The sequence below is a fragment of the Bacillus sp. SDLI1 genome (genome assembly GCF_001553895.1).
Lineage (GTDB): Bacteria > Bacillota > Bacilli > Bacillales > Bacillaceae > Bacillus > Bacillus siamensis.
Genome location: NZ_CP013950.1, coordinates 1,350,001 through 1,464,021, shown reverse-complemented (window position 1 = coordinate 1,464,021; position 114,021 = coordinate 1,350,001). Strand labels below are relative to the sequence as shown.

The following is a 114,021-nucleotide window of genomic DNA, read 5'->3' as shown; positions in this document are numbered from 1 at the left end:
CGCCGATCAGAAACTCTGAGAAAAACGTATTGGAAATGTCAGTGATAATCAATCCTACCGTTGTAGACGTCTGTGATCGTAAATTCGCGGCGACCCGATCATATACGTACCCAAGCTCCCGCATGGACTGCAGCACTTTCTCACGGGTTGCTTCGGAAATTCGCGGATTATTGCGGACGATTAATGAGGCGGTGGATGTTGAGACGCCGGCATGCTCAGCGACCTGCTGCAATGTCACCCGGCGTTTTTTTTGCTGTTTCATACGTCGCATTCCTCACTTGGTTATTATTCGTTACCTCCATTATAAGCGTTTTGGCGCGTGAGAAGAAAGAGAGAGGGGGAGAAAAAGATAAAGCGCCGGAAGACGGATTGTCCTTCGGCGCTTTCTATCACAATAGATTATTCAAACATCTGCTCTTTAATATACTGAACCGGCATTTCACGGCCTGTCCAATATTCAAACGCCTTGGCGCCCTGCCAAAGCATCATGCCGAGGCCGTTAATGGTTTTGCAGCCGGCCGCTTGAGCCTGTTCAAGCAATTTCGACGTAACGGGGGTGTAAACGACGTCTGTCACAATCAAATCCGGACGGAGCATGGATGTGTCTTCAATAACACTCAAGCCTTCAAGCGGTTTCATGCCGACACCCGTTCCGTTTGTAAAAATATCGCTTGAAGCGATTTCAGCACGCAGCGCATCTTGATCTTCGAGCGGGAAAAGATTCGCTTTACAAGAAGAGCCCTTCATTTCTTCATTAATGATGCGGACATTCTCTTCCGCCTTTTCGAAAAACGCGTCATTGCGGGCGAAAATTGAGATTTCGCCGAGGCCTTCCAATGCGGATTGAATCGCAATCGGAGTGGCGGCTCCGCCGGAACCGACCAGCGTCATTTTTTTGCCTGTGATGTCGATGCCGTGTTCTTTTAGGTTGCGGACGTATCCCATACCGTCAGTGGAGTGTCCGATCAATTTTCCGTTCTCATTCACCACTGTATTCACCGCGCCGGTGAATTTCGCTGAATCCGCGAGTTCATCGAGGTAAGGGAGAATGTTCATCTTGTTCGGCATCGAGACATTGAAGCCCCTGACGTTTAAGGCGCGCATTCCCGTCACCACATCTTCAAGCTGTTCATTGCCGACTTCAAATGCGAGGTAAGCGTAGTTCAGCCCTAATTTTTTAAACGCCAGGTTGTGCATCGCCGGAGATAAAGAGTGTCCGATCGGTGTCGCGAATAATCCGATAAGCTGCGTTTTTCCGTTAATCCGTCCTAAATCTTTCTTCATGATGTATTCCTCCGTTAGTCCATTCATCTGTTTTTCATCCCGCTTGAGGGGAGAAAAACGCTGGTTACATATTTTTATTTAAAATGCTGAGTACTCTTCGCAATTCAGCAACGGGAATCTGTCCGGGCGCAGATGCTTCTTTGCCCGCGCCGAACGTACACGCCGAGCCGAAGACTTCCCCGGCCAGCCGGCTGATCAGGCCCGTTCCCGCCATTGACATCGTGATGATCGGCCGGTCTGCGTATTGTGTTTTCATCGTATGTGTGGCATCCAATAAGACGAAAACATCTTCAGTGTTTTGCGGCATCACCGCGATTTTCGGGATGTGCGCGCCGTACGCCTGCATGTTCCGCAGCCGGGAGATGATTTCTTCTTTTTTCGGTGTCTGATGAAAATCATGATTGGACATGACGACATATACGCCGTTGTCTTCAGCAGTTTTCACAATTGATTTGACTTCCGCTTCTCCCGTAAACAATTCAACGTCTACAAGTTCAATGTGTCTTGTTTCGATTACGGTTTTAAGCAATTCAATGTAAAGGCGGACGTCAATAACTTTATTTCCGCCTTCTTTATGGGTTCTGAATGTAAAAAGCAGCGGTGTTGCGCCTGCGGCTTTCCGCACCTTTTCAAGCATGCCTTTTACGGCGTCCGGGCTTTCAACGTGCTCATATACATCCGCCCGCCACTCAATGATATCCGGGTTAAGCCTGTTGACGGCTTCAATTTCTTCAAGGAGCTCTTTCTCTCCGCCTGCCATCAGCGGCACAATGATCTTCGGAAGTCCTTCGCCGATGACCGTGTTTCTGATTGTAATAGATTGCATGATAGGTTCTCTCCCTTTAAAAATAGTCAGGCTTTCATCACCTGCTTAAAACGGATACCGATAAACAATGCGAGGAGGGCGCTGACAGCCGCAATTCCGATATCAAGCAGAAAAACAGGGGTCAGGCCGGCCGTTTTGGATATCGCTCCCGTTATAAGCGGAATGACAATAAAAGATAAGCTTGATGCTATATTAACAAAAGATGTGATGGTCCCTTTATTTTTAGGGAATAAAACAGCCATAACCGTCATCGCCAATTGCAGAATGCCCGCAGTTGAAAGTCCGATGACGAAGGAACTGATGACCGATACGGCCGGCTGCTGAATGAAAATCAGAGCAAGCAGCGCGATTGCCGCGATCACCGGGTACAGCACCATTACCGTAATCGGCTGAATCACTCTGTTTAACAGCACAGCCAGCAATAACACGGACACAAGCGCCCCGATGCTGTAATAGCTCAACAATTTGACGGCTTGCACTTCGGGCATGCCCAAAACGGATTGACCGAACTTAGGAAGCCATACTTGAACGAGCATAAACAGCGCTGTTGATGAAAAGCCTAACAAAATAATCGCAAGGCCTTCGCGCCATATCGACGGCTGTGATCTGAACGTGTCATCAGACGGAGAGGCATCCGCCCGGCCGCCGTCTTCTTTTTGCTTATGATTCGGGAACGGAACTTTCAACAGGAAAAAGCCGTTCAGGAAGAAAATGATGCCGGGCACGAAAAACGTCCACCCGTAAAACAAATGCCTGTCCGCAATAAATGCGATAAAAAACGGAAGCACCGTCGCGCCGATGGATACAAACGCTTTGATTAACACGGTTGCAGAGCTTGCGTTTTTCGGAAATCCTTCAATAAGCGCCGGATATGTGCCGGAATCCAAAAATGAATTGGCGATCCCTGCGAAAATAGCGAAGATAAACGCTTCCGTATAGTTTGTCGAAAGCGGAATTCCGATTAAGAAAATCAGATACAGAAATGCGCCCGCCACGATAAACGGCCGTCTCCCGAATGTATCTGAGAGCTTTCCGGCAAAAAGAAGCGAGATCAGCTTCCCGATGCCGATGGCGGAGACCAAATAGCTGACTCCGGCTGCTGATGTATGAAGCTGTTTTGATAATGCTTCCATATTCGATGCGATCATAATATTGATCATGCCCAGCAGGAAATAGTTGATATAAAGACCCGCTGCCATTTTGGTGTATATGTTTTTCATGATGACATCCCCTAATGCGGTTATTAAAGTTAAATTATTGATGAACGCACAGAACCATTCCCCTTTATTGAACCACTGCCTTTCTTTAAAAAACTGGTTTGATAAAACGGCTGCATGTATACTTGATTAACGTTGATAAGACAGTAAGTATATCGTTATACTAAAAAACAAATTAGAAGACCGCATATATCGTTCTGCCAAAGTTCGCAGTTACTATACCCCTTCTTTTTATATGTGTCAAACCGATGAACTTTTATTTTTTGCTTTTTTAAATCAAAGAAGCCCCGCTGTTTTTCGGCGGGGCTGACACGGGTTTATTTTCTGAGAGAGGCGAGTTCCTCAGCAATGGCCTGCATTTCACTCGGGCTGAATGATGTTTTTTTCATGACCATTTGATGAAGGTATGTAAGATCTTCTATTTTTTCATCACTGAAATCTTCCGCTCTGATGACGCCGACATTGAGCATGTTGAGCTTCTGCGAAATGTCTTCAATCATTTTGTTTAACGTTTCTGTTTGTTGGCTCGGCAAATTCATGCATCCTTTCATGACCGTTTTCGTACCCTTTATTCTAACAGAATTCATTTAGAATAAAAGCTTATTTCCACAGCCGCAGAAAAATTGCTAAGATGATGATAAGGTTTTTGATCCTCAAAATGTGGGGAAAGAATAGGGAGGTTATCGATATGATACATGTGCTGTTTGTCTGTCTGGGAAATATTTGCCGTTCGCCTATGGCAGAGGCGGTATTTTCTGATATGGTGAAGAAAAACGGGCTGAACGGGCAGATTAACATTGATTCAGCGGGAATCGGCGCCTGGCATGCGGGAAATCCGCCGCATGAGGGAACGGAGCAGATCCTTAAAGAGAAAGGGATCAGCACAAGCGGTATCACGGCGAGACAGGTCCGTGAGTCTGATCTGACCGATTTTGATTACGTCATTGCGATGGATGCTGAAAATATCGGGCATCTGCGCAGCATGGCCGGTTATAAAAAAGCGGCGCCGCGTATCGCAAGGCTGCTTGATTATGTACCGGAGTCGGATCTTGCGGACGTGCCTGATCCGTATTATACCGGGAATTTCAGCGAAGTGTACGCTCTGATCGAGTCCGGGTGCCGTCATTTGCTGGAAACAATAAAGAAAGACCATCATTTATAAGGGGGATTGACCGATGAAGCAGACACGCATCATGGCAAAAGCGATTCTGATCGGCGCTGCCGCCGGCGGAGCACTTTCTTTATTACATAAGCCGACAAGAGAGGCATGTTTCCGGAACATGGACGCGTGCAGGCGGCGTGCGGCATTTTACCGGAATAATCCCGAAGCCTTGAAACAGGAGGCTTCTGCAAAACTGGATCAAGTGAAAAGCATCGCCAATACCGTATCGGACGATCTGAGTTTTTTAAACGGGCAGATCACCAAGCTGAAGCAGACGACGCCGCAGGTCATTGGTCTGTTAAAAGAGACGAAGGAGCATTTTTCGAAAAACGATCATTGAGGTGGGATGTCATGAGTTTTATAAAGGAGCTGTTTGCAAGATTTTCTCTGCATGAAGGACAAAGTAAATCGGCGGAGCTGGCGTATTTTTTTCTTCTGTCATTGTTTCCGTTAATGATTTTCATGCTGACGCTCACGGCCTATCTTCCCATATCGGCAGAAGACGTGCTCGGCGCAGTCGATCAATACGCGCCTGACAGCGCAATGTCCATGGTGAAATCCATTACGGAGCAAACGCTGAACAAACGCAGCGGCGGACTTTTGTCATTCGGGATAATCGCCGTCATCTGGTCGGCTTCCAACGGTATGAACGCGATTGTCAGAGCGTTTAACCATGCCTACGAAGTCGAGGAAAACCGCTCATTTATCATCATTCGCCTGACCTCAATTTTTTTAACCATCGCGATGGTGGTTACGATTTTAATCGCACTGCTTCTGCCGGTGTTCGGCAGAGAAATCGGACTGCTGGTCGCAGATTTCATCGGCGCCCCCGGCTTGTTTTTGCAGGTGTGGTCGGTTGTCCGCTGGGGTATCAGTCCGCTTATCCTTTTAATCGTCTTTACCGCGCTTTACATTTTCGCGCCGAATAAAAGGCTTTCCCTCCGTTTTGTGCTGCCGGGAGCCGTATTCGCGGCAGCCGGCTGGATTATCGTCAGTATGCTGTTCTCATTTTATGTCGGCACCTTTGCCAACTACAGCGCCACATACGGGAGCATCGGGGGAATTATCGTCCTTATGATCTGGTTTTACCTTACGGGAACCCTGCTGATTTTAGGAGGAGAAATCAACGCGCTTTTACATAAACGTAAAAAGCTTCCTGATGAAAATCCGTACCGCGGGAGCAAGCTATAGAGGAACGGATGACGTTCAAGCTGAAAAACGGAGGGGAATCGCTATGACCAAGCATACGAAAAAAGGCGGAAGCCATAATAAACAAAACTCAAAAAACGGCCCGAAGAATAAAACAAGCGGAAGCGCCAACGGGCAGAACGGATACCACTAGAAAAAAGCCGCCTGGCCTAAATCAGGCGGCTTTTTATGAGGCGGGAAAAGAATGGGATTCGGATGCGGCGCTGTGCTTTGTTTCCCCGAAGACGAGCGCAAGCCAAATACAGACCAGGATCACTGTAATAAAGTAAAACAAATTGGCGCTTTCAAACCGCTGCATATACCAGCCGCCCGCCACCGGCCCGATCATGCTGCCGAGGCTGAACGAAATCCCGCAGAGCAGATTGCCCGCCGGAAGAAGATGGGACGGCAGCAGGTCGCTCATATAGCTGATGCCGAGGGAAAACATACTGCCGACCGCCATCCCCGCCATGAAAAAGCAGCCGTCGATGACAGAAGGCGACGGAAACAATCCGGCCGTCAAAAAGCACAGGGCGCCCGTCAGTAAAATGACGAGCAGGACACGTTTTCTTCCAAACCGATCGCTTAATAAACCAAGCGGAAACTGGAATACAATACTTCCGATGGCGAAAGCGGGCAATATCAATGCGACGGCATCAACGGATATGCCTAAGCGCAGGGCGTACACGGGGAAGCTTCCATTCAGCGCCGTTTCTAAAAAACCGTAGCCGAATGCCGGAAGAAAAGCGACCCAGCCGAAAAGCAGGGCGCGGTAAAACCGTTTTGCGCTGTTGTCCCCGGATGTTTCATCCGGACCTTGCGCCGGGTGCTCATTACGTAAGACAAATACAAACAGCCAGGCGGCGAGACTGATACAGCCGGAGACGATAAACGGAAGGGACGGACTTGTTTTTACGAGAGGGACCATAAACGGACCGACAGCGAAACCAAGCCCGAAGGACAGCCCGTACAGCGAAATGTTTCTTCCTCTGTTTTGGGGCGTTGATTTTGAAGTCACCCATGTTTGGGTTGAGAAATGCAGCATATGATCCCCGATTCCGATCAGCAGCCGAAGAAAAAACCATAACCAGATGGATTGAAGCCAAATAAAACTGAATAAGCTGATGAAAACAAGAAATCCGCCCGTGACCATCAGAGGTTTGAATCCGAGCTTGCGCAGCGGGGCCTCCATAAACGGCGACGCCAGAAGCACGCCGATATACAGGCCGGTTGCGTGCAGGCCGTTTATAGCGGCTGATTCTCCGTTCGTTTCAAAAATGACGGAAATGACCGGCAGAAGCATGCCTTGGGAAAAACCGGAGATGGAAACAAGCAGAACCAAAATAAAGAAGTGCAGTCGTGACATCGCGTATTTTCTCCTTCTTCAGTATCTTTCTTGATCGTACACGGATTTTTCGCGTCCGGCAACCTGAAAATGCCAATTGGGATTTCTCCGGAAGTGTAATTGAGGGAGTTTTTGAGAAGGATATAAAAAGACTCATTCGAAAAAAGGAGCCAGGCAGAATATGAATCGGATTTTTTTCTTTACCGCTGCGGCGGGAGTGCCGCTTTCAGTTATCGGAAGCCTGATGCACTGGCCGTCAGCTGTTTTGTTTATGATTTATTGCTTGACGATTATCGCGCTTGCAAGTTTTATGGGGAGAGCGACTGAATCTCTGGCCATTATCGCGGGCCCGCGGGTCGGGGGGCTGCTGAATGCGACGTTCGGAAATGCGGTAGAGCTGATTATATCGCTATTTGCCTTAAAGGAAGGGCTGACGGGCATCGTGCTTGCTTCACTGACCGGTTCGGTACTTGGCAACCTTCTGCTTGTCGCGGGATTGTCGTTTTTTATCGGCGGTTTGAAATACAAGCGTCAGGAATTCAATATTCATGATGCCCGGCACAATTCAGTACTGTTAATATTTGCTATTATCGTAGCTTTGGTCATTCCCGAAGTGTTTTCCATCGATATGGGGGAAAAAAGCAAGCTTGATTTGAGTGTCGGCATCAGCATCATCATGATCCTTTTATACGTGGCGGCTCTTTATTTCAAGCTCGTCACCCACCGCGGTGTTTATCAGCCGAACCAGCCGGAGGCCAAGGAAGAAGAGGAGCAGCCTGAGTGGTCGGGGAAAAGAGCGACAGCCGTCTTATTTATCGCAACCATTATTGTCGCCTACATATCTGAAAACCTTGTCCATACGTTTCATGCGGTGGCTGAACAGTTCGGCTGGAGCGAATTGTTTATCGGGGTGATTATCGTCGCAATCGTCGGAAATGCCGCAGAGCATGCGTCGGCCATCATTATGGCGTACAAAGACAAAATGGATGTCGCCGTTGAAATCGCGGTCGGCTCGACTTTGCAGATCGCCATGTTTGTCGCTCCGGTGCTAGTGATCTGTTCCGTCTTTTTCCCGGTGAATATGCCGCTGGTATTCACATTGCCTGAGCTTGTCGCGATGATATCATCCGTCCTTTTGATGACGATGATTTCAAATGACGGTGATTCAAACTGGTTTGAGGGAGCTACTCTCCTTGCCGCTTATGTCATCATGGCGATCGGATTTTTCCTGCTTTAACCTGTAAAAAATGCGGATAACAACGATTACGGAGGAAAAGACTAAAGGAAAATGCTATAGAAAGAGTGATATGATGAAAAAGCTGTTTCATGCCACATTGATTCTGCTGTTATCCTTTAGTTTTTTTGCAGCGCCGTCTGCCGGTGCAAAGAAACCGTTTAAGGTTCCCAACTCTGTCGTCAGCGTTTCCAAGGAAAATACGTATCCGAATGCTTCACAGGACCAGCCGATGCTTCAGCCGAGCAAACTGGCAAAGGAATTGTTAGATACATCAGAGATCAACATCGAAAATCCGCATCTGATAAAGATGCTGAATGAATCCTCGGTTTCCGGTTCACCGCTTGCCATCGGATACCGGGCGACAATATTTCTCGGGAAATGGGCGCTCGGCTATCAATCGAACGAAACGGTCGCCAACTGGGAATATAAAAAAATCAACACGAACAGAGCGGATAACCGGGGCGGGCAGCAAGCCGCGGAAATCTCATACGCCCAAGAACAGCAATACAAAATCAAAGGCGGGCTCACAGCGAAAGTGCCGAACGCAGAAGACGTGAAAAGCATGATGATGCAAAAAGCGATGAAGAAAACAAAACTGCCGCTCGCGTTTGAAACGGTCATCGGCGCCGGCACAAAACGCGATCAGATTTATAAAATTTCTCCGCAGCGGCTCGGCTACCTGCACGCCTATGCCCCGGCCGTTAATGAGAAAGGAAAAGTAACATACGGCGAAGTGTATTTGGTGCTGAAAGGCAGCAAGCGGAAACTTGTCGTCAAAAATGTGACCTCGCAAGGAATCGGCGCTTGGATTCCGGTGCAGGATCATGTCACATTCGGTTTTCAAATGACAGCGCAGCCGAGATAAATAAAAAAAGCTGATTCCGGTTTGGGAATCAGCTTTTTTGTGTATAATTCATTTCCTCAAGCAATTGCACATTGTTGTTGTACAGCTCCCGGGCAAGAACGCGTCTCACCGCAAGGCTCGCCGAGAAGTATTCTGTGTCTTGAACCATGCCTTTGACGGTAAACTCAATGCCTCTCGTCAATTTGTTCAGGCTCATGATGCCATGCACTTGAAACGGTTCCGTCGCATTGAGAAATTCATCCCGCTTCAGTGAATCGCGAAGCTCATCATTGAGCATGTCACAGGCTTTTTCTAAGACGGCATATACCCGCTCAGGATCTTCCTTATAACTGATCACGACAGACTCGGTAATCCGCATAAAATCAATGTTATAGTTTTGAAGCTGTCTCACCTCACCATTTGAAATGGTAAGCAGCTTGCCGGTCCACTCACGGATCTGCAGGGAACGGAGGCCGATTTCTTCCACTGTACCGTTGAAGAGATTATTAATCGTCACGTAATCGCCTTTATGCAGCTGGCGTTCGTATATTAAAAAGATACCGGCCAAAATATCCTTGATTAAAGACTGGGCGCCGAAACCGATGACGATACCGGCAACGCCCGCCCCGGCTAAAATTCTGCCGAAATCATGAACGAATAAAGAAATGACGTAAAAGATAAATCCGATCGTCGCCGTATACTGGGTGATGGATCGGACGAGGCTCTCAATCGTTTTCCCTTTCCGTTCCTCCAAGAAATCTGTGCGTTTAAATAACACCTGTACAAAACGGTTGATCAGAAAGACACCGGCGTAAAGCACGAGAGCGACGATGATGATCTCAACCACTTTGCTTTTTAAAATATCCGTAATTGTCGTTTCCATCTTCTGTTAACCTCTGGCTTTTCGTAATGAAAAATCTGTCTCCTGATAATAACTGTTTTTGACAAGGACGTTCGGACCGAGGCACCGGACGTTTGTACAGCGGCAGTTCAGCTCTTTGCTCAGCTTCGTCTGTCTCCACTTGTCATACGCTTCAGGAAGGCTGTCAGTTTTAATATTGCCGAGCGGCGGTGTATCACCGAAATCCGTGACAATGATATTTCCGTCAAAGATGTTGACGTTCAGGCGGGAGCGGCCGTCAGGATCGTTTCGCACCGTAACGTTTTTCGCTTCCCGCAGGCGGCGGAGGAGCTTCTGGTCTTCTTCATCAGGACTGCATGCGTAAAACGGGAGCGTGCCGAACAGCATCCATGTTTCTTCATCGCGAATATCGAGCAGATGATGAATGGCCTGTCTCATGTCCTTCAGGCTGAGTGATTCAAGCGCGCTGGCGAAATCACTCGGATACATCGGATGGACTTCGTGGCGCTGGCATTTCATTTCTTCCGTAATCTGCCGGTGAATATGTTCAATATGCGGCAGCGTGCGTTTATTCAGCATCGTTTCCGCTGAAACCATTACACCCGCTTCGACCAGCGTGCGGCTGTTTTCAATCATTTTGTCAAAATAGCGCGCCCGCTGTTCAAATGTCGGTTTTTTCTCCATCATCGCAAATCCGATGTCGGCAAAGTCCTCGACCGTTCCCCAGTTGTGGGAAATGTGAAGGACGTCCAAATAAGGAATAATCCGTTCGTAGCGCCCGATATCAAGCGTCAGGTTTGAATTGATCTGTGTGCGTACGCCGCGTTCATGCGCATATTTCAAAAGCGGGACGACATATTCCTTTACCGATTTCAGCGAAAGCATCGGTTCGCCGCCCGTAATGCTGATCGAGCGTAACAGCGGAATTTCTTCAAGCCGCTTTAATAAAAGGTCAATAGGCAGCGCATTCGGGTCTTTCGGCTGAAGCGTGTACCCGACCGCGCAGTGCTCGCATCTCATATTGCACAAGGTCGTCGTTGTAAATTCAACGTTCGTCAGTTTCATATCTCCATACTGGTCGACATCCATGTACGCTTCCCAAGGATCGTACTCCGGTGTGATCGGACGCAGTGCTGTGTTTTGTGTCATGACTATCTAACTCCTTTATAAATGGGCATACTAACGTCTGCCAAGTGTTAATTTTAGACCTGATCTGCCAAGATCGCAAGTAGCGGAACCATTGAAAAACGGCAAAAAATACGCTACCATTATAAAAAATGAATGGAGTGGAAGTATGGGGAACGCAGTAAACAGCAAAGATCAGCAGCTCGATTACTTGAAGAACAGACTCGATATGTTTATGAATGTCATTGATTCATTAGACCCTGAATCAACGGACGTTGAAGATATAGACCGGCTCATCGGCATGCTTGATGATCTGGAAGCAAAATACGAACGCTTCAAAAAGGATTGGGAATAAACCTCGGCAGTCTGCCGGGGTTTTTCTCTTTCCATAATGCGGCTGTATAAAAGGGATGAGCCTACTGCAAAATAAGGAAAAATGCAGAAGGAGTGCTGGGCATGAAATGGTTTTGTTCAATTTGCTGCATGGCTGTTTTACTTGCGGGAGGCATGAACAGTGCAGAGGCCGTGCCGAATGAACGGATAAACTGGGGATTTAAACGCAGCGTCAATCATCAGCCGCCGGATGCCGGCAGACAGCTGGACAATCTTGTCAAAAAATACGATGCCTTTTATTTAGGCAACACGAAAGAAAAGACCATTTATTTAACGTTTGATAACGGATATGAAAATGGGTATACCCCGAAAGTGCTTGATGTTTTAAAGAAACATCATGTCACAGGCACTTTTTTTGTCACAGGCCATTTTGTGAAAGAGCAGCCTGATTTGATTAAACGGATGTCAAAGGAAGGCCATATTATCGGCAATCATTCTTTTCATCATCCTGATCTGACGACAAAAACGGGCGATCAGATTCAAGATGAACTCGATTCCGTCACGGAAGCTGTTTACAACATTACCGGAAAGCGGGACAATCTGTATCTCCGTCCGCCGCGCGGCGTGTTCAGCGAATATGTCCTGAAAGAAACGAAGCGCCTCGGCTACCAAACCGTTTTCTGGTCCGTCGCATTTGTCGATTGGAAGGTTAACGAGCAGAAAGGGAAAAAATACGCCTATGATCACATGATAAAACAGGCGCATCCCGGCGCGATCTATCTTCTCCACACCGTTTCAAAGGACAATTCAGAAGCTCTGGACGATGCGATTACCGATTTGAAAAAAGAAGGCTACACGTTTAAAAGCATCGATGATCTGATGTTTGAGAAAGAAATGAAGCTGCCGCGTCTGTAAAAAACACCTCTCCTGATAACGGAGAGGTGTTTTGTTATTTCAGACATTTAATCAAAGCGGCCCAATCCAAATCCCCGAATCCTTGTTCGATCCCGCTTTCAAAATGGCTCTTGGCCAGCTCGGCAAGAGGGAGCTTGGCGGAAACCTGTTCCGCGGCGGTGAGCGCCAGATTGGTATCCTTCAGCCCTAAAGACATTTTGAAACCGGCCGGCTCAAATGCCTCATCAGCCATAATGGTGCCGTAATTTTGATAGACAGGAGAGCCAAAGAGCGCGCTGGCGATTTCTAAAAATTGTTTCCGTTCTAAACCGTACTTCTCCATCATTAAGAATGATTCAGATAGCGCCTCCAGCATAGAAACGAGCAAGAAATTGATGCTGATTTTCGTGGCATTTGCGGTCTTTGTTTCTTCACCGACGTCAAATATCTGCTGGCTCAGGCTTTTTAGCAAAGACTTGGCTTTTTTCTTCGCTTCTGCCGGTCCGGCTGTGATGATGCGGAGCTCGGCCTTCTCAGCGGCATCGGGCCGGCCGAGGACGGGAGCGGCAATAAAGGATTGGCCTCTGCCCGAATGTGCGGCGGAAAGCTGTTCTGACAGCGCTGTACTGATGGTGCTCATTGAAATATGAATGCCGTTTTCAGATAACCCGGCAATAATGCCGTCAGCTCCGAACGTCACGCCTGTTACGGCTTCATCGTCTGACAGCATTGAAAGTACAATGTCCGCATGTTCAGCTGCCTGGCGGGGCGTTTCGGCATATTCAGCCCCTTTTTCCAGCAGATCAGCCGCTTTTTCCTTCGTCCGGTTATATACAGTCAGACTGTATCCGGCTTTCATGATATTTTCGGCGATGGGGCGTCCCATATTGCCGAGTCCGACGATGGCGATCTTCATTTAACAATCCCTCCAATTACGTGTTTTCCATCATTATATAGGCAACGTGTTTATTCTGCTGTGTTCAGGCTTGCCACTTTTAATTCAGGTTCTGAAGACCATCCGGAGTCTGAAGCGGCTTTTCCTTTATAAAACCCGGTAAACCGCGTCTTGATGATTGTTTTTGAACGGGGCTTTACTGTGAACGTTTTTGATTTGAATGTGACGCCTTTTATGTCCTCAGATAAGTCCGGCGTGACAGAAATGGCTTGTTCCCCTTTTCCGTAGTGATTGACATAAAGCGTACAGCTCATGCTCGCTCTTTTTCCCTCAATGAAATGGCTGCATTCGCTGCGGTGCTTCAAATATTCGACAGCCTCTTTTTCGGGCGCGAATTGTTTTAAGGAAAAAGCGGCATATTCGGTGGCGGGACTGATACCGGAAGCGGCCCCCATACTGAGAAAGATCAAAAACAGCCCCGCCGCGGGAAGCGTCCGTCTGAACGCGGCGGCACACCAGATTAACGCCGCAAAGTAAAGGACGACCCCGGGAATGACGGAGATATGGGCTCCGTCTTCAGACCAGGGAGAAAAGCCGAGCGATTCAAAGATGTAATCAGACATCGTACAGCCGTTATACAGCGGGGCAATGGACATGACACAAAAAAGCAGGAGGACAGAAGAAATGGTTTTGTGAGAAAGCATGATAACGGCGCACACCTCTTTACGTTTTTTTCCAACATATCATGTTTTCTCAAAAAAAAGAACAGCCGGCAGCCGTTCTTACTTGAAAATATTAAACCAGCCTTTGCGGGCGAACCAAAACAGCATGGCGGCCACAAGAACGGCCATGACGCCCAAAACGATAAAATATCCGTATTTCCAGTGAAGCTCGGGCATGTTATCAAAATTCATACCGTACACCCCCGCGATGAACGTCAGCGGTATAAAGATGGTCGAGACGATGGTTAACGTCATCATAATGGCGTTCATCCGGTTTGAATTCAGCGTCACGTAGCTGTCCCGCAGATCTGACGTCATATCACGGTTTGACTCGATCAGCTCAGCCAGTTTTAACAGGTGGTCATAAATATCGCTGAAATAAGCCTTCGTTTCACGGCTTTCTTTTACATGGTCAAGGCTCAAAATCCGGTACATTAAATCGCGCATCGGAATGATCGTCCGTCTCAGGTTCAAAAGATCAGTCCGCAATTCAAACACTTCATTCATTAAAGTGCCGTAAGATTTATGTGTTCTGCTGTCTTCAATTTCATTCAGCCGGTCTTCAATTTTGTACAGCACAGGGAAATATTCATCGACAAGCTGATCCATAATCATATAAGTGATATGTCCGGGCCCTTTTTTAGCTAACCCCGGAGAAGCGAAAAACCGTTCTCTCACCCTTGAGACGCCGGGCGATTCGTGCAAATGGAAGCTGACGATGAAACGGTCGGACTGAAAGATGTCCACCTCTTCCATTTCCAGTGTGTCCGGGTTTAAAGCGTGGAGCACATAAAAACGGTAGCCGTCATAGTGGTCGATTTTCGGCCGCTGCATGTGCTGAAAGCAATCCTCGATCGCGAGCGGATGAAAATGAAAATAATCCCGCAGCAGCTCGGTTTCATCATTCTCGGCGCCGAAAAAATCAACCCAATACCATGCGATGTCCGGTTGTTCTGTACGTGATAGGGGGATATTATCTAATATCTCATTATGTGTTGTGATTGCGGTTATATGTATCATAAACAACCCTCCGCCTGCCATTATATCATGCGGCGTTATGAAGAAAAGTATACGAATTGCCGCCGGGCCGCTTCATGATATACTTGGACAAAAAGGGGTGGAGCATATGTGGGAGGAAACGGTTTCGGTCACGCCGCCGTATCATTTTGATAAAGTGCTTGAAAGGCTGTCACTCGATCCGCTGAATGCGGTCGATCTTAAAGCAAGATCAATCAAAGTGCCGCTCAGAACACGGGACGGCAAACTGTCCGTCATCACGGTTCAAGCGGAAGGCACCGCCGCAGACCCGGTTTTTCTCGTCAGCGGAGAAAGTGACCGCGCGGAGATGATTGAACGGATCAAACACATTTTTCAGTGGGAGCAGCCGCTTCAGCCGGTGCTTGATCATTTCTCAAAAACAAATCTGTCGGCGCTTTTTGAGGAGCATGCGGGAACCCCGCTCGTCTTAGAATATGACGTCTACAACTGTCTTATGAAATGCATCATCCACCAGCAGCTCAATCTGTCCTTCGCTTTTACGTTAACGGAACGGTTCGTCCATGCCTTCGGTGAACAAAAAGACGGCGTCTGGTGCTATCCAGAGCCGAAAACGATTGCGGCGCTTGATTATCAGGACTTGAGGGAGCTCCAGTTCAGTATGAGAAAAGCGGAATATGCGATTGACATTTCACGGATGATTGCAGATGGGGCGCTCAATCTGGCGGAACTGTCCCATCTATCGGATGAAGACATTATGAAAAAGCTGATCACCATCAGAGGCATCGGGCCGTGGACCGTCCAAAACGTCCTCATGTTCGGCCTCGGCCGCCCGAATCTGTTTCCTTTGGCGGACATCGGCCTGCAAAACGCCGTCAAACGCCGCTTCGCCCTTGAGGATAAACCGTCAAAAGACATGATGCTCCAGGTAAGCAGCGAATGGGCGCCGTATTTAAGCTATGCGTCCTTATATTTGTGGAGAAGTATTGAATGAAAACCGCTTTGATCATTTTTTGGAAACTTCCAATGAAAAACATGAAGGAACCGCCGGCTGCATGTTATACTGAAAAGATGCGGTATTTCAAATCAGCCGTTTTCCCATGAGGAAGGCTTTATATAGAAACGGAGAGAAAAAAACGTGAATCAACATCAAAAAAAGGCGCCTGCCGAATTGAAAATCGGACAGACATTTCCGCTGACCATCAAACGCCTCGGCATTAATGGAGAGGGCGTCGGTTATTTTAAGAAAAAGGTTGTCTTCGTTCCCGGCGCTCTGCCCGGCGAAGAAGTCGTTGCCGAAGCGACAAATGTGCAGCCGAAATTTTCAGAAGCACGCGTCAAAAAAATCCGCAAGCCGTCTGAACACCGCGTCACACCGCCATGTCCGGTCTATGACCAGTGCGGCGGCTGTCAGCTTCAGCATCTGGCATACACCCAGCAGCTTCGCGAAAAACGCGATATCGTCATTCAGTCTTTGGAACGTCATACGAGATTCAATGCCGAAGAAATGAACATTAAAGAAACGATCGGAATGGACAACCCGTGGAATTACCGGAACAAAAGCCAGTTCCAAGTCGGACGCTCGCAAAGCGGCAGCATCATTGCCGGCTTATACGGACTTGACTCCCATAAAATTGTTCCGATCAAGGAATGCATTGTCCAGCATCCGGCGACAAACAAAACAACGGGTATCGTCCGCCGCATTTTGGAAAAACACAACGTATCTGTTTATAACGAACGGACCAAAAAAGGCGATGTCCGCACCATCGTGACGAGAGTCGGTTTTGAAACAGGCGAAGTGCAGGTTGTGCTTGTCACTGCGAAGGAGACACTGCCGAATAAAGACGAAATCGTCAAAGCCATTCAAAACCGTCTGCCGGAAGTGAAATCGATTATTCAAAACATCAACGGCGCGCGCACATCCGTCATTTTCGGTGACAAAACAAAAGCGCTGGCCGGAAGCCATGCCATTCAAGAGGTGCTTGGCGACGTGTCATTTGAACTGAGCGCCCGCGCTTTCTTCCAGCTCAACCCTGAGCAGACGGTCAAGCTGTATGACGAAGTGAAAAAAGCGGCGCAGCTGACCGGAACAGAGAAAGTCGTTGACGCATATTGCGGCGTCGGTACGATCGGCATGTGGGTCTCAAGCGGCGCAAAAGAGATCCGCGGCATGGACGTCATTAAAGAATCAATTGATGATGCGAAGAAGAACGCCAAAAAACACGGCATCAAAAACGCGGCATATGTCACAGGAACAGCCGAACACTGGCTCCCGAAATGGACGAAAGAAGGTTTCCGCCCTGACGTGGTCATCGTCGACCCGCCGAGAACCGGCTGTGACAGAACATTTTTAGACACCATCAAAAAAGTAAAACCGAAACGCTTCGTCTATGTTTCCTGCAATCCTTCCACACTGGCCAAAGACTTGCAGGCGCTGTCGAAAGACTATCGCGTCGAATATATTCAGCCTGTGGATATGTTTCCGCAGACGGCTCATGTGGAAGCTGTGGCGAAGCTTGTATTGAAATCGTCTCACTAAAAATAAACAATTTCTCATCAGATCTGGATTTCGGCAGAATGAACATTGCCGATTTCCGGATCTTTTTCATGTGCGGATACTTATTTTAACTGACGAAAAGAGTTGAAAAACGTGAGATAAGCGAATGAAAACAGCTAATGTCGAGCAGAAAAGTATGCAGGAAAAGTCTATTACAACTCGAACGGTGGACTTCGGGTTGGAAGGTCTGATTTAGGAAAAGTACATCGTAAAAGGGAAGAGATTTTACTGCTCCGAAAGTGCCGGCATAACTCTATCCAGTTCTCAAAATCGTTATATCGGCAGCCAATAATAAAAATTGATCGTTTCAAAAAAGAATTTTATAACAGTTAAAACTCTAACACTTATCGTTCGATGATAATCATTGAAGGTTGGAATGAAAACAGTTCACGTACAGACTTATGAAGGTAGTGAGAAAAGAAGTTGGCACATCTGCTGCTTCATAATATAATGATTTTAGATGGACACTTAGTAAAAATATTACAGAAAAGGAAACTGGCTAAATGGATAAAGTAAACAAAAAACGACCGTTATATAAAAGAAGTTGGTTTCTCACGGTTTTGGCATTTTTAGTTTCACAGCTTTATTTTAACTTTGTAGAATTAACGGGATGGGGTCCTAAGTATAGAGAAATGAATGGATTCCCAGCAAATATAGTTGAACTGGATTTCTTTCAAAACTATCTTTCATTCTATGAGAATCCATGGTTTAATATTGTCACTGTTTTCTTGGGGATTTTCACTGTTATACAAATCATCACAGGTATAAAAAAGGATATTCGAAATGAAGACTGCGGCACTTAGTCAGCAGTCTATTTTATTGGTTTTGGATCAGGGTTACCGAATCGAAACCTTATCCAAACATATATAGTGATTTCTGGCGGCGCCTTATAAATGTAATTATTTATTTTTTTATGCAGATATTTTGACAATTATTTTGCATTGGTAATCGGGAGAACTCATATGATATTCTATTTAGGTTGGAATCCTTTTTATCCAAAAAGCTCATAAGTAAGGCTGCTGCGAAAGATGAAGGTCAGCGCTACTATTAATAACCACAATATAAATAAGGTGCACTTAATCATCACACTTTTTCTCTTAGAACCTATTAAAGGTTAAGGAGTTGACTGAGTTGATCAGAAATGAACGATATGAGGATAACTATAGCGATAGTCTATTACGTTAACTCAATTCATGTGTTCTGCTTCAGTTTGCTTTTTCACTTTTTTACGTGTAAAAAGTGAAATGTTCAAAATTTACTATCGTTTGATAAGAAAAGCTTTCGCGTGCTATAAGTGTAAAAGGAAAGCATGGTCAGTTTTTTAATAAATGATGCAGCCTTATTCCCTAATGAAAGGATATGAATTTGTTATGATAGATAATTTCTGGCGTGAATTGCCGCGGCCATTTTTTGTATTGGCGCCAATGGAAGATGTGACGGATGTTGTTTTTCGCCATGTTGTGAGTGAAGCTGGCAGGCCTGATGTGTTTTTTACAGAGTTTACAAACTCAGAAAGCTATTGTCACCCGGATGGGAAGGATAGTGTGCGCGGCCGTTTGACTTTTACAGAGGATGAACAGCCGATGGTAGCCCACATATGGGGAGATAAGCCTGAAAACTTTCGCCAAATGAGTATTGGGATGGCGGAATTAGGGTTTAAAGGGCTGGATATCAATATGGGCTGTCCTGTGCCTAATGTGGCGGGGAACGGAAAGGGAAGCGGCCTGATCTGCCGTCCTGAAGTTGCAGCCGAATTAATACAGGCAGCGAAAGCGGGAGGACTGCCGGTAAGTGTGAAGACCAGACTTGGCTACACGGATGTAGACGAATGGCGCGGCTGGCTGACACACGTATTGAAACAGGATATTGCTAACCTTTCCATTCATCTGCGCACCAGAGCGGAAATGAGTAAAGTAGATGCGCATTGGGAGCTGATCCCGGAAATCAAGAAACTTCGTGACGAGATAGCGCCAGATACCCTTTTGACGATCAACGGGGATATTCCTGACCGGGAAACCGGGTTAAAGCTTGCCGAACAATACGGTGTTGACGGGATTATGATTGGACGAGGCATTTTTACAAATCCATTCGCCTTTGAAAAGGAGCCGAAAGAGCATAGCAGTAAGGAATTGCTTGATCTTTTGAGACTGCATCTGGATCTTCATGATGAATATTCAAAAGAAGAAGCTAGAGCATACAAACCGCTCCCTCGCTTTTTCAAGATTTATCTCCGCGGATTCCGGGGGGCAAGTGAATTAAGAAATCAATGCATGAATACAAAGTCAACAGATGAAGTGCGTGCATTGCTCGATGACTTTGAGAGAAAGTATCTTGATGGGATGGAGCAAGAGTGACATATACAATTCCTCATCCGGCCCGGATTTCAGTATGAATTCCGGGTCTTTTTGTGTGCAGCCTTTCCCCCGCCTGCACCCTGATTACAGAAAGCAGATCTATGTCCCGTTCCAAGGGCTTCTGTCTGACGTTTTATCATGCGTAAATCAGCAGATAATGGTACATTGATATGAGAAACTGCATAAAGGGGGAAAGAAAAATGAAACGACTGTGCATCATCCCCTGCGGCAAGAAAAAAATCTGGGACATCAATCCGGATACAGGGCCGGTAAAGGCGGAGGACGCCTATCTCAGCCCATTTCATCAAGCATGCGAGCGATACGCGAAAGCTTTTTTCGATGAGTGGGTGATTTTGTCGGCAAAGCACGGATTCCTTCGTCCGGATGATATGGTTCCTGAAAATTACGATGTCACTTTTGGAACCGGTCATCCGGAGATCATGGCAGCGGAGGAGCTGCAGCGCCAATTTTGTGAAAAAGGCTTTTCTGACACCGTTGAAATTGTCATGCTTGGCGGGAAAAAATACCGAAGCGTCCTAAACGCCGTTATCGAAAAGCATCAGCATGTCAGCTGGCCTCTGTCATCGTACAAAGGCATTGGCTACATGCTTCAAGCGCTGAAGAAGGCTGCAGAAGAAAAGCATGAACTGTAACAGCCATTCAGACAAGCAGTGCAGAAGTATGAAGCTGTTAAAAGATTTCCGAGGAAATAAATACGTCGATCATTGTCAAAGACCGGGTGATATCCGGTCTTTTTTGTATACCTGAAAACGAGACAAATGGATATAGATCGAGACAAAATGAGACACCTGTATCAAACTGTCTCACAGTATAAAATAAAAACATTGATTTTACGGGCTTTAAAAGCTGGCACACTTCTTGCATTTATAAATATGAACCCTAAATAGAAGGAGGCGCACAAAAAATGGAATTGTTAAAACGAGAAGGCTTGTCATTAACTGAGGAGAAAGCGCTGTGGATGTACCAAAAGATGCTGGAAATCAGGGGCTTTGAAGACAAAGTCCATGAACTGTTCGCGCAGGGAGTGCTTCCAGGATTCGTCCATTTGTATGCCGGTGAGGAAGCGGTAGCTGCAGGGGTGTGCGCTCATTTGAATGATGGAGACAGCATTACAAGCACACACAGAGGACATGGCCATTGTATCGCCAAAGGCTGTGATCTGGATGGTATGATGGCGGAAATATTCGGGAAAGCGACCGGACTGTGTAAAGGCAAGGGCGGTTCTATGCACATTGCAGATCTGGATAAAGGCATGCTCGGCGCAAACGGAATTGTAGGCGGAGGCTTTACGCTTGCCTGCGGATCAGCGCTGACGGCTAAATATAAAGGGACTAATAATGTAAGCGTTTGCTTCTTCGGGGACGGCGCAAACAACCAAGGCACGTTTCATGAGGGGCTCAATCTGGCGGCTGTATGGAATCTTCCTGTCGTGTTTATCGCGGAAAACAACGGCTACGGAGAAGCGACGCCGTTTTCGTACGCGTCGGCCTGTGACTCTATTGCCGACAGAGCGGCGGCTTACCGGATGCCCGGCGTAACTGTGGACGGAAAAGACGTGCTGGCCGTTTATGAAGCCGCAGAAGAAGCGGTCACGCGGGCGAGAAACGGCGGAGGGCCGTCATTAATTGAATGCATGACTTACAGAAATTACGGCCACTTCGAAGGAGACGCCCAGACGTATAAGCCGAAAGAGGAAAAGACGGATCACTTAGACCGTGATGCAATCAGCGCTTTTAAAGCATATCTGCTTCAGGAAAAGACAGCGGAACAAAAGCTCGCCGATATTGAAAACAATGTGAAACAAGCGGTTGAAAAAGCGGTTTCTTTCAGTGAGAAAAGCCCGTATCCGAGCGAATCTGAGCTTCTGACCGATGTGTATGTGAGCTATTAAAAAAGGGGGAATGTTGAAATGGCAAGAATCGTGAGCATGTCTGATGCAATCAATGAAGCGATGAGACTTGCGATGCAAAGAGATGAAAATGTGCTGTTAATCGGTGAAGATGTGGCCGGAGGCGCGGATGTCGACCATTTGCAGAATGATGAAGCATGGGGCGGCGTGCTTGGTGTGACGAAGGGGCTTGTTCAGGAATTCGGGAGAAGCAGGGTGCTTGATACGCCGATTTCTGAAGCGGGTTACATGGGAGCGGCCATGGCTGCGGCCTCCACCGGACTCAGACCGATTGCCGAGCTGATGTTCAATGACTTTATCGGAACCTGTTTTGATCAGGTGCTTAATCAGGGGGCGAAATTCCGCTATATGTTCGGCGGGAAAGCCCAAGTGCCGATTACAGTGCGTACGACTTACGGAGCGGGTTTCAGAGCGGCCGCCCAGCATTCTCAAGCCATGTATGCTCTGTTTACAAGCATTCCCGGCCTGAAAACCGTCGTTCCTTCAAATCCGTATGATGCAAAAGGACTTCTTCTGGCTGCGATTGAGGACAATGATCCGGTGTTCTTTTTTGAAGACAAAACGTCCTACAGCATGACAGGCGAGGTGCCTGAAGGATATTATACGATTCCGCTCGGCAAAGCCGATATTAAACGCCAAGGCGGCGATGTGACGCTTTTTGCAGTCGGCAAGCAGGTGAATACGGCGCTGGAAGCCGCGGAAGAGCTGTCGAAAAAAGGGATCGAAGCCGAGGTGCTTGACCCCCGCAGTCTGTCACCGCTTGATGAAGAGGCTATCCTTGCGTCACTTGAAAAAACAAACAGGCTGATCATTATTGATGAAGCCAATCCGCGCTGCAGCATTGCGACAGACATCGCGGCGCTTGCTGCGGATAAAGGCTTTGACCTGCTGGACGCACCGATAAAACGAATCACGGCCCCGCATACGCCTGTTCCGTTTTCGCCGGTCTTAGAAGATATCTATCTTCCGACGCCGGCACGTATCGTAAATGAGACGCTTGAGCTTTTAGGAGAACCTTTGGCGTATTAAAGGAGGGATAAAGAATGGCTGTAAAAGTAGTGATGCCGAAGCTTGGAATGGCGATGAAAAAAGGTGAAGTATCCGTCTGGAATAAAAAAGTCGGCGACCCGGTTGAAAAGGGAGAAAGCATCGCCAGCATCAACTCTGAAAAAATAGAAATGGACATTGAAGCGCCTGAAAGCGGCACGCTTCTTCATATTAAAGTCAAAGAGGGAGAGGGAGTCCCGCCGGGAACGGCCATCTGTTATATCGGGGAAAACGGCGAAGAAGTGCGGGAAAAAGAGACACCGGCGCCTGAAAATGAAGGGAAACCGCAAGCTGAACCTGAAAATATTCCCGCTCCCAAAGCCGGGCAAAAGCGTAAACACCGCGTGAAAATATCTCCCGTTGCCCGAAAAATGGCCGAGAAAGCCGGATTGAAAGTTGATACGCTGAACGGGACGGGTCCCGGAGGCCGAATTGTAAAAGCTGACGTCATCAAGGCCATGAAGACGGAAGCTGAACCGCAGTCTTCGGTTCAGACGGCACAGCCGGAGGGAAAACCGGCTTCAGCGATGAGAAAAGTGATTGCAGACCGAATGCACAAAAGCCTGCAAAACAGCGCCCAGCTGACGCTGACCATGAAAGCCGACATTACAGAGCTGTTGAAATGGCAGCGGCAGCTCGCTGACAGTGCGAAAAAGCGGAGCGGTGTTAAGCTGACAGTCACGCACTTCGTATCCCGGGCGGCGGTGCTTGCGCTGAAACAGCATCCTGAACTGAACAGCTCTTATCAAGAGGAGCGGATCATCACCTATCCATATGTCCATCTCGGGATGGCGGTTTCGCTTGAAAACGGCCTTGTTGTGCCGGTGATCCGGGATGCGGAAAAGCTTTCATTCCTTGAGCTTGCGGATCACATCAGCACATCTGCACGGCGGGCGCGGGAAGGCAATGCTTCCGGCGATGACCTTCGCGGATCGACATTTTCTATTACGAATCTCGGAGGTTACGGAGTGGAGCATTTCACCCCGATCCTCAACCCGCCTGAAGCCGGTATTCTCGGAGTGGGCGCAAGCTATGAAACACCGGCGTTCAAAGGAGATGAGCTTGTCAAAAGCACCATCCTGCCGCTGAGCCTTACTTTTGATCACAGAGTATGTGACGGCGCCCCGGCTGCGGACTTCCTGAAAACGGTCAAAACGCTGCTTGAAGAGCCTGCCGGATTGATTTTATAGAGAGAGGTGAAGAAATGAAACTAGCCATTATCGGCGGCGGGCCGGCCGGATATGCAGCTGCCGTGACTGCCGCGCGGAGGGGAGCAGAAGTCGTTCTGATAGACAAAGGACCGCTCGGGGGCACGTGTCTCAATGAAGGGTGCATCCCGACAAAGTCGCTTTTGGAAAGCGCAAATGTGCTTGATAAAATCAGGCACGCAGATACATTCGGCATCGAACTCCCGCAAAACATTACACTCAATTGGGCCCGCATGCAGGGGCGCAAACGGCAAATCGTCAGCCAGCTCGTGCAGGGAATTCAATACTTAATGAAAGCAAATCAGATTAAAGTCATCTGCGGAACTGCTTCATTTCTCACAGATCAGACGCTGCTGATTGAAGAAGAAGAAGGCGCAAAAGACATTCTGGAAGCGGACCGGATATTGATTGCATCCGGATCTGAACCGGCGGAGCTGCCGTTTGCCCCTTTTGACGGCAATTGGGTGATCGACAGCAAAGATGCGCTTTCTTTGCAGCACATTCCTTCTTCTCTTCTCATTGTCGGAGGAGGTGTAATCGGCTGTGAGTTTGCATCTTTATTCAGCCGGTTTAAAACGAAAGTAACGGTGATTGAATCGGCTGACAGGCTGCTCCCGGCAGAAGACGGAGAAATCGCGGCCGCTTTTGAAGACTCTTTAAGAGAAAGCGGGGTTGATATTCAGACGAAAGCCGCCCTCCAGCGGATTGACAGAGAAAGGAAAACCGCCGTGTGGACACAAGACGGCAAAGAAATTGAGGCCAATGCTGATCACATTCTGGTTGCAATCGGCAGAAAACCGCGTTTGCAAAAGCTGAACATGGAGCAGGCAGGCATCCGGTATTCTCCGCGCGGCATTGAAGTCAATGACCATATGCAGACAAATGTGCCGCATATATATGCATGCGGCGACGCGGCCGGAGGAATGCAGCTGGCGCATGCCGCTATTCATGAAGGCATCACCGCCGCTTCGCATGCCACGGGAAAAGATAGTAAAGTCGATATGCGGGCGGTGCCCCGCTGCATTTATACATCGCCGGAAATGGCCGCTGTCGGACTGACGGAAACGCAGGCGAGAGAGAAATACGGAGACGTGAAAATCGGAGAATGCTCATTTTCCGCTAACGGAAAAGCGTTAATTAAACATCAGCACGGCGGCAAAATGAAAATCATTGCCGAACCGGAATTCGGAGAAATCGTCGGCGTGTCAATGATCGGGCCGGACGTAACAGAATTGATCGGCCAGGCGGTCATGCTGATGAACGGTGAAATGACGGCGGATATGTCAGAGCACTTGATCGCCGCGCATCCGACTCTTTCAGAAACACTTCAGGAAGCTCTGCTGAATGTCACCGGACTTGCGGTGCATTCCGTGTAGCCGGGATACCCTTTCTCAGACTGAGAAGGGGTATTTTTTATTGAAAGCGCTTTACTTTTCCCCTACAATATATGAAAAGATGGTCTGAACAGGGGGGAGCGGATACGATGAATGTCATTCGGAATGATTTTAACACCTGGAAGCGCTTTGTGAAAGAAGGCGTGCTTGATGAATCCCGTATTCAGAAGCGGATCGCAGCCTCATGGCACCGCTGCAAAAACGCCGACGTCAACCCTTATCTGGAAAAGGGGCCGAAGGTAATGCCGGCAGATCATTTAGAAAGGCAGGCCGAGAAGCATGCGTTATTTTTGGCGGCCTCGTCGCCGCACGCAGAAAAAATGAAGACGGCGATGCGGGAAATGGAAATGATGGTTCTCCTGATTGATGCCGACGGCGTTGTCCATTCAGTTAACGGCCACCCGCGCACCATTCATGAAGCAAACCGCATCAATTTCTTAAAAGGCGCCTGCTGGACGGAAACGGCGGTCGGCACGAATGCGATCGGGACGGCCCTTTATACGAATGAGCCGGTCATGATACACGGCTCTGAACATTATTCGCTCGCTTCCCATCAGTGGAGCTGTTCCGCCGCTCCGATCCGTTATGAAGACGGGCGGCTGGCCGGTGTCATTGATATTTCCTGCCCTGCCGCCCGCGCTCAGCCATTTATGCTCGGAATTGCTTCCTCCATCGCTTATACGGCGGAACGGGAGCTCGCCTTAAAGATGAAGATGACAGAACTTGATATGATCGGAAAATTTGAGGAACTCACCAAGTCTCATGAACCGATCGTGCTTTGCAATGAGATCAATCGGATTATCGCGGCAAGCCGACCCGTTCAGCATTTTACCGGGCATACGCTGCGCGAGCTTGAGGAACAGGGCTTTCAGATGAAGCAGGCGAAACGGGAGGAGAACGGCTTCACATGCTTTTATGTAACCAAACGAGAAGAAAAGCCGTCTTTTATATTTCATGGCGCGGCAGGCGAAAGCCCGTCATCCCGACATATGCTGCAGCAGCTGGAGCTTGTCGCCCGAACGGACGCAACCGTCTGTCTGACCGGAGAAACCGGTACCGGAAAGGAGGTTGCCGCCCGGGCGATTCATGACAACAGCTCCCGAAAAAACGGCCCGTTTATCGCAGTGAACTGCGGAGCGGTCCCCGAGAAGCTGATTGAAAGCGAACTATTCGGCTACACGGAAGGCGCCTTCACCGGAGCCAAACGGAAAGGACAGATCGGCGCATTGCAAAAAGCTGATAAAGGCACGCTTTTCCTCGATGAAATCGGAGAAATATCACACACCATGCAGGTCGCTCTGTTACGGGTGCTGCAGGAACGGAAGGTCACTCCGATCGGCGGGACGAAAGAAATTCCCGTTGACATCAGAATCATCACCGCCGCCCAAACTGATCTGAAACAGCTTGTCGAAAGCAAAAAGCTGAGAGAGGATTTATTTTACCGGCTTCACGTCTGTCCGATTCATCTCCCGCCATTAAGAGAACGCACCGAAGACATTCCCGGCCTCTTCTTTGAATTTCAGCGGAACCGCGGCTGGCCGGGAGAGCTTCCTGATGATTTTTTAGACATCTTAAAGAACCGCAAATGGCCGGGAAATATCAGAGAATTGTTTAATGTGTTTGAACGTCTGTCCGTCATGTTCCCGGACGGAAGACTGTCAGGGCGCCCTCTCCCATCTCTGCTTGAAGCGTCAGGCCTCACAGAAGAGTTTCAGTCTTTTAGCCAAGAAGAAGCGCCTCCTGTTTCCTTCCGAGAGCACATTCAGAAAAACATCATCGTAAACGCGCTTGAATCGGCAAAGGGAAATGTCACGCTGGCCGCCAAAATGGCGGGAATTCCGCGGAGCACGTTTTACAAACGCCTCAAAAAATTCAAACTCACCGCCGGACAATTGTAAGAAACAAGCATACTTCTCTTGGCTGCCGGACACGTTATGTGTGAGGCCTAAAGGAGGTTTGAGACGTGAACACACAGCGTGCGAAAGACATTGCTGAATCCGCTGCCATGGCGTATGTGACATATGAAGGCGTCCCGATTTATATTCAGCATGTCAACGAGGACAAGGAAACAGCCAGGATTTTTCCGATCGGAAATCCTCAATTTGAGCAGGAAGTGCAGCTTTCTGATTTACAAGAGCATTTTTGAGACACAGGTCTGCTGATCACAGCAGGCCTTTTTTGTTCCTGTGAGAATTTTCCCGCTTTTTGAGAAAAATAACTAAAAATGATTAAATGTTCTAACTCCCACAAACCCGGTACAGAGAAGCCGTTCTCATGATATAAATAAAATGTAAACGTTATCAGAGGAGGGCTTCACATGACAGACAAATCATTCTCAATCGTTATTGCAGGCGGCGGCAGCACATTTACCCCCGGAATTGTATTAATGCTTTTGAATCACCTGGAAGAGTTTCCGATCAGAAAGCTGAAACTTTATGACAATGATAAAGAAAGGCAGGAGCGGATTGCGGGTGCGTGTGAGGTATTCATAAAAGAAAAAGCGCCGGACATTGAATTTTTGGCAACTGATGACCCGGAGACGGCTTTTACGGATGTTGATTTCGTCATGGCGCATATCCGCGTCGGGAAATATGCGATGCGCGCGCTGGATGAACAAATCCCGCTGAAGTACGGTGTCGTCGGGCAGGAAACATGCGGGCCGGGCGGAATTGCATACGGCATGCGGTCTATCGGCGGCGTTCTGGAAATCCTTGATTATATGGAAACGTACTCGCCTGACGCATGGATGCTGAATTACTCCAATCCTGCGGCGATTGTGGCCGAAGCGACACGGCGCCTCAGACCGAATTCAAAAATATTGAACATCTGCGACATGCCGGTCGGAATTGAGGATCGCATGGCGAACATCCTCGGATTATCGTCAAGAAAAGAAATGAAGGTCCGTTATTACGGCTTGAACCACTTTGGCTGGTGGACGTCCATCACTGATCGAGAGGGCAATGATTTAATGCCGAAGCTGAAAGAGCATGTCCGTGAATACGGCTACGTTCCGAAGACGGAGGCCGAACAGACCGAAGCAAGCTGGAATGACACCTTCAAAAAGGCGCGCGACGTTCAGGCGGCCGATCCGGATACACTTCCGAACACATATCTGCAATATTACTTATTCCCGGATGATATGGTGAAAAAATCAAATCCGAATCATACGAGAGCCAACGAAGTCATGGAAGGGCGCGAAGCTTTCATTTTCAGCCAATGTGATATGATTACGCGCGAGCAGTCATCGGAAAACAGTGAAATTACAATTGACGATCATGCTTCCTATATCGTCGATCTTGCCCGGGCCATCGCTTACAATACCGGGGAGAGAATGCTGTTAATCGTTGAAAATAACGGCGCGATCGCAAATTTTGATCCATCAGCCATGGTTGAGATTCCTTGTCTCGTAGGTTCAAACGGACCTGAACCGCTCTCCGTCGGGAATATTCCGCAATTTCAAAAAGGCCTGATGGAACAGCAGGTATCTGTCGAAAAACTGACGGCTGAAGCATGGGAAGAGCGGTCATTTCAAAAGCTGTGGCAGGCGCTGATCCTGTCAAAAACAGTGCCGAATGCCCGTGTGGCAAGACTGATTCTTGAAGATCTGATGGAGGCCAATAAGGATTACTGGCCTGAGCTTGATGTAAGTCCGTCTCATATTTCCTGATGACAATCTTCCCCGTTTTCTTCATCTGTTATTCTATATAATAGAAAGAAAACGGGGGGATTTTGGGATGAGTCTTGAAGAACTGGTGAATCAGCATTACGCGAAATTAAATGACAACGATTTTTATATTTTAAAATATATATTGAACAATAAGCATACGTGCTACCATCTCGGTATCAATGACATGGCAAAAGCCTGCAATGTCTCTCGGTCTTCGATCCTGCGGCTCGCCCAAAAGCTCGGCTTCAGCGGCTACAGTGAATTCCGGGTTTTTCTGAAATGGGAGGATCAGCCTGAAGAAGGCGAGAATATGACATTTGAAAAGCTGCTGGATGATATTGAAGCCAACGTAAAATACGTAAAGTCAAAAGATATGACGGAGATGTGCCGGCTGATAGATGAAGCAAAACGGATTTTCGTTTACGGATCGGGCACGGCTCAAAGGGTGTGCGCCCGCGAGCTGCAGCGGATGTTTGTATCCCGGCGGAAGTATTTGATTTTAATACAGGACATCACAGAGTTTGATATCATGTGTGATGATTTTACGGTTGATGACGTATTCATCATTATTTCTTTATCCGGGGAAACACCCGAATTAATTCCGCAGGCAAGGACCTTGTCCGCAAAGGGAGTTCCGTTCATTTCAATCACCAATCTGAAAAACAACGTACTGGCGCAGACGACGCCGTATAATCTTTATGCGACCAGCAAGCCGGTGACGTTAAGCGATAAAACGGAAATTGTCGCATTTGCCCCGTTTTTTCTGGTGGGCGAAGCGTTATTCCGTGCATATGTTGATTATAAAGAGCTTGAAAATTTTGATAAATAGCGGGGGGTCACGTGAAATGATGCAAAAAGTCCAGCGCTTCGGCAGCGCGATGTTTGTGCCTGTTTTGTTATTTGCATTTTCCGGTATTATTGTCGGTCTGAGTACGCTCTTTAAAAATAAAACGCTGATGGGGCCGCTGGCTGATCCAGACGGGCTTTGGTATCAATGCTGGTACGTCATTGAACAAGGCGGCTGGACCGTCTTTAATCAAATGCCGCTCCTGTTTGCGATCGGCATCCCTGTCGCTTTAGCGAAAAAAGCGCAGGCGCGGGCTTGTTTGGAAGCGCTTACAGTTTATCTTACATTCAATTACTTTATCAATGCGATTCTGACGGTTTGGGGCGGGGCTTTTCATGTCGATATGAACCAGGAAGCCGGCGGAACGAGCGGGCTGACGATGATCGCCGGCATCAAAACGCTTGATACGAATATTATCGGCGCCATCTTTATTTCATCTATTGTCGTTTACTTGCACAATCGGTATTTTGATAAAAAACTGCCGGATTTCCTGGGGATTTTCCAAGGATCTTCGTACATCGTCATTATTTCTTTTTTCATTATGATACCGATTTCACTTGCGGTGGCCTACGTATGGCCGATGGTTCAGTCCGGAATCGGATCGCTGCAAAGCTTTCTCGTTTCTTCCGGGGCGGTCGGCGTGTGGATTTACACGTTCCTGGAGCGGATTTTAATTCCGACGGGTCTGCATCATTTTATTTACTCACCGTTTGTTTACGGGCCGGCTGTAGCTGAAGGCGGTATCGTCACCTATTGGGCCCAGCATCTCGGAGAATACTCCCAAAGCGTCAAACCGCTGAAAGAATTGTTCCCGCAGGGGGGCTTCGCGCTTCACGGCAACTCGAAAATCTTCGGCATTCCGGGAATCGCGCTCGCCTTTTACGCTACGGCTTCAAAGGAAAAGAAAAAAATCGTTGCCGGCCTTTTGATCCCGGTCGCTTTGACGTCCATTGTCGCCGGTATTACGGAGCCGATTGAATTTACATTCCTTTTTATCTCGCCGTTTTTATTTGCGGTTCATGCTTTGCTTGCCGCTTCCATGGCGACCGTCATGTATATGGCCGGCGTTGTCGGAAATATGGGCGGCGGTTTGATTGAAGCGGCGACCTTGAACTGGATTCCGCTGGCGCCAAGCCACGGTTTGACGTATGTATACCAGATCATCATCGGCTTGTGCTTTACCGCCATTTACTTTTTCGTCTTCCGCTTCCTCATTCTCAAATTCAACATCGCCACCCCGGGCAGAGAGAAAGAGGAAGGACAGGAAACAAAGCTTTATTCGAAAAAGGAGTACAGAGAACGGAAGCAGGCTTCAAAAGAAACAGCGGCGGCAGACGAAACACAGCGGGATACAGCTGCTTTGTATATTGAAGCGCTGGGCGGAAAGGACAATATTACAGAGGTCACCAATTGCGCCACCCGTCTCCGTGTCACTGTCGCTGATGAATCAAAGGTTAAAAGTGATGCCGATTTCAGAGAGCTGGGAGCCCACGGCGTCGTCAGAAAAGGCAAGGCGCTTCAGGTCATTGTCGGATTAAGCGTTCCGCAAATACGGGAGCGTGTCGAGAAAATATTGAACGGTTAAAATACTGCAGCAGACTATGTGCAGAATGGGAAGAGCGCTTGTTAATCCGGCGCTCTTTTTATGTTTTGAAAAAATGTATGAATTTGTCATACCTTTGCCACCTGTACATGCAGGAGTGAAAGTGGGAGATGCAAAAACGGAATGACTCCTGCGATATTTCAAATAGCAATTAAAAAATGGGAGGGCAAGATCATGACAAACTATACGACGTTTTTAGGACTGTACAAACCCGATAAAACTGAGGGGATTGAAGTTGAAAGCATTGCTCAAAACTTTGAAGCGATTGACAGCAAAATCGGTGCTGCCCTTAGCGATGGCACGTCAACTTATGAAAATTTAAATGAAAGACTTAAAATGTATGAAAACAGATTTGAACATGTGACAGAGCGAAACGTTATGGATTTTGGAGCTAAAGGTGACGGAGTAACAGATGATACGCAGGCATTTCATGATGCTATGGCCGACGGAGGTTATGTCGTAACGGTTCCTGCGGGTGTATTCAGAACATCCGGATTGTTTGTTCCGTCAAATACAATGCTTGTCGGAGCAGGCAAGAAAAGAACGGTCATTAAATTATTAGACGAAACACCGGTCGGCCATTCTGTTCTGACCAACAGTGATTATACGAACGGTAATGAAAATATTTACGTCGGCCATCTTACGCTGGACTGGAACAAGGATACGCGTCCTGCCGGCTGGAAGATTCCGAAGGGCCCTACTTCAAGCTGTTTGCTTTTTGCGAATGTTGACTATTCTTTTGTCGAGCATGTGTTTGCGAAGAACGCCGGCCTGCATGGCTTTGATTCTACAAGCCCGAACTATAACAGACATGGAGAAATGGACGACCCCACTTATTATCAGCCCAACGGCTGTAACTTTGTAACGTTCTCTCATTGTGAAGCAACAGGGTCCGGCGATGATAACTTTACTTGTCATTTTGGGAAACACACGACTTTCAGTCATTGCCTCTCTTACCATCCAATGGGGCTAAACGACGGAACTTCTAACACGAATTGTTTTGAAATTGATGACGGCTCTCAAGACGTAATGATTGATAGTTGTATCTCAATTGGAGGAGTCCGAGGCTTTGAAATTAAAGCACACGGTTATGCACCGGCTGCGAAGAGAGTACAGCTTGTTAATTGTCGCGCATACGAAAATGCCATTGGATATAGCATTCGCCATATCGGTCACCACACAGCAAGCGATCCTCAGTCAGCGACAGCACATGATGTGCAGCTCGCGAATTGTATCTCATATAACCCTAAACCAAATGATCTATACAAAGGGGCGGGTCCAAACGCGTTGCAAATCTCCGGATATGATGGTGTGAGCGTTGTGAATTTCCATGCTATTTGTGATGACAGTTCAATTGATTATAAGGGGAATTCGGTAGTCAGCGTATTTTATAAAGGACGCTTAATCAGTCTAAAGAATATAACCATCCGCGGATTTAAAACTGCAGACAACGACTTATATATTGTCGGCGGGGATAACTCAGTAGGGAAAGTGATGGTGGATGGTGTCACATTGATTGACTCCGGAAAAAAAGGAGTTGCATTCGGCAGCGGAATGTACGAGTCTGTTGTTAGCAATGTTTGGGGACAGAGATCTCCAAAAAATAATAGCGGGACAGTTGGAATTTATTCCTCAGATCCAGACCTTAATGTATCCAATTGTGATTTTTCAGGTTATGAAACTGACTTTAACATTGGAGGAGCAGTCACTCCTTATTTCTTATTTAAACATAAAGGAAGCGGAGTCATTGGCTCCCGTGAATCTCATGCTACAGGGAACAATAATTTTGTGGCTGGTTCTGTTCGGGGAAGAGCGGCCGGAGCGGCACAATCTTCAGTGCTTTCTTCGTACAATACAATTAACCCGAATTCAGATTCTGTAGCACTTGGCTGGGGTGCCGGCAGTACTCCGTCATCAGCCAACAGAAAAATTGAGCTTCACGCAAAAGAAGGAACAATTAAGGCTTCCGGAGGCGTAACAGGTTCCTCGACATTCTCTGACTACGCCGAGTATTTTGAGAGCCTGAGCGGGGAGAAAATTCCGACGGGAACACTTGTCACACTTGAAGGTGATAAGATCAGACCGGCTGAAAAGGGTGATCTCATGCTTGGGGTTATTTCCGAGACTGCCGGAGTGATTCTCGGTGAGTCGAGTTTTCACTGGTCGGGCCGATACGTAAAGAATGAGTTTGGCGGCTATGTTTATGAAGAACAGAAAGATGCGAACGGCCATACGGTCATGGCGCCAAAAGAAAATCCGGACTTTCGCCCTGAAGAAGACTACACTTCAAGACAAGAAAGAGACGAGTGGAACATTGTCGGGCTTATCGGTCAGGTATATGTCAAATGCGATGAGACTGTGAAAGCGGGAGATTTTATTCATGCCCATAACGGGATTGCAGCAAAATCCGACGCTCCAAACCAGCGCTGGCAGGTCATGAAAGTGATCAAAGAGTTTGATGCCGATAAAGGATTCGGGGTCGCTCTCGTTTTTATTCGTTAAATGAAATGACAAAGCATAAATGACCATCCTGAATAGCGGACGCCTTTTTAAAGGCTCCGCTCATTCATTCTAAAATCAGGGCTCCGGTTCAGGAGCTGGTAAAAAGAAAAGATAAGACAGCCTCCATATATCTGCATCCCTCATTCCTTCAATTTTGATCTTCAATGATTTCCGTTTTTTCTTCACAAAGTACATAATAAAAGGTGCGGGTTCAAGGGTTAATCCTTTATTCATTTAAGACAAACAAATAAAATAAATATACATACATACTGAACAAAGAATTTGGAGGCTTACACATGTCAAAGGCTTTATCATATGTAAAACCGTATTCTCTGTTGGCGGGAATCGCTCTGTTTTTCATGCTCATCGAGCTTGCAGTAGAGCTGATACAGCCCCTGCTGATCGGGAAAATCATCGATGAAGGAATTTTAAAGCAGGAGCTCGGAACGGTCTGGCTGTGGGGCGGCGTGATGATCGGACTGACTGTTGTTTCATTTGCATCGGGCATATTAAATTCGTTCTACTCCGCCCACATCAGCCAAAGCTATGCGTATGATACGCGAAAAGGGCTATTTCAAAAAATCCAGTCCTTCTCCTATTCGACGTTTGCGCAATTCTCGTCCACATCGTTTATCACCCGGCTGACAAACGATGTGACGCAGGTCCAAAATATGCTTTTCATGAGTCTCCGGTTTATGCTTCGGGCGCCGTTAATGATCGCGGGCGGCATTATTCTCTCGCTGACCGTCAATGCGAAACTCGGTTTTTTTCTGCTGATCACGGTGCCGATTTTGCTTTTGTTTTTGCTGTGGGTGCTGAAAAGAGGCGGCGCGCTGTTTCGGTCTGTCCAAAAGCGGCTTGACCAGGTCAATACGATCATGCAGGAAAACCTGACGGCGATCAAACTGATTAAAGCGCTTCTCCGTGCAAACCACGAAGTGAAACGTTTTTTGAAATCGAATACGAAGCTGATGGAAAAAACAGTATCCGCCTTTCGTCTCGTGGAAGCGGCGATGCCGATCTTAATGCTGCTGATGAACAGCTGCATTTTGTTTATCTTATGGTTCGGCGCCAAAAGCATTGACCAGGGAGGGGCGCAGGTCGGAGATATCGTTTCCGTGATTAACTATGCGACGCGGATTACAGGCGCGCTGTCCGTCCTGCCATTTCTCATTATGGTATTTTCCCGGGCGAAGGCTTCCGGAGAAAGAATCGGCGAGGTGCTGGAAACAGAAGGCGGCGAGGGAACGGGACATGACCCGGCACAAGCGCTTGCAGGCGAAATTGAGTTTCGCGAAGTGTCCTTCCGCTATCCGGACATGGAAAAAGACGCGCTGCATCACGTTTCCTTTTCTGCCAGCCCGAAAGAAACGGTTGCCATTATGGGCGCGACAGGCTCAGGAAAATCAACGCTCTTTCAGCTGATTCCGCGCCTGTACACGGCTGATTCAGGCAGTATTTTCATAGACGGAAAACCGATCGGTGAATTCTCCGCTCACGGGCTGCGCAGGGAAATCGGCTATGTTCCGCAGGAAGTGCTCCTGTTTTCGGGCACAATCCGTGAAAATATCGCCTGGGGGCGGGAGGATGCTTCACTAGATGAAGTAATAGAAGCAGCCAAAGACGCGCAAATCCATGAAACGATTATGAAGCTGTCAAACGGATACGACACGGTGCTGGGACAGCGGGGCGTCAATTTGTCAGGCGGGCAGAAGCAGCGCATTTCCATCGCGCGCGCTTTTATCAGAAAGCCGTCCCTCCTGCTGTTAGACGACAGTATGAGCGCGCTGGATCTTCAGACGGAAGCAAAGCTTTTAAAAGCGATCAGATCATATGAATGCACGACACTGATTATCACGCAAAAAATAACGACCGCAATGAAGGCTGACACCATCTTATTGCTTGAAGACGGCGAACTGCTGGCAAAAGGCACGCACCAAGAGCTGATGGCAGAGTCTCATTTGTACCGGCAGATTTATGAATCCCAATTCGGAAAGGAGAGAGCTGACAGTGGAGAAAGACATTCGTAAACCTTTCCGTTATCCGAAAATACCGCTCAAATCGAGTGAAGGCGGCAGAAAACGCGCGAAAGCAAAAGATGCAAAAGGCACGCTGCGCAGAATCTGGTCGTATGTAGCAGAGAAAAAAGGGCTATTGACTCTTGTGATTATCATGGTAGTCATAAGCGCCATATTCGGCCTCCTCGGACCGTTCGTCATCGGGAAAGCGATTGATCATTTCATCGTCGGACGGACGACGGACGGATTGGCGGGTGTGCTGTTCATACTGTTTGGGATTTACCTCGTGCAATCATTGTCCTTATGGTTTCAAAACTATTGGATGATCAATATCTCGCAAAGCACCGTGTTTAAAATGCGGAGCGAGCTGTTTACCCATCTGCATGAGCTGCCGATTCCGTTTTTTGATAAACAGCGGCTCGGCGACTTGATGAGCCGGGTCACCAATGATATTGAAAATGTCAGCTCCACTTTAAATACATCCGTCATTCAGGTGCTCTCTAGCGTCATTACATTCGCAGGCACAATCGCCGTGATGCTGTACATGAGCCCGCTTTTAACATTGATCACGCTTTTGATCATTCCGATCATGTTTTTAAGCATCAAATGGATCACCAACCGGACGGGACTCCTGTTTAAGCAGCAGCAGAAAAACCTCGGCGAGCTGAACGGTTTTATTGAAGAGTCGGTATCAGGAGCGAAGGTCATTAAAGCCTACTCCAGAGAAGACCGCGTCATGGAGCAATTTTTAGAAAAAAACGCGGCGTTAAAATCATCAGGGTTTTGGGCGCAGACAATTTCGGGATTCATTCCGAAAGTAATGAACTCTTTAAACAATTTAAGCTTTACGATTATAGCGGCGGTCGGCGGGCTGTTTGCGCTGAAAGGGTGGATTTCGATCGGTTCCATTGTCGTATTCGCCGAATACTCGCGGCAGTTCACCCGCCCTTTGAATGATTTAGCCAATCAGTTCAATACGATGTTATCGGCAATCGCCGGGGCTGAACGGGTGTTTGACGTGCTTGATGAAAAAGAGGAGAGGGAAGATGAAGAGCATGCGGCGCACCAGCCGATCAAAACGGGTGACATCGAATTCCGCGATGTCTCCTTCGGCTATCAGGAAGACAGCCTGATCTTAAAACATCTGTCCTTCAGCGTTCCGAAAGGGCAGTCAATCGCCTTCGTCGGTCCGACCGGAGCGGGTAAAACAACCGTTACGAGCCTGATCGCCCGTTTTTATGAGCCGAATGAAGGAAAAATTCTCATTGACGGAACGGACATCAAAAAACTGACAAGATCCAGTCTGAGAAAAAACATGGGGTTTGTTCTGCAGGATTCATTTCTCTTCCAGGGCACCATCAGGGAGAACATCCGCTACGGCCGGCTGGATGCTTCTGACAAAGAGGTGGAGGAAGCCGCAAAAGCCGCCAATGCCCACGGATTCATCGAACGGCTCCCGAAAGGCTATGATACCGTCCTTACCCAAAACGGCGCGGGCATCAGCCAAGGACAAAAGCAGCTCATTTCCATCGCGAGAGCTGTGCTCGCGGACCCGATTCTGCTCATTTTGGATGAAGCGACGAGCAACATTGATACAGTGACCGAAGTGAAAATACAAGAAGCGCTCGGCCGTTTAATGGCAGGCAGAACGAGCGTCATTATTGCTCACAGGCTGAACACGATTCAAAAAGCCGACCAGATTCTTGTGCTGAAAGACGGCGAAATGGCTGAAAAAGGAACCCATGCCGAACTTCTCAGCCAGAAAGGTTTTTACCAAGAATTATATGAAAGCCAGTTCCGGGAATCGTAAATATCGTAAATAGGGACAAAGACCTCCGACAGAGTGCGGAGGTCTTTTTTTATGCGGATAAATAGTACTTTTCAGTTATTTTCGTGAAATGTAACGAAATTACTTGACGTAAATAAGTTATGTATATATACTAGCTTACATAAAGTAAGTGATAATAATTTTCAAGGAGGATTTTATGAATAAATCATTCGAAACAGGAACACTGCTTTTAAGGGTTGTAACAGGTATTATCTTTTTTGTACACGGTTTATCCAAGTTCCAAGGATTAGAAGGCACCACACAATTTTTCCAAAGCATCGGGCTTCCGGCGTTTATGGTCTATGTCATCGCAACGATTGAGCTTGTCGGCGGGGTTCTGATCTTTTTCGGCTTGGCGACGCGCATAATCGGCGTTCTGTTTGCCCTTACATTAGTCGGCGCCATCTTTACGGCGAAGCTTTCCTCCCCATTTATGGGCGGCTCGGAATTTGATTTCATCTTACTGGCGGCATCTATTCACTTAGCGCTTTCAGGAAGCCGTCTGCTTTCATTGGACCAGCTCCTTTTCAAATCAAAAAAGGGAGAAACTTTTTCAGCATAAGAAAGAAGGCGTTCAAATGACCGGCATTCATCAAGATACAGCAATCGGTTATGTCAAATTGACCATCAAAAATTTGGAACGGTCGCTCGACTTTTACCAAAATGTGATCGGCTTTCAAGTCATCTCGCAAACCGATCGTTCCGCAGAACTGTCAGCAGACGGAAAACGCGTCCTGCTGATGCTTGAAGAAAATCCAAGCGCCGTCATTCTACCGGAGCGGTCTGTCACCGGCCTGTACCATTTCGCGATACTTCTGCCTGACCGGAAAGAACTCGGCATCGCATTGGCCCGGCTGATTGAAAACGGCATCGCGCTCGGTCAGGGGGATCACGCGGTCAGTGAGGCTCTTTACCTGTCTGATCCGGACGGAAACGGCATTGAAATATACGCCGATCGTCCCCGCAGCACGTGGCAGCGCGATGCAGAGGGCAATTACGTCATGCAAACGGCGCCAGTCGATGTGGACGGGCTTTTGAAAGAAGCCGGAGCTGAACGGAAAAGCCGTCTCCCGGAAGGAACCGTAATCGGTCACATCCATCTCCATGTGACGGATTTACAGGAAGCTAAAGCTTTTTATACCGATATCCTCGGTTTTGACATTGTCGGCAATTACGCCGCCATGTCCGCCCTGTTTGTTTCAGCGGGAGGGTACCACCATCACATCGGCCTGAATATATGGGCCGGAACACATGCGCCGCCGAAACCGGGAAACGCAAGCGGACTGGATTATTACACCATCGTGCTTCCGCATCAAAAAGAGCTGTCACGTGTGACAAAAGCGCTGACCGATGCCGGCTTTGAGATTGAAGAAAAACAAGCGGGCATATTCGTCAAAGACCCTGTGTCAGGGGCGGATATCGCATTTACATTGTAAGAAAGAAACCTTGCCGTCTGCCGGCAAGGTTTTTTATTCTGCTAAAGTGTTCTCGAAAGAGAGCGAAAATCACAGTGACGCGCAAAAATGGCGCCTGGAGCCCGCCATCGCCGGCCCGCGCTCAGAACCTCCGCTGAATTGAAAACTGTGTACGTCCGGCAAGAGCCGAAAGCCGCATTCGGTCAGAAGATGCGGCTTTTCGTATACTATTTACAATTTTGTGAAAAGTAACCGGCATGAATTGAACTTCCTTATTCTTCCTGATATGATAAGCCGAAAAAGGAGAACCTGAACTGATGAATTCTAATGCAGCACAGACGGAACAGCCGATGAAGCATAATAAAAACCGGGTGACGGTCAAGGACTTTATCATCCTTGCCAAACCGGGGATTATCATCTCGAATTCACTTGCCGCATTGGGCGGATTTTGGATCGCGTGGCTTCAGTCAGAAAGGACGGGCGGAGGGCCCGGTATATTTGCTGCTATGACGATCGCCATGATCGGAACGGCGCTTGTCATGGCATCAAGCACTGTTTTTAATAACTTCTTTGACCGCGGCATGGATGCAAAGATGGCGCGAACCCGCACCCGCGCAAGCGTCACGGGGAAAATACCGCCGCCGGTCATGATCCTGTACGGCATCTGTCTCGGCGCATGCGGATTCATCATGCTTGCTGCGCTTAATGTACTGACTGCCGTTCTTGGCCTGCTTGCGTTTTTGCTGTATGCCGTCGTTTATACGCTTTGGTTTAAAAGACAATCCGTCTGGAGTACATTTGTCGGCAGCTTTCCGGGAGCCGCTCCGCCCTTAATCGGTTATTGCGCGCTGGCCGGGTGTATTGATATGCCCGCGATTTTGTTATATGCGATTATGTTTTTGTGGCAGCCGCCGCATTTTTGGGCGATCGGGATCAGGCGAAAGGAAGAGTATCGTGCCGCCGGTATTCCGCTTTTGCCGATTGTAAAAGGCAACCGCGTCACAAAAATGAAAATGCTGCGTTACATCGCCGTTCTGACTGCGGTTTCGCTGCTCGTTCCTTTCTATATAGATGTCAGCCCGCTTTATACCGCGTCCGCTCTTCTGCTCGGAGCCATCTGGCTGTACCGGAGCGTCAAAGGTTTTCAGGCGGCGGATGACACGCAATGGTCGAAGGGGATGTTTTTGTATTCGATTGTATATTTCAGCCTGCTTTTTCTTATTTTAATGGCTGATTCGTTGATCACGGCGGTTCTCAGTACGTAAACAGGCGGCTTATAGATACAGAGCCGCCCGTTTTTTTGTTTATGCTTTTTTGATGAGAGCCAAAATATCTTCAAGCCAGGAAATGTAATTGCGTTCCCGCTCAAGCGCTTTTGTCAGCACGAGATAATGGCCGAAATCCGGAGACGAAAACGAATCCGCATCCTCGGACGATGTCATCAGTTCGTGATAACTGTTTTCCAAGTCGGACAATTTCTCCTTCCGCTTTACGAGCTGATCGGTGAATAGCTCATCCGCTTCCTCCCGGGTCAAAGCTGAGATGAAATAAGCCTTCAGCATAAATTCATCCTTCACCGTTTCCGGAATCGGATCTTTTTTCGTCAGCCAGGCGGCAAGCTCCCGTTCTCCGTTGCCGGTCAGCGTGTACATTTTTTTCTCAAGCTTCGTTCCTTGGATCGCAGTGCGGAACGTAATAAACCCCTCAGCCGTCAGTTTTTTCAATTCCGGATAAATCTGGCTGTGCTTTGCGCTCCAGAACTGGCCGAGCTCTTCTTTAAAATAGCTCGATATATCATATCCGCTCAATTCGCCTTTTCTTAAAAGCCCTAAAATCGCGTACTTTAAAATTCTCATGTTGTCCTCCAAGCCCATTCATTTGACAGCTAGTATACCACACGGCTGCGAAAAAACGCAGAAGTGCCGGATGCGGCAATCCTGATCATAGAAAGACTTCAGGATTGGACTTTGATTTCAGCCGCATACAGATTTGAAACGCCTTTCATCATGTCTTTGCCTTATTCATATGACATCATGATATAATCATTGTAAAAATTAAAAAATACTGGGAGGGACATATGAAGACGGTGATTGTGTATGCAGATCCGGATGAGAACAGCTTCAATGCGGCTATCGTAAAATACGTCGCCATGGCTTTGAAGGACAGCGGCAAAAGCTATACTGTCATTGACTTATACGCCGATCAATTTGATCCCGTGCTGAAGGCCGGAGATGAAAAAAAGCGGACGGATATGAACCGGGACGCTGAAACGAAGAGATACCGGAAACTGGTGAAAGAAGCGGATCATCTCATTTTCATCTACCCGCTGTGGTGGGGAGGCGTTCCGGCGATTATGAAAGGCTTTTTTGACAAAGTGCTTGTCGCCGGAGAAGCCTACACATTTGAAAACGGCCGTGTAAAAGGCCTGCTGCGGGCAGAGACGGCACAGGTGTTTTATACGGCGGACTCCCCGAACAGGCACTTAAAGTGGTTCCGGAAAAACGCGGACTGGATTACGCTGAAAAAAGGAATTCTGCAATGTTGCGGCATTCAAAAAGCCGAACGGAACTTTATGCCCTCAGTTAAAACGAGCACACCCGAGCTGCGGGAAAAGCGGCTTCGCCAGGCATACGCCAAAGTCCGCCGCGCTTGTGAAAAAGGAGCAGCCGCATGGAGATAAAAGAAATTTTCGTGATCCGCTGTCTGTCCTGCTTAAGTGTCGTTCTGCTGCACGTGGTATCAATGGTGCTGATGATTCAGGAAGAGTCCTTAGCAAGCGCCGCCCATACGGTTGATGCATTCCGGACCTTGCTGATGTTCAGCACGCCGGCGTTTATCTTTATCTCGGAATTTCTGCTTGCCAGGTCCTATCCGGAAGGCGTCCCCGCAGGTTTCTTAAAGAAAAGGGGAAAAGTTATTTTCGTGCCGTTTCTGTTTATCGCCGCGGTGGATGCCATCTTAATGAAAAGTGTCGCAGAAGAGGGAGCCGGTTTCGTTTCAGTGTTCGGTAAATTTTTAGAAAACGTCTTTTTAGGAAACTTTATCGGGTACTTCATTCTTGTGATCTTTCAATTTTACATTCTCCATATGCTGCTGCACCGCTGGCTGAGCAACACATCTCCCGTGTGGGTGCTGTCTGTTTCGTTTATCATCAACGCCGTCTATCTGGCCTATTTTTCAATCGTTCGTCCGCCTGCTTCATCGGGGCTTGATTCTATTTTTCCGTTCTTTTGGGTTCCGTTTCCGGGCTGGCTGTTTTATTTCTGTCTGGCATTTTATTGCGGAAAGGAATACCGGCGTTTTTTAGCGCTCATCAATCAATACCGTTATGCGGTTTACTTCAGTGCGGCCGTATCGGCCATATTGATTGTGGCGGTTTCATATGTCAGCGGCGGCTCCATTTCCTCTAAGCGTCCGGATATTATGATTTACGCGGTCAGTATGATCTTTCTGTGTTTTCATCTGTTTTCAAAGCTCAAAAAAGTGCCCGCGATTGTGATGATGATCAGCAACTATTCGTTTTCAATCTATCTGCTGCACTCCTACTTTTTAATCAGCGGATATCTTCTGGAAGGCTATTTGCGGTCAATGCCTTTGCCGGATGCCATCCTTCTTTTATTTTTGATCTGCACGCTCGGTCCCATTTTCGTATCTTGGGGGTGCAGCCATTTTAGATACGGATACCTGTTTGTCGGGAAAGTGTATCAGCCGAAGAAGCAGACCAAAAGAAATACGGCGGCGTCTCAAAGCCGCACAATCTGAAAAAAAGGCGGCGTTTCGGCCGCCTTTTTGATACGGGTCCGCTTTAAGTTGTACATCCTGCATACAAAGCCCCCCGCGGCAAGCCGACAGAGAATGCCAGGTAAGCGGTATCGGGCGGCCAATCTCTAATTTTAATAGCGCTTTCACTGTAAGGCTGAAGACCCCCGCCTGCATCCGTTTTGACCGGATGCATTTATGACAAAATAACGCCATCGATTTTCTCCCTTGTGAAGACCGATATATTGTATACTTATAGGAAATACTTTCAAAAAAAGTGAAAAAGAGAAAAACGGTGAGCTTGGATGAACGACTAAAAAGGAGCGGGGACATTATGAATGACTGTGTCAAAACATTCGGAGAACTTCCGGCCGAACTTTATTCCTCTGCGGGAGGAAAAGGAAGCATTCTCTCTAAAATGTATCAAAGCGGGTATCCTGTGCCTGAAGGGTTTGTGATTTTGCCGTCAGCCTTTCAGGACGGACAGCTCCGCCATCAGGCGAGAGAGGCTATTGATCAATATGTGAATTCCATCCGCAGCCGCCATGCAACTGCGTTGTTTGCCGTACGCTCATCTGCGCTGAGCGAGGATTCCGCTCAGGCTTCCTTTGCCGGAGAATTCGATACGGTGTTGAATGTCAAAACAGATCAAGACATATCCAAGGCGATTGATGAAGTCCGCCGATCGGCACAGTCAGAAAGGGTAAAAGCGTACAGCGCCGTTCAGGGAATGGAAGATGAGCATGAAATCGCAATCGTCATCCAGCTGATGATACCGTCTGAGATATCCGGAGTGCTGTTTACCGCAGATCCGATTACGGGGAGCAGGCGGGAGATGACAGGCAATTACGTCTACGGTCTCGGGGAGCAGCTCGTTTCCGGGGAAGCCGATGCCTATTCTTTTAAACTGGCACGGCCTAAGAAAAAATATGACGGCCCCGGGGAATTTCGTAAATATGCGTCAAAGCTCTATAAACTGGCGAAAAAGCTGGAAAAAGATCTTGGAGGGCCGCAGGATATTGAATGGGCCGCCGCGGGCGGGACATTGTATATTCTTCAATCCCGCCCGATTACGACCTTACAAGCCGGAAATCTGGAAACCTATGAATGGAATGATTCTTTCAGCGGTGATTTTTTATGGACAAACACAAATATAGGAGAAGCGATTCCCGATGTGATGACGCCGCTGACATGGTCGCTCCTCCGGAATCTGGATGAAGAGTCGGGCATTATTCCGGGTTATTATGTCTGGTCCGGCAATATTTGCGGAAGAGCCTATAACAATATGAGCCAGCCGCTTTCCGTTCTCGCCGCTTTCGGTCTGAATCCGAAAGGCGGAAAAATAGGAAAAATGATGAGCGATACATTGGGAGAAATCCCGGCGGAAATGAAGATTCCTTTATATCCGTTCTCAAAGTATGAACTTTTGAAGATCGTCTCGAAAAAACTGAAACCGTATCTGTCGAAAATGAAGCACGCAAAAAAAAACATGTCTTCCTACTTGGACGAATCGCCGGAGTGGTGCCGGAATATTGAGGAAAAGCTGAAACGTGCCGAAACGGAGCGGGCATTATTGGCGATATGGAACAATGAGATCTATCCGTATTTATGCAACGCGTGGTTTGCGTTAATATCCGGCGGGCGTGATTCTGCGCAATCCTCTTCGTCGTTAACCTCTCAATTAACAAAACTCGCAGGCATAGAAGATGCGAATCTCCTGCTTTCCAATCTGAGGGGAAAAGGCGGACTGGCCAGCCTGGAGCCGATTATCGGCATTGATCAAGTCATGAAAGGCCGTATGAGCGAGGAAGAATATCTCAGGAACCAAGGCCACCGAGGCCCGCATGAATACGAACTTTCCATACCGCATCCGGGAGAAAACCGGGATTGGCTGACGAAGCAGATCAAAGAACACAAGGAGTCGGGTATTGATGCCGAACAACTGCTTTTGAAACAGCAGCGGGCGCATGAACAGGCCTTCCGAAGATTTGAAGAAAAGTTTCCTCATAAGGTCAAATGGCTCAAAGCCAAAATGGAAAAAGCGTCAGAATATGCGAATATTAGAGAAACAACCAGATCCGAATTTGTCAGGGTGTACCGGACAGCCAGAGCATTCGCGCTCAGAGCGGCGGAAATGACCGGCATGAAGGACGATATTTTCTTCTTGTATCTGCATGAAATAACCGATCTGCTCGCGGGGAAAGAGCCGGCGGTTGCGTCGATTCAAGCGAGAAAGCAAAACTATGAAACCTATAAAAAACTGCCGCCGTTCCCATCCGTTATTAACGGAAGATTCAATCCGTTTAAATGGGCTGAGGATCCTGACAGAAGAGCGGATTATTACGATGCTTTTATGCCTGCGGAAACTGATGATACGCACACTTTAAAAGGTTTCGCGGGAGCGGCCGGGAGAGTGGAGGGCATTGTCCGTGTCCTTGATGTCCCGGAAGACGGGGATTCTTTTGCGGCGGGGGAAATTTTAGTGACTTCGACAACCAATGTAGGCTGGACCCCGCTTTTTCCAAGAGCGGCTGCTATCATAACGGACGTCGGCGCCCCTTTGTCCCACGCGGCGATCGTCGCCCGGGAACTGGGGATTCCTGCTGTTGTCGGGTGCGGAAATGCAACGTCAAAACTGAAAACGGGGGACAGGGTGGCCGTTGACGGCGGGCAAGGCATCGTCCAGCTGGAACCGCGGCAGACTCCGGTCACTTCTGAAGAGGAAAATGGTAAACTGATAGAATAAAATCATGAGAAAGGAGCCGCACATGAAAAAAGCAATCATTAACGGGGAACAAATCAGAAGTATGAGCGACTTGCACAAGACATTGAAAAAGGAGCTTGCCCTTCCTGAATACTACGGTGAAAACCTTGACGCTTTATGGGATTGTCTGACCGGCTGGGTCGAGTACCCTCTCGTTTTAGAATGGAGACAGTTTGAACAAAGCAAGCAGCTTACAGAAAACGGCGCCGAGAGTGTGCTTCAAGTCTTTCGTGAAGCGAAAGCGGAAGGCTGCGATATCACCATCATACTTTCATAATACGATCAACGGGAGAGAGACAAAAATGGAAAAACAAACCCTCAGCTATCCGATTGGAGAATATCAGCCGGCTGAATCGATTTCGGGCGGACAGAAACAAGAATGGATCAATGCGCTGGAACATGCTCCGGCCAAACTGAAACAAGCTGTCAGAGCGATGTCGGACAATCAGCTCGATACGCCGTACCGCGAAGGGGGATGGACTGTCCGTCAAGTGGTTCACCATCTGGCGGACAGCCACATGAACGGCTATACCCGGTTTAAATTGGCTTTAACAGAAGATGAACCGGAAATCCGTCCCTATGATGAAAAAGGCTGGGCCGATCTTCATGATTCAAAAACCGCCGCTTGCGGGGATGCGCTTGAGCTGTTAACAATCCTGCACAGAAGATGGGCCGCTCTTTTGCGCTCCATGACGGAAGCCCAATTCAAACGGACATACTTCCATCCTGTTTCCAAAGAGACGGTTACGCTGGAACAAGCGCTCGGATTATATGTCTGGCACTCTGAACATCATATCGCCCATATTACTGAGCTTTGCCGGCGGATGGGCTGGCATTTGTCTTAGAGGATGCCGGCCTCCGGAAAAACGCCAAAACAGCCGCGGACACAATCGTGCATAACGAAATGACGGCGGCTGCCGTATAAAGGTGATGATAGCCGCTGGCAATGCCCGCTTCAATCGCATCAGAAACCGCTTTTTTGACGGCGGGCACGGGGATTCGGCTTACCTGTTCCTGCAACGAAGAAAGCCCGCCGCTGATATCGGGCAATTGCGCCTGATCAGCGGGAACGCCGCTTTTTGCTAAACGGTTTTTGATGTCATCTCCGATCCGGTCAAAGCCGGCTGTAATGAAGCTGGCATATAAGGCCGGGGCGAGCGTCAGCCCGACCTGCCTCACGAGGGAAAGCGTGCCGAGCGCCGTCCCTTTGTTTTGGTCCGCCGTTTCTGATACAAGCACATTCAGCGGAGCTCCGAGCAGAAATCCGAAACCGGTCCCCGCAATGACACTCGCCGTGACAAATTCCCATTTATCCGTCACCCATAACGGAAACAGGCTGAAGCCGGCAAATGCGATAGCGCCTGATACAACAGCAGAGAAGACCGGCCCTTTTTTATCCGTGACCGCCCCGCCGAGCCATGCGCCGATGCCTGATGCCAACGCGAGCGGCGTCATCCAATAACCCGCTTTCTCCGCCGATACGTGCAAATACTGCTCCGCGTAAGAAGGAATAAAAATGACCGCAGCGAGCAGCCCGCCCGATAAAAACCCGATGACAAGCGTCCATTGAAACACTTTATTTTGCAGCAGCGAGTAGGCGAGAATCGGATCGCCCCCGCGGTTTTCAACCCGCTTTTCAACCTTAAGCAGCGCAAGAAAGAGAAATGCCGCCCCCAGAAGATATCCGTACACCTTCACGTCCATTATGCTTTCTGAAAGCTTTGCCCCATCGAGGTTCGTGATACCGATCATGCAAGATAAAATTGCCAGAGACAACATCATCGTGCCGGCAAGATCAAGCTTTTTCGCCTCAGGCTCTTTCGTTTCAGCGATAAACAAACCGCCGCACACAACCAAAGCGGCGGCTATCGGCAGATTAATCAGAAACAGCCAATGCCACGACCCGGTTACATCAAGCAAAAAACTCCCGATATTCGGTCCGAGGACGGCCGCCATACCGTTCATCGCCCCTAAAAGCCCGAGAGCTTTTCCCTGTTTTTCTTTCGGAAGCACAGCCAGCACATGTGAGCTGCCGATAATAAAAATTCCCCCGCCGCCAAAGGCCTGAATGAGCCGCGCCGCCAAAAACATCGGGAAGCTCTGACTGAGTGCGACAAGCAAAGAGCCAAGACCGAACAGTCCGACTTCAATCATAAACAGTTTTTTCCGCCCGTAGCGGTCCGACAGCTTGCCGACAATCGGCACACTGACACTGAGTCCCAATGTGTAAAGGGTCACGCCCCACGATCCCCATGAAGGAGAAATATCAAAAGAGCTGTTAATCGTCGTCAGAGCAGCGGAAATAATTCCGTTGTCCAGCGCCGCCATGAACACACCGATCGTAAAAAGGGTGATGGCCCAGCTCTGGTTTTTTCCTGTTTGCACTCGTCTCGGCATACTGATCAATCCTTCCATTTTAATTCACTCAAAATATATTATTCACTTTGAGTGAATTAAATGTCAAATGAAAAAAGGCCGCCGATACGGCAGGCCTTTTTCATCTTTATGCCTGTTTGGAGGATTCCAGTGCTTTTGCCAAAAAGGCGAGCCCTTGATTAACCGTTTGTTTTTCTTCAGCGGTCAGCGTTTCCAATGAACGCTTCAATTTTATATGCCCTTTTTGATAAAGGCTGCGGAAAATGTCTTTCGCGTTTTCCGTCAATTGAACGACGACTGAACGGCGGTCTTCTTCTGACGGGGCGCGTGTAACGAAATCCGATTTTTCCAACCGGTCAAGCAGCCCCGTCGTATTTGAAAGGGAAGCGCCCATTTTTTCTGCAATTTCACTCACCTTCAGCGTCCCGTGGTTGTTCAGAAGCATCAGCACCTTCATTTGCGGCATGCTCATATCAAGCTTCATCCATTCGGACACATCGCCGAGTCCAGCCGACGTCATCACTTTCATATACAGCACCCAAATATCCCGTTCCTCAGGAGAAAAAATATCGCCACCCAAGACCGTTGTATCATGCAGGTTGTAATCCATCGTCTCACTTCCTCATTCATACTCCTTCATACCATATTACTGATTTTCATCTGAGAAAGAAAGTTGCAGGCGAGTTTTGTTTGAATAGGAGGTGGTAGTGTATAATATGTTGGAGATTATTGGGGGAATTATAATAAATAAGCTATTTTATGATGATTGGAGAGAATATTGCTGACTAAAAAGAATGCCTTATCGATATTAAAAGTATTATTTCCTATTGCAGTTTTGCTTTTAGTCATTTATCAGTCGAAGAAGGAATTGACGGATCTTTCTTTTAAACGCACGCTGTACATTATTAACGGGATTGAGCGGTACGATTTATTTATCCTCGTTCTGCTCGGCCTCCTTGCCGTCAGTGCGATGTCCTTTTATGACTTTGTGCTGAAACGGACGCTGCGGCTCAACATTCCGAATTGGAAAGTGTTCAGGGTTTCCTTTATCGCCAATTCCTTTAACAATGTCCTTGGATTCGGGGGTCTGGCGGGCGTCGGACTGCGGACGATGCTGTACAAAGAGCATACGAGCGACGTAAAACGACTTGTCGCAGGCATTGCCTGGCTTACTTCTTCAGCGCTGCTCGGACTGTCGGTCTTCAGTATTCTGACTTTCGCCCGGGTGCTGCCGGTGGGCGAAATCACAGGCGAGAAGCCGTGGCTGTGGGCTGTCATCGCCGGCGTGGCGCTTATTGTGCCGGTGGCCTTAATCGCCGCTTGGATCAACAATAAAAAAGCTCGAACGGAAGATGGTGAAGCAAAACTGAGGCATCCGATTTTTTCTTATATCGGAGCTTCGTTTGCCGAATGGTTTGCGGCGGCCGTCGTTATGTATTATTCACTGCACGTCATGGGGATTCACGCAGATGTCCGCCATGTATTCGGTGTATTCGCGATAGCCGCTATCGGGGGAATCATCAGCCTTGTGCCGGGCGGATTCGGCTCGTTTGACCTCCTGTTTCTGCTCGGCATGCAGAATATGGGCTTTCCGCAGGAGGCAGTTGTGACATCCATCGTCATCTACCGGATTGTGTATTCATTTATTCCGTTTGTGTTCGGGCTGTTCTTTGCGGCCGGCGACTTAACGGAAAACACGCTGAAACGGCTGGAATCAAATCCGAAGATGGCGCCTGCCGTAGAAACGACGAACGTGCTTCTCGTATTGCAGCGCGGGATCTTAATCAGAGTGCTTTACGGTTCGCTGTCGCTTTTGGTTTTCGTGTCGGGAGTGGTCGTGCTTGCGTCCGTCGCATTGCCGATTGACAGAGAAACGGTCATTCCGCACATTCCGCGCCCGGCGCTCCTTGCGTTTAACGCGCTATCGCTAAGTGCGGCATTGATTCTATTAATCCTGCCGATTGAATTATACAAACGGACGAAACGCTCTTATTCAATGGCGGTCGCCGCGCTGGTCGGCGGTTTTGTGTTCAGTTTCTTAAAAGGAATGAACATCAGTGCAATCTTTATTCTGCCTGTCGTCATCGTCGTGCTTGTGCTGCTGAAGCGGCAGTTTATCAGGGAGCAGGCATCGTATACACTCGGCCAGATGATTTTTGCGGCCGCTCTGTTTATTATCGCCTTGTTTAACTATAATCTCATTGCCGGTTTTATTTGGGATAAAATGAATCGGCTGCTGCGCCACGATTACTTCGTCCATAATAATTCGCACATTACATATGCGACGATGACGGCCATTATTGTCGTGCCTCTGTTTTTCCTTTTGTTTACGGTCTTTTATCATAAAAGATTGAAGCCGATCGGGGAAGAGGCCGATCCTGAACGGCTGAAGACCTTTTTGGCGGAACAAGGCGGAAATGCGCTCAGCCATCTCGGCTTTCTCGGGGATAAGAGGTTTTATTTCTCAAGCGACGGCAAAGCGCTTTTATTGTTCGGCCAGATTTCGAGAAGACTTGTCGTGCTCGGTGATCCGTCGGGACAGAAAGACTCTTTTCCGCTGGTGATCGAGGAATTTCTGAACGAAGCGCATAAGCAGGGACTGAGCGTCATGTTTTATCAGATTGAACGTGAAGACATGGCGCTATACCACGACTTCGGCTATAACTTCTTCAAGCTTGGAGAAGAAGCTCTCGTGGATATGGAGGCATTTACGCTGTCAGGAAAGAAAAAAGCGGGGCTGCGGGCGATTAACAACAAATTTGACCGCGAAGGCTACACATTTCATGTCGGGGAACCGCCGTTTTCTTCCGAGTTTATGGCCAAGCTGAAAGACATTTCGGACGAATGGCTCGGACCGAAAAAAGAGAAAGGCTTTTCTCTCGGTTTCTTCGATCGGGACTATTTGGAACAGGCTCCGATTGCTTACGTAAAAGACACAGAAGGGGAGATCATCGCTTTTGCCAACCTTATGCCGATGTACCAGGAAGGCGAAATATCAGTCGACTTGATGCGTTATCGGAAAAACGCGCCGAACGGTATCATGGACGCGCTTTTCATCCGTCTGTTTCTCTGGGCGCAGGAAAAAGGCTATACCACTTTTAATATGGGGATGGCTCCGTTGTCAAACGTAGGAACGGCCTTTACATCTTTCTGGTCGGAAAGAATCGCAGCCGTCATCTTCAACAACGTCCGGTATATGTACAGCTTCAGCGGGCTGCGGGCCTTTAAAGAAAAATACAAACCGGAATGGCGCGGGAAATACTTGGCGTACCGCAAAAACAGATCGCTGTCTGTCACGATGTTTCTCGTCACCCGCCTGATCGGAAAAACAAAAAAAAGACGCCGTTAAAAGGCGTCTTTTTTTTCCTGTAATGTAATTAACTAAAAATTCTAATTTTCTTTTGTTATACTGAATAACATACCATAAGACGAAAGGAAGACTGATGAATGAAACAGGCAGTTGTATTTAAATATGAAGCGTTTACCGATATTCCTGATCTGGGAAATCCCGCTGGAATCGTCTTTAACGGTGATGATTATTCAGATGAAGAGATGCAGATGATCGCCGAAATGGCAGGGTACAATGAAACCTCATTTCTCTGTAAAAGCGGAGAAGCCGATCTGCGCATCCGCTATTTTACACCCGGCCATGAAATGAATTTATGCGGACATGCTACCGTTGCCTCTCTCTACGCATTAATTGAAAAGGGAAGGCTTCACGCTGATCAGGCGTATCGGATTGAGACAAAAGCCGGTATTCTTCCCGTAAAAGCCGCTGAACGAAACGGGCGGGTATACATCACGCTTGAACAGGCTCCCCCGCAATTTCTGCCGTTTACGGGAGACAAAGAAAAGCTTGCGGCTTCGCTCGGGATAACGGCTGAGGATTTCCACGGCGAGCTTCCGATTGTTTACGGATCAACGGGAATCTGGACGCTGATTGTTCCGCTGAAATCACTGGAAGCATCACGGAATATGGTGCCGGACAACTCACAATTTCCCGCTGTATTGCAAGATCTTCCGAAAGCGAGTGTTCATCCTTTTTCTCTGGAAACTGTTCATCAGGAAAGCGATCTGCACGGACGCCATTTTTCTTCTCCTTTTTCCGGAACGACCGAAGACCCCGTCACGGGAACCGCTTCAGGCGTCATGGCGGCCTATATGCGGCAATACGGGGGCTCTGAAGCCGAATGCCTCACGATTGAACAAGGTCAGGAAATAGGGAAAGACGGAAAAGTGGAAATCAGGATCACGGAGGAAGACGGCGAGGTGAAAATCGAGATGACGGGAACGGCCGTGTATGCCGAATCAATTCATTTTCAGCTTCCGTAACGGTTTACAAAAGCCGGTTCTATCCGTTATATTATAAATGATAATCATTTTCAATTGAATAGGAAGGTGAATCGGCATGCCGAAAACCGAACAATTACAGCAAAACGAGAGTCTTAAACATACGATCAGAAACAGAAGATCCATCCGGTCATTTAAACCGGAAACCGTTCCTTCTGAAGTCATATTAGATATGCTCGAAACGGCCGTTTACGCACCGAACCACAGACTGACGGAGCCATGGCGTTTTATCTACGCGGCAAGCGAAGCGGGAAAAGAAAAGCTTGCGGACAGCTACGTCTCATTTTTCAAAAAAATAAAAGATGATTTCAACGAGGAAAAAGAGCGGAACATGAGAAAAAATCTCAGTGCCGTTCCGGGATTTTTGTTGGTCGTCTTAAAAGAAGATGAAAATGAATTTACGCGAAATGATGATTTCGCGGCGCTGAGCGGCATGATTCAAAACCTTCAGCTTCTCGCACATGAAAACGGCATCGGCATGGTTTGGAAAAGCGGCCGCATTATGTATGACAAACAGGTGCATCAAGACTTCGGCCTTGCAGACAATGAACGCTTCGCCGCCATCATCCAAACGGGCTATCCGGATGAACAGCCTAAGGCGAAAGAACGGACGCCGGCAAAAAGCCTGTTTACCGAACTGTAAAAAAACCCCCGTCCTCAAGAAGAGGCGGGGATTTTGTATTAGCGGGTTTTGCTTTTTGCTCTGTTGTCAGCGGCTTTCATCCGCGCTTGCGCTTCGCGGTCAGCGGAATCAGCAAGCTCGCTTGAATATTCCTCATATGTGCCGTCTGTTTCACGTTTCAAAGCAGCCGGAACTTGAGGAAGTTTTTGTTTGTTTTTATCACGGTTTTTGTGAGTATGATTTCTGCCCATAACAATCGCCCCCTGAAAAAAGTGATATCAAACAAACATAGTATCTGCCCGGTCCCGATCTTTATTCGTTTATTTCCGTTTGGCTGCTCTTTCCGCTTTTTTGAATTCACCGGAATAAAGGACTTCCTGCATTTTTTTGAGATTGGCTCCCTGCTGATGTTTTTCGCGCTTCTTTTCCATAAAAGAAGACCCTCCTTCAAAACAGAATACCAATAGGATTGGCTTTTATTTCCGTTTTTATGCAGATAAGAGATCCTTTAAAGCCAAATCAAGTTCTTCATACGTAAATTGAAAACCGGATGTCAGCGCCTGTTTAGGCAGGGCGCGCTGGCCTTTTACGATCAGCAGGCTCATCTCTCCCAATGCTTTCTCCAGAAAAAATTCCGGTACGGGAATCCAGTGGGGGCGGTGCAGGACGCTTGCGATCGTCTTTCCGAATTGCTTCATTTCAACGGGGTTCGGCGATGTCACATTCATCGGGCCGGACAAGTCATCATGCTCCGCCGCATACGCGATGAGTTCCGCGGCGTCATCGACATGAACCCATGACAGCCATTGCCGTCCCGAGCCGACAGTGCCGCCCGCTAACAGCTTATAAGGGAGAACCATGAGCGGCAGGGCGCCTTTTTCACCGAGCATCACGCCGAATCTGGCATATACCGTCCGGATGCCGAGCGCTTCAATTTTCTGGCCTTCACGCTCCCACATATGAGCCGTATGACTGAGAAAGTCTTCATTTGACGTATCGGACTGCTCAGTGAACGTTTTCTCTGTACTGGTGCCGTAAATGCCGACGGCGCTAGCCTGAATGAAAGCCCGCGGTTTTTGAGGCTGCTGCTTCATAATCCGTCTGACTTCTCTCGTCGCTTTTACCCGGCTTGAGATAATTTGTTCCTTCGTTGTGTCCGTCCAGCGGTCAAAGATGGATTTGCCGGCGAGATTCACCCATACATCAATAGGGGGAAGCTCGCGCTCAGGCGCCGCATTTTCGGCCAGCCATTGAACATATGTCACATTTTTTTGTTCGGTTTCTCTCTGTTTTCTTGATAAAATATAGACATGATGTCCCCGGCGGGTAAATACATCTGTCAGATGCCGGCCGAGAAAACCCGTGCCGCCTGTCATCGCGATATTCATATCCATCTCTCCTTACACGTTGATACATATACTGTACCTCATTTGCCGAAAAGAAAAACGCCTGAACATCGGGGCGGGAAAGGAGACCGGTATGCCGTTTATTACAAAAATATCGACCCAAAAGAAAAACACTGAGCGCTTCAACATCTTTCTTGATGAGAAATATGCATTCAGCGTCGACGCCGACGTGCTTGTGCGTTTTGACCTGAAAAAAGGGAAAGAACTGGACGAGCTTGACATTCTTGAAATCCAGCACGGCGATGAAGCGAAAAAAGCCTTTAACCGCGCCGTAGATTTTTTATCATACCGGATGCGCTCTGAAAAAGAAGTCCGGGACCATCTGAAGAAAAAAGAAACACCTGAGATGGTCATTCCTGAAGTCATCCATAAACTGTACGATTACCGCTACTTAAATGACAAAGAATTTGCCGAAGCCTATGCAAGCACCCACAAGAAAACAAACGGCAAAGGCCCTGACGTCTTGTTCCGCGAGCTGAAAGCGAAAGGAATAGACGACGATACCATCAAGGAGACGCTCAGTGCGTTTACATTTGATGAGCAGATACAAGAAGCGCTGAAACATATCGGGAAAATCCTGAAAAAAGACAAAAAGCTGTCCACAAAAGAGATCAGACAGCGGGCGCAGATGCAGCTTCAGCGAAAAGGTTTTCCATTCGACGTGATCAACGCCGCCCTGGAGCAGACGGAGTATGAGAATGATGACGAAACTGAGATGGAAGCCCTGAAGATTCATGCGGAAAAGGCGATCAGGAAATACCGCTATGACGGCAGCTATGAAAGCAGAATGAAGGTCAAACAGTACTTATTCAGAAAAGGATTCTCGATTGACGATATTGAACAATTTTTGCAGGAAGAGGAGTAAACTGAAATGGACAAACGATACAGTCAAATGACGCCTCATGAACTACAGACAGAAATTGCGGGATTGACGGAAAAAGCGAGAAAAGCGGAACAGATGGGCATTGTAAATGAATTGGCCGTGCTTGAACGGAAAATCACGATGGCCAAAGCCTACATGCTGGAGCCTGAAGACTTTCGGCCCGGCGCAGTGTATCAGATAGAAGGTTCTGATGACACATTCAGCATTGATTACATCAACGGCGTATTCGCCTGGGGGCACAGATCTTCGTCGCCTGACCGGGAAGAGGCGCTGCCGATTTCTGTTTTGAAAGAAAAAAGTTAACAAAAGAGGCCGGTTCCGGCCTCTTTTTTTCGGGCACATTCGTTTCAAACGTTCAGTAAAAAATGATTGAATTCAATTTCGATATCTTTTAAGATGAAATTCGTTGTTTTTTTATTAAAAAGGAGGCGATTCGCGTTGAATATCAAAATGAAACAGCCATCAGTGAAATTAATGATTTTTGTTTTAATGATTTGCACGTTTTCCATCGGGTATACGGAATATGCTGTCATGGGTATTTTGACGTCGATTGCCGATGACTTTCATATACATGTGTCCTCAGCGGGCATGCTTGTTACGGCGTACGCGGCAAGCGTCTGCCTGACGGGTCCGATCGTAACCATTATCGCGGTTAAGCTCCCGAGAAAGCTGGTGCTGCTCGGTTTGATGGGCATCTTCGTCCTTGCCAACCTGATGAGCGTCTTTGCGCCAAATTTTGCCGTGCTGGCGATTTCCAGAATTTTATCCGCATCCATTCACGGAGCCTTTTTTGCGATTGCTATGGTGTTTGCAAGTGAAATGGTGCCGCCTGAAAAACGTTCCGCTGCCGCTGCCTCGATGAATGGAGGATTAACCGTGGCGCTGATGCTCGGCGTTCCGTTCGGCTCTTATTTAGGGGATGCCCTTAATTGGCGTGCCGTCTTTTTCATTATTTCTGTTTTAGGCCTGATCGGACTGATCGGCCTGATGCTGGTCGTACCGAATCAAAAACCGAAAGTGATTCCGATGCTGATGAATGAATGGAGTGTCTTTAAGCATAAGCAAGTCATTTTTTCCTTTGCGATCACCATTCTCGGCTACTCAGGCGTTTTTATCGCTTACACGTTTATCGAGCCGATTTTAAGAGATTCAGCGGGATTCGGCACGGTCGGCATCACAGGCGCGTTATTTGCCTACGGTCTCGGCGGAGTGGCGGGGAATTTCTTCGCAGGGAAAGTGCCGCTCAAACTGCTGACACGCACAATGATCGGCGTGATGATCGGCTTGATCGGCGTCATGGCGATTTTCCCTTATATCGCTGTTTTTCCCGCCGCAGCCGTTTCGGCGACGTTTTTATTCGGTGCATGTGCGTTCGGTACGCCGCCGCTTTTACAGACAAAGGTTATATCTTCCTCTGAAAACGGCACGACGATCGCCGCCGCGGTGAGCGTTTCCGCCTTTAACCTGGCAAACGCGCTCGGCGCCTGGATCGGCGGTTTGATTCTCGGCGGAACGGGATCGTACTCATGGCTGTTTGCCGGCGGTGCGCTGATGACCGCTCTCGGCCTTGTGCTGTCCACGTTCGCTCATCTGTCTGAGAAGAAGGACGTTTATGAATACCAAATGCATAAAGGATAACAAAAAGCTTGCAGCGGATATTCCGTCCGCAAGCTTTTTCAGTTTTCATCACGGTGAGCCGTCAGCGAGAGTAACGGGCAGCGGTTTTTCACTGACATATTACGGACTCAAGAGGATTTTTTCGGATGCAAAAAAGAGACCGGATCATTCCCGGTCTCTTTACGGTCTGTTTATCGTCTGCCTGAAGCTCTCATGCGCTCTTGCGGGTGCGAATTAATTGAACCGTCCGCCCGTTTAGAAGCGTAGTCATCTTTTGCCCGCGGTTCGCCTTCAAACTTATTATTGTTCTGATTAGGAAATCCTTTTGCTTTGTTCCGGACCATTTGTTTTCCCCCTCGGCCAATATCAAAAGGTTGCGCCTTCTGGACTGAAGACGTAAAGTTAGTATATGCCTGTGACAAGCTGCGTAAAAGCAGCAGGTTTTCCCAAGGAAAGGAGACAGAGACATGAATACATATATCGACAAACTGACGAATTTGCTGCTTGAGAAAAATGATATGCTCAGCTATTTGCAAGCACGTACTTGGGTGGAGCTTTTATGGGGAGATTTCGAAGCGACTTACGCGAAAGCCGGCCGCCCGTATCAGGGAGAGCAAATGACAGAACGCGTCGTCAAGGAATGGATTGAATCGTACGGCAGCAAGCTTCATATGTTCCAAAGCATGCGGGAAGACGTTTCTCATTATTTGGATCAAAGCAGGGGACTCCTGCATTAACATAATAGTGCGTTCCGCCGGAATCTTCCGGCGGTTTTTTCTTTTTATAAAAGAAATAGGAAAATCATGTTTGATGACCCGCAAAGTGTGGAATTGTGTAATAACTTAAAATAGCGGGGAGGAACCACAATGAACATGAAAAAAGGGTTAACCGCAATTATTCCGGCCGCAGGACTTTGCTTATTTTTAGCCGCAGGCACCGTTTTTTTTGATCCGTCAGCGAATGCCGCAGCAGTTCAGCAGACAAAAATAGACACCGCAGCAGATACATATATCGTGAAAGCAGGAGAACTTAACGTCCGTAAAGAACCAAATAAACAAGGGCGGATTGTCGGCACGCTCCGTTCAGAAGATGCCGTAAAGGTTAAACAGCTTGAAGGGGCAGATTGGGCCGAGATTGACTACAAAGGCCAGAAAGCCTATATCTCCACTCATTTTCTGATGAAGCAGCCGATGAAGGCAGTGACCGCGAAACAAACCGCTTTTTATACGCCGACTTTGGAAACCGGCAAAAAAAGCTCCGTGAAAGCGGGGGAAACCGTCAATGTGCTCGGCTGGGGATTCAGCCATGACGGAGGATTTGACCGTAAATGGGCGTACGTCACATACGGCGGGAAAGCAGGTTATGTGAAGACGGCCGACTTAGTTCAAAAATAAAGATTCAGGCAGGCGGATGAGCCTGCTTTTTTTCTGAAACTTTCCGCCTTTCCTTACGTATGAAATGAAAAGGAGAGTGACGGATATGATAATGGTAATCGGCGGCCTTCTGATGGCTGCAGCCGGCATTTTAGTCACACTTTTCCCGCCGAAGTCAATTAACAGCCTGTACGGATATCGGACAAAACGCTCTATGGCGGATGAATCCCAGTGGAGAGAAGGCAACCGTTTCAGTGCGATCCTCATGATTCTGTTCGGCCTTCTGACAGCTGCAGCCGGATTTGCGGGCAGCCTGCTCATTCCGCTCACTCAGCCGTACAGCCTGATCGTCCAGGCCGTATGTTTGATCGCGATCAGCGCGCTGATCATAGCCTTAACAGAAAGAAGATTAAAACAAAAGGGGAGGAGAACCGATTGAATGACATCACTTTTCACATGATCGAAACAAACGGAGTGACACTGCACACGGCTTCAGCGGGTCCGAAAGACGGCCCTTTGGCGGTGCTGCTGCACGGGTTTCCGGAATTTTGGCACGGCTGGAAGAGCCAGATCAAACCGCTTGCGGATGCCGGATACCATGTTGTCGTGCCCGATCAGCGCGGCTATAATCTCAGTGATAAACCGGAGGGCATTGAAAACTATACCATTGATAAACTCAGGGATGACATTATCGGGCTGATCACTCACTTTACAGATGACAAGGCCGTCGTCATCGGTCACGATTGGGGAGGAGCCGTAGCCTGGCACTTGGCATCCACGCGGCCGCAATACGTTGAAAAATTGATCACGGTCAATATCCCGCATCCGGCGGTTATGCGGAAGGTCACACCGTTCTACCCGCCGCAATGGAAGAAAAGCTCTTATATCGCATTTTTTCAGCTACCGGAAAAACCTGAGCGGAGATTATCTGAAGACAATTACCGCGTATTGGATCACGCCATCGGCTTATCCGAACGCCCGGAGCTTTTTTCACGGGAAGATGTCGACAGCTACAAAGAAGCGTGGGGCAGAAAAGGAGCCCTCACGGCTATGCTGAACTGGTACCGGGCGATCAGATGCGGCGGTTTAGGCCCTGCCGTTCCGCTTAAAATGCCTGTTCCGTACCGATTAATGTGGGGCGTCAATGACCGCGCGCTGAGCAAAAAGCTCGCTTCGGAAACAAAACGGATGATTCCAAACGGCGACTTAATCTTCATAGACGATGCCTCGCATTGGGTCATTCACGAAAAACCGCGCATCGTCAGCCATTTGATTCATGAATACCTTCAGCAATAAAGTCTGTCCCGCGTACAGACTTTTTCTTTTTTTTCTCATATCTGCCGAAAAACATGACAAAATAAAAATATATAACCATATGCAGAAAAATTTTTCTTTCCCTGTAACGAAAAAAGGGTTTAAACGACTTTAAAAAAAGGAAAAGCCTTACTGAAGTTTTGCGGACTATTCCACTAAGGCCGTATTAAAAAAAGAATAATACAAAGAAGGTGCCTTCATGAAACAAAGGTTAATCTCAATTATTATTCCGTCTTACAATGAAGGAAACAACGTCAAGCTCATCCATGAATCTTTAAAAAAAGAGTTTCAATCGATTCATTATGACTATGAAATTTTCTACATTAATGACGGAAGCGCGGATGACACCCTTCAGCAGATTAAGGAACTGGCCGCCAGAAACCATCGCGTCAAATACATATCTTTTTCCCGCAACTTCGGGAAAGAAGCGGCCATTTTGGCGGGGTTTGAACACGTGCAGGGCGAAGCGGTAATCGTGATGGACGCCGATCTGCAGCACCCGACGCATCTGCTGAAAGACTTCATTCAAGGCTATGAAGAAGGGTATGACCAAGTCATTGCGCAGCGCAACCGAAAAGGGGACAGCCCCGTGCGTTCCGTGCTTTCTTCCCTGTATTATAAATTTATTAACAAAGCCGTCGAAGTGGATTTGCGTGACGGAGTCGGCGATTTCCGCCTGCTGAGCCGGCAGGCCGTTGATGCCCTTTTGAAGCTGAGTGAAGGGAACCGCTTCTCAAAAGGGCTGTTCTGCTGGATCGGGTTTGACCAGAAAATCGTATTTTATGAAAATGTCGAAAGGAAGAACGGCACGTCCAAATGGTCATTCAGCAATCTGTTCAACTACGGAATGGACGGTGTCGTCTCCTTTAACAACAAACCGCTGAGGGTTTGCTTTTTCACCGGTATTCTGATATTGCTTCTGTCGATGGTTTATATTGTAACGACCTTTATTCATATTCTGACAAACGGCGTGTCCGTTCCCGGATACTTCACCATTATTTCCGCCGTGCTGTTTTTAGGAGGCATCCAGCTTTTGAGTCTCGGCATCATCGGCGAGTACATCGGCCGGATTTACTATGAAACGAAAAAACGCCCGCACTATTTAATTAAAGAAGCGAATATTACGTACGGAGAACAAAATGAAACGAATTATACAAAAAAGCGCAAGTGGAACCATTAAACAGCCGCCGCTGTGCGCAGGGTCTGGAGACGTTGTATGAAAAAAAATAAATGGATCTTGCCGGCAGCCTGTGTGCTGGCCGCGGCAGCCGCTCATATTTTTTTCTTGAAGGAGTGGTCAGAAGGCCGCTATATGACGGGGTCTGGAGACGGGATCGCCCAAATGGCGGTCTTCAAAAAGCTGTTGTTTGACCAATATATGAACGGCCGGCTGTTTTACAGCTATTCGTTCGGAATGGGCGGGGGAGTGTACAGTCAGCTCGGCTATTATTTCTCTACTTCTTTTCTCTTTCTGTTTATCTCCGCCGCTGTCCGCATCCTGCAGCTTATGCAGCTGTCGGGTGACGCGGATGCGCTGTTTTGGGCCCAGGCCTCCGTTTTTATCAGCATCGCCAAGCAGAGTTTCGTCATATTCACGGCAGCCTGTGTGTTCCGTTATTTCGTCAAACGGACGGTGCCTGCTTTTGTCGGCGCCGTGTTGTACGGGGCCTCGATTATCTACTTCCGGCATGAGGTGTATTGGGACTTTTTCACTGACAGTATGGTGTGGCTGCCGCTGCTCGTGCTCGGCGCGGAAAAAATCATCACAGAAAAAAAGCCGGCATGGTTTATCTTCGCCTGTGCGCTGACATTGATTAACAACTTTTATTTTGCGTATATTAATCTGATTTTCATCGGCATTTACATCTTATTCAGATGGATCATTCATCTTGAAGACAATGAAGCCAAAAAGCTCACTCAATGCAGAATGTTTATTCTGTCAGGCCTGCTCGGCTTCGGCATAAGCGCAGTCTCCTTTATCCCTGTCGTATACGGATATCTTCATAATCTGCGGCCGCCGTATTCAGGGCAGATTGCTTGGCTTGATTTTTCCGACAACATTTTATTTTCAAGCCGGATAATCATTCTGCCGGCGGTTTTTTTGCTTTTTCTATTTACATTTTCCTTATACAAAAACCGGCTGTTCCGGCTGTTTGCGGGAATCAGTCTGCTGTACATTCTGTTTCACTTCAGTCCGTTTGCGGCAAGTGCCTTTAACGGTTTTTCAGCTCCGCAAAACAGGTTTGAATACGTCCTGTGCTTCACGATTGCCGGAACGGTCGCAGCAGGGCTTTCTAAGCTTTCAGACATCAGCATGAAGAGTATGCTGATATCCGCCGTACTCGCCGTTCTGCTCTATTGGAGCCAGGTGAGGCGGTTCAGCCTGGATATTTCTGATCAGGCCAACCTGTCTATCCTGCTCCTTCTGGGGCTGACCATTGCCGCTTTCCTTGCAGCAAAGACAAGACTGAAAGGTGCGGTGCCCGCCGTCTATGCCGTCATTCTCTTGACGGCGGTGCTGACGGCTAATACATATGAAAAATATGCGTTATCAGAAGGCGGGAAGATTTATACGGTATCGCATACCTTTATGACGGGTCCTGACTATAAGGGCAAAGAACAAACAGAGCTTATTCAGCGTCTGAAAGAAAAAGGCCCGGATCCCTTTGCCCGTTTAGATTGGATGAACGGAGTATTCAATAATACCCCGATCATTTACGGGTTCAACGGATTCAGCGTATACTCAAGCATCCTGAACCGCAATCTGCTGTCCTTTTACTGGAACGACCTCCAGATTGATATGGGCAGAGAAAGCGTCAGCCGCTATGCGACATTAGGAAACAGAGCTAATTTATACAGCCTGCTTTACGGAAAATATTATATGACGGAAAAAACAAACGAGGCCGGCGTCCCTTACGGATTCAAAAAAATCATGGAGTCATCCCGCTATGCGGTTTATCAAAATCAATATGTGCTCCCGTTCGTACGGACAGCCGATCGTGTATATAACGAGGGCGACTTGAAAAAAGCGCCCGCCCTTGCCAGGGAGCGGGCGATGCTTGATGGGATCATCACGGAATCGAGCACAGTAAAAACGAAAAAAGCGCCAGAAGCGAAAAATATGATCCGTCAGGCAAAGGTAACGGCCGACCATGCGGATTATCAAGACGGCGTCCTGACGGTAAACGAAGACGGCGGCGGCCTGATCATTACACCGCACGGCGCTGAGGCTGGCGGCGGAGATTATTATGTCAGCTTTTATTTATTGAACAAAGCGAAGGACCAGGGATTTACATTAAAAGTGAACGATTACACGACAACGAGAAAATCGAATCAATCCATTTATAAAACAGGTGTAAATGATCTCACCGTCAGAGTGCCAAAAACAAAAAACATTCAAATCCGGCTGCCGAAAGGAACGTATCAGCTCGACAGACTGGCGCTTTATGAAGAACGGTACGGAACGCTGAAAAATGCATACCGAAAAGCGGAAAAAGAACCGCCGGCCGATCTCAGCTGGCGCGGAAATACGCTTCATATCTCGTATGAAAACAAAACCGGCGCGCCGTATATCATGCTTCCGATTCCATATGAAAAGGGCTGGGAGCTGAAGGTAAACGGCAGACAAGAACAGGTTGAAAAAGCGGATTATTCCTTTATCGGATTTAAAGCGCAAAAAGGAAAAAATGATATTCGATTAACGTATTACCCGCCGTTTTTTAAACCGTCTGCTGCTCTATCGGTGATCAGCCTCGTGTTTGCCGCCATATATGTGAGAAGACAAAAAAAGCCCGGCTCTTAAACAGAGCCGAGCTTTAATTTTTTCTGCAGTTTTTCCTCGCTGAAAATCCAGCCCGTGTAAGAAGAAAGAGGCTCTAAATCATGACTGAGGTGAACGATGGCGACAAAGGGGTAGTGCCCTTTGCTTCGATAGCGCAAATCAATAAAGCGCACCTCATAATGATCTTTAAAGGTATCGACCTCCCACCTGTAAACGGGCGAGAACGATAGAAAGGCTGCAATATTTTCATCCTGTTTCGCGGCCTTCATCACATCGGTTTCCGGTACGGGCACGCGGTTGAATGTATCCAATATCACCACATGGCCGTCAAGGCTTCTGCCGACATAAAACGCGTGCGCCGTCGTTACGGCGATTCGCCACTGCCTGAATTTCATCGTCGGCGAAATAATGATGGTTTCAATTTCTTCTTCAATCATCTCACGCAGCCGCCGCTTAATCCGCAGCTGCATCAAAAACCGTACGGCGTAATATCCCGCGAGGATGATATACAGCGTCAAAAATGTCACGCCCGGATGGCCTCCGATATACCACACGGCAATCGCGGCCAAATGGCTGATGAAAATAAACGGGTCAAAGGTATTGATGAGACCGAGAGCGACCCATTTTTTCGAAAACGGGCGGAGGGCCTGCGTTCCGTACGCGTTAAAAATGTCGACAAACACATGCAAAACGACAGCCAAAAGCGTCCACAGCCACAAGTGCAGAAAGTTCGCTTCCGGGTAAAACATAAACAGAATGCCCGGAATCAGAATGGACCAAAATAAAACGGCGGGAATGGAGTGCGTGAACCCTCTATGATTTCGAATATAAACGGCATTATTTTTCAGCTTCAATATGGTATCAATATCAGGTGCCTGAGAGCCGGCAAGAGCGGCGATCATAACTGCCTGAGACATGGGGGTATGCATGCCGACGGCAGGATCGAGAGTTGCGATTCCGCCAAGCGCGATGCCCATGACAACGTGAGTGCCAGTATCCATTGGTGACCTCCTAGCAGGCGTTATACATCAGTCGCCCGCATATTTCGCATTATAAGATATTCCCCATTTTCTGTTTGCCCAATCATGGCGTTTATCCGCCGTTCTCATATGTTTCCGCTTTTTCTTTATCACTATTGAATGTAACAATAAATGAAAATCCCTTAAAAATAAAGGGTTTAGCTCGGATATTTTAAAACCCTCCCCCAAAACCTCCCCCACTTCAAAGGGCTAAAGCGTCCGCGAAGGCCTCAACGGATTCCTCTTCAAGTTCTTTGAATGAATGCCCGTATGTGTTTAAAACCATTTCAGGGGTATTGCCAAGACGATCAGATATAACTTTCACGGGGATTCTCTTACTAATCAGAATGGTTGCATGAGTATGTCGGAGGCCATGCACTGTTATTCTTTTTAAATTCTCTTTTTTAGTAACACGATCAATTGCATACCTTATTACTGTATGGGAAATTGGTTTTGTTGTTGATTTGTTTATGAAAATAAAATCATCTTCTGATAAGTGTTTCCCAAAAGAAATCATTAATTCTTTGCACCATTTACGGTATACTTTAAGCTGTGTAATCAGTTCCCCAATTACTTTTATAGTGCGGTAGCTATTTTTTGTTTTTGGGGAGCGTATGCCGTTAGCATCTCTTGTTCTGTTGATCGAAATGGTTAAGCCTTCAAAGTCAACATCAGACCATTTTAAACCCATGGCCTCGCCTCTTCTCATTCCGGTGAATGCTAACAACTCAACCATTGTATAATTGGTGATATTTTCATATCGCTTAAAGGCTTCAAGAAATTCCCTCAATTCTGAGGCGGTGTAAAAATTTTCTGATTCCTTTTTGGGCTGCGGTATAATTATTTTATTAAATCTGTTTCGTCGCAGTATTTCAGAATCTACAGCCGCATTAATAGAAATTTTAAAGGTTGCGTGGTATTGCGCGACGCTACCGGGACTGTATTCTTTAAGCAGCTCATTTATAAATAATCTTTTGTAAGTGACTTTATCTAATTTAGTCAACTTAATTTTCCCAAGTAAAGGTTTTATGATAGTTTCAATAATTAACTTTCTGTTCTCGCATGTGGAGATTTCCCATTGATTTTTATTTGTTTCATACCATATATCAAGCCATTCACTGATAGTTAAATTTTCATTTTCAACTTCTTTTATGTCTCCGTTTAAAACAGCCGTTTTGACTTCCAGTAAGGCTCTATATGCTTCGTTCTCTTTTTTGAATCCCTGTTTAGACTTCTCACGCCGTTTTCCAAAAGCATCATAATAGCGATACCGATATAACCAACGCTTTTCTTTCTTTGCGTTGAAGTAATAATATAAATCATCGTCTTTATCTGTTTTATACATTTTCATTTGTAACAGCCCTTTCCTTCGTGGACAGACGCATAAAAGGGGCTATGAGTATTTTGACATCACCTCCTTAAAATTCCTCTAACATTTCTATAACGCCAAGAGGTCGAAAACAGATAGTCAATCCGTTCACCTTTTTAAAAAGTCCGTACTCTTCTTCATATCTTTTTAAGGCCTCTTCTAAAAAAACCTCAGTTACATTTAAAAACTCGGCCAATTCATAACGGCTTTTTATTCCCGCTTTTTGGGCGTCAATAATTTTAGTCAAAGGGACTAATTTTTTATATGCCCAATTTCTGGCCCGTTTTTCTTGTTTTCGGTTTTCCATCTTGCTCTGATCCAATATATCTCCATAAGAGGTGAAATGATGTCCTAATTCTTCGGCAAGGGTACAACCTTTTTCAATTCTTGACTGTTGCCGATTAATCCAGACAATGCCGCTATTATAAAGGCCCTTTAATCTAGGTGGCATAATCCTTTCAATAACTTCAATTCTGTTACGGGAAGCCTCTAACAATAGATGATCATAAACCAAAACAAATACACCTCTTATTTTTTCTCTCTCTTTAAGCGTACGAATTCCTTAAATCGTTCTATTTCTTCTAGCTCTTCTTCCGTCCAGTCTTCACCGTCATGGTGAGCTGCTATTGTTTCAACAGGGGAATCAGTTCTGCCAAGTAAATAATCAACGGATACATTAAAATAATCGGCTATTGCTTCGACTCGTTCTGTTGATGTTTTTTGGTTCTTTAATTTGTATAAAACGTTAGTGCTCAAACCTAAATTTCTTTCTAACTCAGCAATTGATAAACCGCGGCTTTCAGCAAGCTTTTTTACTCTGTCGAATAAATTCATGATCACTCACCTGTATTAAGCTAGACACATCTAACCAAAAGGTTAAATAAAAATGTTGACTTCTAACCTAAAGGGTAGTAAACTGTGTTCATAAGCTACTTATTTAGCTTTTTGGGCACTACAAACAAAAGCCAAAGACCACGTTCCCCAACGTTCAAGGCTATTACTGTAGGCTTATTCAGCTATGTTTTGATTTTAACCTATAGGTTAAAAAATGTCAATAAAAAGCTAAATAATTAGCTGAAAATATAGAGTAGGGGTTGGTTTTATGGTTGGTAACACGGACTTCGGAAAAAAAGTAAAAACTTGGCTCATCATGAACGAGATGCAGCAAAAGGAATTGGCTGAAATGCTTAATATTTCAAATGCTTACTTGTCAGACATATTGTTAGGCAAGCGGCAGGGAAAAAAGGTACGTGAAAAAATAGTGAAAATTGTAAATGAAAGAGGGGCGTCATGGCTTGCCGACTGTTAAATTTGACGTTGCTGTCAATGAAACCGAAATCCGTGACTATATCAATCAACAATTGGATCAGGCCATAAGGGAATCACTTTTTGTATGGGATATTGAAACCATGTCAAAAAGAACCTGCATGAGCAAAAGCTTTTTAGAAAATGAATTTTTGCGTGATCCGAGAATGAAATTGATTGAGCGCCGAAAGGAGAAAGGCAAGCGGTTTTGGTTCTATGAAGAATCCAAACAGGTAATGAAAGACATTATGGACGAATGGTAAAAAACAAAAGCGTGGACAGACGCACTTATAAAATTGGAGGCTTACTAATTTGAAAAAACGAAAAATTTTAGGGGTTTCTCTTTTCCTTTTTGGTTTTGAAATGAGCCTGACAGCTCAGTGTAAACGAAAAGTAGTAACCCACGAAGAAGAGCAGCGCGGTCGCCATTGGAAAGAGTACCTGAAAGGAGAAAAGGCATGAAATTAGATCACTTCTTAAAATCAGACAGCGAATCTGTTTTACGAAAGCTTTCAACTGCTCAATTTTTATTAAGCGAATTACTTCCGGCTGAAATCGAGGATTGTAATTTTGAGGAATGCATTGATCTTTGTCTATCGGCAGCAGAAATGTTCAAGGAAATCAATCGAATGCATCAACCGGCATCAGTCACACAATTACATGAAATCGCGTCCCGTTTTTCTTTAAAAGGGATAGATGTTTCGGTTGTGCAAAGGAGGCTGACAAGTGAACATGTCTAATTCAGTTTCCCCGCAAATCACAAATATATGGCCGGAGGATGAAAAGTCGAGAGAATTCATATCACTTTTAACTGAAAATGGCCCGCTCTTCATTTTTCCCAAGGATGCTGCAGACAACCGAGGGGAAAAAGTGGAGATCATCGAAAGGACAAAATCAATTTCCGGTAAAGTCCTCATGGAATTTACTCAAAACGGAACTGATTACTGTATCCAGTGGTGCCGAGCTTCTGAGAAGGAAATCATTAAAATTAGACAACGGGAATTAAAGAAAATGGAGGAAGCAACATGCAATTAAATTTAATCGAATTAAACGGACTGCATTTTGTTGATAGTCGGGATGTGGCAGAAATTATTGATAAAAGACATGACCACCTTTTACGGGACATTAAGAAATACATTGATGTTATTTCAACTGCCCCAACTTTGGGGGCGTCAGATTTCTTCATTCCGTCAACATACGAAGACAGAAAAGGAGAAATCCGCCCTTGCTTTTTACTCACTAAAAAAGGCTGTGAAATGGTTGCCAACAAAATGACAGGAGAAAAAGGTACCCTGTTTACTGCTGCTTACGTGAACCAATTTAATCAGATGGAGCAGCAATTACAAAGTGATTATTCACAATTAAGCCCGCATCTTCAACAGATGATCCGCTTTGAACAAAGACAGAATGAGCAGGATCAACGATTAAGCAAGCTTGAGAACAACTGGCAAATTGATTCCTTTCAACAAAAGGTTATTCAGAAACAGATTAATAAGCGTGTTTATGAAATCCGCGACAATTACGATAACAGCAAGACAGGCACACGCCGATTGTTTGCAGGCATTCACCGTAATTTTAGAGATGCATTCGCCGTTCCATCGTACAGGGATTTACGGAAGCTTGATTTTGAGGACGCAATATCATGGATTAAATCATGGAGACCGCTATTTTAGGAGGAATGGAAAATGAATACATTTGAGTTTTATAGTCAAGTCAAAGCGTTAAAAGTGGAAGTGAACCATGTTTCTACAGAGTTTCAAGCCTTTATCCTGAATGCAAATAAAGCACTTGAAGATGGTCTTGACCGTATAGCAGAATCAAATTTAACGCATCTGTTTGCTGGTGCATCAGAGGGGGATATCCCTGTGGAGGTTCTTCAATCACTGAGTGAATTTTTTAACGTAGATAAAATTATGGCCGCTTCAAAATATAGCCCCTATAACACTATGGTTTGGATTAAGCGGCTGCAGCGCAAAATAAACGATTGGAATAAACTCACTTTGAAGTATCAAAAGCGTCTGTGGGCCATATTGAACGAGGTTGAGGGCTTAGGAACCTCTCAAGCCATAGGGCATAAATGGCGAACTGAGATCAACGAAATTAAGCAAGAAATTAAAACAGCATTAAATTACAGAATCTCGTGTCAAGAGAAACTAGAACAATATCTATCTATGTCTGTAGGCTACTGGAAAATGAAAAAGAACGATTTTTTGTCTCTTCTATCTGTGGATCACAGTAAAGAAAGAGCGGCTGAAATGAGAAAGATAATTGATGATCTGCCGGCCGAAATTGATTCTGACAGACTTTTAGTTGAGGTTGTCACTAAAAATATAGAGGCCCCCGAAGATGATGTTTACTTTGATATTTTCTTTGCTGGTGTTATGGAACGTGTTAAAAGCGGGGAGATTGATACGTTAAGAATGTTTCAAGAGGTTATAAAAGAGCCGATCCCGGTGTATAAAGCCGTAAAAGATGAATACGGCCGAGTTGTATCAATTGAACGGGAGCGGCCCAACCTAAAACTACTGTAGAAGAAGGTATGCCATTTGGTCGAGAAAGAGTGCTGCCACACTTTTTCTTGACTGGCTTGAATAGAAAATACCACGCTTCTTTTAAAAAATCAATTCAATATTTCAAATATATACCATGAAAAGGGGAAGAATTTATGAAATTAATGGGTACGCCTTCTAAAATGATCGAGGTTGGAAATAAATGCGGGATTCAGCATGGCGCGGTCGAGCTGGGTTCACATTTCTATGACGCCGGAATGGTTGCAATTCTAAAGCTTGTCGCACGTACGGAGCTGCATGATTCGAACGAGGTGAAAATTGAAGTTTCGGAAAAAGCAAAGGCTGCTAATGAACAGGTAAACAAGCTTTTCGAAGCCTTAGTAAATAAGCTGTCAGGAGAGCAACTGGAGCTATTCAAAGCGTTTGATGAAGCGTATTCTTGCAAAGCTTCATTTGATACAGAAGATGCATTCAGCGCGGGTTTTGTGGGCGGTTTCCGGTACTTAATGGGGGAAGCGGCTTACAGCAACGATATGAATTTTTACAAGTAAAGGTGATTTAAATGGTCGGTTGGATAAAGCTTCATAGAAAAATACAAGATCACTGGATTTATCAGGAGAAAAGAAAATTTTCACGGTATGAGGCTTGGCTTGATCTCCTGATGCTTGCCAACCACAAAGACAATAAGGTCCTTTTGGGAAATGAGTTGTTGCTCGTTGAAAAAGGGAGTTTCATAACATCAGAACTGAAATTAATGGAGCGCTGGTCATGGGGAAAAGGGAAGTTAAGAACTTTCTTAGAAATGCTCGAAACGGACGGAATGATAATCAGAAAAACGGACCGCAAAAAAACCACCATAACCATATGTAATTACAGCGTTTATCACGAATCCGAAGAAACAAACAGACCACAAACGGACTATTCGCGGACTATGAACGGACTATCAGCGGACACAAACAAGAATGAAAAGAATGTAAAGAATGAAAAGAATATAAAACCTTCTCGTCTCAAATATGAAATTTGCGACATGGAGAACGCGGAATATCTTTTTAAAGAAATCCAAAACAATAACCCGGATGCTAAAAAGCCGAATCTTGAAAAATGGGCCAATGAATTTAGATTGATCCGCGAACGGGACAAGCGCACAGATCAGCAGATCAAATATTTAATCAATTGGTCACAGCAAGATAGCTTTTGGAAAACCAATATACTTAGCCCGGCCAGTCTTAGAAAACAGTTTGATAGACTTGTCACCAAAATTAAAAGTGATAAAGAGCAAAAAAAGGCAAATAAGGCTCCGCGGTTAAACGTAGAGGAGTTTGATTTAGATGATTAAAAAACAAACCTTTGAAATCATGGCGCTCATAAAACAATACTTTGAGCATTTCGAGATAACGCAGGATAAAGTTGATTCGTGGCATGAACTGTTACACGATGCTGATTTTGAACAAGTGCGTGGTAATCTCATTCGTTTTTGTAAACGGAGCAAGTTTCCGCCAAAAGTTGCTGACTTGCTAAACGAAAAAAATCTTATCGTTGATCGGATTAATGCGATCCCGTCCATAGAAGAGACAAAAAACTATCTTGCCAGTCTTTCCTCTCCCGTTGAGCAAACGGAAGAGGAACGGGCGTCAATTGAAAAGTCAAAAGCGGAAATTAGAAAAATCTTAGGAATCGGTGAATGACATGAACGCAACTGCTTTTCTATACAACACAGACGCGGAGCAAACCTTTTTGGGGGCGCTTCTTCTTAATCCTGATTTATTAAAAGACTGCCGCACAAAGCCGCTCCACTTATCCCAGGTCAAGCATAAAAACTTATTATCTGCGATGTTAGAGCTGGACACAAAAGGGATTCCAATAGACTTGGTTTCAATTACGGAATATATCGGCCGGGACAACCTGGGGAGCGTTGGGGGTCATCAGTATTTGGCGGCCTTAGCTTCCTCTGTTCCGACTACTGCAAATATCGGGTTCTATGAAAAAATCATTTTTGAGCACTGGCAAAGGCGAGAAATGGGAAAAATAGCGGAAGAAATTAAGCAGAATTCATCAAATGACGATCCCTCCGCTGTCATTCAATCTACTATATCCGATTTAATGCGCTTAGAAGACGCCACAGGCGACGAAGAAGACGGGGCAATACAAAATGACCTGTTAGAGATTTACGAGGAACTAGCGGAGCCTAAAGGGGAAATTACGGGCATGCGGAGCGGCTTCACAGAGTTAGATCGAATGACGTCAGGTTTTCAAAAACAAGAATTAGTGATTATTGCCGCGCGTCCGTCTGTAGGGAAAACCGCTTTTTGTCTCAACGTGGCTCAAAACTTTATGTCAAGCCCGCTTAATCAATATAAAGGCGGGGCAGTGGGGATTTTCTCCCTTGAAATGTCACGAAAGCAACTTTTAAAACGAATGGCGTCAAGCCTTGGAAATATTAACGCCCATGCAATGCGAACCGGCAATTTAACGGCAAATGACTGGAACAAACTTTCACAAGCAAACGGGGTTCTTGGCTCCGCCGATCTTAGGATTTTTGACCGCCCAGGCGTTACGGTTAATGAAATATGGTCAAAGGTCAGAAAAATGAAACGTGAATTTGCTGGAAAAGATATCTTGATCATTATTGATTATCTGCAGCTTATTTCAGGATCAGCAAAACACAGGGGCAACAGAACGCAAGAAATAAGCGAGATCAGCCGCATGTTAAAACACATGGCCCGCGAGTTGGATATTTGCGTTATTGCTCTCAGTCAGCTTTCACGGGGTGTTGAACAGCGGCAGGATAAACGACCGATGATGTCAGACATAAGAGAATCGGGACAAATTGAACAGGACGCGGATGTCATTGGGTTTCTTTATCGGGATGATTATTACGACAAAGAAAGCGAAAGCAAGAATATTATTGAGATCATTATAGGCAAGCAGCGAAACGGCCCGGTCGGAACTGTTTCACTGGCGTTCATCAAAGAATACGGGCTTTTTGTCAACCTGGAGCGGCGTTTTGACGATTAGAGATTGGTATGAGGCAGCGCTTCGACACAATTATTACTCACTTATCCTGCTGATCGAATTTTTGGTGTACGAGAAAAAAACGGTGCGGCTGCAGGATTCGGAAGAGGTGCTGAATTTTTATTTGCAAGAGAAATTTAGAGACAGGATGAACGCTTATTTGCTTGAATACGAACGGCAAAACCAAAAAGAGAAACCGGTATTTCAAAATTAAGTATAAAAAACGATAGAAACGAACGTTTCAGGATCCCATGAGATTTATATATTCGGGTTTTGTGATAGCAGCTTTACAGGAACAAAAGCAAAGAGCGGGAATTGTCACAAAAGAAATTGAGCCGCTCCACGTCCTTGTAAGATAAATAATCCAAAAAGGGGGCAACCATTTGAGACTAATTAAATTAGATTCTATAATAGAGAAGGATAAACTTGTTATAGACACGAAACAGCATGAAAATTTTGCTGTCATTGTTTCCAATGGAGAAGCAAAAATGACGCCGCTTCCTGAGCATGGAGAAACAAAAATTTTCACGAGTAAAGGGAAAGTAACCCGCGTTAAGTGGGATGAAGGCGAATTATTCAACTAAATAAGTCCAAGACGGAAAGCCTGCGGACACTGATCATTGTACGGATGAAAATCTGTATTTTGGTTGGTGTCCGTTTTTTGTTTTTCAGGAGAGTAGGCAAAGAAATGCTGATAAAAACGCACAGGATGCAATCTGAACGCTTTTTCCCAAGATGTTGGGATAAAGGTTGCGCAAAGCTGAAACGATCCGGGAGCGGCTATTTAAGGGGAAATAACAGGAGGAAACATATGCAAGATTTAATCATCGAATATAAAAGCGCATTAAAAGATGTCAAAAAGATGTACCGGCAGTTATCGGTGGTCGCTGACAGTCTCTTAACGGCTGAACAAAAAAGCGATAAAAAGATTATTGGCGGCATGATAAGCGACCTTGAATATACAATCGAATGGCTACAGAACGGAAGACACCCCGGCGCCCGTCGTGGTGCTGATCGCAGGGACGCGTATAAAAGACCCATTCTGGCTGATCCGCGTTTAATTGATGCGCTGCCGGAAGAGTATGCAATCATTCAGGAGCCGAACGGAGAAGTAAGTGATTGGGATAAGGAGAGAATAGCGGATGCTTTATCTGTACTGACAGACCGCGAGAAAGATATTTTTATCATGCACGCTGTGCAAAATATGTCTTTTGAAGAAATAGCCGCTTTACTCAATATAAAAAAAGGAACCGTCCAAAAGAATATTGAACGATCCCGCTTAAAAATGAAAAATAGAGCAAATGACAGCCTTTTTTGTTTAGCTTAACAGGCTGTCTTTTTTTATGATGATCTTTTGTTAATGCCAAGCCGCTCACGTAATGCAAATTGAAGAAGCTGCGAAAAGTTTACACCTTCTTTTTCTGCTGCTTCCGCCAGCCATTTAGGTACAGTAAGTGTCTTTTTAACCGCTTTGTTTTCCATTTCATCACGGACAATATCTGTCCAGGCGCTTACCATAACAACAAAACCGGTTGCCGGCACTTTGATATCTTTTGGAGCGGATGGGGAAGGGATGTCTTCGCCGTCTTCTTCCATGCCATATAGAAAGCCTTCGAGCGCATTTTTTGCCATACTCATAGCATCATCCACGTTTTCACCTTCTGAAATGCAGCCGGGTAAATCGGGGAAAGTAATTGTGTAGCCGTCGCTTCCGTCTTCTCCTGCATCAAAAATCGCCGGAAATAAATACTTTGCCATATATATAAAACCTCCTTACAAGGGGGCTATTTAAGCCCCGCCTGTTTAAGTATAGAGTTTAGTGTGCCGGGTTTGAAGTCCTTTTTTGGGTGTGGGACTGTTACCGTTCCCGGTTTGGTTGGGTGTTTAAAGTGATGATGACTACCAACAACCCGCTTTAAATACCACCCATCTTTTGTAAGTAACTTTATGATATCTCTTGAAGACTTCATGTTTCCCTCCCTTCACTTATATTATAACACGTATTATCTATACGTGTCGATACTTATTTTTGAAAAAAAGCATTTTTTGTCTTACGGTTGAGACTAATATATGAAAAGAACTTTTGTTCGACAAATTTCGCAAAAGGTTCCATTGTCACTTTCTTTTTCCGATAATAAGGAAGAAGGGGGTGAGAAAATGAGTGCAAGTCTAAGATATGAAAAAATGCCTCAGCTAGGTGCTTATAGAGGAATTTATCTTTTAAAAGATGAAGAAATAGTATTGAAATTGAAAGTTTCATTTTTGACATACTATCTCGATGATAAAATAAAAGCAATGGATGAAAAGTCTCTCCATGATTGGTTGTTTGAAATAGCAAAACAACACGCTGGAAAAGATACTAAAGAATCAGTTATCATCAAGGAGAATGATGTGAAAGATGGGGAGTTAAAAACTTCATGGGAGTCACTTGAGAGAGAACCTTTTGATAAACAGGATTAAGGCATAAATAGTATTCTGCGCTTTCCTTTTGGAAGGTGCTTTTTATGTTCTCTGTAAACTGCTTCCGGTAAATCGTTTGTTAAATTAGTTGATTACATTTTCATGCTCCTTTGCCGATACTAAAGGTAAGGGGGTGATTTGTGTGAAACTTATTCAGGTTAACAATTCAGAATATGAGCATCAAGGATATGGAGCCGGAGGCGGCGATGTGATAAGAGAAGAATATATATGCCCTTGTGGAAGTGGGCGAGTAGTTTACGAAAAAGAAAATATTCCCGGTTTTAGAAGTACCGAGATTGATTGTTACTGTAAGCAATGTAATGAAAAATACGATTTCGGTAGAGGAACGGCAACATTAAAAAAATAATTATTAGTTTGAATTGCGCTCCTTCGGGGGTGCTTTTTTATATTCTCTGTAAACTGCGTCCGGAAATCGTTCGACAAATTTTGCGAATGGTTCCCTTATTTCTCCCTTTTACCGATAATAAGGTGGGGGTGAAGCGATGTGGATGAACTTATAAAAACTTTCGGTGTACTACCAACAGCATTAACTGCTGCGGCAGCTATCATAGTACCATTCATTACATTTATTTTAGGTAGAATCAATGATGATCGTAAAGTAAAGTTTGAATACAGAACTTTTATGGTGATGGATGAGATAACAGGAAAATATCATCTTAAAAATGCTCCTTTCGTAAAGAAGGGAGCCAAGTTATTATTGCCAAAAAGCTACGAGAGTTTAGAAAGATTCATAATAGGAAAAAGACTTGATCAAGATGGTACTTTCACTGATGTATCTAGATTTAACTATTTACAGGTAAGGACTGTTGGGAAAAGTATTATTACAGGCGGATATATTAAAATAAAATTAGGTAACGATGATGAGAGTATAATAGAAATATCTTTGCCATTTATGCTTCCTGATGATGAGGTTTATATCCCACTGGATATAAATTATGGGAATGTTACGCATCGCAAATATGGAATTAAAAGAATAGATGTTTGGTATCAATTACAAACAGGACAATGGATGAAATTTAAAAGCGTAAGATCATTTAAAGAGGAAGAAAACGAGACAATCGTTAACGATAGTCATAGTGTAAAGAAATATCATTTGTTTTACTGGAAGATACAAAATTTAAGAGGGAAAAACATGGGATGGTATTATCTAAATTTAAATAAGGACGAAAAAACGAACCCTTCTAACTGAAGGGTTTTTATATTCTCTGTAAACTGCGTCCGGTAAATCTCAGAAATACTATTGGCGGTTAACGATCTGAGTGCGGGGGCGGTTTAGAAAGAATATGATTGGAGGGATTACATGAAAACAATTAGTCAAGCCTTTGAGGAATTAGGAAAGAATCTGAGGTGTGCGGCTGAAAGGATGCCAAAGCCCAAGCCGCTTTCCACTGAAGCTTTTATTATGTTGAGTAAAGGAGATAGAGCATGGAAACAATTTATGCGCACCCATTTGAGACGTCATGGTTTATTTCGCTCACGTTCTTCTGTTTATCGTGTGTAGTCTGTTCAGGTAAGTCAGAAAAGGAATAAGCATGGCAAGGCAACGTGATGAGTTAGACAAAATCTATAATACAGCACGCTGGAAGCGAGTAAGAAAAGTCGTTCTGATAAGGGACGGCTATTTATGTTGTGAGTGCCGTCGTCGTGGATTGATAACGGAGGCAAATACGGTTCACCATATCACTGCATTAAGGGATGATCCGAGCCGGGCGTTTGATCTTGATAATCTTGAAACGATCTGTTTAGAGTGCCACAACAGGGAGCATCCGGAAAGAAGCGGCGGGGAGAAGAAGAAAAAACGCAACGAAAATGTTTTCAAATTCTACGGGAACAACGAAATCAGTTAAAAAAGCGCTGAAACATACCCCCCCTACCCTTTAAAGATGGGGCAATGCGCTTTTCAAACAACGGTATGCCCCTTCCTATACAATAAATTCGATTTTGAAGATTTTTCGCCCCGGAAAAACAGAAGAGAGCATCCCGGCCGAAGCCTTGATGCTCTTGGGTTTATCGTATATCGGGGGCCGCAATTTGTAAAGGGTGAAAATGAATTTTTTTCGAAAGAGGGTGAAAACGGTGGCTATGCCTGCAAAAAGTGCCAAACTCACATTATTAGACGGCAATAAAAGCCGCTATACGAAAGCCGAGTTAGAAAAACGTATTGAAAATGAAGAGAAAATGAAAATGAGGGCCGAAAATATCGAGCCGCCTTCCTGGTTGTCTGCTACTGCAAAAAAGGAATTTAAACGGCTGACTGAGCTTCTTTTAGAAGTGGAATTGATCAATGAGGCCGATATCACACATTTAGCCTTTTATTGTGACGCGTATTCTCAATACATTTCATTTGAAAGGCAAATTAAAAAATATGGGTTGTGGGTTGATGGAAAGCCCAACCCTTTTATTATGCGTAAAAAAGATATGGCAGCGCAACTACGGGCGTATGGTTCGGATTTAGGCTTGTCGCCGGCAGCGCGTGCAAAATTAGCAATTAACTTGGAGAGCGGGGAAGAAGAGGAAGAAGATGACTTCTAAACCCTTGCTTGACATGAGTTATTCGGAGCTTACCAAGTGGTGGGCTGATTATCAAGCAGAACAACAATCATGGGGCGGCATCCTTGTAGAGCCTTATCCCGAATTACTAACAACATGGTATGCGGAGCAGGTTATAGATGGGTCAATCCCGGCATCAAAGGAAAATATCTTAGCTGCTAAACGACATATGAGAGATTTAGAGCGGCAGGGTACAGATGATTTTCCTTGGATTTTTGATGAAGAGAAAGGGCATCGCCCTGTCAGGTTTATCGAAAAGAAGTGCAGGCCATCGAAAGGTGACTACGATCAACTTGTTCTGCAGCCATGGCAACATTTTGTCATCGGCTCCATTTTTGGATGGGTTCATAAAGATACAGGAATTCGGAAATACCGTGAGGCCGTGGATTTTGTTGGCCGAAAGAACGGGAAAACAACGATTATCTCAGGTACTTCTAATTATATGTTGGGTTTTGACGGAGAGCGCGGGGCCAATGTTTATGTTTTGGCCAATTCGCAAAAACAATCATCTATTCTGTTCAATGAATCAAAGGCCATGATTGAGAATTCCCCATATTTAAACAAACGCTTTAAGGCTTTAAGAAGTGAGATTCGTTACGAAACTATGAAATGCACAATGCAAGCCATGTCAGCGGAAAAGAATAATAAAGATGGGGAAAATCTTCATTTTGCTGTATTTGATGAAATTCACGAATATGTGGATTATGCACTAATCAATGTCATGAAAAAGTCAAGGGGTATGAGGAAGCAGCCATTAATTATTTATATCACGACTGCCGGCTACGTTTTAGATGGGCCGTTAATGAATTTCTTTGAGGCGGGAAAAGAATGCCTTGAAAACCTTGAAGATGATTTAGACGAACGGACTTTTTATTATCTGGCGAAGCTGGACAAGCCGGAAGAGGCGGACGATCCGCGGATGTGGATAAAAGCCAATCCAAACATTGGCCTTATGGACTTTGTAAACCTTGTGACCGACTACAAAAAGGATAGAAAAAACCCCCAGGAGCTGGCCGACTGGTTAACAAAGCAATTTAATATTTTCAGTGATGTGGATGAACTGTCATTTGTTGATGTTGCCACGATCAATAAAAACAACAAAGAAATTGACATTGACTTGCTGAAAGGCCGGGAATGTGTCGGCGGTTATGACTTATCCGAAACTGAGGATTTTACCAGCGCTTGCTTAGAGTTTCCATTGGATAACGGAGAGATATTTTATCTGACACATTCCTGGATACCGGAGGCCCGATATAACCGGGACAATAATCAACAGCGGTTAGATGAATGGAGGAAAAAAGGATATTTGACCATTATTCCGGAGGCTGATTATGTCAATTACGAGGTTGTGTTGAATTGGTTTATTGAGAAATCCAAACTGTACAAGATAAAGAAAATTGGTTATGACAAGGCCAAGGCGCTATTTTTAAACGCTGCGCTTGAAGAGCACGGTTTTGAAACAGAAAAAGTAATCCAAGGATTTAAAACGCTTGGCGGCCCTATGCAGAACTTTAAGGAACTGATGTTAGATGGAAAAGTCATTTTTAACAATAACAAGCTTTTCCGTTGGTATCTGAACAATGTAAGAATGGTCAAAGATCGTAATAATAACTGGATGCCCACGAAACAGTCCAAGAATCGCAAAATAGACGGGGTGGCTGCAGCATTAACAGCCCATACGTTTGTAATTCCTATGATGATCAAGCCGAAAAAGTCCGGGAAAGTGAAGTATTATTCCGTTGCCGATTTAAAAAACATGTAGGGGGGTGAGGCTTTGGGATTAAAGGAGATATTTAAACGTTTTTTTAACCGGGTCACGTTTCAAAAACCGGTTACGCATCACATGAGTTTCCAAGGTGACTATTTTAGCAGCGCTTCAGATATGAACGAAGCGATATTCAGTGCAGTGAGCCGATTGGGAAATACGTTTGCCAGTCTGCCGTTAAAATTATTTGATGACAATTTTCAGCAGCCATCTGATTGTGCCGGCTTTAATTTGCTGAGGGATGGGCCGCGATACTTTACCCGATTCGATTTTTTTAGAGACATTGAAACTATCCGGAATTTAAAGGGGAATGCTTTTGTTCAGTTATTCCGCAATGTGAACGGGCAAATTATTGATATGGCTCTCGTAAAGCCTGGGTGTTGTGAGCCGGTGCTTGATATAACGTCTGGTGAGTTATATTATGCCGTTTCATCCATTGATAATGCACCCAATCAACAAACAATGTATGTCCATTACAGTGAAATGCTCCATTTTAAACATGCGCGTTTTGGTCAAGTTATGGGGATGAACCCTATTGACTTGTTAAAGAACACGATTGACTATGATCACGAAGTAAGAAAAATATCTATGAATCAATTAAACGGCACAAATGAGGGGCTTATTGTAAGGTTTGATGGAAGCTTAGATGAAGAGCAAAAGGAAGCACATATCAAAGCAATAGCGGGATTTTATCGAGATAATGGCGGTTTGCTGGTCGAGGAAAGCGGGATTACAATTACACGGGTTGAGCGTCAAGTTGTAGACCCGAAATTGATTGATATTGATAAAGTGACAAGATCCCGTGTTGCTATGGTGTACAACGTGCCTGAGCATTTCTTAGGTGATAATACATCTAGCTTTTCATCATTAGAGCAGCTTAATTTAGAATTTGTAACAAACAATCTGCTGCCTACTCTCAAACAATATGAAGAAGAGCTGAACAAAAAGATTTTGACACCGGATCAAAAGCAAAGAGGCTATCATTTTACTTTTGTTGTCAACTCACTGCTGCGCGGTGATACACAGACCCGACAAAATTACTATCAAGCGGCGGTCAGAAATTCGTGGATGCGCCCCAATGAGGTTAGATTAGAAGAAGGGCAGCCGCCCGATCCTGATCCGAACGCTAATAAATTATGGATTAGCGGCGACCTATACCCAATCGAAACGCCGGTTTCTGAACGTAAAGGGGGTGAAAGCAAAAATGAAAAAAAACCAAGCGAAAAATAAGTATTGGAGTATGAAGGCATCCGGTGACAGCAGCGCGGATGTTTTTATTTTTGGTGAAGTGGTCACAAGCGGTTATGAATGGGATGAAATAGATACATCGGCCGCCTCATTCAAGCAGGATTTAGACAGCTTGGGAGATATGAGTGTTTTAAATGTACACATTAATTCGCCCGGTGGCTCTGTATTTGAAGGCGTGGCCATCTGCTCCATGCTCAAACAGCATAAAGCATTCGTTAACGTATATATTGATGGGTTAGCTGCTTCAATCGCAAGTGTCATCGCAATGGCGGGTGACGCTATTTTTATGCCCTCAAACGCGATGCTGATGGTTCATAATCCGTGGACAATAGCGATGGGAAACGCCAATGAAATGAGAAAGCAGGCTGATGTCCTTGACAAAATTTCCGAGTCTATGAAAGCGTCCTATCTTGAAAAAGCGGGCGACAAATTGACAAAAGAAACACTGGATTCTTTGATGGATAACGAAACGTGGTTATCTGCTAGTGAAGCCGTTTCTTACGGTCTTGCGGATGAAATTACAGCAGCAAACCAAGCGGCAGCTTGCGTTTCCTCTGCATTATTTTCTCGTTATCGAAATGTGCCGCACGCACTCAAAGAACCTGAATCTATAGACGCGAAACAACCAAAATTACTGAATAAGAAATTACAGATTCTTAAAGGAGAGTTTAACCGATGACATATGAAGAACTAAAAAATACTTGGATTAATGCGGGGCAGCGGGTTTCTGATGCACAACACAATTTACAGCTTGCACTTGTTGACGATGAAGTAACCGCGGAGGAAGTCGAGGGCTTAAAGGCAAAGCTACAAGCAGCTCAGGCAAAACGAGACATTGCAAAAGAACAGATGGAAGAAGCCGAAAAAGCGGCTATTAAACAAGCGAAACAGGCCCCGTCTATCCCTTCTACGGCAGCGGATGTAAAAGACCAATTTATAAAGGATTTTAAAGACCTATTAAGCGGCAGACCGAGCGCGGCCGTGACTACCAAACTGGATGAAAACGGGGAAGGGATTGGCTTGACGATCCCGCAAGATATCCAAACTGCGGTCAACAAACTAAAACGTCAGTTTGATGCCCTGGAACAATACGTTAATGTGGTGCCGGTAACGTCCCTTTCAGGAAGCCGAAATATTGAAAAATTAAGCGATGTAACACCGTTTAAAAATATCGACAATGAAAGCGATGAAATAAACGAGAATGACGATCCATCTGCAAGCATTCTGAGATACTTAATTCAGCGGTATGCGGGCATTTCAACCATTACTAACACACTATTAAAAGAGTCGGCAGAACAAATTATCGCGTGGATTACTGATTGGTTGGCGAAAAAATCAACAGCAACGCGGAACGCAAAAATTATCCAAGTATTAAACGGCCTGCCTGATGCACAGAAAAAGACCGTTGCAAATGTGGATGATATCAAAGACGTTATGAATGTGAAACTCGATCCAGCTATCAAACTGACTTCATCTTTTATTACAAATCAAAGCGGCTTTAATGTTTTGGACAAGGTTAAAGATGCATTCGGCCGTTATTTGCTGCAGCCGAACCCGCAGAACCCAACAGAATTAATGTTATTGAATAAGCCAGTCAAGGTTATTTCAGACAAATATTTACCAAACGGTGGAACAGACAAAGCGCCTGTTTATCCTCTATTTGCTGGTGATTTAAAAGAGGCTGTGGTTTTATTTGACCGGGAACAGCTTTCTATCATGATGACAAATATCGGCGCCGGCGCTTTTGAAAAAGATCAAACCAAAATCCGCGCTATTGACCGGTTTGACGTGAAATTGTGGGATGAGGAAGCGGTTGTTTTTGCGAGCTTTAAAGGTATTGCCGATGAAACGCCAGCAGCATCCGCAACAACAGCAGGGTAAGGGAGTGAGATAAATGGCAGTATCTCTGTCCGAGGTGAAAGCGGCGGTAAGGATCGATACTGACGCTGATGACAAATTATTGGAGAAATATATTAAGGCTGCGGCTGACACCCTTATTTCTGCTGTAGGGGATAAGGTTGCTGGTTTTTACGATGATAACCCTATTTTTGACGTAGCAGTTATGAGATTGGTGGATCACTATTATAAAAACCGGTCTGCTACTTCAAACGGCGTAAAGGTGCGTGATATCCCATTCGGGATTACGCCCTCTATCCTAACGTTGAAAGGCAAGTATTTACGACAATTGCAAGAACAAGAAGGAAGGTAAAAAACGGTGCCAATCGCGAAAACAGGTGACTTAAACGAGCGAATTACGTTTAATGTTCAAAAATCAATCAAAATTAACGGAGTGCCGAAAATGGGGCCTGTTGAGGTTGCTACGGTTTGGGCCGCGGTGTGGCGGCAACGCTTAAAAGACCGAATTAATAACCTGGGGGAAGGTATCGCCAACAAAATAACATTTGTTGTCCGTCAAAATCTGCCTTTTAAAATTACAAATGATATGACGATCTCCCATAAAGGAACAGAATACAAAATCGTAGACATTGAACCGGATACCGTTAATTACGAATGGAAAACCATCATTTGTGAGGCGATAACATGAGTGTGGAAGTAGATATGACCGGTTTAGATGCTCAACTCCGTAAAGTGGCTTACCGGACAAAAAGTGGAGGCGTAAAAGCGACATTAGCGGGCGCTATGATCGTTAAAGAAGCTTTAAAGGTAAATACCCCTTACGAGAATGAATCTGACCGGAAATGGAAAGCACAGCGGCAAATTGAGGCTAAAACAGGGGAATCCCATGAGTTTAAACATATGCGTGACGATATCGTAATTTCAAAGCCTGACAAATTGGGCGAGGTAACGGTTGGCTATGGAAAGGATACGGCTTGGAGATCCCATTTTGTAAATGACGGCACAATTCATCAGCCGCCGCAGCATTTCGCGGAGAAAACCGTGGCAGAAACAAGGGAGACGGTAACGGCAACCATGCAGCGCGTCATTAACACGGAGGTTGCCGGTTTATGAGCTTACTGACTGAAGCTTATGACCTTCTCACTGCCCAGGACAATCCGTTAATGATTAATGAAGATTACGTTTTTATGCATACGGTTCCGGTTGTCCTCTCGGACGGCACGGGTTTAAAAGACGCAAAGAACGCCATTGTGAAAATAAGTCATATTCTCAACAAAAGGGCGGGATATGCAAGTAATTTTAGTCGAGAAATTCAAACGTCTGTGCAAATACAAATTTGGTATGAGTATGACGATAGTTTGGCTGAACAATATGACGACTTACTAAATGGTTACTTTGAGTCAAACGGCTTTTATTCTTTCGAGAGTTACATATCCGTTGATCCGGATATTGAAAAGCTCTATTTAACGGCAAAATTCAAAAAAACAAGTGTGAATTAGTCACTGTCAGCCAGTGGCTTTTTTTAATACAAAAAATTAAGTAAAGGAATGATGATGAATGGCAACGGTGGGTTTTGAATCTATTGTTATTACCGTCTTGGATGAAAACGAAAAAGCAACAGATAAAAAATTCGTGTTGGACGGGAAGAAAGATAAAAACGGCGTAGTTGAGGCCAATATCACAGGCTTGGCACCGACTAAAACGAAAAACTACGCGTCAAACATGGCGATTGACGTTTCCGCAAAAGGCACCGGGGATGTAAAATGCGAGCTGTCTATTTATAACTTACCGGATGATTGTTTGTCGGAAATTACCGGTATGAAAAAAGTAAACGGCATCTATCAGCTTGGAAAGGATACGCAGCCGCCGTTTGTGTCTGTGGAATGCTTATCATCTGATATAAACGGAAATAAGCTCCATGTTGGTCTGTTAAAAGGAATGTTCGGCGCGCCGGATTCCGATCTAAAGACAAATGATGCAAACGTACAAACGGCGCAAGATAAAATTTCAGGGGAATTTATTGCCCGATCTTCTGACGGGCTGGTTTATGGTAAAGCAAACGAGGGGGATAAAGATTTTTCACAGGAAGCATGGGAAAAATTTATCCGTCCTTCTGACACACAAGCTGCATAAAATCACACTTTGCAGGGCCGGAAATCCCGGCCTCTTTTAATCCGAAAAATTGAAATCGAAAAGGAGAAATGAAACATGTTAAGAATCGAATTACTCAATCAAAAAGGTGAAAAAGTAGTCTATGAACAGGGGTTTGTGTCTGGCCGTAAAGTACGTGAAGCGTTGGCATTGCAGGATGAAATGGATAAAAATGAAAATCTGTCAGAAGCGGAACGTTTAGATAAAATGGTCATGTTCGTTGCCGATGTTTTCAGTGATGAAAAAGTAACGATGGATTCTATTTATGATGGAATAGACGCACGTAAACTTATGCGAACAATTGAGGGAATTATGGATATCGTCATGGGAAACGAGGAAGAGGGCTTAAAGGAAGTAGCACTAAAGGCACAGGAGTAACAGCAGCCGAGGCCCTCAGAAACTTAAAAAAAATGTATAGAAATTTGATGGAGGCCGGATGGTCGTTTCGTGATATCGACGAAGCAGATTATTACGGCCTTTTAGATGTGCTATCGGAAGACGCGCATGTGATGACGGGGGAAGAATTCTTTAATTCGATTACGTAAGAAAGGAGGGAGAACATGGCCGAGGGTGTTGTCATTAAAGTTGGTTTAGATGGAACAAAAGTAACGCAAAGTTTAAAAGCTATTAAAAACACTGTTGCGGCATCTACCAGCCAATGGAAAGCTGAGTTTCAAATTTTCAAAAATGCCGGGGATCAATTAGGCATGTTGGGCGCAAAGTATGACGGATTAAGCCGGACGATCAAGATACAAGACGTACAAGTTAAAAAGCTGACAGAATCGTATAACAAGGCCATTGAAAAGTACGGGAAAAATACTGAAGAGGCAATGCGGTTTGCTAATCAAATCAACAATACAACCCGGAGACAGGCGCTTTACCGTCAAGAATTGAAAGATACTGAGATCGCTATGAATGATCAAAAAAGAGGAACAAGCCTTGTACGGGAAAACCTGTCTTTATTAACAAGGGAAACAACGGCAGCGATCAACAAATTTAAAGCCCAGGGCAAAGCGCTCCGGGCCAATAAAGAAGAATACAAGGGCCTTGGAAATCAGATTAAGGAACGTAACCAGCTTATTGAAAAAGAAAAGCTGAAACTACAGGAATTAATAGAGAAAAAAGGCGCCGACAATATCGCAACCAAAAAGCAACGCACAGCCATTTTGGAATTGGAAGCGGCACAAGCATCTGCTGTCAGCCGGTATAAAACACTCAATAGGCAAGTGGGTAGCTCTTCAAAACTCAGTTTAACGTTTCGCGATAACGTCAACAAATTAAGGGATTCTGTGAACCGGGCCAGCGATAAATTAACGAGTGCCGGCCATTCAATGACAGCAGCCACATTTGGCATTGGAGGGGCATTTGTTTACGGAACAAAGCAGGCCGTTGAATTTGAACGGAAAATGACGGACATTAAGTCCTTGCTTGAATCTGACGGAGAATCTGCGAAAGAGGCCGGCGAGATTACAAAGGACATGGAAAAGCAAGCGACGGAGCTATCCGGAAAATACGGTATTTCTGTTCAAAAAATCGGTGATGCGTATGAAACCATGATCCGTAAGGGTGATACCGGCCGGCAAGCCATTGCTGCGGTTGAAAAAATGATTAAAGCGTCAACGGCTGCGGGATCTGAATTTAAAGAAACAACAAAAGTTTCTATGAACGTCATGGAGCAATTTTTTGACAAGTCAAAGTCAGCGGCAAAGACGGCCGAGAACACGACGAGAGTTACAAACGCCATGACTTACGCGGCGGATCATGGATCGGCTAAATTCACAGAATTGGGCTATTCCATGAACTATGTAGGGGATTATGCTAAATCCGTCGGCTACTCAATGGAAGATATGGCGGCATACCTTGAAGTCATGTCAAGGCGCGGCGTGGAAGGAACGTCCGCCGGTACTGGCCTGCGTGGAGTTATGGCAAGCCTTGTTAAGCCGTCAAAACAGGCAGCCGGAGCAATGGCACAGATTGGGCTAAAAACAAGCGATTCACACGGGAACTTGTTGAGATTGTCCGAAATTGTGGAACAGTTGCGCGAAAAAACAAAAGGAATGGGAACCGAGGAAAAAGGAAATTTACTTTCCCGCATGTTTGGCCGGACTTCTCTTCCTACTATTACCGCATTAATGACGGAATCAGGGGAGCACCTGGACAAGTTTTCTGCGAAAATCAAGAATGCTGAAAAGACGGATTATGCCGGAACCGTTACAAACCGCATGATGAAGTCAGGGAAAAAACAGCTTGATATTTTCAAAGAAACTTCCAAAAACTTTGCTATGGAAGTATCAGCAACCCTGCTGCCGTCTGTGACATCGCTTGTAAAGCATCTTAATAAATTACTTGTTAAATTTGAAAATTTGTCACCCAAAACAAAGAAAACAATTGGTACCGTTGCGGCCCTGACTGCAGTATTCGCGCCTCTTGCTATTGGTTTAGGGGCTGTGTTTAAAGCTATCAGCATTACAACGTCGGGCCTCATGGGTTTAGGCCGGGCCATATCCTTTGTTGCGAAATCACCTTTTACCTTCTTCAAAAATGCAAGAATGGAAGGAACGAAGACAAACAAAGTTTTAAAAGGGATCGGCAAGGGTTTTAAATGGACTGGAAAACTGGCATGGGGCGGCGTAAAGAAGACCGGTTCAGCTATTAAAATATTTGGCAAAGGGATCGGAAAAGCCTTCAAATGGACGGGCAAGCTGGTATGGAGCGGTGTAAAGAAAACCGGCTCATTAATTAAGATTTTCGGAAAAGGAATCGGCAAGGCGTTTAAGTGGACTGGAAAATTGGCATGGTCAGGTGTTAAGGCTGCGGGCCGGGGGATTACTGCCTCTGGAAAGGCCATCGGAAAATCTTTTAAATGGACAGCCCGTCTTGCTGCTACCGGTATCAAAAAAACGATTGTTGGTATTGGTGTAGCTTCAAAAGCTACAGCAAAAGGCATAAAAACAATGACAAAAGCTTCCCTGGCCTTTGCGAAAACGGGAAGTATTTGGGTTGCGCAAAAAGTGAAAATACTTGCAGTGGCAACGGCTCAAAGAGTTGCGGCAGCGTCTACAAAAGCATGGGCGGTCGCTCAAAGAGTATTAAACGTAGCTTTAAAAGCAAATCCTATCGGGCTTGTTATTACGGCTATAGGCTTGCTTGTGTCGGCTGTCATCTATTCGTATAAACACTTTAAGGGATTCCGAAAAGTGGTTGACTCTGTTTGGTCGGGCGTGAAGAAATCTTTTTCTTCATCGGTAAAATATTGTAAAAAACTTTTTACGAATTTGTCCAAGCATTTCGGCGATACATGGGGAGATATAAAGGACGAATTTAAAAGCGCAACAAAATTATTTAAAAGTATTCTAAAAACATTTTCTGATTTTTTTCATGGCCGGTGGGATAAACTTTGGGACGATGTAAAATCCATTGTTAAAAATGGCGTGAAGCTTGTCAAATCACAATTTAAAGCCGGATTTAATTTCTTGAATAAAATAACCGGCGGAACACTCGGCAAGATGTGGAAAAAGGTTTCTAAAGTCGGCGGGGATATTATTTCTTTCTTTAAGAAACTGCCCGGAAAAATGGCTGACGGGATTAAAAAAGGAGCTAAAGCTCTTGGGAATGCCGGAATCTTTGTTGGAAACAAACTGATTGATGGCGTAGAAAGCGTGACAAACGGCGTTATTGGCGGGGTAAACTGGGTTCTTAAAAAAGTTGATATGCCAACAATCGACGACGTTAAAATGAAACATATCCCTTACTTTGCAAAAGGAACATGGCAGGGTGAACCGAACGCATTCGCCGGCGGGCTTGCTCACGTTGGTGATGGCGGTAAACATGAATTAATGCGTTTTCCAAACGGGGAAATGGCCCTATCTCCAAACACAGATACCGTCATGAATCTACCACGAGGTACGTCAATTTTAGGCGGTGACAAAACCGAACAATTAATGAAAAGCGGGGCACTGCCGAAATTTTCAATTGGAACATGGCTCGGTTCTGCAAAAGACTTTATTAAGGGCGGCTGGAGCAAACTTAAAGGCATTGGATCAAATATCTATGATTATTTATCCGATCCGACGAAATTATTAAATACGGTTGTTTCTAAATTCGCCGGCTCCGCGCTTGGGAAGCTGGGCGGCTCCGTCCTTGATATGGGAAAAGGGATAATTAAAAAGATTATCAGCGGCGTGAAAGACAAACTGACTGATTTTGCATCCGGCGGCGTTGATACTGGCGATGTGAAGGTTTCCGGCTCCCTGAAATCATGGGTACAAAAAGGAATGAAGATTGCAGGCGTAAGCGGCGCCGCATGGGAAAAAGGTTTAGAGACAATAGCGATACATGAATCCGGTGGCACGGCCGGTTCTCATATAAACAAATGGGATTCAAACTGGCGAGCCGGTCATCCGTCAGCCGGGTTAATGCAGATGATTGAAACAACGTTTGCATCTTATGCCAAGGCTGGTCATAAACAATGGCTTAACCCGATAGATCAGGTAGCGTCAGCAATCGGATATATTAAATCAAGATATCACGGGATCGGGAATGTCCCCGGCATTAAGGCACTGGCTCATGGACGTAAATACGTCGGATATGCTACCGGTACGGATCATCATAACGGCGGCCCGGCAGTTTTGGGCGACGGCGGGCAGCGTGAACCATATTTAACGCCACAGGGCCAGTTTGGTGTAAGTCCGAACGTGCCGACTCTTTTCGCAAACCTACCAAAAGGCACGAAAGTATGGCCGTCTATTAAAGCGTTTAAAGAGCAAGTGGGGCACTTTGCGAAAGGGACAAATGAGGTTTGGGTTGATGGCTATTACCGGGATAACGGAACCTATGTAAAAGGATATTGGCGGAAGAAACCTGAAAGTCATTCAACTAAATCCGGCTCCTCAAAGAAAACAAAAACGAGAACCATTATAAAGTATGTGACACGGCCGGCGGCCAACAACAAAACACTGAGTAAGGAGGCAAAAAAACAAAAGGCTGCAGCAGCGGCAAAGAAAAAAGCGGCTGAACTCAGTAAGAAAATTTCTGACAGCATTTCAACGATCATTACAGATTACAGGGCCGGGAAAATTTCAGCCAAAACCGAAAGGGCACGACTTGAAGCCATTCAAAAGAATCATAAATTAACAGCGACACAACGCAACCGCATTGTTGCGGCAATTGGTGCGTCAAGTAAAGCCATTGCAAAGCAAATCAGCTCCTATAATAACGCGATAGGCAACGCAATTAATAAGTTTGACAGCACAATGAAAACAATCAGAACAACATATAACAATGCGGTGGCAGATGCGAAAAAAACGTATCAATCGGCTGTGAATGAAAACAGAAACACGGCGTACACGTCTTTTGCAATGTTTGATAAGGCGGAACAATCGAAAGTGTCCGGGGTGGGTCTGCTGCGTAATCTTAAATCACAAAATTCTCTTTATAAAAAATTCACATCGAATATAAAGAAATTACAGCGGCGCGGCGCCTCTAAAAAGATGATTAATGAACTGCTGCAGCAAGGGCCATCCGCAAATGCAGATGTAGAGGCATTATTGAGCCTGTCCGCAAGTGATTGGAAGTCTTACAAAGGAGCGTACTCAGAAAAGACCAAGACAGCAAATGCTTTGGGTGATCTCACAACCTCATACGGTGAGGCAAAAACTGATCTTAACAAGGCTTTAAAAACAGCAAAAGCTAAATATCAATCAAGCGTGAATGATGCCGTAAATACGTTGGGAAATGCCATGAAATCGGCCAATAAAAAATATAAAAGCACCGGGATAACACTCAGCGGCCATTTTGTAAGCGGAATTGTAAATGGGTTGAAAAAGAGTCAAAAGGATGTTTCATCTGCTGCCGAGAAAATCGCACACAATATCGAAAATTCAATCCGGAAGAGATTAGACATTCATTCGCCTTCTCGTGTTGCTGTGCGGCTTATGGGTTTCTTTGGTGATGGTCTTGTGAATGGTCTGACTGGCAGCATCAGCAACGTTTCGCGGGCGGCCCTTCACGTCTCGGATTCCATCACAAAAAATATTATCCCGATAGATGGAACGGCAGCCGTAGAAAACCTGCAGGCGGTAGCGGTGGCCGCAGCCCGAAAAACGCAACGAAGTAATCAAGCGAGCGGCAAAAATGACGAGCTATTAACAAAATTGTTATTGGCCCAGGAAAGAACCAATCAATTGTTAGCTCAACTATTGATCGGGCAGGGGGCCAATCAAAACAATGGAGCTGCGGACTTAAAAACAATCGCTAACCTACTTAATGGGATCAACGGCAACGCATTAGGGTTGAATACATTCATGCAAGGGGGTAAACCGTGAGCATCCTACAAGACTTAATCATAAATAAAAATGGGGTAGAACAGGCATTATCAAAGACGGTAAACATGCGTGGACTGCAGTTTTTGGATATGACTGTTTCCGCCCCGTCCCTTACACCGTCCTATCTGACAAATCCGGCCCTTGATGGTCAAATTGAGTCGGGATCGGCCGTATACGGAGCCAGAACAGTAAGTGTTAACTTCTTATTCAAAGGAAAAGATTTACACGACTTTGAATTGGGCTGCCGGGCTATTCATGCTTTTCTTTTTAGTCGGGAGGCTTTCTATATAAGGAGTACGCTTATGCCTGCCATGCGTTACAAAGTAAGGGCGAAGCCGTATGAAACGACACGCCTTAGCTTAACAGATATGACGTTTACCGTGGAATTTGACTTGCCTTCCGGTTTCCGGGAGGCTTTTCAAACGACACAGGAAGCGGACTTTTCAAACGATGCTGCAGCATGGCCCATTGGAATGAATATACCATTAGACCAACCATTATTTTATACATTTAAGACGAATTCGTTTTCTGTTTACAATGCGTCAGAGATTGTCTTAAATCCGTTGAAACATCATTTGTTAGATATCACATTGACTTGCACTGGCACGCCGACCATTACGAATAAGACAACCGGCGATGTTTTTAAGCTCAATAAAAAAATGGCTGCCTCTGACACACTTTTATTAAACGGGTGTTATCCGTTTTTAAACGGCAACAGATGCGGACGGGACACAAATCACGGTGTTATTACATTGGCCGAGGGATGGAATGATTTTGTGCTCACAGGATGCGAAAACCCGGTAATCTCATTTAATACGAGATTCCTGTATTTATAGGTGAAGCCATGAAAATTCTTATTGTTAAAAATCCAGAATACGAAGAGATTGTAATGGACTTTACAGACTTTGAGCGCAGCATAGAAAGCAACCTGACAAACTGGCAAATTTCATTTAATATCACTCAGACAAACACCAATGCATTTGTTTTTAATTTGCTGCAAAGCGACCAAGCTTCTTTACTATTTGAGGGCCAAGAATATGTTATACAGCAGATCAACCCGGTATTGAGCGGAAATACGCAAACAATTTCTGTTACGGCCACACATATTTATTATGACGTACAGAAAAAAATTAGATTGGAAGACACCATAGATTCGGATTATGAGGACGACAGCCGGCCAAAACATACGCTTGAAGAATACTTGTCCTATCTGTTTAAGGGAAATACCTACGGGTACAGCTACGAAATTAAAGGAGCTTTTACGGCCCGTAAATTAATAACCGAGTTTGGTAAATCAGATGCGGTTTCCTTAATCAATACCTTAATTGATACTTTTCAGTGTTATGTGATGGCGGATAATAAGAAGGTTATCTTTATGGATGAAGCCCATTTTAAAACTGTCACAGAAGAACAATTCAGATGGCTGTACAACACTGATGACATTAATTTATCACTGGATAAAACGAATCTACGGACAAAATGTTGGGTGTATCCGTATAAGGATGCCCACGATAACTATTTTTTCGAACCGTATGTTTATACGTCCGTCAATGCTGCAAGATTCGGTGACTCATTCGCGGAGCCGTTGGATTTAACAGGCGATACGGATGCAACAACAAAAAAATATACAGATGCGGAGGCTGTAAAACATCTGCAGGACGTACCGGAAGCCACGTTCACATTGAATTATTACGGCTCCCGTCTCCCGACAATAGGGGAAGTGTGGATGGCTATCATTGAGCCAATGGGCTTGGATGTAGATGTTTCAATCGTTGGGGTAAAGGATTACCCTTTCGATGATACAAAGGCCGCAGAATTGACGTTCAGCAACGCAAGGAAGGACATGCTTTCTATTCAACAGCAAATATCCAAAAAAGCAACGACCGCCTATAATAAATCCCATATTGCAACAGAGTTAATCAGCAGCGTTCAAAATGTGGCTGTCAACGCATGGGATGCACGGCTCGTCATTGAAAAGGTAGGCGAGGTAGATGACTGATATTGTCATTCTGAAAGATTCCAAAAGCAACCCGTTTTATCCTAAAACTCATACCTCGGCGGTGGCCGGTTTAAACGACAGGCTATCCGAATACGACAACAGAATGACAAATGTTGAGTTAAGTAATTTAGTGGTTAACCCGTTGAAATGGAAGGGCGGCAACGCCTCAGCATTCGGCCGCAAACAGTATGCTGATATTTATCATGATGCCAGCAAATTAAATCTGAACACATTGACAATTCCATTGCAAATAGCAGCCGCCGACGCGTCTGATTCTAACCCTGTTATTACCGACTACTCATATAACGAAGTATGGGAGGCCATACCGAAAGCCAAACGAGACGGATACAGGGTTATTTTAGAGCCATACCCGTTCATAGCAAACGGAACGGTCGCGGAAACAGACTGGATACCGACCGATATTGAACAATGGTTTTCTGTTTGGGGCCAGCATTTGAAAAATCTTGCTGCTACCTGTGAAGAGAATGGCGTTGATGGGCTTTACATTGCTTCTAACCTGGTTCATATGGAAAGCTTTACTGACAAATGGAAAGCGTTAATTTCCGAGGTTCGTACGGTTTACACAGGGAAAATTCTCTATCGTACAAATTATTGGATCACAGCTTCATGGGCGCCCGATTATGTGGAAGCGTATGAAAATAAACTCAATAACGCTCTTTTTGGATTGGTTGACGTCATAGCAATTGCGGCATACTTCGAGTTGACCGATAATAAAAGCCCTTCCGTTGATGAGCTTATAGATGCTATTTACAGCGTACCGTTGTACGGCCGCGGTCAAAATATTTTTGATGAAATAAAGGCTTTCCATGATAAGTGGGATAAGCCTATTTTTTTTGGTGAATTAGGGATACCGCCCTATTCAAATTCGCCGCAGCAGCCGCACAATGCTTTTGGTGATCTTGGAGAATATAACGAATCCATTCAGTCTAATTGGTTTGAGGCGTGGGTAAGGGCTTTTCAAACACAAGAATGGTGGCTCGGTTATTCCATTTACACGATCGCAGATGAAAAATCAGTGTACAACGTAATGGGCCGTAAAGCAGAGACGGTTATTCGCGGCCAATCATTGGGCGGGCAACAATACAGCATGAACGAAGTGATCAACCAGCTCAACGAGTTGAAAAAACAACTCGACGAATTGAAAAATAAGTGAGTAAAGAGAGGATGAAATCATGATCAATTTAAATAAGGATTTACCGACCAGCTTAGACCGAGATTTTCGTGAGGCACTAAATACAAATTTCGAGAAAATCGAACAGGCTATCAATAATCCTTCCGCGCAGCTATCACCAGAGGAAATTGGCGAGAAGATCAAAGAAAATAATGACGAAATGTATAGAGAAATCAGGGCAATTATAACACCCGACATGTCGCCCTTAGAGGTTACGGAGCAAGTGGAACAGGCGAAAACAGACAGTAAAAACGTCAAACACGCCACGTTATCGGAACGAATCGCGGCGGAAACAGCATACTCACAAAATAGTAATGAGTTAAATCAGCTTCTAAATATCACCGACAGCGGCCATATCAGTGTTGATTTTATTAAGAAAAGCAATCTGCTCAACGCAAAGAAAATCGCTATTTTGGGGGATAGTGTGGCCCACGGGCTGCGCGCTCAATACAACTTTGGCGATATCTTGAAGGAACGGACAGGTGCCGAGGTTATAAATCTTTCTGTCAGCGGCGTTAACATGAGCAATAACGGAAACAACAATATCTATCAGCAGGCTCTTAAAACGTCCGGGAACGATGTTGTCATTGTACAGGGAACGGATGATGACTGGTGTAACAGCATTGATGTAGGGACAGACGAAAAAGACATTACAAAATTCTACGGCGGTTTTTATCAAGTCATTCAACAGCTCCGTATGAGAAATAAAGGCTGTAAGATCATCGTGATGACTGCCACACGACAAGCGAAGATTTCAAACGGAAAAATAGTCCGCCGGGATACGGATAAAAACAAATTGGGCCTGACATTGGCCGACTATGTGGATGCACAAAAGGAAGCGTGTACGCTGCTTTCTGTCCCGTATGCTGACATGTTTTATACGGATTTATTTGATCCTTACAATCCTGCATTCAGAAAGATGTGTATGTCAGAAGGGCTGCACCCGAATGAGATCGGGCATCAAATTATTTTCCAAGAAATTTGCCGGAATTATTTTTACTACTACGGATAAGGGGAGCGTTTAAAACATGGCAAATCAAGATTTAGTTTTTGATATTAGCAAGGCACATTTAGAGCAAATTAACCAGCAGCTTATCATTGGAAGAGTGGGGGACGGCGGTTTAAAAGCGGTGACGGTATCAGTCATATCAAACGGTACGCCTTATGATCTAACCGGGAAAACTGTCTCTTTCGAAGGGCTGAAGCCTGACGGCACGCATATTATTGATACAAACGGTGGTATTGTCCTTAATGCCCAGGGCGGGATTTTTCGTTATGTGTTCCCTTACCAAGCATTTGCGGCCATGGGGGAATATGAACAGGCATTCTTTAAAGTGAGCCGAGACAGTCAAACAGACACCACATTAGAATTTAAAATCAAGGTGCTTGAAAATAAAGTGGAAATGGGTATCAATTCAGCCTCCTTTATTTCTGATTTTGAAAATTTGAAAACGCAGCTTAAACAAGCCTATGACGACTTTTTAACCTTGGTCAAATCAGATCAGGAAGCAACACAAAATATCATAGAGGGCACTAAAACAACAATCCAATCATTGCAAGAGCAATTAAATACGCTTAATACTAAAATTCAAAACAGTGATATTGTCACCACCGGCCAATATGAAAATGATATGAGAACCCTCAATGATCAAATTAGTCAATTCAACAGCGTAGTTGATAATTTGGGAAAAAGCGTGTCCGCTGATCTTGGAGAAATGAAACAAAAGATTGATACAGCTATCGTTAACAAAATGGATACAACACCCGTTGTTTTAGCAGACATTCATGACATTATCAGTACCGGCGTTTATTGGTATAATTCCACAACTCAAAACCTGCCGCCTAAATTAAACGGCGACAATGCAAATGGATTTATTTTTGCCGTTTTCAGTGATCAGGATAATGGTTTAGTGACTTTGCAGGGATCTGATTGGCATATTGAAAAATATCAGGGAGCCTATCGTAATTGGGTGTCAAAATCACCGGTTCTATTGTTTTCAGGGAGCGCGAAAGCGGGGGATACTATTAAACTTGCTGCAGACATTTCGAATTTCAGCTATTTCCTTTTCGAAGTCCATTTCAAAACGGACTATTACCATGTTTCGACGCAGCGCCCCGTCCCGGTCGATACTGTTTTTTATATCAACAATGCCGGCCTAAAAAGCAACGGGAAAGGCATGTATCAAGATGAAATCAGACTGAAGTACACGGACGGAAAGACATTAGTTGTGACAGAATGTCTTTCGCTGGATACTGAAAAAATGGAAATCAGTAACCCTGAAATCTATATTTCGAGTATCAAGGGGGTCTTTTAATTGCAAATTGTCCTAAATGAAAACAACGAAGTAGCAGCTTATGCTTTGGTAGGGGAGCTGGATAAAGCAATTGAGATATCGGATGAATTTGCCACGGCTGAATTTATTTCCAATCCGTTCCGTTACAAATTATCTGATGGTGCTCTCATTATTAACCCGGATTATCAAAATCCCGTCATTAATGATTCGAATACGCCCGGCCCAATGGAGCAGGCCCAGGAACAAATTGTTGCTCTTGTGCAGCAGCACATTACGGATAGTCAAACTATCAAGCAAATGCAAGATCAAATTATTCAATTGACTAAAGCAGTCATGACATTACAGAAAGGGGAATAGTAACACATGAATTTTCCAACATATGCAGATGCACAGGTTTATTATCAATGGGGTTTTGATATTTCATTTTGTGTTGAAGGCGGCGCCATTACTCCCGATCAATTTAAGGAGATTACCGGAAAGGATTACGGAGAAGAGTCAACGGAAACGGCAGGCGATGCCACACCCTCGGCCGGGTCTTCTGAGTCAACTGGCAGCACTACTGAAAATGAACAAGTAAAGAATAATGAAACGGCACCTGTAACCGAATAGGTGTTTTTATTTTGTCAAAAAGGAGACGTCAACAATGGAAATGGATATCATGCAATATTTGATGACTCAGGGGCCGTTTGCGGTGTTATTTTGCTCCCTGCTGTATTATGTCATGAAAACGAGCAGAGAGCGGGAGGCGAAGCTATACGGGCAAATTGATTCTCAAAATGAGCTTTTAGCAAGATTCAGTGATAAATATGAAATTGTCATTGATAAGCTGGACGAAATTCAAATGAAAATTGAAAAATAGGAGGATTCTTTATGTTGAATATGAGAGACAGGGGTACGATCATTCGGACTGTACTTCTTTTTATTGCATTAATTAACCAAACAATGCTGATGTTTGGAAAGTCTCCGCTAGAGATTACAGACAGTCAGGTCACTCAACTTGTGAATGGATTGTATACCGTCGGATCGGCGGCTTTTACAATTGGTACAACGTTAACAGCGTGGTTTAAAAATAACTACGTGACTGAGAAAGGCCATAAACAGAAAGCCATTCTGAAACACCACAAACTCATTAAATGAGGGGTTGCCGTTCGGCAGCCTCTTTTATATTTCAAAACAGAATAGGAGAGATTTTTATGTCATCATTCAGAAACCAATATATTGATATTAACAAATGGACGCGGCCGGGAATCAAAAACAACGGCGTGAAGAAACTGGCCGTTCATTACACGGCAAACCCCGGCGCGTCTGCTGCCAATCATTATAGATATTTTGGTCAAACGCTCCCTGCACAGAACAGAAATCTGTCTGAGAAAAAACAGACGTTTGCATCAGCACATATTTTTGTCGATCGTATAGAGGCTATTTGCATCATTCCGTTGAATGAGGTGGCCTATCATGCGAATGATGTTCAGCAATTCGTTAACGGGCAGCCTTACCGGGGTGTCGCGGCACTGAAGCCGAATGCGAATTTCTTATCTATAGGCGTGGAGCTTTGCATTGAAAAAGACGGTACTTTCCATCCTGATACCATTGCCCGCGCAGAACAAGTTTGTGCCGAGCTGTGCAAAATGTATAAACTTGATCCAATCAATGATATTGTGCGGCACTATGATATTACTCATAAAATTTGCCCGGCGCCGTGGGTGAGTAGGTCACAGGGGTTTACCGATTTTAAAGCCCGCGTTAACAAGCGGATGGCCGGCACGGTTGTAACGGTGCCTGTGGTATCGAATTCAGCCGTTACCCATACAGACACGGGAAGATTTATAAAAAATACGGTTGTGGCAAAGGATGGGCTTGTTTTACGCACACAACGAAGCGCTGGCTCCTCTATGGTGCTTACCCTGCCGAATGGCACGATTGTAAAATATCAGCTTGGTTCAACTGTGAAAGGGTGGGGATATATTGAGTACACCAATTCAAAAGGCCAGACATTCCACGGATACGTCAACGTGTCTTATATAAAGAGCGATAATGAACTGAAAAGCAGCGGGAAAAAGAAGGCTGCAGTAAAGTCCAAAACAAGCAATAAACCAAAATTTCCCCTGCCTGACGGTGTTTTCAAAGTCACCAACCCATTAACCAGGGGCGCAGCCGTAAAACAAATACAGTCAGCGTTGGCGGCACTTTATTTCTATCCGGACAAAGGAGCACCGAACAATGGGATTGATAGCGTATATGGGCCAAAAACAGCAAATGCGGTCAAACGATTTCAATTGATGAACGGTTTAACGTCTGATGGAATTTACGGGCAGGAGACTAGACATAAAATCCTGCATTTATTGCGATAAGTAGTCGTTTATACCTTTCGGTGATCAAGTGGGTAAAACTAAATGACCAGGGGTGAAAAAGCTTTCTTAGTTAATTTTAACCAAAATATGGTACTGGGGTTTTTTTGAAAACCAGAGTTTGATATGGTTTTTTAAAAGGAGGAATGTATTTTGAAATTTAAGATTTTTAGTTCAGTAATGTCAATCGCTATTGCATCTAGTTTAACTTTGCCGTCATTTGCTTCGGCTGAAACTTTCTCTGCCCCTAAAGTATCTAAGGAATGTTCACAACCATTATCAGAGGGAGAGGTGACCGATAAATACGGGAAACCTATTGAATTAAAAGATACAGATACTGATATGAAAATTGCATTAGAGATTGCAAAATCTGATTTAGAAGAAAAGGCAGTAGTTAATAAAGAGGGTTTTGCTGAAAACTTTTACAAGAATGCAAAAGATGCAAATGTTAGTGAAAAAGCTTTCGAGGAATTTAATGCATCATTGGAAAATTTAAATAAGGGTGTAAAAAACGGTCAATATAAATTAGGTAGTAATATATCAGATATAAACGTATCAGCCGCAGAAAATAGTGATGTTTCTGCTCAAGCAACATGGTTCATCTCCCATTCTAAATCTGCAAAAGCCCAAAAATTAATTTTGGCGGGTGCAGGAGTTTCTTTGCTTGCTTCTGAATTAGGTGTTCCGGTTCTCGTGGCTTCTGGTTTAGCTGCACTAGCAGCCGGAGCAGGCCTGTGTGATTGGAATGACAAGGGTTTTTATTTGATCTATGCTGCTAACCTTTTTTATTGTGTGCCAAGGCTTTAAAAAATTAAAAGAGTTCAGGGTGGGCTAAATGCATAAAATTATTAATTACATCATGGTAAGCTTGTTATTGGTGTATATCATTGTTTCCTTTTCTTTGGATTTTAGTAACAATGATATTCCATATATTTTTGTTGCTCTGATTCTCATCATTGTTTCCTTTATCTTTGAGAAGAGAAAGTCATATAAAAATTGAATTTTTCAAGTAGAAAGGCCTTTCCTAGATGGAAGGGCCTTTTTTTGGATAGTGGCTTATCCATAACGTCATTTTAACAATGAACCCTAAAAAATAGTAATATTTTCCCTTGCCTCTAATTGCGTAAAAACGAAATAAGAATTGCGGTATATCGAAAATTATTTCTATATATTACATATTATGCTAAACGTATGCTAGAATGTTGTTTGAGAAAATTTAGAATATTTGTAGAAAGAGGGGTTTATCTTATGAGTAAACTGGCTTCTGAATGTGTTGCAAATATATTAAATGATTGGTATATCGCGATAAAACAACAAGACACGGAGTCTGCTGAGAAATATTTTGAAGAGATCAAACCATTGTTTGATGAAATGGAAGAGGATCAGGAAGTTTTGATGTATTATTCTTTATTAGAAGAAAGACATAAAATGCTTTTGTACCAGGTGAAAGGGGAGGAGCTGCCGCCCCATTCATATTTTAATGAAAACCACGCTGATGAAATAAAAAAAACAGATCACATGATTGAATATTATTTCTTTCTATTTGAAGCGTTATATGAGTCGCACAAAAGAAATTTTGAGAAAGCAATTACTTTGTTCAAAATAGCAGAGAAAAAATTGAAAGATATACCCGATTGTATAGAGCGGGCTGAATTTTATTCGAAAGTGGCATCTATGTACATGATGCTGCGGCAGAGTCTAATTTCTTTGAATTATATCAATGATGCTCTACAAATTTATAGAGAAAATGAAGGCTATAAACGAAAGCTTGCCACGTCTCTTATGATTGTTGGCCAAAACTACACTGATTTAGGACTCTACGAAAAAGCAGAGGAAAGTTATTTAGAAGCAATCAGAATTTCGAGACTTCTTCACGATTCGCTTTTCACCGCTTTAATACATCATAATTTAAGTATTACATATTCTGCAGCAAACCGTCCCCAAGACTGTATAAATGCTTTGAAAAAGGCCATCAGAAATAAAGAGTGGAGAGAATCGGTTTATTATATAAATTCCCTGTATATGTTTTTGAAAGAGCTTTATAAAATAGGGGATGTAAATAAAATTCCATATTATTATAAAAAGACAAAGGAATATTTTAAACGAAAAGAGAATAAGGTGTATGAGGCTAAAATAAATATTATTTACGGACTTCTGCAGCAGGATCAGAGGAAAAGCATTGAAACTTGTCGAGGTGGTATTTCTTATTTATATAAAGTAAATGACCTTGATAGCGTTTTTGATCTTTCTTTGGTTATTTCAGAACACTGTGAGCAGCATGGACTCTTTAAAGAGGCGCTGGAATTTTCTAAACATGCTATTTTAGCCGAGAAGAAAATGAGGCACCTGGAGGGATTGTAATTGAAAAAAATTATTCTTTGTGCAGCTCTAACCTTCGTTGCGTTAAGTGGTTTAGCTGTAGTCAAAATTAATCATGCATCATCGGATGTTAAGATAACAGAGCGACCGGTGGGTACTCTAAAATTAGCAGAGCGACCAGTAGGCACATAAAAAAAGCCCCGGACAGGGCTTTTTTTTGCGCTCATGGCGTTCTATGTTTGTGATTAATCGGGGGCAATATGGTGCGCCTGTCCTCTTAAAATCCCCCCAATATCCCCCAATCCCCCCAAATGTTTAAGGTGTTATACTATAATTTACAAAGCATAGTACACTTAAAAAAACATCGGAACACTGATATAATAGGGTTTCTTGATTATTGAAATAATCATTTAATAAGCATCGGCATTACACTATTTAATGTAACATATTATCGTAACGTGCCCTTAGTTTACACCAAAATACAGTGTCAAGAAAAGCGGGACCCGAAACATCTGAGGAGAAGATATGAACGCACTTGAAGAAAAATTGAAACAAAAAGATATAGACGCATTTCGTGAGGACTTAGTTACATGGTTCGAAAGAGAACAGAGAATTCTGCCGTGGAGAGAAAATCAGGACCCGTATCGGGTGTGGGTGTCAGAGGTCATGCTGCAGCAGACGCGCGTAGATACCGTCATCCCTTATTTCCAACGGTTTCTTGAGCAATTTCCGACCGTCTCGGCGCTCGCTGAAGCCGATGAGGAAAAAGTGCTCAAAGCCTGGGAAGGGTTAGGCTATTACTCCCGTGTGAGAAATCTGCAAAGCGCCGTAAAAGAAGTACACGAGCGGTATGGGGGAGTCGTTCCTGACGGGGAAAAGGAATTCGGCGGACTGAAAGGTGTCGGCCCTTATACAAAAGGCGCCGTGCTCAGCATCGCATACAACAAGCCGATTCCGGCCGTAGACGGCAATGTGATGCGTGTCATGTCGAGAATTCTTTCCATATGGGACGATATCGCAAAACCGAAAACGAGAACCATTTTCGAACAGGCGGTATCCGCATTCATTTCTCATGAAAAACCTTCTGAATTCAATCAGGGTTTAATGGAGCTCGGCGCGATCATCTGCACCCCGAAATCGCCGTCCTGTCTGCTGTGCCCCGTGCAAAAGCACTGTTCGGCATTTGCGGAAGGGACAGAGCGGGAGCTGCCCGTCAAAAGCAAAAAGAAAAAACCCGGGGTGAAAACAATGGCAGCCGTTGTGCTGACAGACGACCAGGACAATGTCTATATTCATAAACGGCCGCCAAAAGGATTGCTCGCCAATCTGTGGGAGTTTCCGAACACCGAAACCCAAAAAGGAATCAAAACCGAAAGAGAGCAGCTTGAAGCCTTTTTAGAAAAAGAGATGGGAACAACCGCTGAAATCGGGGAGCTGGAAGGCATCGTTGAGCATGTTTTTACTCATCTCGTCTGGAATATTTCGGTCTTTTTCGGTAAAGTAAAACAAGTGTCGGATACATCAGAATTAATACGGGTCACAAAAGAGGAACTCGGGGAATATGCTTTTCCCGTTTCCCATCAAAAGATTTGGAAAATGGCGGACGAGAGCGGCCGCCGGTAAAAAGCGTCAGTCATAGCTGACGCGCGTGCCGTGGCTGTAATCCGCCTCATTCCGTTTCAGTCCGCCGCGGGCTTCGATTTCCTGAATCAGTTCCCGGTATTTGGACTGGCCTTCCTCGTTTAAATACGGCATAATTTGCTGGAAGGCATGGTGGAAATAGGCGAGCTCTGAATCTTTCCAATCTTGTTTGGGCATCATAGCCAATTCGCCCATATCACGTCCGACATACATATAAAAAGACCCCTTTCAACAATTATTGCTTTTATTGTTTGTTGAATGAAAAGAACTATACGCAGCAAGGAGCTGAGGAAAAATGGAACAAAATAAATGCGCACTGGTCACAGGAAGCAGCCGAGGCGTCGGAAAAGCGGCAGCCATCAGACTCGCGGAAAAAGGCTACAACATCGTTATCAATTACGCCCGCAGTAAAAAAGCGGCACTAGAAACAGCCGAAGAAATTGAGAAACTCGGCGTTAAAACGCTCGTCATTAAAGTCAATGTCGGCCAGCCGGCAAAAATTAAAGACATGTTCCGCCAGATCGACGAAACATTCGGCAGACTGGACGTATTCGTCAATAACGCGGCTTCAGGTGTGCTGAGACCGGTCATGGAACTCGAAGAAACACATTGGGACTGGACGATGAATATCAACGCGAAAGCATTGCTTTTCTGCGCTCAGGAAGCGGCAAAGCTGATGGAGAAAAACGGAGGCGGCCACATCGTCAGCATCAGCTCGCTCGGCAGCATCCGCTATCTTGAGAACTATACGACGGTCGGTGTCTCAAAAGCCGCTTTAGAAGCGTTAACCCGTTACCTGGCGGTTGAGCTTTCTCCGAAAAACATCATCGTAAACGCGGTTTCCGGCGGAGCGATTGATACGGACGCGCTGAAGCATTTCCCTAACAGAGACGAATTGCTTGAAGATGCCCGCCAAAATACGCCGGCCGGACGAATGGTCGAAATTAAAGATATGATCGATACGGTGGAGTTTTTAGTTTCTTCAAAAGCGGACATGATCCGCGGCCAGACCATCATTATCGACGGCGGACGCTCTCTGCTCGTATAAGTTTTTAAAAAACATGAATAGCCTTAACACCTCCTGCACATTCTAAAGTGCGTGGAGGTGATAACAATGGCAAACTCAAAATACAGCAAAACAGACGTTCAGCAGGTGAAAAAACAAAACCAGCAATCAGCTTCCGGTCAAGGTCAATACGGCACTGAATTCGGCAGTGAAACTGATGCACAGCAGGTAAGAAAGCAAAACCAATCTGCTGAACAAAACAAACAGCAAAACAGCTAATCACTGAAACAAAAAAGCACTTCATCTTCGGGTGGAAGTGCTTTTTTCTTTTATCCAAACGACAAAACTTGTGATTCCTCTACAGAATGAGTCAAAGGGTTTTCCTGCAGAAAATCGAAATGGTAAGGAGTATCAACCTAAAAGCCTAAGGAGGAACCCGATGTCAGAGTTTGAAAAGCTTGTAAGTGAACAGATGAAGATCATGGATCAGCTTCTCGAGCTGCAGTCAGAACTCGACCGCTGCCGGCAGGTGGAGGCGGAACTCATCAGTCTGGAAAGAGATGCGAAGCTGGACAATGTACAGGACGAAATTGCGACAAAGCGAAAAGATCTGGCCGGCATACAGGAGTTATTCCAAAGGCAGACAGAGCAAGTCATCCAGTCTTATCGCAGCACGGAAAAGCCGTCTTCCTATGTGCAGAAATGAATGTGCCATTCCGGAAGCGGAGTGGTTCTTTTATTTTCATTTTTTAATTCGTAACGGTATAATAGTGAAAAGACTTGTCGGAAAGCAATTGCGGCTGCATTGACTGCAGGGCTTTACAGAAAGTAGGGGAGAAATATGGGATATCCCAAGGAAGGAGAAACCATTCAAATTCACAGCTATAAGCATAACGGGCTGCTTCATCGAATTTGGAATGAAACGACGATTTTAAAAAGTACGGAATTGTGTATCATTGGAGCTAACGACCGGACAATGGTGACCGAATCCGACGGACGGACGTGGGTGACGAGAGAACCGGCGATCTGCTACTTTCATGCCCGTCAGTGGTTTAACGTTATTGGAATGCTGAGAGATGACGGGGTTCACTATTATTGCAACATCAGCTCGCCGTTCGCTTATGACGGGGAGGCCATCAAATATATTGATTACGATTTGGATGTCAAGGTGTTTCCGGATATGACGTATAACATTCTTGACGAAGATGAATACGATGATCACCGCAAATCAATGAATTACCCTAAAGAGATCGACAGCATTCTGAAGGAGTATCTGAATACGCTGCTGCACTGGATTCATCAGCGGAAAGGACCGTTTGCTCCGGAATTTGTTGATATGTGGTATGAACGGTATCTGCGCTATACAAAATAAAGAATATAATAAAAACCTGTTGGGGTGTCAACAGGTTTTTCACATGGGCTCACACGCCTTAAAGAGAGAGGGGGATAAAGTGTGGGCGTAATCAGACGCTATATGCAATTTGTAAAACCTTATAAAAAACAAATCTTTATCACAGTGTGTATCGGTATTATAAAATTCTCCATCCCGCTGGCTCTCCCGCTTCTGTTAAAATACGTAGTCGACGACATTATTCAAGGGAGCGGAACGGCAAGCGCTAAAACGTCATCACTATTCACGATTATGGGCATCATGTTCGTGCTGTTTTTAGTTCTGCGTCCGCCGGTAGAGTATTATCGGCAATATTTCGCGCAATGGACGGGCAGCCGGGTGCTCTACGATATCAGAGGAGTATTGTTTGACCATATTCAAAAATTGAGCCTGCGGTTTTATGCCAATACGAGGACAGGCGAAGTCATTTCCCGGGTGATAAATGATGTCGAACAGACAAAAGACTTTGTCATAACGGGACTGATGAATATCTGGCTTGATATGATGACGGTGCTGATCGTCATCTGTATTATGTTCACACTCGATATCAAGCTGACACTGATATCTGTCATTTTATTTCCGTTATACGGAATTTCAGTGAAATACTTTTACGGCCGTCTCCGAAAACTGACACGCGAGCGTTCTCAGGCTCTCGCTCAGGTGCAGGGCCATTTGCACGAAAGAGTTCAAGGGATGCCCGTTATCAGAAGCTTCGCCATTGAGAATTATGAACAAGCCAATTTTGATGAGAAAAATGGACATTTTCTGGACAAAGCGATCCGTCATACGAATTGGAACGCCAAAACATTTGCGGTCGTAAACACCATTACGGATTTAGCGCCGCTGCTCGTTATCGCGTTTGCGGGCTATTTTGTCATAAACGGCCCGCTGACAGTAGGAACAATGGTTGCATTCGTCGGTTACATTGACAGAATGTACAATCCGGTCAGAAGATTGATCAACTCATCGACGACGCTGACCCAGTCGATTGCTTCAATGGACCGCATATTTGAATTTATCGACGAGCCGTATGAATTGACTGATAAACCGAATGCCGTCAAAGCTGACGGCATTAAAGGCGAGGTTGAATTCCGAAATGTCTCGTTCTCCTATGAAGAAGGGAAAGAAAAGATCTTGCGGGACGTTTCCTTAAAGGTGACAAAAGGGGAGACCGTTGCGCTTGTCGGGATGAGCGGCGGCGGAAAATCGACGCTTGTCAGCCTCATACCGCGTTTTTATGATGTGTCCGGCGGCAGCCTGCTGATTGACGGCACAGATATTCGCGATTATGAAGCGAGAAGCCTCCGCAATCAAGTCGGAATGGTGCTTCAGGATACATTTCTGTTCAGTGAGACGATTCGTGAAAATATCGCCATCGGTAAACCGGGAGCGTCTCTGGATGAGGTGGTTGCGGCTGCGAAAGCGGCAAATGCCCATGAATTTATTATGGGTTTCCCCGAAGGCTATGAGACCAAAGTAGGCGAGCGGGGCGTCAAATTGTCAGGCGGGCAGAAGCAGCGGATTTCGATCGCCCGTGTATTCTTAAAAAATCCGCCGCTGCTGATTTTGGATGAAGCGACATCGGCTCTTGATCTTGAAAGTGAACACTACATTCAGGAAGCGATGGACAAGCTTGCGAAAAACCGGACGACATTTATCGTCGCCCACAGGCTGTCCACGATTACGCATGCGGATAAAATTGTCGTCATGGAAAACGGCTCCGTCATTGAAACCGGCACGCACGAAGAATTAATGGCGCGGGACGGCCAGTACAGACATTTATTTACGATCCAGAATTTAAATTGACTGAAAAACTTATGCCGACCGAATGGGCGGCATATGTTTTTTTATACAAAAAACCCGGTTCTTCTTAGCACCGGGTTACTCATCATCGTCTGTTTCTAATTCGCTGTCTTTCGGGTGGTATGTCTGAAAACTCGTAATCAGTGTATCAAGATGTTCCAGCTGCTCGCGGTATTCCGCAACCGCAGCCATAATGCTGAGCATATTGTAATCAAGCAGTTCATCCTCACAGTTCTGCTGATTTTTCAAGAAAGACTTCGTCAAAAGCTGTTTATATCTTATGCTTTCTTCAGCATCGTCATCATGCGGCTTAATCTTGCCGACAGTCCGCATCAAAATTCTTTCGTGCCAATGAAGCAGATAATCAATTTCTTCTGTCAGCGTCTCCTGAAATTCCTCCGGCATATGATAAATCTCGTTTTCATAGCGATGCAGCTTTTTCAGCGTATCAAGCGCCCGGTTCGCCGTAATAATGGCCTGTCTGAATAAAACAAGCTTGCGCGACTTTACATACGTCGTCTTCTTAAAGTAGCTTCTCTCTTCTTTATAAAGGAGATACGTATGGTCAAGCTTCATCATCTTTTCCTTCAGCTTCTCAATATCCTCTTTCAATATCGAGTGCTCCGTCGACTGGCGCATGGTCAGTCGGATCCATTTCATGATCTCATCGGTATATTCAACCGTATGATGAGTCAGTTTCGTTTCGTATTTCGGCGGAAGAAACACAAGGTTCACAATAAAGGAAGACAGCACGCCTAAAATAACGGTGCTTGTTCGAATCAGAGCGAACGTCAGGAAGCTGTTTCCCGGTGTTTCCAAAATCGCGATAACCGTAACGAGCGCAATCGAAATGGTGTGTTCAATTTTCAGTTTTAACATAATCGTAATGACAATGACTGCGGTCAATCCGATCATAATCGGACTCGGTCCGAAAATCAGTCCGAATACTGTAGCGATGACAGCGCCGATGATATTTGCCTGCACCTGATCAATAATGATAAGAAAAGACCTGTAAATAGAGGGCTGTATGGCAAATATAGCTGCAATCCCGGCAAAGATCGGCGACGGAAGTCCGATCCATGATGCTAAGTAGAGGGCGAGCGTAATCGCAATCCCTGTTTTAAAAATGCGGGCACCAAGTTTCATTGGTTTGTGCGTGCATTCCTTTCTCTAATAAATTATGTGCCGAACGAACGGCTGACACTTACATTTCCCTGTCGGTTTATTTGCTAAACAATAAAGTAATATACAGGGATCATACCAATTATTCAAGGTCTTTTTTTGAAAAAACCATTATCTCACAAATCGGACAAAAAGAAAAAGCGGAAGCCCCGGGCTCCCGCTTGTTTCAGCAGTTATTTTTTCATATGTCTGAACGCATCTTCAACCGCTTTTAAAGTGGCGTCGATATCTTCTTCAGTATGTGCGGTTGTGATAAACCAAGCTTCATACTTCGACGGGGCGAGATTGATCCCGCGTTCTAGCATCAGCTTGAAGAACTTGGCAAATGCTTCTCCGTCCGTATTTTCCGCCTGCTCATAATTGACGATTTTTTCATCACTGAAGTAAACCGTAAGCGCGCCTTTTAAACGGTTGACGGTAATGGTAATGCCATGTGTCTCCGCATGGGCGAGAATGCCTTGCTCAAGTCTGGCGCCGAGCTGATCAAGCCGCTCATAAACGCCTTCTTCCTTCAGCACTTCCAGACAGGCGATACCTGATAAGATGGATGCGGGATTCCCGGCCATCGTGCCGGCTTGATATGCCGGACCGAGCGGAGCGACCTGCTCCATGATCTCTTTTTTGCCTCCGTAAGCGCCGATCGGCAACCCGCCTCCGATGATTTTTCCGAGCGCCGTTAAATCAGGCTTTACTTGGAGAAGATCCTGCGCGCCTCCGTACATAAAACGGAACGCCGTGATCACTTCATCATAAATGACGAGCGCGCCCGCTTTGTGGGTCAATTCATTGACCTGTTCCAAAAAGCCTTCTTTAGGTTCAACGATGCCGAAATTGCCGACAATCGGCTCGACAAGAACCGCTGCAATTTCTGAACCCCATTTGTCCAATGCGGCCTTGTAGCTGTCAATGTCATTGAAAGGAACGGTAATCACCTCTTTGGCGATGCTTTTCGGCACACCGGCGGAATCGGGGGTGCCGAGCGTAGACGGACCTGAACCCGCAGCGACGAGCACGAGATCAGAATGGCCGTGATAGCAGCCGGCGAATTTAATGATTTTTGTCCGGCCTGTATAAGCGCGTGCAACCCGGATCGTTGTCATCACAGCTTCAGTACCCGAGTTTACGAACCGCACTTTATCAAGTGAAGGAATGGCCTCCTTCAGCATTTTGGCGAAAGTGACCTCATGCTTAGTCGGCGTTCCGTACAGTACGCCGTTTTCAGCGGCTTTTTTAATCGCTTCTGTAATATGCGGGTGGGCATGTCCGGTAATAATCGGACCGTAAGCCGCTAAATAATCAATATACTGATTCCCGTCTACATCCCAGAAATAAGCGCCGTTTGCTTTTTCCATCGCAACTGGTGAACCGCCGCCTACCGCTTTATAGGATCTGGACGGGCTGTTCACGCCTCCCACGATATGCTCTAACGCTTCTTTATGAAGTTCAACTGATTTTGTATACAAAAAATGACCCTCCTAATATCTCCTTACATCATATTCTATTGTAGCATGCTTCAATGTGAGCACAACGGTTCTTGCTTCCAGAAAAGAGCGGGGGATAACGGTTGTAATCTTAACGCGAATTGGATACGCTTAATAAAAAACCCGGAGGTATAAGAAATGACGATTGAAATCGGACAAGCAGCACCGGATATGAAATTAGTGAACGACAGCGGAGAAAAAGTATCATTAACGGATTTTAGAGGAAAGTACGTCGTGCTCTATTTTTATCCGAAAGACATGACACCCGGATGCACGACGGAAGCATGCGATTTCCGTGATCAGCACGAAAGTTTCGCGGGACTTGATGCGGTTATCATCGGAGTAAGCCCTGACAGCCGTGACAAACATGAAAAATTCAAGCAGAAACACGATCTTCCTTTCCAGCTCCTCGTCGATGATGAGCACAAACTGGCGGAAGCTTTTGATGTGTGGAAGCTGAAGAAGAATTTTGGGAAAGAATATATGGGAATCGAACGCTCCACCTTTCTGTTAGACAAAGAAGGCCGTCTCGTGAAGGAATGGAGAAAGGTAAAAGTAAAAGATCATGTTGCGGAAGCGCTTCGCGAATTGGAACAAATTGCGTCTAATTAATGGACAAATGCTGAACTCACGGGGTTTTCGTCAGATTGCATTTGACAGGAGACCGGAAAAAGATGTACACTAATTATAAACATTATAAAGTAAGAATCTTTTTTAGAAGAGAGGTGCATGACGGATGGCTGCACATGAATTAAAAGAAGCCTTAGACACGTTGAAGGATACGGGAGTCCGGATTACTCCTCAACGTCATGCCATTCTGGAATATCTCGTGGACTCTATGGCTCATCCGACAGCGGACGATATATATAAAGCCTTGGAAGGGAAATTCCCTAATATGAGTGTTGCGACAGTTTATAACAATTTGCGTGTATTCCGGGAAGCGGGGCTTGTAAAGGAGCTTACGTACGGAGATGCGTCCAGCAGATTTGACTTTGTCACCTCTGACCATTATCACGCCATTTGTGAAAACTGCGGAAAAATCGTGGACTTCCATTATCCTGGCCTTGACGAAGTGGAACAGCTTGCGGCTCACGTAACGGGGTTTAAGGTAAGCCACCATCGTTTGGAGATTTACGGCGTCTGCCAAGAATGCTCCAAAAAAGAAAACCATTAAACGAAGCTGACCGCTTTGATACGGTCAGCTTTGTTTATTTCACACTGTTTTTTCTATTATAAGACTCATCGAACGCTTTGCCTTCCAAACCTTTATCCAATGTAAGCGGCTCTCTGCAATGCATGCACATATCTACTCTGCCCAGAATTTTCGTTTCTTTCTCGCAGGCGGGGCACATCACCCGGACCGCTTTTGTGGACAGCATGCCGATCCAAAAATAAACGGCGGTGCTGAGCCCGATCGACAGCAGGCCGAGAATCATAAACAAGCTGGCAAGCAAAACAGACTGCTTAAAGAACAGCCCGATGTACATAATGATAAACCCAACGAAAACCAAACTTAACGCAAACGTTCTGATCTTATTAATTTTGCTTGAGTATTTCGCCATGTCCATCCCCCTCTGGTTTAACTATAGCACAAATCAGATGGCATATTCTTCATGTTTTCGTAAGAAAAGGGAAGAATAGATATGGCAGCTGAAAGGAAATTTGTTATAATAGTTCAATGTGTTTAGAAAAAAGGACTTTCATGTTTTATCATAGAAATGTAGAAACAAAAGCTTGTGAAACAATCGCATTGGAGGAATCGTAATGGACAATCTTCTCCGTCCAATTTACCAAGAAAGAGCAAGTCATCCCGATACGCTGGCCGTCCTTATGATTGAGAGAAGGAGCAAAGCATCATCCATCACAGATAACTTTGATGCGGTCATGCTTGTCATTGTCAAACAGGCTGAAGAGCCTCTTTTTATAAAGCATTATGAATTCGAACACAAAACCGCTTCCTTACATATTGTAACGGATGCCCTGCTCCAGGAATGGATTCTGCTGGGGACAAATAGAAGAGTTATAGATTGGATCATAAACGGCAAGGTGCTGTTTGACCGCAATGAATATATATCTGAACTCAATGACCGGCTCAGCACTTTTCCTTTCGCCGAGCGGAAATTAAAGATCGGAATGGAATACGGCAAGCTGATCAGAAGGTTTGTAGAAGGAAAAGCGTTTTTTGAAGCTGATCATTTTCTGGATGCATATTATGCGGTCGTGCATGCTCTTCACCACTTGGCCCGCATAGAAGTGATTGACCGGGGGTTCTATCCTGAAACGACTGTCTGGAATCAGGTCCGCCATATTGAGCCGCAGGTATATAAGTTATATTCCGAACTTGTTGAGAGTCACGAAAGTTTGGAGAAAAGGCTCGAATTATTATTCTTAGCAAATGATTTTCTCATCCATTCAAAAGCTGAAATCGGTTCGGCGCATCTTTTTCAAGTTATGAGTGAAAAAGAAATGTGGCAGTTTGGAGAATTGCTCCAGCATCCTGAGCTGGCGCCTTTCACCCAAGATCTCGGTGTCATGCTTGATTACCTGACGGAAAAAGGTTTTATTGAAGTATCTCAAATAGAGACAAAAGGGCAGGAAGTATATCATCGAGGATATTCTTTCAAAAAAAGTGTTGACGCTGAATTATAGGCGTGTTATATTTTTAAACGTCGCTGATGCGCTTCGACAAAAAGCACACAGCGGCGGAGAAATAAAAACAAAAAAACATTTGACAGCAACTCGCTGAAATGTTATACTGAGAAAGTCGCCTCAAGATGAGGTTGAAGATGATCTTTGAAAACTAAACAAGACAAAACGTACCTGTTAATTCAAAGTTTTAAATAAATCGCACAGTGATGTGCGTAGTCAGTCAAACTAAGGTCTGCATGATGCGGATCACACAGACGTTACTGCAGGATGCAGTGAACTTAGTCTGTGATCCATTTATCGGAGAGTTTGATCCTGGCTCAGGACGAACGCTGGCGGCGTGCCTAATACATGCAAGTCGAGCGGACAGATGGGAGCTTGCTCCCTGATGTTAGCGGCGGACGGGTGAGTAACACGTGGGTAACCTGCCTGTAAGACTGGGATAACTCCGGGAAACCGGGGCTAATACCGGATGGTTGTTTGAACCGCATGGTTCAGACATAAAAGGTGGCTTCGGCTACCACTTACAGATGGACCCGCGGCGCATTAGCTAGTTGGTGAGGTAACGGCTCACCAAGGCGACGATGCGTAGCCGACCTGAGAGGGTGATCGGCCACACTGGGACTGAGACACGGCCCAGACTCCTACGGGAGGCAGCAGTAGGGAATCTTCCGCAATGGACGAAAGTCTGACGGAGCAACGCCGCGTGAGTGATGAAGGTTTTCGGATCGTAAAGCTCTGTTGTTAGGGAAGAACAAGTGCCGTTCAAATAGGGCGGCGCCTTGACGGTACCTAACCAGAAAGCCACGGCTAACTACGTGCCAGCAGCCGCGGTAATACGTAGGTGGCAAGCGTTGTCCGGAATTATTGGGCGTAAAGGGCTCGCAGGCGGTTTCTTAAGTCTGATGTGAAAGCCCCCGGCTCAACCGGGGAGGGTCATTGGAAACTGGGGAACTTGAGTGCAGAAGAGGAGAGTGGAATTCCACGTGTAGCGGTGAAATGCGTAGAGATGTGGAGGAACACCAGTGGCGAAGGCGACTCTCTGGTCTGTAACTGACGCTGAGGAGCGAAAGCGTGGGGAGCGAACAGGATTAGATACCCTGGTAGTCCACGCCGTAAACGATGAGTGCTAAGTGTTAGGGGGTTTCCGCCCCTTAGTGCTGCAGCTAACGCATTAAGCACTCCGCCTGGGGAGTACGGTCGCAAGACTGAAACTCAAAGGAATTGACGGGGGCCCGCACAAGCGGTGGAGCATGTGGTTTAATTCGAAGCAACGCGAAGAACCTTACCAGGTCTTGACATCCTCTGACAATCCTAGAGATAGGACGTCCCCTTCGGGGCAGAGTGACAGGTGGTGCATGGTTGTCGTCAGCTCGTGTCGTGAGATGTTGGGTTAAGTCCCGCAACGAGCGCAACCCTTGATCTTAGTTGCCAGCATTCAGTTGGGCACTCTAAGGTGACTGCCGGTGACAAACCGGAGGAAGGTGGGGATGACGTCAAATCATCATGCCCCTTATGACCTGGGCTACACACGTGCTACAATGGACAGAACAAAGGGCAGCGAAACCGCGAGGTTAAGCCAATC

125 protein-coding genes, 1 rRNA gene and 2 pseudogenes (2 of these 128 cut by a window edge) are annotated in these 114,021 nt (G+C 45.5%); 100 read left to right on the top strand and 28 right to left on the bottom strand.

Translation table 11 applies throughout. The features are described from left to right. From AUL54_RS06845 to AUL54_RS06825, 5 genes are all read right to left on the bottom strand, one after another. Positions 1-262: the beginning of a LacI family DNA-binding transcriptional regulator gene (locus AUL54_RS06845; RefSeq protein WP_060963334.1), read on the bottom strand. It extends 770 nt beyond the left edge of the window; 262 of the gene's 1,032 nt are visible here — the first part of the coding sequence; its start codon is at positions 260-262; its stop codon lies beyond the left edge, outside the window. 137 nt (positions 263-399) lie between these two features. After that, the gene (locus tag AUL54_RS06840; protein WP_060963333.1) at positions 400-1,284 is read right to left on the bottom strand and encodes a shikimate dehydrogenase; all 885 of its coding nucleotides are present in this window, start codon (positions 1,282-1,284) and stop codon (positions 400-402) included. Between the two features lie 64 nt (positions 1,285-1,348). Next, positions 1,349-2,110 carry a type I 3-dehydroquinate dehydratase gene (aroD, locus tag AUL54_RS06835; protein ID WP_060963332.1) on the bottom strand — a complete coding sequence of 254 codons (762 nt, stop codon included), beginning with the start codon at positions 2,108-2,110 and terminating at the stop codon, positions 1,349-1,351. 26 nt (positions 2,111-2,136) lie between these two features. Then, a complete protein-coding gene (locus AUL54_RS06830; protein WP_060963331.1) occupies positions 2,137-3,330 on the bottom strand; it encodes an MFS transporter in 1,194 nt (397 codons plus the stop codon). 314 nt (positions 3,331-3,644) lie between these two features. Next, positions 3,645-3,860, bottom strand: a complete 216-nt coding sequence (locus AUL54_RS06825) for a DUF1128 domain-containing protein (protein WP_012117077.1) — start codon at positions 3,858-3,860, stop codon at positions 3,645-3,647. 155 nt (positions 3,861-4,015) lie between these two features. Here AUL54_RS06825 and AUL54_RS06820 point away from each other — a divergent pair, with 155 nt between their 5' ends. From AUL54_RS06820 to AUL54_RS06810, 3 genes are read left to right on the top strand one after another with little or no spacing between them, the layout of a single operon-like run. Continuing rightward, positions 4,016-4,489: a low molecular weight protein-tyrosine-phosphatase gene (locus AUL54_RS06820; protein ID WP_016936767.1), complete on the top strand. Its 474-nt coding sequence runs from the start codon at positions 4,016-4,018 to the stop codon at positions 4,487-4,489. Between the two features lie 13 nt (positions 4,490-4,502). Further along, the gene (locus tag AUL54_RS06815) at positions 4,503-4,829 is read left to right on the top strand and encodes a hypothetical protein (protein ID WP_060963330.1); all 327 of its coding nucleotides are present in this window, start codon (positions 4,503-4,505) and stop codon (positions 4,827-4,829) included. Positions 4,830-4,840: 11 nt separating this feature from the next. Continuing rightward, positions 4,841-5,680 (top strand): YihY family inner membrane protein, encoded by an 840-nt coding sequence (locus AUL54_RS06810; protein WP_060963329.1) that lies wholly within the window; start codon positions 4,841-4,843, stop codon positions 5,678-5,680. Between the two features lie 184 nt (positions 5,681-5,864). Here the strand turns inward: AUL54_RS06810 and AUL54_RS06805 are convergent, their stop codons facing one another. Further along, on the bottom strand, positions 5,865-7,043 hold the full coding sequence (locus tag AUL54_RS06805) for an MFS transporter (RefSeq protein WP_060963328.1): 1,179 nt from the start codon (positions 7,041-7,043) through the stop codon (positions 5,865-5,867). Positions 7,044-7,203: 160 nt separating this feature from the next. Between AUL54_RS06805 and cax the strand changes: the two genes are divergently transcribed. Next, positions 7,204-8,259 (top strand): calcium/proton exchanger, encoded by a 1,056-nt coding sequence (gene cax / locus AUL54_RS06800; RefSeq protein WP_060963327.1) that lies wholly within the window; start codon positions 7,204-7,206, stop codon positions 8,257-8,259. A 70-nt stretch (positions 8,260-8,329) separates the two neighbouring features. Next, the gene (locus AUL54_RS06795; protein WP_101605574.1) at positions 8,330-9,124 is read left to right on the top strand and encodes a YfkD famly protein; all 795 of its coding nucleotides are present in this window, start codon (positions 8,330-8,332) and stop codon (positions 9,122-9,124) included. Between the two features lie 28 nt (positions 9,125-9,152). Here the strand turns inward: AUL54_RS06795 and AUL54_RS06790 are convergent, their stop codons facing one another. Together AUL54_RS06790 and yfkAB are read right to left on the bottom strand one after the other, a co-directional pair. Continuing rightward, a complete protein-coding gene (locus AUL54_RS06790) occupies positions 9,153-9,986 on the bottom strand; it encodes a mechanosensitive ion channel family protein (RefSeq protein WP_060963325.1) in 834 nt (277 codons plus the stop codon). Positions 9,987-9,992: 6 nt separating this feature from the next. Continuing rightward, positions 9,993-11,114, bottom strand: a complete 1,122-nt coding sequence (gene yfkAB, locus AUL54_RS06785) for a radical SAM/CxCxxxxC motif protein YfkAB (RefSeq protein ID WP_016936759.1) — start codon at positions 11,112-11,114, stop codon at positions 9,993-9,995. Between the two features lie 145 nt (positions 11,115-11,259). On the opposite strand from yfkAB, the gene AUL54_RS06780 reads away from it, so the two are divergent. After that, positions 11,260-11,445: an SE1561 family protein gene (locus AUL54_RS06780; protein WP_003155558.1), complete on the top strand. Its 186-nt coding sequence runs from the start codon at positions 11,260-11,262 to the stop codon at positions 11,443-11,445. A 101-nt stretch (positions 11,446-11,546) separates the two neighbouring features. Further along, positions 11,547-12,338: a delta-lactam-biosynthetic de-N-acetylase gene (gene pdaA, locus AUL54_RS06775; protein ID WP_060963324.1), complete on the top strand. Its 792-nt coding sequence runs from the start codon at positions 11,547-11,549 to the stop codon at positions 12,336-12,338. Positions 12,339-12,372: 34 nt separating this feature from the next. On the opposite strand, the gene AUL54_RS06770 is transcribed toward pdaA, so the two are convergent. The 3 genes from AUL54_RS06770 to corA all read right to left on the bottom strand — a co-directional run bounded on the left by AUL54_RS06770 (position 12,373) and on the right by corA (position 14,954). After that, positions 12,373-13,233, bottom strand: a complete 861-nt coding sequence (locus tag AUL54_RS06770; RefSeq protein ID WP_060963323.1) for an NAD(P)-dependent oxidoreductase — start codon at positions 13,231-13,233, stop codon at positions 12,373-12,375. Positions 13,234-13,283: 50 nt separating this feature from the next. Next, complete coding sequence (locus AUL54_RS06765) at positions 13,284-13,931, bottom strand: hypothetical protein (RefSeq protein ID WP_060963322.1); 648 nt, start codon at positions 13,929-13,931, stop codon at positions 13,284-13,286. A gap of 63 nt (positions 13,932-13,994) precedes the next feature. Beyond that, entirely contained in the window at positions 13,995-14,954 is a 960-nt protein-coding gene (gene corA, locus AUL54_RS06760) for a magnesium/cobalt transporter CorA (RefSeq protein WP_016936755.1), read from the bottom strand. Positions 14,955-15,060: 106 nt separating this feature from the next. Between corA and AUL54_RS06755 the strand changes: the two genes are divergently transcribed. The 20 genes and pseudogenes from AUL54_RS06755 to cyoE all read left to right on the top strand — a co-directional run bounded on the left by AUL54_RS06755 (position 15,061) and on the right by cyoE (position 40,565). Then, positions 15,061-15,924 (top strand): DNA-3-methyladenine glycosylase family protein, encoded by an 864-nt coding sequence (locus AUL54_RS06755; protein ID WP_060963321.1) that lies wholly within the window; start codon positions 15,061-15,063, stop codon positions 15,922-15,924. 144 nt (positions 15,925-16,068) lie between these two features. After that, complete coding sequence (rlmD, locus tag AUL54_RS06750) at positions 16,069-17,469, top strand: 23S rRNA (uracil(1939)-C(5))-methyltransferase RlmD (protein ID WP_060963320.1); 1,401 nt, start codon at positions 16,069-16,071, stop codon at positions 17,467-17,469. A gap of 521 nt (positions 17,470-17,990) precedes the next feature. Then, positions 17,991-18,290 carry a YfzA family protein gene (locus AUL54_RS06745; protein ID WP_060963319.1) on the top strand — a complete coding sequence of 100 codons (300 nt, stop codon included), beginning with the start codon at positions 17,991-17,993 and terminating at the stop codon, positions 18,288-18,290. Between the two features lie 567 nt (positions 18,291-18,857). Then, a complete protein-coding gene (locus AUL54_RS06740) occupies positions 18,858-19,841 on the top strand; it encodes a tRNA dihydrouridine synthase (RefSeq protein ID WP_060965068.1) in 984 nt (327 codons plus the stop codon). 200 nt (positions 19,842-20,041) lie between these two features. After that, positions 20,042-20,494 carry a DUF6884 domain-containing protein gene (locus tag AUL54_RS06735; protein ID WP_060963318.1) on the top strand — a complete coding sequence of 151 codons (453 nt, stop codon included), beginning with the start codon at positions 20,042-20,044 and terminating at the stop codon, positions 20,492-20,494. A gap of 272 nt (positions 20,495-20,766) precedes the next feature. Further along, a pseudogene (locus AUL54_RS06730) lies at positions 20,767-21,787 on the top strand (thiamine pyrophosphate-dependent dehydrogenase E1 component subunit alpha). Continuing rightward, positions 21,772-22,800, top strand: a complete 1,029-nt coding sequence (locus AUL54_RS06725; protein WP_060963317.1) for an alpha-ketoacid dehydrogenase subunit beta — start codon at positions 21,772-21,774, stop codon at positions 22,798-22,800. The pseudogene AUL54_RS06730 and the gene AUL54_RS06725 overlap by 16 nt, the downstream one beginning before the upstream one ends. A gap of 14 nt (positions 22,801-22,814) precedes the next feature. Next, on the top strand, positions 22,815-24,008 hold the full coding sequence (locus AUL54_RS06720; RefSeq protein ID WP_060963316.1) for a dihydrolipoamide acetyltransferase family protein: 1,194 nt from the start codon (positions 22,815-22,817) through the stop codon (positions 24,006-24,008). 14 nt (positions 24,009-24,022) lie between these two features. Next, on the top strand, positions 24,023-25,402 hold the full coding sequence (gene lpdA / locus AUL54_RS06715; RefSeq protein WP_060963315.1) for a dihydrolipoyl dehydrogenase: 1,380 nt from the start codon (positions 24,023-24,025) through the stop codon (positions 25,400-25,402). 107 nt (positions 25,403-25,509) lie between these two features. Then, positions 25,510-27,318: a sigma-54-dependent Fis family transcriptional regulator gene (locus AUL54_RS06710; protein ID WP_060963314.1), complete on the top strand. Its 1,809-nt coding sequence runs from the start codon at positions 25,510-25,512 to the stop codon at positions 27,316-27,318. A 65-nt stretch (positions 27,319-27,383) separates the two neighbouring features. After that, positions 27,384-27,566 carry a small acid-soluble spore protein H gene (locus AUL54_RS06705; protein WP_016936743.1) on the top strand — a complete coding sequence of 61 codons (183 nt, stop codon included), beginning with the start codon at positions 27,384-27,386 and terminating at the stop codon, positions 27,564-27,566. Positions 27,567-27,737: 171 nt separating this feature from the next. After that, positions 27,738-29,087, top strand: a complete 1,350-nt coding sequence (gene glvA / locus AUL54_RS06700) for a maltose-6'-phosphate glucosidase (RefSeq protein WP_060963313.1) — start codon at positions 27,738-27,740, stop codon at positions 29,085-29,087. 67 nt (positions 29,088-29,154) lie between these two features. After that, the gene (locus AUL54_RS06695; protein WP_016936741.1) at positions 29,155-29,916 is read left to right on the top strand and encodes a MurR/RpiR family transcriptional regulator; all 762 of its coding nucleotides are present in this window, start codon (positions 29,155-29,157) and stop codon (positions 29,914-29,916) included. Between the two features lie 16 nt (positions 29,917-29,932). Beyond that, positions 29,933-31,519 carry an alpha-glucoside-specific PTS transporter subunit IIBC gene (locus AUL54_RS06690; RefSeq protein ID WP_060963312.1) on the top strand — a complete coding sequence of 529 codons (1,587 nt, stop codon included), beginning with the start codon at positions 29,933-29,935 and terminating at the stop codon, positions 31,517-31,519. Positions 31,520-31,711: 192 nt separating this feature from the next. After that, the gene (locus AUL54_RS06685) at positions 31,712-34,039 is read left to right on the top strand and encodes a peptidase G2 autoproteolytic cleavage domain-containing protein (RefSeq protein WP_060965067.1); all 2,328 of its coding nucleotides are present in this window, start codon (positions 31,712-31,714) and stop codon (positions 34,037-34,039) included. A 296-nt stretch (positions 34,040-34,335) separates the two neighbouring features. Then, the gene (locus tag AUL54_RS06680) at positions 34,336-36,069 is read left to right on the top strand and encodes an ABC transporter ATP-binding protein (RefSeq protein ID WP_060963311.1); all 1,734 of its coding nucleotides are present in this window, start codon (positions 34,336-34,338) and stop codon (positions 36,067-36,069) included. After that, positions 36,050-37,867, top strand: coding sequence for an ABC transporter ATP-binding protein (locus AUL54_RS06675; RefSeq protein ID WP_060963310.1), 1,818 nt, complete (start codon positions 36,050-36,052; stop codon positions 37,865-37,867). Before AUL54_RS06680 ends, AUL54_RS06675 begins: the two co-directional genes overlap by 20 nt. A 175-nt stretch (positions 37,868-38,042) precedes the next feature. Then, a complete protein-coding gene (locus tag AUL54_RS06670; protein ID WP_060963309.1) occupies positions 38,043-38,447 on the top strand; it encodes a DoxX family oxidoreductase CatD in 405 nt (134 codons plus the stop codon). Positions 38,448-38,463: 16 nt separating this feature from the next. Then, on the top strand, positions 38,464-39,321 hold the full coding sequence (locus tag AUL54_RS06665; RefSeq protein WP_060963308.1) for a catechol 2,3-dioxygenase: 858 nt from the start codon (positions 38,464-38,466) through the stop codon (positions 39,319-39,321). Positions 39,322-39,617: 296 nt separating this feature from the next. After that, complete coding sequence (cyoE, locus tag AUL54_RS06660; protein WP_060963307.1) at positions 39,618-40,565, top strand: heme o synthase; 948 nt, start codon at positions 39,618-39,620, stop codon at positions 40,563-40,565. A gap of 39 nt (positions 40,566-40,604) precedes the next feature. Here the strand turns inward: cyoE and AUL54_RS06655 are convergent, their stop codons facing one another. Continuing rightward, entirely contained in the window at positions 40,605-41,156 is a 552-nt protein-coding gene (locus AUL54_RS06655; RefSeq protein WP_016936735.1) for a PadR family transcriptional regulator, read from the bottom strand. 221 nt (positions 41,157-41,377) lie between these two features. Between AUL54_RS06655 and AUL54_RS06650 the strand changes: the two genes are divergently transcribed. The 5 genes from AUL54_RS06650 to bstA all read left to right on the top strand — a co-directional run bounded on the left by AUL54_RS06650 (position 41,378) and on the right by bstA (position 46,668). Beyond that, positions 41,378-41,980 (top strand): NAD(P)H-dependent oxidoreductase, encoded by a 603-nt coding sequence (locus tag AUL54_RS06650; protein WP_060963306.1) that lies wholly within the window; start codon positions 41,378-41,380, stop codon positions 41,978-41,980. Then, complete coding sequence (locus AUL54_RS06645) at positions 41,971-43,062, top strand: acyltransferase family protein (protein ID WP_060963305.1); 1,092 nt, start codon at positions 41,971-41,973, stop codon at positions 43,060-43,062. Before AUL54_RS06650 ends, AUL54_RS06645 begins: the two co-directional genes overlap by 10 nt. 331 nt (positions 43,063-43,393) lie before the next feature. Next, on the top strand, positions 43,394-45,805 hold the full coding sequence (locus AUL54_RS06640; RefSeq protein WP_060963304.1) for a PEP/pyruvate-binding domain-containing protein: 2,412 nt from the start codon (positions 43,394-43,396) through the stop codon (positions 45,803-45,805). 22 nt (positions 45,806-45,827) lie between these two features. Next, on the top strand, positions 45,828-46,100 hold the full coding sequence (locus AUL54_RS06635) for a ribonuclease inhibitor Barstar (protein ID WP_060963303.1): 273 nt from the start codon (positions 45,828-45,830) through the stop codon (positions 46,098-46,100). A 25-nt stretch (positions 46,101-46,125) separates the two neighbouring features. Beyond that, positions 46,126-46,668, top strand: coding sequence for a bacillithiol transferase BstA (gene bstA / locus AUL54_RS06630; protein WP_060963302.1), 543 nt, complete (start codon positions 46,126-46,128; stop codon positions 46,666-46,668). On the opposite strand, the gene AUL54_RS06625 is transcribed toward bstA, so the two are convergent. After that, entirely contained in the window at positions 46,628-48,220 is a 1,593-nt protein-coding gene (locus AUL54_RS06625) for an MFS transporter (RefSeq protein WP_060963301.1), read from the bottom strand. The two genes, bstA and AUL54_RS06625, sit on opposite strands and share 41 nt — an antisense overlap. A 106-nt stretch (positions 48,221-48,326) precedes the next feature. After that, complete coding sequence (locus tag AUL54_RS06620; protein ID WP_060963300.1) at positions 48,327-48,809, bottom strand: MarR family transcriptional regulator; 483 nt, start codon at positions 48,807-48,809, stop codon at positions 48,327-48,329. Positions 48,810-48,977: 168 nt separating this feature from the next. On the opposite strand from AUL54_RS06620, the gene mprF reads away from it, so the two are divergent. The 3 genes from mprF (at position 48,978) to AUL54_RS06605 (ending at position 53,192) form a co-directional block, all read left to right on the top strand. Continuing rightward, entirely contained in the window at positions 48,978-51,548 is a 2,571-nt protein-coding gene (gene mprF / locus AUL54_RS06615; protein WP_060963299.1) for a bifunctional lysylphosphatidylglycerol flippase/synthetase MprF, read from the top strand. Between the two features lie 98 nt (positions 51,549-51,646). After that, positions 51,647-52,531: a PhzF family phenazine biosynthesis isomerase gene (locus tag AUL54_RS06610; RefSeq protein ID WP_060963298.1), complete on the top strand. Its 885-nt coding sequence runs from the start codon at positions 51,647-51,649 to the stop codon at positions 52,529-52,531. A 76-nt stretch (positions 52,532-52,607) separates the two neighbouring features. Then, on the top strand, positions 52,608-53,192 hold the full coding sequence (locus tag AUL54_RS06605; protein WP_016936723.1) for a nitroreductase family protein: 585 nt from the start codon (positions 52,608-52,610) through the stop codon (positions 53,190-53,192). Between the two features lie 38 nt (positions 53,193-53,230). Here AUL54_RS06605 and AUL54_RS06600 read toward each other — a convergent pair whose 3' ends face one another. The 3 genes from AUL54_RS06600 to AUL54_RS06595 form a co-directional block, all read right to left on the bottom strand. Beyond that, positions 53,231-53,422 carry a YfhD family protein gene (locus AUL54_RS06600; RefSeq protein WP_016936722.1) on the bottom strand — a complete coding sequence of 64 codons (192 nt, stop codon included), beginning with the start codon at positions 53,420-53,422 and terminating at the stop codon, positions 53,231-53,233. 69 nt (positions 53,423-53,491) lie between these two features. Next, positions 53,492-53,602 (bottom strand): YfhE family protein, encoded by a 111-nt coding sequence (locus AUL54_RS20575; RefSeq protein ID WP_003155504.1) that lies wholly within the window; start codon positions 53,600-53,602, stop codon positions 53,492-53,494. A 57-nt stretch (positions 53,603-53,659) separates the two neighbouring features. Beyond that, positions 53,660-54,559, bottom strand: a complete 900-nt coding sequence (locus AUL54_RS06595) for a TIGR01777 family oxidoreductase (RefSeq protein WP_060963297.1) — start codon at positions 54,557-54,559, stop codon at positions 53,660-53,662. 91 nt (positions 54,560-54,650) lie between these two features. On the opposite strand from AUL54_RS06595, the gene recX reads away from it, so the two are divergent. The 4 genes from recX to AUL54_RS21405 all read left to right on the top strand — a co-directional run bounded on the left by recX (position 54,651) and on the right by AUL54_RS21405 (position 57,315). After that, positions 54,651-55,442, top strand: coding sequence for a recombination regulator RecX (gene recX / locus AUL54_RS06590; protein WP_060963296.1), 792 nt, complete (start codon positions 54,651-54,653; stop codon positions 55,440-55,442). Between the two features lie 6 nt (positions 55,443-55,448). Beyond that, complete coding sequence (locus AUL54_RS06585) at positions 55,449-55,763, top strand: YfhH family protein (RefSeq protein ID WP_060963295.1); 315 nt, start codon at positions 55,449-55,451, stop codon at positions 55,761-55,763. Between the two features lie 141 nt (positions 55,764-55,904). After that, on the top strand, positions 55,905-57,098 hold the full coding sequence (locus tag AUL54_RS06580; protein WP_101605618.1) for an MFS transporter: 1,194 nt from the start codon (positions 55,905-55,907) through the stop codon (positions 57,096-57,098). Next, positions 57,073-57,315: a hypothetical protein gene (locus AUL54_RS21405; protein WP_060963294.1), complete on the top strand. Its 243-nt coding sequence runs from the start codon at positions 57,073-57,075 to the stop codon at positions 57,313-57,315. Before AUL54_RS06580 ends, AUL54_RS21405 begins: the two co-directional genes overlap by 26 nt. Here AUL54_RS21405 and AUL54_RS20570 read toward each other — a convergent pair. Continuing rightward, positions 57,269-57,421 carry a small, acid-soluble spore protein K gene (locus tag AUL54_RS20570; RefSeq protein WP_003155495.1) on the bottom strand — a complete coding sequence of 51 codons (153 nt, stop codon included), beginning with the start codon at positions 57,419-57,421 and terminating at the stop codon, positions 57,269-57,271. The genes AUL54_RS21405 and AUL54_RS20570 overlap by 47 nt on opposite strands. A gap of 123 nt (positions 57,422-57,544) precedes the next feature. Here AUL54_RS20570 and AUL54_RS06570 point away from each other — a divergent pair, with 123 nt between their 5' ends. The 6 genes from AUL54_RS06570 (at position 57,545) to AUL54_RS06545 (ending at position 63,566) form a co-directional block, all read left to right on the top strand. Next, the gene (locus AUL54_RS06570) at positions 57,545-57,814 is read left to right on the top strand and encodes a YfhJ family protein (protein WP_016936717.1); all 270 of its coding nucleotides are present in this window, start codon (positions 57,545-57,547) and stop codon (positions 57,812-57,814) included. Positions 57,815-57,943: 129 nt separating this feature from the next. After that, the gene (locus AUL54_RS06565) at positions 57,944-58,471 is read left to right on the top strand and encodes an SH3 domain-containing protein (protein WP_060963293.1); all 528 of its coding nucleotides are present in this window, start codon (positions 57,944-57,946) and stop codon (positions 58,469-58,471) included. Positions 58,472-58,556: 85 nt separating this feature from the next. Continuing rightward, positions 58,557-58,889 (top strand): SdpI family protein, encoded by a 333-nt coding sequence (locus AUL54_RS06560; protein ID WP_060963292.1) that lies wholly within the window; start codon positions 58,557-58,559, stop codon positions 58,887-58,889. Then, positions 58,886-59,746: an alpha/beta fold hydrolase gene (locus tag AUL54_RS06555; RefSeq protein ID WP_060963291.1), complete on the top strand. Its 861-nt coding sequence runs from the start codon at positions 58,886-58,888 to the stop codon at positions 59,744-59,746. The genes AUL54_RS06560 and AUL54_RS06555 overlap by 4 nt, the downstream gene beginning before the upstream one ends. A gap of 217 nt (positions 59,747-59,963) precedes the next feature. Continuing rightward, positions 59,964-60,944: a glycosyltransferase family 2 protein gene (locus tag AUL54_RS06550; protein WP_060963290.1), complete on the top strand. Its 981-nt coding sequence runs from the start codon at positions 59,964-59,966 to the stop codon at positions 60,942-60,944. 36 nt (positions 60,945-60,980) lie between these two features. Next, positions 60,981-63,566: a YfhO family protein gene (locus AUL54_RS06545; protein ID WP_060963289.1), complete on the top strand. Its 2,586-nt coding sequence runs from the start codon at positions 60,981-60,983 to the stop codon at positions 63,564-63,566. Here the strand turns inward: AUL54_RS06545 and AUL54_RS06540 are convergent. The 4 genes from AUL54_RS06540 to AUL54_RS06520 form a co-directional block, all read right to left on the bottom strand. Further along, on the bottom strand, positions 63,563-64,546 hold the full coding sequence (locus AUL54_RS06540; RefSeq protein ID WP_016936711.1) for a metal-dependent hydrolase: 984 nt from the start codon (positions 64,544-64,546) through the stop codon (positions 63,563-63,565). The genes AUL54_RS06545 and AUL54_RS06540 overlap by 4 nt on opposite strands. Before the next feature lie 220 nt (positions 64,547-64,766). Continuing rightward, positions 64,767-65,915, bottom strand: a complete 1,149-nt coding sequence (locus AUL54_RS06530; RefSeq protein ID WP_060963288.1) for a site-specific integrase — start codon at positions 65,913-65,915, stop codon at positions 64,767-64,769. Positions 65,916-65,982: 67 nt separating this feature from the next. Then, positions 65,983-66,447 carry an ImmA/IrrE family metallo-endopeptidase gene (locus AUL54_RS06525; RefSeq protein ID WP_060963287.1) on the bottom strand — a complete coding sequence of 155 codons (465 nt, stop codon included), beginning with the start codon at positions 66,445-66,447 and terminating at the stop codon, positions 65,983-65,985. Positions 66,448-66,461: 14 nt separating this feature from the next. Continuing rightward, complete coding sequence (locus AUL54_RS06520) at positions 66,462-66,767, bottom strand: helix-turn-helix domain-containing protein (RefSeq protein WP_025852427.1); 306 nt, start codon at positions 66,765-66,767, stop codon at positions 66,462-66,464. A gap of 268 nt (positions 66,768-67,035) precedes the next feature. Between AUL54_RS06520 and AUL54_RS06515 the strand changes: the two genes are divergently transcribed. The 14 genes from AUL54_RS06515 (at position 67,036) to AUL54_RS06455 (ending at position 74,087) form a co-directional block, all read left to right on the top strand. Then, positions 67,036-67,242: a helix-turn-helix domain-containing protein gene (locus AUL54_RS06515; RefSeq protein WP_025852425.1), complete on the top strand. Its 207-nt coding sequence runs from the start codon at positions 67,036-67,038 to the stop codon at positions 67,240-67,242. Beyond that, positions 67,229-67,501, top strand: a complete 273-nt coding sequence (locus tag AUL54_RS06510; protein WP_014471597.1) for a hypothetical protein — start codon at positions 67,229-67,231, stop codon at positions 67,499-67,501. The genes AUL54_RS06515 and AUL54_RS06510 overlap by 14 nt, the downstream gene beginning before the upstream one ends. Before the next feature lie 49 nt (positions 67,502-67,550). Continuing rightward, entirely contained in the window at positions 67,551-67,700 is a 150-nt protein-coding gene (locus tag AUL54_RS21340; RefSeq protein ID WP_158509233.1) for a hypothetical protein, read from the top strand. After that, positions 67,697-67,978 (top strand): YqaH family protein, encoded by a 282-nt coding sequence (locus AUL54_RS06505; protein WP_060963286.1) that lies wholly within the window; start codon positions 67,697-67,699, stop codon positions 67,976-67,978. Before AUL54_RS21340 ends, AUL54_RS06505 begins: the two co-directional genes overlap by 4 nt. After that, positions 67,965-68,273, top strand: a complete 309-nt coding sequence (locus tag AUL54_RS06500; protein WP_060963285.1) for a hypothetical protein — start codon at positions 67,965-67,967, stop codon at positions 68,271-68,273. Before AUL54_RS06505 ends, AUL54_RS06500 begins: the two co-directional genes overlap by 14 nt. After that, positions 68,264-68,911: a Rha family transcriptional regulator gene (locus AUL54_RS06495; RefSeq protein ID WP_060963284.1), complete on the top strand. Its 648-nt coding sequence runs from the start codon at positions 68,264-68,266 to the stop codon at positions 68,909-68,911. Before AUL54_RS06500 ends, AUL54_RS06495 begins: the two co-directional genes overlap by 10 nt. A 12-nt stretch (positions 68,912-68,923) precedes the next feature. Beyond that, on the top strand, positions 68,924-69,769 hold the full coding sequence (locus tag AUL54_RS06490; RefSeq protein WP_060963283.1) for a hypothetical protein: 846 nt from the start codon (positions 68,924-68,926) through the stop codon (positions 69,767-69,769). A gap of 134 nt (positions 69,770-69,903) precedes the next feature. Continuing rightward, the gene (locus tag AUL54_RS06485; RefSeq protein ID WP_235588405.1) at positions 69,904-70,299 is read left to right on the top strand and encodes a DUF6809 family protein; all 396 of its coding nucleotides are present in this window, start codon (positions 69,904-69,906) and stop codon (positions 70,297-70,299) included. An 11-nt stretch (positions 70,300-70,310) separates the two neighbouring features. After that, positions 70,311-71,084 (top strand): hypothetical protein, encoded by a 774-nt coding sequence (locus AUL54_RS06480; RefSeq protein ID WP_060963282.1) that lies wholly within the window; start codon positions 70,311-70,313, stop codon positions 71,082-71,084. Then, positions 71,077-71,433, top strand: coding sequence for a replicative helicase loader/inhibitor (locus AUL54_RS06475; RefSeq protein ID WP_060963281.1), 357 nt, complete (start codon positions 71,077-71,079; stop codon positions 71,431-71,433). Before AUL54_RS06480 ends, AUL54_RS06475 begins: the two co-directional genes overlap by 8 nt. Position 71,434: 1 nt before the next feature. Next, positions 71,435-72,763 carry a replicative DNA helicase gene (gene dnaB / locus AUL54_RS06470; RefSeq protein ID WP_045510161.1) on the top strand — a complete coding sequence of 443 codons (1,329 nt, stop codon included), beginning with the start codon at positions 71,435-71,437 and terminating at the stop codon, positions 72,761-72,763. Then, positions 72,753-72,974, top strand: coding sequence for a hypothetical protein (locus AUL54_RS21400; protein ID WP_060963280.1), 222 nt, complete (start codon positions 72,753-72,755; stop codon positions 72,972-72,974). Before dnaB ends, AUL54_RS21400 begins: the two co-directional genes overlap by 11 nt. A 169-nt stretch (positions 72,975-73,143) precedes the next feature. Beyond that, on the top strand, positions 73,144-73,344 hold the full coding sequence (locus tag AUL54_RS06460; RefSeq protein WP_060963279.1) for an XtrA/YqaO family protein: 201 nt from the start codon (positions 73,144-73,146) through the stop codon (positions 73,342-73,344). A gap of 227 nt (positions 73,345-73,571) precedes the next feature. Next, positions 73,572-74,087: a sigma-70 family RNA polymerase sigma factor gene (locus AUL54_RS06455; RefSeq protein WP_060963278.1), complete on the top strand. Its 516-nt coding sequence runs from the start codon at positions 73,572-73,574 to the stop codon at positions 74,085-74,087. 14 nt (positions 74,088-74,101) lie between these two features. Here the strand turns inward: AUL54_RS06455 and AUL54_RS06450 are convergent, their stop codons facing one another. Together AUL54_RS06450 and AUL54_RS06445 are read right to left on the bottom strand one after the other, a co-directional pair. Further along, positions 74,102-74,518 carry a type II toxin-antitoxin system HicB family antitoxin gene (locus tag AUL54_RS06450; RefSeq protein WP_060963277.1) on the bottom strand — a complete coding sequence of 139 codons (417 nt, stop codon included), beginning with the start codon at positions 74,516-74,518 and terminating at the stop codon, positions 74,102-74,104. 26 nt (positions 74,519-74,544) lie between these two features. Beyond that, the gene (locus tag AUL54_RS06445; protein WP_060963276.1) at positions 74,545-74,730 is read right to left on the bottom strand and encodes a type II toxin-antitoxin system HicA family toxin; all 186 of its coding nucleotides are present in this window, start codon (positions 74,728-74,730) and stop codon (positions 74,545-74,547) included. A gap of 187 nt (positions 74,731-74,917) precedes the next feature. Between AUL54_RS06445 and AUL54_RS06440 the strand changes: the two genes are divergently transcribed. From AUL54_RS06440 to mutY, 32 genes are all read left to right on the top strand, one after another. Next, positions 74,918-75,220, top strand: a complete 303-nt coding sequence (locus AUL54_RS06440) for a hypothetical protein (RefSeq protein WP_060963275.1) — start codon at positions 74,918-74,920, stop codon at positions 75,218-75,220. Between the two features lie 142 nt (positions 75,221-75,362). After that, the gene (locus AUL54_RS06435; protein ID WP_060963274.1) at positions 75,363-75,587 is read left to right on the top strand and encodes a hypothetical protein; all 225 of its coding nucleotides are present in this window, start codon (positions 75,363-75,365) and stop codon (positions 75,585-75,587) included. A gap of 138 nt (positions 75,588-75,725) precedes the next feature. Then, a complete protein-coding gene (locus AUL54_RS06430) occupies positions 75,726-76,430 on the top strand; it encodes a hypothetical protein (protein WP_060963273.1) in 705 nt (234 codons plus the stop codon). A 111-nt stretch (positions 76,431-76,541) separates the two neighbouring features. Further along, entirely contained in the window at positions 76,542-76,742 is a 201-nt protein-coding gene (locus AUL54_RS06425; protein WP_060963272.1) for a hypothetical protein, read from the top strand. Between the two features lie 31 nt (positions 76,743-76,773). Beyond that, positions 76,774-77,088 (top strand): HNH endonuclease, encoded by a 315-nt coding sequence (locus AUL54_RS06420; protein WP_060963271.1) that lies wholly within the window; start codon positions 76,774-76,776, stop codon positions 77,086-77,088. 235 nt (positions 77,089-77,323) lie between these two features. Next, positions 77,324-77,773: a phage terminase small subunit P27 family gene (locus AUL54_RS06415; protein ID WP_032867819.1), complete on the top strand. Its 450-nt coding sequence runs from the start codon at positions 77,324-77,326 to the stop codon at positions 77,771-77,773. Next, positions 77,763-79,553: a terminase large subunit gene (locus AUL54_RS06410; protein ID WP_060963270.1), complete on the top strand. Its 1,791-nt coding sequence runs from the start codon at positions 77,763-77,765 to the stop codon at positions 79,551-79,553. The genes AUL54_RS06415 and AUL54_RS06410 overlap by 11 nt, the downstream gene beginning before the upstream one ends. A gap of 12 nt (positions 79,554-79,565) precedes the next feature. Further along, positions 79,566-80,786: a phage portal protein gene (locus AUL54_RS06405; protein WP_060963269.1), complete on the top strand. Its 1,221-nt coding sequence runs from the start codon at positions 79,566-79,568 to the stop codon at positions 80,784-80,786. After that, complete coding sequence (locus AUL54_RS06400) at positions 80,761-81,483, top strand: head maturation protease, ClpP-related (protein WP_060963268.1); 723 nt, start codon at positions 80,761-80,763, stop codon at positions 81,481-81,483. Before AUL54_RS06405 ends, AUL54_RS06400 begins: the two co-directional genes overlap by 26 nt. Next, the gene (locus AUL54_RS06395) at positions 81,480-82,685 is read left to right on the top strand and encodes a phage major capsid protein (protein ID WP_060963267.1); all 1,206 of its coding nucleotides are present in this window, start codon (positions 81,480-81,482) and stop codon (positions 82,683-82,685) included. Before AUL54_RS06400 ends, AUL54_RS06395 begins: the two co-directional genes overlap by 4 nt. 13 nt (positions 82,686-82,698) lie before the next feature. Continuing rightward, on the top strand, positions 82,699-83,013 hold the full coding sequence (locus AUL54_RS06390) for a head-tail connector protein (RefSeq protein ID WP_060963266.1): 315 nt from the start codon (positions 82,699-82,701) through the stop codon (positions 83,011-83,013). Between the two features lie 6 nt (positions 83,014-83,019). Continuing rightward, a complete protein-coding gene (locus AUL54_RS06385) occupies positions 83,020-83,349 on the top strand; it encodes a phage head closure protein (RefSeq protein WP_060963265.1) in 330 nt (109 codons plus the stop codon). After that, positions 83,346-83,774 carry an HK97-gp10 family putative phage morphogenesis protein gene (locus tag AUL54_RS06380; protein WP_060963264.1) on the top strand — a complete coding sequence of 143 codons (429 nt, stop codon included), beginning with the start codon at positions 83,346-83,348 and terminating at the stop codon, positions 83,772-83,774. The genes AUL54_RS06385 and AUL54_RS06380 overlap by 4 nt, the downstream gene beginning before the upstream one ends. Further along, a complete protein-coding gene (locus AUL54_RS06375) occupies positions 83,771-84,160 on the top strand; it encodes a hypothetical protein (RefSeq protein WP_060963263.1) in 390 nt (129 codons plus the stop codon). Before AUL54_RS06380 ends, AUL54_RS06375 begins: the two co-directional genes overlap by 4 nt. 58 nt (positions 84,161-84,218) lie before the next feature. Next, entirely contained in the window at positions 84,219-84,794 is a 576-nt protein-coding gene (locus AUL54_RS06370; RefSeq protein WP_060963262.1) for a major tail protein, read from the top strand. 75 nt (positions 84,795-84,869) lie between these two features. Beyond that, positions 84,870-85,190 carry a phage tail assembly chaperone G gene (gene gpG / locus AUL54_RS06365; RefSeq protein WP_060963261.1) on the top strand — a complete coding sequence of 107 codons (321 nt, stop codon included), beginning with the start codon at positions 84,870-84,872 and terminating at the stop codon, positions 85,188-85,190. Between the two features lie 32 nt (positions 85,191-85,222). Next, complete coding sequence (locus AUL54_RS21805; RefSeq protein WP_013351478.1) at positions 85,223-85,357, top strand: hypothetical protein; 135 nt, start codon at positions 85,223-85,225, stop codon at positions 85,355-85,357. Between the two features lie 15 nt (positions 85,358-85,372). Further along, on the top strand, positions 85,373-91,135 hold the full coding sequence (locus AUL54_RS06360) for a phage tail tape measure protein (RefSeq protein ID WP_060963260.1): 5,763 nt from the start codon (positions 85,373-85,375) through the stop codon (positions 91,133-91,135). Further along, positions 91,132-91,971 (top strand): phage tail domain-containing protein, encoded by an 840-nt coding sequence (locus AUL54_RS06355; RefSeq protein WP_058906227.1) that lies wholly within the window; start codon positions 91,132-91,134, stop codon positions 91,969-91,971. The genes AUL54_RS06360 and AUL54_RS06355 overlap by 4 nt, the downstream gene beginning before the upstream one ends. Before the next feature lie 8 nt (positions 91,972-91,979). Beyond that, positions 91,980-93,134 carry a phage tail protein gene (locus AUL54_RS06350; RefSeq protein ID WP_060963259.1) on the top strand — a complete coding sequence of 385 codons (1,155 nt, stop codon included), beginning with the start codon at positions 91,980-91,982 and terminating at the stop codon, positions 93,132-93,134. Beyond that, positions 93,127-94,308, top strand: a complete 1,182-nt coding sequence (locus AUL54_RS06345; RefSeq protein WP_060963258.1) for a glycoside hydrolase family 113 — start codon at positions 93,127-93,129, stop codon at positions 94,306-94,308. Before AUL54_RS06350 ends, AUL54_RS06345 begins: the two co-directional genes overlap by 8 nt. A gap of 178 nt (positions 94,309-94,486) precedes the next feature. Further along, a complete protein-coding gene (locus AUL54_RS06340) occupies positions 94,487-95,338 on the top strand; it encodes an SGNH/GDSL hydrolase family protein (RefSeq protein WP_306372531.1) in 852 nt (283 codons plus the stop codon). A gap of 16 nt (positions 95,339-95,354) precedes the next feature. After that, positions 95,355-96,641, top strand: a complete 1,287-nt coding sequence (locus tag AUL54_RS06335) for a phage baseplate upper protein (protein WP_060963257.1) — start codon at positions 95,355-95,357, stop codon at positions 96,639-96,641. Then, a complete protein-coding gene (locus tag AUL54_RS06330) occupies positions 96,642-96,977 on the top strand; it encodes a DUF2977 domain-containing protein (RefSeq protein WP_060963256.1) in 336 nt (111 codons plus the stop codon). A 6-nt stretch (positions 96,978-96,983) separates the two neighbouring features. Then, complete coding sequence (locus tag AUL54_RS06325) at positions 96,984-97,229, top strand: XkdX family protein (RefSeq protein ID WP_060963255.1); 246 nt, start codon at positions 96,984-96,986, stop codon at positions 97,227-97,229. 34 nt (positions 97,230-97,263) lie between these two features. Beyond that, positions 97,264-97,479, top strand: a complete 216-nt coding sequence (locus tag AUL54_RS06320; RefSeq protein WP_013351487.1) for a BhlA/UviB family holin-like peptide — start codon at positions 97,264-97,266, stop codon at positions 97,477-97,479. A 14-nt stretch (positions 97,480-97,493) separates the two neighbouring features. After that, positions 97,494-97,757 (top strand): phage holin, encoded by a 264-nt coding sequence (locus AUL54_RS06315; protein ID WP_235588413.1) that lies wholly within the window; start codon positions 97,494-97,496, stop codon positions 97,755-97,757. Positions 97,758-97,813: 56 nt separating this feature from the next. Beyond that, the gene (locus AUL54_RS06310) at positions 97,814-98,971 is read left to right on the top strand and encodes an N-acetylmuramoyl-L-alanine amidase (protein ID WP_060963253.1); all 1,158 of its coding nucleotides are present in this window, start codon (positions 97,814-97,816) and stop codon (positions 98,969-98,971) included. A 150-nt stretch (positions 98,972-99,121) separates the two neighbouring features. Further along, positions 99,122-99,775, top strand: a complete 654-nt coding sequence (locus AUL54_RS06305; protein WP_060963252.1) for a hypothetical protein — start codon at positions 99,122-99,124, stop codon at positions 99,773-99,775. A gap of 441 nt (positions 99,776-100,216) precedes the next feature. Then, positions 100,217-101,329, top strand: a complete 1,113-nt coding sequence (locus AUL54_RS06300; RefSeq protein WP_060963251.1) for a response regulator aspartate phosphatase — start codon at positions 100,217-100,219, stop codon at positions 101,327-101,329. After that, positions 101,330-101,479, top strand: coding sequence for a PhrK family phosphatase-inhibitory pheromone (locus tag AUL54_RS21480; protein WP_162885924.1), 150 nt, complete (start codon positions 101,330-101,332; stop codon positions 101,477-101,479). A 333-nt stretch (positions 101,480-101,812) separates the two neighbouring features. Beyond that, a complete protein-coding gene (mutY, locus tag AUL54_RS06295) occupies positions 101,813-102,910 on the top strand; it encodes an A/G-specific adenine glycosylase (protein ID WP_060963250.1) in 1,098 nt (365 codons plus the stop codon). 6 nt (positions 102,911-102,916) lie between these two features. Here mutY and AUL54_RS06290 read toward each other — a convergent pair whose 3' ends face one another. Beyond that, positions 102,917-103,141 (bottom strand): hypothetical protein, encoded by a 225-nt coding sequence (locus AUL54_RS06290; RefSeq protein ID WP_016936709.1) that lies wholly within the window; start codon positions 103,139-103,141, stop codon positions 102,917-102,919. Positions 103,142-103,223: 82 nt separating this feature from the next. On the opposite strand from AUL54_RS06290, the gene fabL reads away from it, so the two are divergent. The 5 genes and pseudogenes from fabL to AUL54_RS06265 all read left to right on the top strand — a co-directional run bounded on the left by fabL (position 103,224) and on the right by AUL54_RS06265 (position 107,130). Further along, positions 103,224-103,976 carry an enoyl-[acyl-carrier-protein] reductase FabL gene (fabL, locus tag AUL54_RS06285; RefSeq protein ID WP_060963249.1) on the top strand — a complete coding sequence of 251 codons (753 nt, stop codon included), beginning with the start codon at positions 103,224-103,226 and terminating at the stop codon, positions 103,974-103,976. Positions 103,977-104,060: 84 nt separating this feature from the next. Continuing rightward, positions 104,061-104,213, top strand: a pseudogene (locus AUL54_RS06280) (gamma-type small acid-soluble spore protein); the annotation flags it as partial. 160 nt (positions 104,214-104,373) lie between these two features. After that, positions 104,374-104,640 carry a YgaB family protein gene (locus tag AUL54_RS06275; RefSeq protein ID WP_003155476.1) on the top strand — a complete coding sequence of 89 codons (267 nt, stop codon included), beginning with the start codon at positions 104,374-104,376 and terminating at the stop codon, positions 104,638-104,640. A 135-nt stretch (positions 104,641-104,775) separates the two neighbouring features. Continuing rightward, the gene (ntdP, locus tag AUL54_RS06270) at positions 104,776-105,306 is read left to right on the top strand and encodes a nucleoside tri-diphosphate phosphatase (RefSeq protein WP_003155475.1); all 531 of its coding nucleotides are present in this window, start codon (positions 104,776-104,778) and stop codon (positions 105,304-105,306) included. Between the two features lie 81 nt (positions 105,307-105,387). Beyond that, the gene (locus AUL54_RS06265; protein WP_049628142.1) at positions 105,388-107,130 is read left to right on the top strand and encodes an ABC transporter ATP-binding protein; all 1,743 of its coding nucleotides are present in this window, start codon (positions 105,388-105,390) and stop codon (positions 107,128-107,130) included. A 75-nt stretch (positions 107,131-107,205) separates the two neighbouring features. Here AUL54_RS06265 and AUL54_RS06260 read toward each other — a convergent pair whose 3' ends face one another. Both AUL54_RS06260 and AUL54_RS06255 read right to left on the bottom strand, forming a co-directional pair. Next, positions 107,206-108,273: an aromatic acid exporter family protein gene (locus tag AUL54_RS06260; RefSeq protein ID WP_016936706.1), complete on the bottom strand. Its 1,068-nt coding sequence runs from the start codon at positions 108,271-108,273 to the stop codon at positions 107,206-107,208. A gap of 209 nt (positions 108,274-108,482) precedes the next feature. Then, entirely contained in the window at positions 108,483-109,772 is a 1,290-nt protein-coding gene (locus AUL54_RS06255; protein ID WP_016936705.1) for a glutamate-1-semialdehyde 2,1-aminomutase, read from the bottom strand. A gap of 156 nt (positions 109,773-109,928) precedes the next feature. Between AUL54_RS06255 and bcp the strand changes: the two genes are divergently transcribed. Together bcp and perR are read left to right on the top strand one after the other, a co-directional pair. Continuing rightward, on the top strand, positions 109,929-110,402 hold the full coding sequence (gene bcp, locus AUL54_RS06250) for a thioredoxin-dependent thiol peroxidase (RefSeq protein WP_060963248.1): 474 nt from the start codon (positions 109,929-109,931) through the stop codon (positions 110,400-110,402). A 124-nt stretch (positions 110,403-110,526) separates the two neighbouring features. Beyond that, on the top strand, positions 110,527-110,964 hold the full coding sequence (perR, locus tag AUL54_RS06245) for a peroxide-responsive transcriptional repressor PerR (protein WP_013351502.1): 438 nt from the start codon (positions 110,527-110,529) through the stop codon (positions 110,962-110,964). 34 nt (positions 110,965-110,998) lie between these two features. Here the strand turns inward: perR and AUL54_RS06240 are convergent, their stop codons facing one another. After that, positions 110,999-111,352, bottom strand: coding sequence for a YgzB family protein (locus AUL54_RS06240; protein WP_007408568.1), 354 nt, complete (start codon positions 111,350-111,352; stop codon positions 110,999-111,001). Positions 111,353-111,554: 202 nt separating this feature from the next. Between AUL54_RS06240 and AUL54_RS06235 the strand changes: the two genes are divergently transcribed. Then, positions 111,555-112,439 carry a nucleotidyltransferase-like protein gene (locus AUL54_RS06235; RefSeq protein ID WP_016936703.1) on the top strand — a complete coding sequence of 295 codons (885 nt, stop codon included), beginning with the start codon at positions 111,555-111,557 and terminating at the stop codon, positions 112,437-112,439. Positions 112,440-112,733: 294 nt separating this feature from the next. Then, a 16S ribosomal RNA gene (locus tag AUL54_RS06230) occupies positions 112,734-114,021 on the top strand; it runs 261 nt beyond the window's last position.

What these genes read in the sequence shown, in the direction of transcription:
- AUL54_RS06585 (WP_060963295.1), top strand. Translation starts at nt 55,449, where the DNA reads ATGGACAAACGATACAGTCAAATGACGCCTCATGAACTACAGACAGAA.
- bstA (WP_060963302.1), top strand. Translation starts at nt 46,126, where the DNA reads ATGGAAAAACAAACCCTCAGCTATCCGATTGGAGAATATCAGCCGGCT.
- AUL54_RS06815 (WP_060963330.1), top strand. Translation starts at nt 4,503, where the DNA reads ATGAAGCAGACACGCATCATGGCAAAAGCGATTCTGATCGGCGCTGCC.
- glvA (WP_060963313.1), top strand. Translation starts at nt 27,738, where the DNA reads ATGACAGACAAATCATTCTCAATCGTTATTGCAGGCGGCGGCAGCACA.
- AUL54_RS06810 (WP_060963329.1), top strand. Translation starts at nt 4,841, where the DNA reads ATGAGTTTTATAAAGGAGCTGTTTGCAAGATTTTCTCTGCATGAAGGA.
- AUL54_RS06420 (WP_060963271.1), top strand. Translation starts at nt 76,774, where the DNA reads ATGGCAAGGCAACGTGATGAGTTAGACAAAATCTATAATACAGCACGC.
- AUL54_RS06480 (WP_060963282.1), top strand. Translation starts at nt 70,311, where the DNA reads ATGGTCGGTTGGATAAAGCTTCATAGAAAAATACAAGATCACTGGATT.
- AUL54_RS06275 (WP_003155476.1), top strand. Translation starts at nt 104,374, where the DNA reads ATGTCAGAGTTTGAAAAGCTTGTAAGTGAACAGATGAAGATCATGGAT.
- AUL54_RS06495 (WP_060963284.1), top strand. Translation starts at nt 68,264, where the DNA reads ATGCAATTAAATTTAATCGAATTAAACGGACTGCATTTTGTTGATAGT.
- dnaB (WP_045510161.1), top strand. Translation starts at nt 71,435, where the DNA reads ATGAACGCAACTGCTTTTCTATACAACACAGACGCGGAGCAAACCTTT.
- AUL54_RS06390 (WP_060963266.1), top strand. Translation starts at nt 82,699, where the DNA reads ATGGCAGTATCTCTGTCCGAGGTGAAAGCGGCGGTAAGGATCGATACT.
- corA (WP_016936755.1), bottom strand. Translation starts at nt 14,954, where the DNA reads ATGATACATATAACCGCAATCACAACACATAATGAGATATTAGATAAT.
- AUL54_RS06780 (WP_003155558.1), top strand. Translation starts at nt 11,260, where the DNA reads ATGGGGAACGCAGTAAACAGCAAAGATCAGCAGCTCGATTACTTGAAG.
- AUL54_RS20570 (WP_003155495.1), bottom strand. Translation starts at nt 57,421, where the DNA reads ATGGTCCGGAACAAAGCAAAAGGATTTCCTAATCAGAACAATAATAAG.
- AUL54_RS06565 (WP_060963293.1), top strand. Translation starts at nt 57,944, where the DNA reads ATGAACATGAAAAAAGGGTTAACCGCAATTATTCCGGCCGCAGGACTT.
- AUL54_RS06415 (WP_032867819.1), top strand. Translation starts at nt 77,324, where the DNA reads ATGCCTGCAAAAAGTGCCAAACTCACATTATTAGACGGCAATAAAAGC.
- AUL54_RS06695 (WP_016936741.1), top strand. Translation starts at nt 29,155, where the DNA reads ATGAGTCTTGAAGAACTGGTGAATCAGCATTACGCGAAATTAAATGAC.
- AUL54_RS06475 (WP_060963281.1), top strand. Translation starts at nt 71,077, where the DNA reads ATGATTAAAAAACAAACCTTTGAAATCATGGCGCTCATAAAACAATAC.
- AUL54_RS06830 (WP_060963331.1), bottom strand. Translation starts at nt 3,330, where the DNA reads ATGAAAAACATATACACCAAAATGGCAGCGGGTCTTTATATCAACTAT.
- AUL54_RS06450 (WP_060963277.1), bottom strand. Translation starts at nt 74,518, where the DNA reads ATGGCAAAGTATTTATTTCCGGCGATTTTTGATGCAGGAGAAGACGGA.
- AUL54_RS06790 (WP_060963325.1), bottom strand. Translation starts at nt 9,986, where the DNA reads ATGGAAACGACAATTACGGATATTTTAAAAAGCAAAGTGGTTGAGATC.
- AUL54_RS06805 (WP_060963328.1), bottom strand. Translation starts at nt 7,043, where the DNA reads ATGTCACGACTGCACTTCTTTATTTTGGTTCTGCTTGTTTCCATCTCC.
- AUL54_RS06745 (WP_060963319.1), top strand. Translation starts at nt 17,991, where the DNA reads ATGGATAAAGTAAACAAAAAACGACCGTTATATAAAAGAAGTTGGTTT.
- recX (WP_060963296.1), top strand. Translation starts at nt 54,651, where the DNA reads ATGCCGTTTATTACAAAAATATCGACCCAAAAGAAAAACACTGAGCGC.
- AUL54_RS06725 (WP_060963317.1), top strand. Translation starts at nt 21,772, where the DNA reads ATGGCAAGAATCGTGAGCATGTCTGATGCAATCAATGAAGCGATGAGA.
- AUL54_RS06235 (WP_016936703.1), top strand. Translation starts at nt 111,555, where the DNA reads ATGGACAATCTTCTCCGTCCAATTTACCAAGAAAGAGCAAGTCATCCC.
- AUL54_RS06600 (WP_016936722.1), bottom strand. Translation starts at nt 53,422, where the DNA reads ATGGGCAGAAATCATACTCACAAAAACCGTGATAAAAACAAACAAAAA.
- AUL54_RS06595 (WP_060963297.1), bottom strand. Translation starts at nt 54,559, where the DNA reads ATGAATATCGCGATGACAGGCGGCACGGGTTTTCTCGGCCGGCATCTG.
- AUL54_RS06400 (WP_060963268.1), top strand. Translation starts at nt 80,761, where the DNA reads ATGAAAAAAAACCAAGCGAAAAATAAGTATTGGAGTATGAAGGCATCC.
- AUL54_RS06530 (WP_060963288.1), bottom strand. Translation starts at nt 65,915, where the DNA reads ATGAAAATGTATAAAACAGATAAAGACGATGATTTATATTATTACTTC.
- AUL54_RS06640 (WP_060963304.1), top strand. Translation starts at nt 43,394, where the DNA reads ATGAATGACTGTGTCAAAACATTCGGAGAACTTCCGGCCGAACTTTAT.
- AUL54_RS06440 (WP_060963275.1), top strand. Translation starts at nt 74,918, where the DNA reads ATGAGTGCAAGTCTAAGATATGAAAAAATGCCTCAGCTAGGTGCTTAT.
- ntdP (WP_003155475.1), top strand. Translation starts at nt 104,776, where the DNA reads ATGGGATATCCCAAGGAAGGAGAAACCATTCAAATTCACAGCTATAAG.
- AUL54_RS06570 (WP_016936717.1), top strand. Translation starts at nt 57,545, where the DNA reads ATGAATACATATATCGACAAACTGACGAATTTGCTGCTTGAGAAAAAT.
- AUL54_RS06520 (WP_025852427.1), bottom strand. Translation starts at nt 66,767, where the DNA reads ATGAATTTATTCGACAGAGTAAAAAAGCTTGCTGAAAGCCGCGGTTTA.
- AUL54_RS06505 (WP_060963286.1), top strand. Translation starts at nt 67,697, where the DNA reads ATGAAATTAGATCACTTCTTAAAATCAGACAGCGAATCTGTTTTACGA.
- AUL54_RS06655 (WP_016936735.1), bottom strand. Translation starts at nt 41,156, where the DNA reads ATGAGAATTTTAAAGTACGCGATTTTAGGGCTTTTAAGAAAAGGCGAA.
- AUL54_RS06290 (WP_016936709.1), bottom strand. Translation starts at nt 103,141, where the DNA reads ATGTATGTCGGACGTGATATGGGCGAATTGGCTATGATGCCCAAACAA.
- AUL54_RS06720 (WP_060963316.1), top strand. Translation starts at nt 22,815, where the DNA reads ATGGCTGTAAAAGTAGTGATGCCGAAGCTTGGAATGGCGATGAAAAAA.
- AUL54_RS06795 (WP_101605574.1), top strand. Translation starts at nt 8,330, where the DNA reads ATGATGAAAAAGCTGTTTCATGCCACATTGATTCTGCTGTTATCCTTT.
- AUL54_RS06335 (WP_060963257.1), top strand. Translation starts at nt 95,355, where the DNA reads ATGGCAAATCAAGATTTAGTTTTTGATATTAGCAAGGCACATTTAGAG.
- mutY (WP_060963250.1), top strand. Translation starts at nt 101,813, where the DNA reads ATGAACGCACTTGAAGAAAAATTGAAACAAAAAGATATAGACGCATTT.
- fabL (WP_060963249.1), top strand. Translation starts at nt 103,224, where the DNA reads ATGGAACAAAATAAATGCGCACTGGTCACAGGAAGCAGCCGAGGCGTC.
- AUL54_RS06490 (WP_060963283.1), top strand. Translation starts at nt 68,924, where the DNA reads ATGAATACATTTGAGTTTTATAGTCAAGTCAAAGCGTTAAAAGTGGAA.
- gpG (WP_060963261.1), top strand. Translation starts at nt 84,870, where the DNA reads ATGTTAAGAATCGAATTACTCAATCAAAAAGGTGAAAAAGTAGTCTAT.
- AUL54_RS21405 (WP_060963294.1), top strand. Translation starts at nt 57,073, where the DNA reads ATGAATACCAAATGCATAAAGGATAACAAAAAGCTTGCAGCGGATATT.
- AUL54_RS06665 (WP_060963308.1), top strand. Translation starts at nt 38,464, where the DNA reads ATGACCGGCATTCATCAAGATACAGCAATCGGTTATGTCAAATTGACC.
- AUL54_RS06690 (WP_060963312.1), top strand. Translation starts at nt 29,933, where the DNA reads ATGATGCAAAAAGTCCAGCGCTTCGGCAGCGCGATGTTTGTGCCTGTT.
- AUL54_RS06340 (WP_306372531.1), top strand. Translation starts at nt 94,487, where the DNA reads ATGTATAGAGAAATCAGGGCAATTATAACACCCGACATGTCGCCCTTA.
- AUL54_RS06735 (WP_060963318.1), top strand. Translation starts at nt 20,042, where the DNA reads ATGAAACGACTGTGCATCATCCCCTGCGGCAAGAAAAAAATCTGGGAC.
- AUL54_RS06515 (WP_025852425.1), top strand. Translation starts at nt 67,036, where the DNA reads ATGGTTGGTAACACGGACTTCGGAAAAAAAGTAAAAACTTGGCTCATC.
- AUL54_RS06240 (WP_007408568.1), bottom strand. Translation starts at nt 111,352, where the DNA reads ATGGCGAAATACTCAAGCAAAATTAATAAGATCAGAACGTTTGCGTTA.
- AUL54_RS06300 (WP_060963251.1), top strand. Translation starts at nt 100,217, where the DNA reads ATGAGTAAACTGGCTTCTGAATGTGTTGCAAATATATTAAATGATTGG.
- AUL54_RS06350 (WP_060963259.1), top strand. Translation starts at nt 91,980, where the DNA reads ATGAAAATTCTTATTGTTAAAAATCCAGAATACGAAGAGATTGTAATG.
- AUL54_RS06320 (WP_013351487.1), top strand. Translation starts at nt 97,264, where the DNA reads ATGGAAATGGATATCATGCAATATTTGATGACTCAGGGGCCGTTTGCG.
- pdaA (WP_060963324.1), top strand. Translation starts at nt 11,547, where the DNA reads ATGAAATGGTTTTGTTCAATTTGCTGCATGGCTGTTTTACTTGCGGGA.
- AUL54_RS06840 (WP_060963333.1), bottom strand. Translation starts at nt 1,284, where the DNA reads ATGAAGAAAGATTTAGGACGGATTAACGGAAAAACGCAGCTTATCGGA.
- AUL54_RS06310 (WP_060963253.1), top strand. Translation starts at nt 97,814, where the DNA reads ATGTCATCATTCAGAAACCAATATATTGATATTAACAAATGGACGCGG.
- AUL54_RS06380 (WP_060963264.1), top strand. Translation starts at nt 83,346, where the DNA reads ATGAGTGTGGAAGTAGATATGACCGGTTTAGATGCTCAACTCCGTAAA.
- AUL54_RS06620 (WP_060963300.1), bottom strand. Translation starts at nt 48,809, where the DNA reads ATGGATTACAACCTGCATGATACAACGGTCTTGGGTGGCGATATTTTT.
- AUL54_RS06820 (WP_016936767.1), top strand. Translation starts at nt 4,016, where the DNA reads ATGATACATGTGCTGTTTGTCTGTCTGGGAAATATTTGCCGTTCGCCT.
- AUL54_RS06410 (WP_060963270.1), top strand. Translation starts at nt 77,763, where the DNA reads ATGACTTCTAAACCCTTGCTTGACATGAGTTATTCGGAGCTTACCAAG.
- yfkAB (WP_016936759.1), bottom strand. Translation starts at nt 11,114, where the DNA reads ATGACACAAAACACAGCACTGCGTCCGATCACACCGGAGTACGATCCT.
- AUL54_RS06685 (WP_060965067.1), top strand. Translation starts at nt 31,712, where the DNA reads ATGACAAACTATACGACGTTTTTAGGACTGTACAAACCCGATAAAACT.
- AUL54_RS06375 (WP_060963263.1), top strand. Translation starts at nt 83,771, where the DNA reads ATGAGCTTACTGACTGAAGCTTATGACCTTCTCACTGCCCAGGACAAT.
- AUL54_RS21805 (WP_013351478.1), top strand. Translation starts at nt 85,223, where the DNA reads ATGTATAGAAATTTGATGGAGGCCGGATGGTCGTTTCGTGATATCGAC.
- AUL54_RS06425 (WP_060963272.1), top strand. Translation starts at nt 76,542, where the DNA reads ATGAAAACAATTAGTCAAGCCTTTGAGGAATTAGGAAAGAATCTGAGG.
- AUL54_RS06605 (WP_016936723.1), top strand. Translation starts at nt 52,608, where the DNA reads ATGCCGAAAACCGAACAATTACAGCAAAACGAGAGTCTTAAACATACG.
- AUL54_RS06360 (WP_060963260.1), top strand. Translation starts at nt 85,373, where the DNA reads ATGGCCGAGGGTGTTGTCATTAAAGTTGGTTTAGATGGAACAAAAGTA.
- cyoE (WP_060963307.1), top strand. Translation starts at nt 39,618, where the DNA reads ATGAATTCTAATGCAGCACAGACGGAACAGCCGATGAAGCATAATAAA.
- AUL54_RS06325 (WP_060963255.1), top strand. Translation starts at nt 96,984, where the DNA reads ATGAATTTTCCAACATATGCAGATGCACAGGTTTATTATCAATGGGGT.
- perR (WP_013351502.1), top strand. Translation starts at nt 110,527, where the DNA reads ATGGCTGCACATGAATTAAAAGAAGCCTTAGACACGTTGAAGGATACG.
- AUL54_RS06770 (WP_060963323.1), bottom strand. Translation starts at nt 13,233, where the DNA reads ATGAAGATCGCCATCGTCGGACTCGGCAATATGGGACGCCCCATCGCC.
- AUL54_RS06670 (WP_060963309.1), top strand. Translation starts at nt 38,043, where the DNA reads ATGAATAAATCATTCGAAACAGGAACACTGCTTTTAAGGGTTGTAACA.
- AUL54_RS06395 (WP_060963267.1), top strand. Translation starts at nt 81,480, where the DNA reads ATGACATATGAAGAACTAAAAAATACTTGGATTAATGCGGGGCAGCGG.
- AUL54_RS06540 (WP_016936711.1), bottom strand. Translation starts at nt 64,546, where the DNA reads ATGGATACTGGCACTCACGTTGTCATGGGCATCGCGCTTGGCGGAATC.
- AUL54_RS06560 (WP_060963292.1), top strand. Translation starts at nt 58,557, where the DNA reads ATGATAATGGTAATCGGCGGCCTTCTGATGGCTGCAGCCGGCATTTTA.
- AUL54_RS06710 (WP_060963314.1), top strand. Translation starts at nt 25,510, where the DNA reads ATGAATGTCATTCGGAATGATTTTAACACCTGGAAGCGCTTTGTGAAA.
- AUL54_RS06680 (WP_060963311.1), top strand. Translation starts at nt 34,336, where the DNA reads ATGTCAAAGGCTTTATCATATGTAAAACCGTATTCTCTGTTGGCGGGA.
- AUL54_RS06650 (WP_060963306.1), top strand. Translation starts at nt 41,378, where the DNA reads ATGAAGACGGTGATTGTGTATGCAGATCCGGATGAGAACAGCTTCAAT.
- AUL54_RS06740 (WP_060965068.1), top strand. Translation starts at nt 18,858, where the DNA reads ATGATAGATAATTTCTGGCGTGAATTGCCGCGGCCATTTTTTGTATTG.
- AUL54_RS06445 (WP_060963276.1), bottom strand. Translation starts at nt 74,730, where the DNA reads ATGAAGTCTTCAAGAGATATCATAAAGTTACTTACAAAAGATGGGTGG.
- AUL54_RS06550 (WP_060963290.1), top strand. Translation starts at nt 59,964, where the DNA reads ATGAAACAAAGGTTAATCTCAATTATTATTCCGTCTTACAATGAAGGA.
- cax (WP_060963327.1), top strand. Translation starts at nt 7,204, where the DNA reads ATGAATCGGATTTTTTTCTTTACCGCTGCGGCGGGAGTGCCGCTTTCA.
- AUL54_RS06625 (WP_060963301.1), bottom strand. Translation starts at nt 48,220, where the DNA reads ATGCCGAGACGAGTGCAAACAGGAAAAAACCAGAGCTGGGCCATCACC.
- aroD (WP_060963332.1), bottom strand. Translation starts at nt 2,110, where the DNA reads ATGCAATCTATTACAATCAGAAACACGGTCATCGGCGAAGGACTTCCG.
- AUL54_RS06345 (WP_060963258.1), top strand. Translation starts at nt 93,127, where the DNA reads ATGACTGATATTGTCATTCTGAAAGATTCCAAAAGCAACCCGTTTTAT.
- AUL54_RS06645 (WP_060963305.1), top strand. Translation starts at nt 41,971, where the DNA reads ATGGAGATAAAAGAAATTTTCGTGATCCGCTGTCTGTCCTGCTTAAGT.
- AUL54_RS06260 (WP_016936706.1), bottom strand. Translation starts at nt 108,273, where the DNA reads ATGAAACTTGGTGCCCGCATTTTTAAAACAGGGATTGCGATTACGCTC.
- AUL54_RS06635 (WP_060963303.1), top strand. Translation starts at nt 45,828, where the DNA reads ATGAAAAAAGCAATCATTAACGGGGAACAAATCAGAAGTATGAGCGAC.
- AUL54_RS06455 (WP_060963278.1), top strand. Translation starts at nt 73,572, where the DNA reads ATGCAAGATTTAATCATCGAATATAAAAGCGCATTAAAAGATGTCAAA.
- AUL54_RS06545 (WP_060963289.1), top strand. Translation starts at nt 60,981, where the DNA reads ATGAAAAAAAATAAATGGATCTTGCCGGCAGCCTGTGTGCTGGCCGCG.
- bcp (WP_060963248.1), top strand. Translation starts at nt 109,929, where the DNA reads ATGACGATTGAAATCGGACAAGCAGCACCGGATATGAAATTAGTGAAC.
- AUL54_RS06755 (WP_060963321.1), top strand. Translation starts at nt 15,061, where the DNA reads ATGTGGGAGGAAACGGTTTCGGTCACGCCGCCGTATCATTTTGATAAA.
- AUL54_RS06370 (WP_060963262.1), top strand. Translation starts at nt 84,219, where the DNA reads ATGGCAACGGTGGGTTTTGAATCTATTGTTATTACCGTCTTGGATGAA.
- AUL54_RS20575 (WP_003155504.1), bottom strand. Translation starts at nt 53,602, where the DNA reads ATGGAAAAGAAGCGCGAAAAACATCAGCAGGGAGCCAATCTCAAAAAA.
- lpdA (WP_060963315.1), top strand. Translation starts at nt 24,023, where the DNA reads ATGAAACTAGCCATTATCGGCGGCGGGCCGGCCGGATATGCAGCTGCC.
- AUL54_RS06610 (WP_060963298.1), top strand. Translation starts at nt 51,647, where the DNA reads ATGAAACAGGCAGTTGTATTTAAATATGAAGCGTTTACCGATATTCCT.
- AUL54_RS06485 (WP_235588405.1), top strand. Translation starts at nt 69,904, where the DNA reads ATGAAATTAATGGGTACGCCTTCTAAAATGATCGAGGTTGGAAATAAA.